Annotated in this window: 105 protein-coding genes and 3 pseudogenes (1 of these 108 only partly in view); 51 read left to right on the plus strand and 57 right to left on the minus strand. The window is 64.3% G+C overall.

Annotated features, from left to right (window positions below; translation table 11 throughout):
* Positions 1–236: 236 nt before the first annotated feature.
* The 3 genes from argC to IVB01_RS14845 form a co-directional block, all read right to left on the minus strand.
* Positions 237–1,220, minus strand: coding sequence for an N-acetyl-gamma-glutamyl-phosphate reductase (argC, locus tag IVB01_RS14835; protein WP_247277199.1), 984 nt, complete (start codon positions 1,218–1,220; stop codon positions 237–239).
* On the minus strand, positions 1,217–1,882 hold the full coding sequence (locus tag IVB01_RS14840) for an FMN-binding negative transcriptional regulator (RefSeq protein WP_247277200.1): 666 nt from the start codon (positions 1,880–1,882) through the stop codon (positions 1,217–1,219). The genes argC and IVB01_RS14840 overlap by 4 nt, the downstream gene beginning before the upstream one ends.
* A gap of 225 nt (positions 1,883–2,107) precedes the next feature.
* Positions 2,108–2,638, minus strand: a complete 531-nt coding sequence (locus IVB01_RS14845; protein WP_247277201.1) for a DedA family protein — start codon at positions 2,636–2,638, stop codon at positions 2,108–2,110.
* A 273-nt stretch (positions 2,639–2,911) separates the two neighbouring features.
* Between IVB01_RS14845 and parE the strand changes: the two genes are divergently transcribed.
* On the plus strand, positions 2,912–4,960 hold the full coding sequence (parE, locus tag IVB01_RS14850) for a DNA topoisomerase IV subunit B (protein WP_247277202.1): 2,049 nt from the start codon (positions 2,912–2,914) through the stop codon (positions 4,958–4,960).
* 41 nt (positions 4,961–5,001) lie between these two features.
* Here parE and IVB01_RS14855 read toward each other — a convergent pair whose 3' ends face one another.
* Complete coding sequence (locus tag IVB01_RS14855) at positions 5,002–5,283, minus strand: hypothetical protein (protein ID WP_247277203.1); 282 nt, start codon at positions 5,281–5,283, stop codon at positions 5,002–5,004.
* A 112-nt stretch (positions 5,284–5,395) separates the two neighbouring features.
* On the opposite strand from IVB01_RS14855, the gene IVB01_RS14860 reads away from it, so the two are divergent.
* The 3 genes from IVB01_RS14860 to IVB01_RS14870 all read left to right on the plus strand — a co-directional run bounded on the left by IVB01_RS14860 (position 5,396) and on the right by IVB01_RS14870 (position 7,437).
* On the plus strand, positions 5,396–6,226 hold the full coding sequence (locus IVB01_RS14860; protein ID WP_247277204.1) for a porin family protein: 831 nt from the start codon (positions 5,396–5,398) through the stop codon (positions 6,224–6,226).
* 222 nt (positions 6,227–6,448) lie between these two features.
* Entirely contained in the window at positions 6,449–6,634 is a 186-nt protein-coding gene (locus tag IVB01_RS14865) for a hypothetical protein (RefSeq protein WP_247277205.1), read from the plus strand.
* Between the two features lie 32 nt (positions 6,635–6,666).
* The gene (locus IVB01_RS14870) at positions 6,667–7,437 is read left to right on the plus strand and encodes a glucose 1-dehydrogenase (protein ID WP_247277206.1); all 771 of its coding nucleotides are present in this window, start codon (positions 6,667–6,669) and stop codon (positions 7,435–7,437) included.
* Between the two features lie 111 nt (positions 7,438–7,548).
* On the opposite strand, the gene IVB01_RS14875 is transcribed toward IVB01_RS14870, so the two are convergent.
* Together IVB01_RS14875 and IVB01_RS14880 are read right to left on the minus strand one after the other, a co-directional pair.
* Positions 7,549–8,313: an outer membrane beta-barrel protein gene (locus IVB01_RS14875; RefSeq protein WP_247277207.1), complete on the minus strand. Its 765-nt coding sequence runs from the start codon at positions 8,311–8,313 to the stop codon at positions 7,549–7,551.
* A gap of 178 nt (positions 8,314–8,491) precedes the next feature.
* The gene (locus IVB01_RS14880) at positions 8,492–9,739 is read right to left on the minus strand and encodes an FAD-dependent oxidoreductase (RefSeq protein ID WP_247277208.1); all 1,248 of its coding nucleotides are present in this window, start codon (positions 9,737–9,739) and stop codon (positions 8,492–8,494) included.
* Between IVB01_RS14880 and IVB01_RS14885 the strand changes: the two genes are divergently transcribed.
* The gene (locus IVB01_RS14885) at positions 9,738–9,905 is read left to right on the plus strand and encodes a hypothetical protein (RefSeq protein WP_247277209.1); all 168 of its coding nucleotides are present in this window, start codon (positions 9,738–9,740) and stop codon (positions 9,903–9,905) included. The genes IVB01_RS14880 and IVB01_RS14885 overlap by 2 nt on opposite strands.
* Before the next feature lie 12 nt (positions 9,906–9,917).
* Here IVB01_RS14885 and IVB01_RS14890 read toward each other — a convergent pair whose 3' ends face one another.
* Together IVB01_RS14890 and IVB01_RS14895 are read right to left on the minus strand one after the other, a co-directional pair.
* Positions 9,918–10,118, minus strand: a complete 201-nt coding sequence (locus IVB01_RS14890) for a hypothetical protein (protein ID WP_247277210.1) — start codon at positions 10,116–10,118, stop codon at positions 9,918–9,920.
* 261 nt (positions 10,119–10,379) lie between these two features.
* Positions 10,380–11,894: a caspase family protein gene (locus IVB01_RS14895; protein ID WP_247277211.1), complete on the minus strand. Its 1,515-nt coding sequence runs from the start codon at positions 11,892–11,894 to the stop codon at positions 10,380–10,382.
* 212 nt (positions 11,895–12,106) lie between these two features.
* On the opposite strand from IVB01_RS14895, the gene IVB01_RS14900 reads away from it, so the two are divergent.
* The 3 genes from IVB01_RS14900 (at position 12,107) to IVB01_RS14910 (ending at position 16,147) form a co-directional block, all read left to right on the plus strand.
* A complete protein-coding gene (locus IVB01_RS14900) occupies positions 12,107–13,084 on the plus strand; it encodes a helix-turn-helix domain-containing protein (protein ID WP_247277212.1) in 978 nt (325 codons plus the stop codon).
* A gap of 297 nt (positions 13,085–13,381) precedes the next feature.
* A complete protein-coding gene (locus IVB01_RS14905) occupies positions 13,382–14,911 on the plus strand; it encodes a DEAD/DEAH box helicase (RefSeq protein WP_247277213.1) in 1,530 nt (509 codons plus the stop codon).
* Positions 14,912–15,079: 168 nt separating this feature from the next.
* A complete protein-coding gene (locus IVB01_RS14910; RefSeq protein WP_247277214.1) occupies positions 15,080–16,147 on the plus strand; it encodes a GGDEF domain-containing protein in 1,068 nt (355 codons plus the stop codon).
* A 53-nt stretch (positions 16,148–16,200) separates the two neighbouring features.
* On the opposite strand, the gene IVB01_RS14915 is transcribed toward IVB01_RS14910, so the two are convergent.
* The 8 genes from IVB01_RS14915 to IVB01_RS14950 all read right to left on the minus strand — a co-directional run bounded on the left by IVB01_RS14915 (position 16,201) and on the right by IVB01_RS14950 (position 23,812).
* A complete protein-coding gene (locus IVB01_RS14915; protein WP_247277215.1) occupies positions 16,201–16,650 on the minus strand; it encodes a TfoX/Sxy family protein in 450 nt (149 codons plus the stop codon).
* A 200-nt stretch (positions 16,651–16,850) separates the two neighbouring features.
* Entirely contained in the window at positions 16,851–17,192 is a 342-nt protein-coding gene (locus IVB01_RS14920; protein ID WP_247277309.1) for an iron-sulfur cluster assembly accessory protein, read from the minus strand.
* A gap of 118 nt (positions 17,193–17,310) precedes the next feature.
* Positions 17,311–17,682 carry an SUF system Fe-S cluster assembly protein gene (locus tag IVB01_RS14925; protein ID WP_063683732.1) on the minus strand — a complete coding sequence of 124 codons (372 nt, stop codon included), beginning with the start codon at positions 17,680–17,682 and terminating at the stop codon, positions 17,311–17,313.
* Positions 17,679–18,926 (minus strand): cysteine desulfurase, encoded by a 1,248-nt coding sequence (locus IVB01_RS14930; protein WP_247277216.1) that lies wholly within the window; start codon positions 18,924–18,926, stop codon positions 17,679–17,681. Before IVB01_RS14930 ends, IVB01_RS14925 begins: the two co-directional genes overlap by 4 nt.
* Positions 18,923–20,227, minus strand: a complete 1,305-nt coding sequence (sufD, locus tag IVB01_RS14935) for a Fe-S cluster assembly protein SufD (protein WP_247277217.1) — start codon at positions 20,225–20,227, stop codon at positions 18,923–18,925. Before sufD ends, IVB01_RS14930 begins: the two co-directional genes overlap by 4 nt.
* A gap of 11 nt (positions 20,228–20,238) precedes the next feature.
* Positions 20,239–20,991 carry a Fe-S cluster assembly ATPase SufC gene (sufC, locus tag IVB01_RS14940; RefSeq protein ID WP_247277218.1) on the minus strand — a complete coding sequence of 251 codons (753 nt, stop codon included), beginning with the start codon at positions 20,989–20,991 and terminating at the stop codon, positions 20,239–20,241.
* 62 nt (positions 20,992–21,053) lie between these two features.
* Entirely contained in the window at positions 21,054–22,550 is a 1,497-nt protein-coding gene (gene sufB / locus IVB01_RS14945; protein ID WP_247277219.1) for a Fe-S cluster assembly protein SufB, read from the minus strand.
* A 122-nt stretch (positions 22,551–22,672) separates the two neighbouring features.
* Positions 22,673–23,812 carry a cysteine desulfurase family protein gene (locus IVB01_RS14950; RefSeq protein WP_247277310.1) on the minus strand — a complete coding sequence of 380 codons (1,140 nt, stop codon included), beginning with the start codon at positions 23,810–23,812 and terminating at the stop codon, positions 22,673–22,675.
* Between the two features lie 338 nt (positions 23,813–24,150).
* On the opposite strand from IVB01_RS14950, the gene IVB01_RS14955 reads away from it, so the two are divergent.
* The gene (locus IVB01_RS14955; RefSeq protein ID WP_247277220.1) at positions 24,151–24,798 is read left to right on the plus strand and encodes an alpha/beta hydrolase; all 648 of its coding nucleotides are present in this window, start codon (positions 24,151–24,153) and stop codon (positions 24,796–24,798) included.
* Between the two features lie 64 nt (positions 24,799–24,862).
* Entirely contained in the window at positions 24,863–25,153 is a 291-nt protein-coding gene (locus IVB01_RS14960) for a DUF1330 domain-containing protein (protein WP_247277221.1), read from the plus strand.
* 14 nt (positions 25,154–25,167) lie between these two features.
* Here the strand turns inward: IVB01_RS14960 and IVB01_RS14965 are convergent, their stop codons facing one another.
* The 3 genes from IVB01_RS14965 to IVB01_RS14975 form a co-directional block, all read right to left on the minus strand.
* Complete coding sequence (locus IVB01_RS14965) at positions 25,168–25,491, minus strand: multidrug efflux SMR transporter (RefSeq protein WP_247277222.1); 324 nt, start codon at positions 25,489–25,491, stop codon at positions 25,168–25,170.
* 10 nt (positions 25,492–25,501) lie between these two features.
* Entirely contained in the window at positions 25,502–26,179 is a 678-nt protein-coding gene (locus tag IVB01_RS14970) for a glutathione S-transferase family protein (RefSeq protein WP_247277223.1), read from the minus strand.
* A gap of 97 nt (positions 26,180–26,276) precedes the next feature.
* Positions 26,277–27,380: an anhydro-N-acetylmuramic acid kinase gene (locus tag IVB01_RS14975; protein ID WP_247277224.1), complete on the minus strand. Its 1,104-nt coding sequence runs from the start codon at positions 27,378–27,380 to the stop codon at positions 26,277–26,279.
* Between the two features lie 164 nt (positions 27,381–27,544).
* Here IVB01_RS14975 and tyrS point away from each other — a divergent pair, with 164 nt between their 5' ends.
* The 4 genes and pseudogenes from tyrS (at position 27,545) to IVB01_RS14995 (ending at position 32,805) form a co-directional block, all read left to right on the plus strand.
* The gene (tyrS, locus tag IVB01_RS14980) at positions 27,545–28,798 is read left to right on the plus strand and encodes a tyrosine--tRNA ligase (protein WP_247277225.1); all 1,254 of its coding nucleotides are present in this window, start codon (positions 27,545–27,547) and stop codon (positions 28,796–28,798) included.
* Positions 28,799–28,855: 57 nt separating this feature from the next.
* Entirely contained in the window at positions 28,856–30,112 is a 1,257-nt protein-coding gene (locus tag IVB01_RS14985) for an MFS transporter (protein WP_247277226.1), read from the plus strand.
* Positions 30,113–30,330: 218 nt separating this feature from the next.
* Entirely contained in the window at positions 30,331–30,768 is a 438-nt protein-coding gene (locus IVB01_RS14990; RefSeq protein WP_247277227.1) for a DoxX family protein, read from the plus strand.
* Positions 30,769–31,112: 344 nt separating this feature from the next.
* Positions 31,113–32,805 (plus strand): annotated as a pseudogene (locus IVB01_RS14995) (methyl-accepting chemotaxis protein).
* Between the two features lie 67 nt (positions 32,806–32,872).
* On the opposite strand, the gene IVB01_RS15000 reads toward IVB01_RS14995, so the two are convergent.
* Positions 32,873–36,709, minus strand: a complete 3,837-nt coding sequence (locus IVB01_RS15000) for a DUF3971 domain-containing protein (protein WP_247449163.1) — start codon at positions 36,707–36,709, stop codon at positions 32,873–32,875.
* A gap of 168 nt (positions 36,710–36,877) precedes the next feature.
* Here IVB01_RS15000 and IVB01_RS15005 point away from each other — a divergent pair, with 168 nt between their 5' ends.
* Entirely contained in the window at positions 36,878–37,558 is a 681-nt protein-coding gene (locus IVB01_RS15005) for a peroxiredoxin (protein WP_247277230.1), read from the plus strand.
* A 110-nt stretch (positions 37,559–37,668) separates the two neighbouring features.
* Positions 37,669–39,036: a M23 family metallopeptidase gene (locus IVB01_RS15010; RefSeq protein ID WP_247277231.1), complete on the plus strand. Its 1,368-nt coding sequence runs from the start codon at positions 37,669–37,671 to the stop codon at positions 39,034–39,036.
* Between the two features lie 18 nt (positions 39,037–39,054).
* Here IVB01_RS15010 and IVB01_RS15015 read toward each other — a convergent pair.
* The 7 genes and pseudogenes from IVB01_RS15015 to IVB01_RS35705 form a co-directional block, all read right to left on the minus strand.
* A pseudogene (locus IVB01_RS15015) lies at positions 39,055–40,289 on the minus strand (ABC transporter substrate-binding protein).
* Positions 40,290–40,399: 110 nt separating this feature from the next.
* Positions 40,400–41,311 carry a DMT family transporter gene (locus tag IVB01_RS15020; RefSeq protein WP_247449164.1) on the minus strand — a complete coding sequence of 304 codons (912 nt, stop codon included), beginning with the start codon at positions 41,309–41,311 and terminating at the stop codon, positions 40,400–40,402.
* Between the two features lie 143 nt (positions 41,312–41,454).
* Positions 41,455–42,336 carry an NAD(P)-dependent oxidoreductase gene (locus tag IVB01_RS15025; RefSeq protein ID WP_247277232.1) on the minus strand — a complete coding sequence of 294 codons (882 nt, stop codon included), beginning with the start codon at positions 42,334–42,336 and terminating at the stop codon, positions 41,455–41,457.
* Positions 42,337–42,338: 2 nt separating this feature from the next.
* A protein-coding gene (gene prfB, locus IVB01_RS15030; RefSeq protein ID WP_247277233.1) for a peptide chain release factor 2 occupies positions 42,339–43,470 on the minus strand; the annotation gives its coding sequence in 2 pieces (ribosomal slippage) (positions 42,339–43,400 and positions 43,402–43,470; 1,131 coding nt in all).
* Positions 43,471–43,575: 105 nt separating this feature from the next.
* Positions 43,576–46,077, minus strand: a complete 2,502-nt coding sequence (locus IVB01_RS15035) for a penicillin-binding protein 1A (RefSeq protein WP_247277234.1) — start codon at positions 46,075–46,077, stop codon at positions 43,576–43,578.
* A gap of 231 nt (positions 46,078–46,308) precedes the next feature.
* Positions 46,309–47,604, minus strand: a complete 1,296-nt coding sequence (locus IVB01_RS15040; protein WP_247417655.1) for an N-acetylmuramoyl-L-alanine amidase — start codon at positions 47,602–47,604, stop codon at positions 46,309–46,311.
* A gap of 614 nt (positions 47,605–48,218) precedes the next feature.
* Complete coding sequence (locus IVB01_RS35705; protein WP_346015569.1) at positions 48,219–49,076, minus strand: hypothetical protein; 858 nt, start codon at positions 49,074–49,076, stop codon at positions 48,219–48,221.
* Between IVB01_RS35705 and IVB01_RS15045 the strand changes: the two genes are divergently transcribed.
* From IVB01_RS15045 to IVB01_RS15050, 3 genes are all read left to right on the plus strand, one after another.
* A complete protein-coding gene (locus tag IVB01_RS15045; protein ID WP_346015570.1) occupies positions 49,071–51,407 on the plus strand; it encodes a ribonuclease E/G in 2,337 nt (778 codons plus the stop codon). The genes IVB01_RS35705 and IVB01_RS15045 overlap by 6 nt on opposite strands.
* A 134-nt stretch (positions 51,408–51,541) precedes the next feature.
* Positions 51,542–51,673 (plus strand): hypothetical protein, encoded by a 132-nt coding sequence (locus tag IVB01_RS35465; RefSeq protein WP_256464844.1) that lies wholly within the window; start codon positions 51,542–51,544, stop codon positions 51,671–51,673.
* A gap of 42 nt (positions 51,674–51,715) precedes the next feature.
* Positions 51,716–52,948, plus strand: coding sequence for an FAD-binding oxidoreductase (locus IVB01_RS15050; RefSeq protein WP_247277238.1), 1,233 nt, complete (start codon positions 51,716–51,718; stop codon positions 52,946–52,948).
* Positions 52,949–53,050: 102 nt separating this feature from the next.
* Here the strand turns inward: IVB01_RS15050 and IVB01_RS15055 are convergent, their stop codons facing one another.
* The 3 genes from IVB01_RS15055 to IVB01_RS15065 form a co-directional block, all read right to left on the minus strand.
* Complete coding sequence (locus IVB01_RS15055; RefSeq protein WP_247277239.1) at positions 53,051–54,385, minus strand: dicarboxylate/amino acid:cation symporter; 1,335 nt, start codon at positions 54,383–54,385, stop codon at positions 53,051–53,053.
* An 84-nt stretch (positions 54,386–54,469) separates the two neighbouring features.
* Positions 54,470–55,027, minus strand: coding sequence for a biotin transporter BioY (locus IVB01_RS15060; RefSeq protein WP_247277311.1), 558 nt, complete (start codon positions 55,025–55,027; stop codon positions 54,470–54,472).
* 90 nt (positions 55,028–55,117) lie between these two features.
* Positions 55,118–56,305, minus strand: coding sequence for an aminotransferase class I/II-fold pyridoxal phosphate-dependent enzyme (locus tag IVB01_RS15065; protein WP_247277240.1), 1,188 nt, complete (start codon positions 56,303–56,305; stop codon positions 55,118–55,120).
* Positions 56,306–56,498: 193 nt separating this feature from the next.
* On the opposite strand from IVB01_RS15065, the gene IVB01_RS15070 reads away from it, so the two are divergent.
* From IVB01_RS15070 to aat, 10 genes are all read left to right on the plus strand, one after another.
* Complete coding sequence (locus IVB01_RS15070; protein ID WP_247277312.1) at positions 56,499–57,899, plus strand: M48 family metalloprotease; 1,401 nt, start codon at positions 56,499–56,501, stop codon at positions 57,897–57,899.
* A gap of 99 nt (positions 57,900–57,998) precedes the next feature.
* A complete protein-coding gene (locus IVB01_RS15075; protein WP_247277241.1) occupies positions 57,999–58,766 on the plus strand; it encodes a DsbA family protein in 768 nt (255 codons plus the stop codon).
* Positions 58,767–58,989: 223 nt separating this feature from the next.
* Complete coding sequence (locus tag IVB01_RS15080) at positions 58,990–59,907, plus strand: DUF1236 domain-containing protein (protein ID WP_247277242.1); 918 nt, start codon at positions 58,990–58,992, stop codon at positions 59,905–59,907.
* A gap of 226 nt (positions 59,908–60,133) precedes the next feature.
* Positions 60,134–60,601, plus strand: a complete 468-nt coding sequence (gene aroQ, locus IVB01_RS15085; RefSeq protein WP_232956704.1) for a type II 3-dehydroquinate dehydratase — start codon at positions 60,134–60,136, stop codon at positions 60,599–60,601.
* Between the two features lie 36 nt (positions 60,602–60,637).
* Positions 60,638–61,126, plus strand: coding sequence for an acetyl-CoA carboxylase biotin carboxyl carrier protein (gene accB, locus IVB01_RS15090; RefSeq protein WP_247277243.1), 489 nt, complete (start codon positions 60,638–60,640; stop codon positions 61,124–61,126).
* Between the two features lie 49 nt (positions 61,127–61,175).
* Positions 61,176–62,534 (plus strand): acetyl-CoA carboxylase biotin carboxylase subunit, encoded by a 1,359-nt coding sequence (gene accC / locus IVB01_RS15095; RefSeq protein WP_247277244.1) that lies wholly within the window; start codon positions 61,176–61,178, stop codon positions 62,532–62,534.
* Positions 62,535–62,631: 97 nt separating this feature from the next.
* The gene (locus tag IVB01_RS15100) at positions 62,632–64,149 is read left to right on the plus strand and encodes an ATP-binding protein (RefSeq protein WP_247277313.1); all 1,518 of its coding nucleotides are present in this window, start codon (positions 62,632–62,634) and stop codon (positions 64,147–64,149) included.
* Positions 64,146–64,586, plus strand: coding sequence for a response regulator (locus tag IVB01_RS15105; protein ID WP_247277245.1), 441 nt, complete (start codon positions 64,146–64,148; stop codon positions 64,584–64,586). The genes IVB01_RS15100 and IVB01_RS15105 overlap by 4 nt, the downstream gene beginning before the upstream one ends.
* Positions 64,583–65,686, plus strand: a complete 1,104-nt coding sequence (locus tag IVB01_RS15110) for a histidine kinase dimerization/phosphoacceptor domain -containing protein (protein WP_247277246.1) — start codon at positions 64,583–64,585, stop codon at positions 65,684–65,686. The genes IVB01_RS15105 and IVB01_RS15110 overlap by 4 nt, the downstream gene beginning before the upstream one ends.
* 62 nt (positions 65,687–65,748) lie before the next feature.
* Positions 65,749–66,429 carry a leucyl/phenylalanyl-tRNA--protein transferase gene (gene aat / locus IVB01_RS15115; protein ID WP_247277247.1) on the plus strand — a complete coding sequence of 227 codons (681 nt, stop codon included), beginning with the start codon at positions 65,749–65,751 and terminating at the stop codon, positions 66,427–66,429.
* Positions 66,430–66,438: 9 nt separating this feature from the next.
* On the opposite strand, the gene IVB01_RS15120 is transcribed toward aat, so the two are convergent.
* Positions 66,439–67,464 (minus strand): DUF2155 domain-containing protein, encoded by a 1,026-nt coding sequence (locus IVB01_RS15120; RefSeq protein WP_247277248.1) that lies wholly within the window; start codon positions 67,462–67,464, stop codon positions 66,439–66,441.
* Positions 67,465–67,672: 208 nt separating this feature from the next.
* Here IVB01_RS15120 and IVB01_RS15125 point away from each other — a divergent pair, with 208 nt between their 5' ends.
* Positions 67,673–68,620, plus strand: coding sequence for an alpha/beta hydrolase (locus tag IVB01_RS15125; RefSeq protein WP_247494675.1), 948 nt, complete (start codon positions 67,673–67,675; stop codon positions 68,618–68,620).
* 11 nt (positions 68,621–68,631) lie between these two features.
* Positions 68,632–69,639: a Na+-dependent transporter gene (locus tag IVB01_RS15130; RefSeq protein WP_247494676.1), complete on the plus strand. Its 1,008-nt coding sequence runs from the start codon at positions 68,632–68,634 to the stop codon at positions 69,637–69,639.
* Positions 69,640–70,752: 1,113 nt separating this feature from the next.
* Here IVB01_RS15130 and IVB01_RS15135 read toward each other — a convergent pair.
* On the minus strand, positions 70,753–71,376 hold the full coding sequence (locus IVB01_RS15135) for an NYN domain-containing protein (RefSeq protein ID WP_247277251.1): 624 nt from the start codon (positions 71,374–71,376) through the stop codon (positions 70,753–70,755).
* A gap of 501 nt (positions 71,377–71,877) precedes the next feature.
* Between IVB01_RS15135 and IVB01_RS15140 the strand changes: the two genes are divergently transcribed.
* Entirely contained in the window at positions 71,878–72,615 is a 738-nt protein-coding gene (locus tag IVB01_RS15140) for a hypothetical protein (protein WP_247277252.1), read from the plus strand.
* 237 nt (positions 72,616–72,852) lie between these two features.
* Here IVB01_RS15140 and IVB01_RS15145 read toward each other — a convergent pair whose 3' ends face one another.
* Positions 72,853–73,791: a GlxA family transcriptional regulator gene (locus IVB01_RS15145; protein WP_247277253.1), complete on the minus strand. Its 939-nt coding sequence runs from the start codon at positions 73,789–73,791 to the stop codon at positions 72,853–72,855.
* Positions 73,792–73,882: 91 nt separating this feature from the next.
* On the opposite strand from IVB01_RS15145, the gene IVB01_RS15150 reads away from it, so the two are divergent.
* Positions 73,883–74,569 (plus strand): DJ-1/PfpI family protein, encoded by a 687-nt coding sequence (locus IVB01_RS15150; RefSeq protein WP_247277254.1) that lies wholly within the window; start codon positions 73,883–73,885, stop codon positions 74,567–74,569.
* 414 nt (positions 74,570–74,983) lie between these two features.
* On the opposite strand, the gene IVB01_RS15155 is transcribed toward IVB01_RS15150, so the two are convergent.
* On the minus strand, positions 74,984–75,394 hold the full coding sequence (locus IVB01_RS15155) for an NADH:ubiquinone oxidoreductase subunit NDUFA12 (RefSeq protein WP_247277255.1): 411 nt from the start codon (positions 75,392–75,394) through the stop codon (positions 74,984–74,986).
* Positions 75,395–75,634: 240 nt separating this feature from the next.
* Here IVB01_RS15155 and IVB01_RS15160 point away from each other — a divergent pair, with 240 nt between their 5' ends.
* The 3 genes from IVB01_RS15160 (at position 75,635) to IVB01_RS15170 (ending at position 79,237) form a co-directional block, all read left to right on the plus strand.
* A complete protein-coding gene (locus IVB01_RS15160; protein ID WP_247277256.1) occupies positions 75,635–76,300 on the plus strand; it encodes a BA14K family protein in 666 nt (221 codons plus the stop codon).
* Between the two features lie 226 nt (positions 76,301–76,526).
* Positions 76,527–76,949 carry a response regulator gene (locus IVB01_RS15165; protein WP_247277257.1) on the plus strand — a complete coding sequence of 141 codons (423 nt, stop codon included), beginning with the start codon at positions 76,527–76,529 and terminating at the stop codon, positions 76,947–76,949.
* On the plus strand, positions 76,946–79,237 hold the full coding sequence (locus IVB01_RS15170; RefSeq protein ID WP_247277258.1) for a CHASE3 domain-containing protein: 2,292 nt from the start codon (positions 76,946–76,948) through the stop codon (positions 79,235–79,237). Before IVB01_RS15165 ends, IVB01_RS15170 begins: the two co-directional genes overlap by 4 nt.
* On the opposite strand, the gene IVB01_RS15175 is transcribed toward IVB01_RS15170, so the two are convergent.
* On the minus strand, positions 79,203–80,099 hold the full coding sequence (locus IVB01_RS15175) for a DMT family transporter (RefSeq protein ID WP_247277259.1): 897 nt from the start codon (positions 80,097–80,099) through the stop codon (positions 79,203–79,205). The genes IVB01_RS15170 and IVB01_RS15175 overlap by 35 nt on opposite strands.
* Positions 80,100–80,856: 757 nt before the next feature.
* Between IVB01_RS15175 and IVB01_RS15180 the strand changes: the two genes are divergently transcribed.
* On the plus strand, positions 80,857–84,630 hold the full coding sequence (locus IVB01_RS15180) for a vitamin B12-dependent ribonucleotide reductase (RefSeq protein ID WP_247277260.1): 3,774 nt from the start codon (positions 80,857–80,859) through the stop codon (positions 84,628–84,630).
* A 1,003-nt stretch (positions 84,631–85,633) separates the two neighbouring features.
* Entirely contained in the window at positions 85,634–86,149 is a 516-nt protein-coding gene (locus IVB01_RS15185; RefSeq protein ID WP_247449167.1) for a ParB N-terminal domain-containing protein, read from the plus strand.
* 117 nt (positions 86,150–86,266) lie between these two features.
* Here the strand turns inward: IVB01_RS15185 and IVB01_RS15190 are convergent, their stop codons facing one another.
* Entirely contained in the window at positions 86,267–86,533 is a 267-nt protein-coding gene (locus IVB01_RS15190; RefSeq protein ID WP_025575662.1) for a DUF2312 domain-containing protein, read from the minus strand.
* Positions 86,534–86,642: 109 nt separating this feature from the next.
* Here IVB01_RS15190 and IVB01_RS15195 point away from each other — a divergent pair, with 109 nt between their 5' ends.
* The 3 genes from IVB01_RS15195 (at position 86,643) to IVB01_RS15205 (ending at position 89,816) form a co-directional block, all read left to right on the plus strand.
* A complete protein-coding gene (locus IVB01_RS15195; protein ID WP_247277262.1) occupies positions 86,643–87,425 on the plus strand; it encodes a class I SAM-dependent methyltransferase in 783 nt (260 codons plus the stop codon).
* Between the two features lie 286 nt (positions 87,426–87,711).
* Positions 87,712–88,692 carry a hypothetical protein gene (locus tag IVB01_RS15200; protein WP_247277314.1) on the plus strand — a complete coding sequence of 327 codons (981 nt, stop codon included), beginning with the start codon at positions 87,712–87,714 and terminating at the stop codon, positions 88,690–88,692.
* Between the two features lie 326 nt (positions 88,693–89,018).
* Positions 89,019–89,816, plus strand: a complete 798-nt coding sequence (locus IVB01_RS15205; protein ID WP_247277263.1) for a transglycosylase SLT domain-containing protein — start codon at positions 89,019–89,021, stop codon at positions 89,814–89,816.
* Positions 89,817–89,960: 144 nt separating this feature from the next.
* Here IVB01_RS15205 and IVB01_RS15210 read toward each other — a convergent pair whose 3' ends face one another.
* The 4 genes from IVB01_RS15210 to IVB01_RS15225 form a co-directional block, all read right to left on the minus strand.
* A complete protein-coding gene (locus tag IVB01_RS15210) occupies positions 89,961–90,467 on the minus strand; it encodes a hypothetical protein (RefSeq protein ID WP_247277264.1) in 507 nt (168 codons plus the stop codon).
* A gap of 798 nt (positions 90,468–91,265) precedes the next feature.
* Positions 91,266–91,901, minus strand: coding sequence for a cell envelope biogenesis protein TolA (locus IVB01_RS15215; RefSeq protein ID WP_247277265.1), 636 nt, complete (start codon positions 91,899–91,901; stop codon positions 91,266–91,268).
* A 252-nt stretch (positions 91,902–92,153) separates the two neighbouring features.
* Positions 92,154–92,555 carry a VOC family protein gene (locus IVB01_RS15220; RefSeq protein ID WP_247277266.1) on the minus strand — a complete coding sequence of 134 codons (402 nt, stop codon included), beginning with the start codon at positions 92,553–92,555 and terminating at the stop codon, positions 92,154–92,156.
* Positions 92,556–92,668: 113 nt separating this feature from the next.
* On the minus strand, positions 92,669–94,075 hold the full coding sequence (locus tag IVB01_RS15225) for an adenylate/guanylate cyclase domain-containing protein (protein WP_247277267.1): 1,407 nt from the start codon (positions 94,073–94,075) through the stop codon (positions 92,669–92,671).
* A gap of 289 nt (positions 94,076–94,364) precedes the next feature.
* On the opposite strand from IVB01_RS15225, the pseudogene IVB01_RS15230 reads away from it, so the two are divergent.
* Positions 94,365–94,560, plus strand: a pseudogene (locus IVB01_RS15230) (helix-turn-helix domain-containing protein); the annotation flags it as partial.
* A gap of 92 nt (positions 94,561–94,652) precedes the next feature.
* Here IVB01_RS15230 and IVB01_RS15235 read toward each other — a convergent pair.
* The 3 genes from IVB01_RS15235 to IVB01_RS15245 all read right to left on the minus strand — a co-directional run bounded on the left by IVB01_RS15235 (position 94,653) and on the right by IVB01_RS15245 (position 95,540).
* A complete protein-coding gene (locus IVB01_RS15235; protein WP_247277268.1) occupies positions 94,653–94,907 on the minus strand; it encodes a hypothetical protein in 255 nt (84 codons plus the stop codon).
* A 169-nt stretch (positions 94,908–95,076) separates the two neighbouring features.
* Entirely contained in the window at positions 95,077–95,283 is a 207-nt protein-coding gene (locus IVB01_RS15240) for a hypothetical protein (RefSeq protein WP_247297183.1), read from the minus strand.
* A gap of 86 nt (positions 95,284–95,369) precedes the next feature.
* Positions 95,370–95,540, minus strand: a complete 171-nt coding sequence (locus IVB01_RS15245) for a Flp family type IVb pilin (RefSeq protein ID WP_247277270.1) — start codon at positions 95,538–95,540, stop codon at positions 95,370–95,372.
* Positions 95,541–95,885: 345 nt separating this feature from the next.
* Here IVB01_RS15245 and IVB01_RS15250 point away from each other — a divergent pair, with 345 nt between their 5' ends.
* Positions 95,886–97,187, plus strand: coding sequence for a hypothetical protein (locus IVB01_RS15250; protein ID WP_247277271.1), 1,302 nt, complete (start codon positions 95,886–95,888; stop codon positions 97,185–97,187).
* 2 nt (positions 97,188–97,189) lie between these two features.
* Here IVB01_RS15250 and pdxY read toward each other — a convergent pair whose 3' ends face one another.
* A complete protein-coding gene (gene pdxY, locus IVB01_RS15255; protein WP_247277272.1) occupies positions 97,190–98,008 on the minus strand; it encodes a pyridoxal kinase in 819 nt (272 codons plus the stop codon).
* A gap of 110 nt (positions 98,009–98,118) precedes the next feature.
* Positions 98,119–98,751 (minus strand): TetR family transcriptional regulator, encoded by a 633-nt coding sequence (locus IVB01_RS15260; RefSeq protein ID WP_247277273.1) that lies wholly within the window; start codon positions 98,749–98,751, stop codon positions 98,119–98,121.
* A gap of 97 nt (positions 98,752–98,848) precedes the next feature.
* Between IVB01_RS15260 and IVB01_RS15265 the strand changes: the two genes are divergently transcribed.
* A complete protein-coding gene (locus IVB01_RS15265) occupies positions 98,849–99,514 on the plus strand; it encodes a class I SAM-dependent methyltransferase (RefSeq protein ID WP_247277274.1) in 666 nt (221 codons plus the stop codon).
* 207 nt (positions 99,515–99,721) lie between these two features.
* Positions 99,722–100,066 (plus strand): multidrug efflux SMR transporter, encoded by a 345-nt coding sequence (locus IVB01_RS15270; RefSeq protein ID WP_247277275.1) that lies wholly within the window; start codon positions 99,722–99,724, stop codon positions 100,064–100,066.
* Positions 100,067–100,088: 22 nt separating this feature from the next.
* Here the strand turns inward: IVB01_RS15270 and IVB01_RS15275 are convergent, their stop codons facing one another.
* The 5 genes from IVB01_RS15275 to IVB01_RS15295 all read right to left on the minus strand — a co-directional run bounded on the left by IVB01_RS15275 (position 100,089) and on the right by IVB01_RS15295 (position 104,435).
* Complete coding sequence (locus tag IVB01_RS15275; RefSeq protein ID WP_247277315.1) at positions 100,089–100,409, minus strand: hypothetical protein; 321 nt, start codon at positions 100,407–100,409, stop codon at positions 100,089–100,091.
* A gap of 69 nt (positions 100,410–100,478) precedes the next feature.
* Positions 100,479–100,880: a hypothetical protein gene (locus IVB01_RS15280; protein WP_247277276.1), complete on the minus strand. Its 402-nt coding sequence runs from the start codon at positions 100,878–100,880 to the stop codon at positions 100,479–100,481.
* A 68-nt stretch (positions 100,881–100,948) separates the two neighbouring features.
* Positions 100,949–101,227, minus strand: coding sequence for a hypothetical protein (locus IVB01_RS15285; protein ID WP_247277277.1), 279 nt, complete (start codon positions 101,225–101,227; stop codon positions 100,949–100,951).
* 169 nt (positions 101,228–101,396) lie between these two features.
* Positions 101,397–102,359, minus strand: coding sequence for an SH3 domain-containing protein (locus IVB01_RS15290; RefSeq protein WP_247277278.1), 963 nt, complete (start codon positions 102,357–102,359; stop codon positions 101,397–101,399).
* A 153-nt stretch (positions 102,360–102,512) separates the two neighbouring features.
* Positions 102,513–104,435 carry an FAD-binding monooxygenase gene (locus IVB01_RS15295; RefSeq protein WP_247494677.1) on the minus strand — a complete coding sequence of 641 codons (1,923 nt, stop codon included), beginning with the start codon at positions 104,433–104,435 and terminating at the stop codon, positions 102,513–102,515.
* Positions 104,436–104,536: 101 nt separating this feature from the next.
* Between IVB01_RS15295 and IVB01_RS15300 the strand changes: the two genes are divergently transcribed.
* Together IVB01_RS15300 and IVB01_RS15305 are read left to right on the plus strand one after the other, a co-directional pair.
* The gene (locus IVB01_RS15300) at positions 104,537–105,001 is read left to right on the plus strand and encodes a MarR family transcriptional regulator (RefSeq protein WP_247277280.1); all 465 of its coding nucleotides are present in this window, start codon (positions 104,537–104,539) and stop codon (positions 104,999–105,001) included.
* Positions 105,002–105,119: 118 nt separating this feature from the next.
* On the plus strand, positions 105,120–105,548 hold the full coding sequence (locus IVB01_RS15305; RefSeq protein ID WP_247449176.1) for a hypothetical protein: 429 nt from the start codon (positions 105,120–105,122) through the stop codon (positions 105,546–105,548).
* Between the two features lie 69 nt (positions 105,549–105,617).
* Here IVB01_RS15305 and IVB01_RS15310 read toward each other — a convergent pair whose 3' ends face one another.
* Positions 105,618–106,271 carry a L,D-transpeptidase gene (locus tag IVB01_RS15310; protein ID WP_247277282.1) on the minus strand — a complete coding sequence of 218 codons (654 nt, stop codon included), beginning with the start codon at positions 106,269–106,271 and terminating at the stop codon, positions 105,618–105,620.
* 288 nt (positions 106,272–106,559) lie between these two features.
* Between IVB01_RS15310 and IVB01_RS15315 the strand changes: the two genes are divergently transcribed.
* Together IVB01_RS15315 and IVB01_RS15320 are read left to right on the plus strand one after the other, a co-directional pair.
* On the plus strand, positions 106,560–107,573 hold the full coding sequence (locus IVB01_RS15315; protein WP_247469115.1) for a hypothetical protein: 1,014 nt from the start codon (positions 106,560–106,562) through the stop codon (positions 107,571–107,573).
* 371 nt (positions 107,574–107,944) lie between these two features.
* Entirely contained in the window at positions 107,945–108,175 is a 231-nt protein-coding gene (locus IVB01_RS15320) for a hypothetical protein (RefSeq protein WP_247277284.1), read from the plus strand.
* Here the strand turns inward: IVB01_RS15320 and IVB01_RS15325 are convergent, their stop codons facing one another.
* On the minus strand, positions 108,176–108,961 hold the full coding sequence (locus IVB01_RS15325; protein ID WP_247277285.1) for an SDR family oxidoreductase: 786 nt from the start codon (positions 108,959–108,961) through the stop codon (positions 108,176–108,178).
* A gap of 128 nt (positions 108,962–109,089) precedes the next feature.
* Between IVB01_RS15325 and IVB01_RS15330 the strand changes: the two genes are divergently transcribed.
* Positions 109,090–109,482 (plus strand): hypothetical protein, encoded by a 393-nt coding sequence (locus IVB01_RS15330; RefSeq protein ID WP_247277286.1) that lies wholly within the window; start codon positions 109,090–109,092, stop codon positions 109,480–109,482.
* Between the two features lie 113 nt (positions 109,483–109,595).
* Positions 109,596–109,844, plus strand: a complete 249-nt coding sequence (locus IVB01_RS15335) for a hypothetical protein (protein ID WP_247277287.1) — start codon at positions 109,596–109,598, stop codon at positions 109,842–109,844.
* Between the two features lie 20 nt (positions 109,845–109,864).
* Here IVB01_RS15335 and IVB01_RS15340 read toward each other — a convergent pair whose 3' ends face one another.
* From IVB01_RS15340 to IVB01_RS15360, 5 genes are all read right to left on the minus strand, one after another.
* Positions 109,865–110,050, minus strand: a complete 186-nt coding sequence (locus IVB01_RS15340) for a hypothetical protein (RefSeq protein ID WP_247277288.1) — start codon at positions 110,048–110,050, stop codon at positions 109,865–109,867.
* A gap of 172 nt (positions 110,051–110,222) precedes the next feature.
* Positions 110,223–110,507, minus strand: a complete 285-nt coding sequence (gene minE / locus IVB01_RS15345; RefSeq protein WP_247277289.1) for a cell division topological specificity factor MinE — start codon at positions 110,505–110,507, stop codon at positions 110,223–110,225.
* Positions 110,504–111,319, minus strand: coding sequence for a septum site-determining protein MinD (minD, locus tag IVB01_RS15350; RefSeq protein ID WP_247277290.1), 816 nt, complete (start codon positions 111,317–111,319; stop codon positions 110,504–110,506). The genes minE and minD overlap by 4 nt, the downstream gene beginning before the upstream one ends.
* A 19-nt stretch (positions 111,320–111,338) precedes the next feature.
* Positions 111,339–112,037, minus strand: a complete 699-nt coding sequence (gene minC / locus IVB01_RS15355) for a septum site-determining protein MinC (RefSeq protein ID WP_247277291.1) — start codon at positions 112,035–112,037, stop codon at positions 111,339–111,341.
* A gap of 265 nt (positions 112,038–112,302) precedes the next feature.
* Positions 112,303–113,136: the 3' portion of an ABC transporter substrate-binding protein gene (locus IVB01_RS15360; protein ID WP_247277292.1), read on the minus strand. It continues 183 nt past the right edge of the window; the window shows 834 of its 1,017 coding nt (coding positions 184–1,017); its start codon lies off the right edge, out of view; the stop codon is at positions 112,303–112,305.

The following is a 113,136-nucleotide window of genomic DNA, read 5'->3' on the forward strand; positions in this document are numbered from 1 at the left end:
TGCAGATAGTTGCGCTCAATCGTCCGGTCATAGCTGTTGTCGCGCATCGGATCGTCCTCCGCTGGAGCGATCCAATCAGCGAATTAGTGAACATGCACAATTGCGAGGAGCTTTTGCGACGAAGCAATCCAGACTATTTCCACGGTGGGAGCTCTGGATTGCTTCGCGGAGCCTGTCATCGGGCCGCGCTTCGCGCGGACCCGTTGGCTCGCAATGACGGTGGATAGGTCCCAGCCCTACTCCTCCGGCAATCCCAGCATCAGCCGCATGTTCTGCACGGCTGCACCCGAGGCGCCCTTGCCGAGATTGTCGAGCCGGGCGACCAGCAACGCCTGGCGATATTTGTCGCTGGCGAAGACGTAGAGCTCGAGCATATTGGTCTCGTTCAGCGCCTCCGGCTCCAGCCGAGCACCCTTGGTCGCCTCGTTCTGAAGCGGCATCACCTTGACGTATTTCGAGCCGGTGTATCGCTTGGCGAGCGCCGCTTGCAGGTCGGCGCCGCCCGGCTTGCCGGGCAACGTGTCGAGTTGGAGTGGCACCGAGACCAGCATGCCCTGCCGATAATTGCCGACCGATGGAATGAAGATCGGCCGCCGCGTCAGGTTCGAGTAGAGCTGCATCTCCGGCAGGTGCTTGTGCTCGAAGCCGAGACCGTACAGCTCGAAGGACGGCGCGCTGCCATCCTCGAAGCTCGCGATCATCGACTTGCCGCCGCCGGAATAGCCGCTCACGGCGTTGACGGTGACGGGATAATCCTGCGGCAGCAGGCCATCATCGACGATCGGCCGCAGCAGGGCGATCGCGCCGGTCGGATAGCAGCCGGGATTGGAGACCTTTTTCGCGGCCTTGATCTTGCCGGCCTGATCGGGCGTGAGCTCGGGAAAGCCATAGGCCCAGTCGGGCGCCACGCGGTAGGCGGTCGAAGCGTCCAGCACCTTCGGCGCCGAGGCGCCCATGCCGTCCACGAGAGCAACCGTCTCCCTGGCGGCATCGTCGGGCAGACAGAGGATGACGAGATCCACCTCCTCCATCAGCGCCTTCTTGGCCGCGGGGTCCTTGCGCTTGTCGTCGGCGATGGTCTTCACCGCGACGTCGCCCTGGAGCTTCAGCCGCTCGTTGATGCCGAGCCCGGTGGTGCCGGAGCCGCCGTCGACGAAGACGGTGGCCGGCTTTTTCGCCGTGCCGGGGGTCGGGGCTTTGGTGGTGTCAGCGAGGTTCATGGCGCGCTCCCTTCGAGCATGTTCGTATCGTCTGCAAAAGGCTGCGGCCGGGCCTGCCGCATCAAATGTGCGATCTGCTTCGCATCGGCGTCGCCGGCGCCAAGCGCATTGGCGATCGCCGTATAGTCGGCATCCGATTTGTGCTGGTTCAGCTTGAAGCTGCCTTCGACCTCCTCAACCGTCATCACCAGCCCAACGATCGCCTTCTTCATCGTCTCCAGCCGCCCCGCCGTCATCTTGCCTGATGTCCACGGCTTTTTCGGCAGCAGCCAACTCTCGAACTTGTCGCTGAGCGTATCGATCTGCACCGCCAGCTCGTCGTCCGACAGCAGCCGTACCGGCCCGCTGAGATGCACCGACTGGTAGAGCCAGGTCGGCACCTGGTCGGGCGAGACGTACCAGTCCGGCGATACATAGGCATCGGGGCCGTTGACCGCGAGCAGCCAGGACGCATCACCGCCCGCGAGCTTTAGCAGCGGATTTTGACGGGCCACATGAAAGGCGGCCTGCGGCGTGCCGTCAGCGGCGTAGGTCAGATAGAACGGCAGCGGGGAAGCAACCGGCTTGTGGCCGTCGAAGGCGCACATCGTGCCGAAGCCGCGCTCCTCGGCGAATTTCAGGCTCGCGGCGCGGTCCTGCTTGAAAAAGACTGGCGTGTACATCGTGGTCTCCTGCTGGGCCTCCTTGGGGGCCGCCGGATCAGATCGCGCTGACAGGAGAGAGAATGCCGCGGACCGGATCCAGCGGCAAAGACGATGATCTCAAACGCGATCGACCGCCCAAACCGCGAAAGAGCGGCGGCGGCGACGGGCGAACAGAATGGTCGCAGCGTTGATCATGGCGCGCGGCTATAAAGCCAGATCCGGTTCCCGTCAAGGTTCATGGCATCAGATGAGGCGCCAGATCCATTCCATCAGCTTCGCGATCACGTCGCCGAACAGCAGCAGTGCCGCCGACCAGACCAGGGCTGAGACGAAATTGGCGACCTGGAAGCTCCAATACGGCATCTCGAAGATGCCGGCTGCGAGCGGCACCGAGGCGCGCAAGGGGCCGAAAAAGCGGCCGATGAAGATGCTGGGCACGCCCCAGCTGCGCACGAAAGCCTCGCCCTTGGGCAGGAGTTCGGGATAGCGCGAAAGCGGCCACATCTGCGCGACCCTCTCCTTGTAGCGGTAGCCGAACCAGTAGGAGACCCAGTCGCCCAGCGCCGCGCCAATACCGCCGGCGATCCAGACCGGATAGAAGCTGATGCCGCTCGCTCCGATCAGCGCACCGATCCCCACCAGCGCGCCCCAGGCCGGGACCAGCAGCGAGATGAAGGCAAGCGACTCCCCGAAGGCGAGCAGGAACACGATCGGCGCGGCCCAAGCCTGGTGAGCGCGCACGAAGTCGGCCAGGGCGTGCGCAAACTGCTCCATTCCAGATTAGCCTTCCCGCCCTGTCTCAAGGTGCTGCTCGATGAAAAGGACTGGTAAGCCAAGGGCTTGTGTGACATCAAGTCACAAAGCCCGGCCCAAGGCGGGCGGGACGTCAAATTGCCGGGAATTGGCGGGCCTACGGCGTAAAATCGCCGGGATTGGCTCCCAACCACACGGCCCGGCCCGCCCGGCGGTAACCTTTCCAAGCCAGAAGTGGCATAGTCGGCCTAACCGATTCGCCGCCCATGCGGCCTTCAAAGCGTATCAAGATATATGTCCAAGCAATTGAAAACCAAAGCGAAAGACGACCTGTTCGGCGCCGACGAGGCAAAGTCTCGCGCGCCCGCCGCCAAGACGGCCTCGCGCGGCGGTGGCGGGGAAGCCGACTATACGGCGGCCGACATCGAGGTGCTCGAGGGCTTGGAACCGGTGCGGCGCCGACCCGGCATGTATATCGGCGGCACCGATGAGAAGGCCCTGCATCACCTCTTCGCCGAAGTCATCGACAATTCCATGGACGAGGCGCTGGCCGGGCACGCGACCTTCATCGAGGTGGATCTGAGCGCCGACGGATTCCTGACCGTCACCGACAACGGCCGCGGCATCCCGATCGATCCACATCCGAAGTTCCCGAAGAAGTCGGCGCTCGAAGTCATCATGTGCACGCTGCATTCGGGCGGCAAGTTCGACTCCAAGGTCTACGAGACCTCGGGCGGTCTGCACGGCGTCGGCATCTCCGTGGTGAACGCCCTCTCCTCGTGTCTCGAGGTCGAGGTCGCGCGCAGCCAGAAGCTCTACCGCATGACGTTCGAGCGCGGGCACCCCAAAGGCAAGCTCGAGGATCTCGGCAAGGTCAACAACCGCCGCGGCACGCGCGTGCGCTTCAAGCCCGACACCGACATCTTCGGCGCCAAGGCCGCGTTCAAGCCGCAGCGCCTTTTCAAGATGACGCGCTCGAAGGCGTACCTGTTCGGCGGGGTCGAGATCCGCTGGAACTGCGCGCCCGAGCTGCTCAAGGGCGTCGAGGACGTGCCGGCGGAGGCGACGTTCCACTTCCCCGGCGGTCTCAAGGATTATCTTGCCGCGGCGATCCACGCCGACACGCTGGTGCATCCCGACATCTTCTCCGGCAAGTCCGGCCGCAACGGTGCTCATGGCGCCTGCGAATGGGCGGTGGCGTGGACTGCGGATGCCGACGGCTTTCTCTCCTCCTACACCAACACCGTGCCGACGCCCGATGGCGGCACGCATGAATCGGGTTTGCGCAGCGCGCTGCTGCGCGGTCTGAAGGATCACGCCGAGCGCGTCGGTCAGGGCAAGCGCGCGGCCTCCGTCACCTCCGAAGACGTGATGGTGGGCGCTGCCGTGATGCTCTCGGTGTTCGTGCGCGAGCCTGAATTCCAGGGCCAGACCAAGGATCGCCTCGCCACCGCCGAGGCCCAGCGCATCGTCGAACAGGCGATCAAAGATCCGTTCGATCATTGGCTGTCGGGCAATCCGAACATGGCCAACAGGCTGCTCGATTTCGTGATCGACCGCGCCGAGGAGCGGCTGCGCCGTCGCCAGGAAAAGGAGACGGCGCGCAAGACCGCCGGCAAGAAGCTGCGTCTGCCCGGCAAGCTCGCCGACTGCACCGATGCCGGCACCGACGGTTCCGAGCTCTTCATCGTCGAGGGCGACTCGGCCGGCGGCAGCGCCAAGCAGGCGCGCGACCGCAAGACCCAGGCCGTGCTGCCGCTGCGCGGCAAGATTCTCAACGTCGCCTCAGCCGGCAAGGACAAGCTGACGGCGAATGCCCAGCTCTCCGATCTCGTGCAGGCGATCGGCTGCGGCACGCTTGCCCATTATCGCGAAGAGGATCTGCGCTATCAGCGCATCATCATCATGACCGACGCCGACGTCGACGGCGCGCATATCGCTTCGCTGCTGATCACTTTCTTCTACCGGCAGATGCCGCGGCTGATCGACGAAGGGCACCTCTTCCTCGCGGTGCCGCCGCTCTACAAGCTGACCCACGGCACCAAATCGGTCTATGCGCGCGATGACAAGCACAAGGAAGAGCTGATCAAGAGCGCGTTCAATGCCAACGCCAAGGTCGAGGTGAACCGCTTCAAGGGCCTCGGTGAGATGATGCCGGCGCAGCTCAAGGAAACCACCATGGATCCGGCCAAGCGGACGCTGCTCAAGGTGGTGCTGCTCGCCGACGATCGCGACACCACGGCGGATTCGGTGGAGCGCCTGATGGGCACCAAGGCCGAGGCACGTTTCGCGTTCATCTCGGACAAGGCCGAATTTGCCAGCGAAGAGCTGCTGGACGTCTAGAGCGGGAAGCAGCGGGCCAGCCGCTTGCGGTTTCCATCTGCTCATCGCGTCGCGATGGCGAGAGATGAACAGTCCAGCTCCGACTCATCCCAGACCGCGCCGCAAAGATAAGAATCGGGGGCGATTTGATTTTCGCTTTTTCGCCGGCGGCTGAAGCAACTTTCTCCCTCTACGTCGAATATGGTGATTTTCGCGACGACCTTCATCTTTAGCGTGTAATGGAAGTCATCGCGTAAGTTATTGTAGGCGTTCATTTTTAAGGCGGACGACATCACTCCGGGGTCCCTGTGTCCTCCGTACAACACCGGATCGTTTTCAGTCATCTGTGTCCGCTCAGCAACAGCATTTCAGCAGAATCCGTCTATAGTCCAACCATCGAATTTGAACGGAACGGCGCTCGCACCTGCTAAGCGAACCAAGGTTGGGGATTTGGAAATGAAGAAGATTTTGCTTGCTCTGACCGCGGTTGCGGCTTTGACCGGTTCGGCCTCGGCGGCCGACCTTGGGGCCCGTCCGTACGTGAAGGCTCCGGCGCCCGCGCCGGTCGCCAACTGGACCGGCTTCTACATCTTCGGCGGTGCCGGCGGCGGGCTCTGGAACGCGGACAGCAACGTTCAGAGCACTGGTGTTGTCGGGCCGTTCGGCGCCTTTGGTGCGGCAGGCACTGCGCTGACCCGCGATCAGCGTTTGGGCGGTAGCGGCTGGTTCGGAACGGTCGGTCTTGGTTATGACTGGCAGTTCACCCCGAGCTGGGTGGCGGGCGTCTTCGCCGATGGTCAATTTGGTGACATTCGTGGTTCCCTCAGCGATCCCTTCAATTTCGTGGAAGGACGCGAAAAGCTCCGGACCAGCTACGCCGCTGGCGTCAGGCTCGGTTATTTGGTTGCCCCGAACGTCCTTTCCTACGTGAACGCCGGTTATTCCGGATCGGAATGGTCTGGCACCAGCCTGTCCACACTGACTGCCGGTGGAGGCCCGACCCTCCTGAATACGTCGTCTTTCCGGCGTGACGGCTGGTTCGTGGGCGGCGGTGTTGAGAACAACCTCAACATCTTCGGGATCAGCGCCCCTGGTTGGTTCATGAAGACCGAATATCGGTCCGCCTTCTACGATCGGATCAGCTTGCCTGAGACCTGTACTGTTGCCGGTTGCGGTGTTGTTGCGCCGCTTGGCACGGCCGCCACCTTCAAGCCCTGGGTCCAGACTATCAGCACCTCGCTGGTCTATCGCTTCAACTGGAGCGGCCCGGTCGTCGCGAAGTACTGATCTGGTCTCAGGACCAAACGTCAAAGCCCCGGCATCGTCCGGGGCTTTTTCGTTGTGATCTCCTCACCGTCAATGACGTTCCTGCATGAGCCGGCGCCCCGCGTGTCAATCGCGGCCCATTGTATCGGAGCCGAAGCTACGGCTAGTCTGCGTCCAAGTTCGCGGGTGCACGGCAATCGTTCATGCCGCGTCGCGACAGAAGCGGACTGATGGGAGGAACGCATGCGCCGATTTCTGCTGATCGCAGGCCTGTTTGCGACTGCCGTCGGGCTGCTCTGGATCGGACAAGGCACGGGCACGCTCGCCTGGCCGGGATCGAGCTTCATGGTCGACCAGCTGCAATGGGCTGGCTATGGCGCAGCCATGGCCGGCTTCGGGCTGGTGCTGATCTGGCAGAGCAGCCAATAGAACAAACCAGGACAAGAAAAGGTACTGAGAGCATGACATCCAGCCGATTCGACCTTCGCGGCAAGGTCGCTGTCGTAACAGGAGGCAATGGCGGCATCGGGCTTGGCATGGCCCGCGGCCTTGCCGATGCCGGAGCCGACATCGCCGTGGTGGGACGCAATGAAACCAAGTCCGCCGCAGCCGTGGCCGATCTCAGACGGCGCGGCGTGAAGGCGATCGCGGTCACCACCGACGTGACCGACAAGGCCGCCGTGGCGGCCATGGTCGACGGTGTCGTCAGCGAGCTCGGCCGGATAGACATCCTCATCAACAATGCCGGCATGAGCATCCGCAAGCCCCCGCACGAACTCGAGCTCGACGAGTGGAACAAGGTGATCGACACCAACCTCACCAGCGCCTTCGTCTGCTCGAAGCTGGCCTATCCAGCCTTGAAGGCGTCCGGCAACGGCAAGGTGATCAATATCGGCTCAATGATGTCGATCTTCGGCGCGAGCTTCGCGACCGCCTATGCGGCGAGCAAGGGCGGCATCGTGCAGTACACACGCGCCTGCGCCAATGCGTGGGCGCCCGACAACATCCAGGTCAACGCCATCCTGCCGGGCTGGATCGACACCGACCTCACCCGCGGCGCACGACAGCAGGTCTCAGGGCTGCACGAGCGCGTGCTGGCGCGCACGCCTGCAGGACGTTGGGGCGACATCGACGACTTCGCCGGCATCGCCGTGTTCCTCGCATCGCCCGCCTCGAACTTCCTCACCGGCACCGCGATCCCGGTCGACGGCGGCTTCTCGGTGATGGCCTGAGGCCGGCCGTGGCCGCAATCCACCAACGCAAAAAAGAAGCCCCGGACCATGCCGGGGCTTTGAATTTTGGCCGTGCTTTTTTTGATCGTTGGTCGCGTTGCGTCGACGTGCTCAGTAACGGGCGATGGTCGGGGCGTCGAACTTGTAGCTCGCGCGCACGACGGCCCACTGGATGTCGCGCGGCTTGGCATCGAAGGTGTAGTTACCCGAGGTGCCGCCGAGCTGATAGGTCTGGCTGCCGAAGGCCGCGTAGTTGTATTCGAGGCCAACGATCCAGTTGCGGGTGACGCCGTATTCCCAGCCGGCGCCGACGGTCCAACCGTTGGCCCAGTGGGTCTGTCCGCCCGAGCCCGACACACCGACGGTGTCGCTGACCGACAGACGGTTGTTCGCGCCGGCATAGCCACCCTTGATGTAGAAGAGGTTGTTCTGCACGGCGAAGCCAGCGCGGCCGACGATGGTCGCGAGCACGTTGGCACGCCAGGAGAACACGTCGTCCGCGGCGCCAAACACGTTGTTTACCACCGTGCCCTTGTTGTCGAGGCCGGAGATCGTGCCTTCCATGCCGAACACGTAATTGTTGGCCTGCCAGTTGTAGCCGATCTGGGCGCCGCCCATGATGCCCGACTTGCGCTGGCGGAAGCCTTCGCCCGGCGAAAGATCGCCGAACGGCGCGCCGGTTCCGTTGTTGATGAACTGCTCGTTGGTCCACGCGCCACCGATGTGGCCGCCGACATAGAAGCCGGTCCAGTTGAACAGCGGCTCGACATAGGCGGGCGCCTTCGTGTAGCGCGCACCGAGATCGGCAGCGGAAGCCGCGCCGATCGAAACCAGAGCGGTCGTGCAGGCGAAGGCGGCAATCAATTTGGTACGCATGGTAGACCCCGTGTCCGTTGATGGGCGCACGCTCACAGACGGCCCTTACCAAAATTGAAATCAACACGGTTAATGTGGCGGATGAGCACACGTTGCGCCTTGAATGCATTCGCGATGTTGCAAGCGTGCAACGCACCGAGCGTAATTTAATGCAGCGTTATCCCTACCGAGTCTTGCGCTACGATGGCGGCGCCGCCTTCGACTGCACGTGCTCGGGCCGAACGCCGAGCGCAAGCAGGCGCGCCGGAATGCCCTGGAGCCAGGGCAGCGCAGTGATGAGGCGCACGATCAGCGGCACCTTCAACGGCCGGTCGCTGCCTAGCAAGGCGCCGCTGATGATGTTGTTCTGCACGACGACCTGCATTCGCTGCGTCATCTTCACCGGGAACTCGCGCCGGCGTCGCACCGCATCGAGCTCGTTCTCCGAGGGACAACCGTGCTGCAGCTCATCCGCCAGCAGGTTTGCGGTTGCGACCGCGTCCTGCACGGCGAGATTGACGCCGACGCCGCCGACCGGCGACATCGCGTGCGCGGCGTCGCCGATGAGAAGCAGGCCGGGCCGCGTCCAGCGCGTCAGGCGGTTGATCGCGACGGTGAGCAGCTTGATGTCGTCAAAGCTCTTCACGTCCGCGATGCCGCTTTTCAGGATCGGCGCCATGCGCACGACGTCGTCGAGCAGCGCCGTCAATCCCCTCGCCTTCACCGCATCAAATTGCCCCTTGGCGATGACGTAGGCGCATTGCCAATAGTCGCCGCGATCGAAGGTGATCATCATCTTGCCGGGCTCGACGCGCGCGAACACATTCTCCGTCTCGTCGGGTCTGCGGCCGGCGCGGAACCACAGCACGTCCATCGGCGCGCCGATCTCCTCGACGGCAAGGCCGGCGCGCTCGCGCACCGTCGAATGCCGGCCGTCGCAGGCAATGGTGAGATCCGCCTCGATGTCGATAATGCCCTCAGGCGTCCTCGCCCGCACGCCGGCGACCGTCTCGCCGCGGCGGATCAGATCGACCGCCTCCGTGCTCATCATCACCTTGAGCGAGGTAAAGCGCCGGCCGGCCTCGCGCAGGAAATTCAGGAAGTCCCATTGCGGCATGAAAGCGATGAAGGGGTACTTGGTGTGGAGCCGGCTGAGATCGGCGATGCGCACCGGCGTGCCACCGAACAGGCCGTCCATCTTCTGCAAGCGCTGATGCGGCAGCTTCAGGAAGCCGTCGATCAGGCCAAGTTCGTCCATCACCTGAAGTGTTGAGGGATGCACGGTGTCGCCGCGGAAATCGCGGAAGAAATCCGCATGCTTCTCCAGTACCACGACCTCGATGCCGGCGCGGCCCAGGAGATAGCCGAGCATCATGCCCGCTGGCCCGCCGCCGACGATGCAGCAGCGGACCTTCATGGTCCGGTTTGATTGTTGGTCGGATGTCATGGCAGCCGCGATCCGCGATGTGAGTATCGATGAAGATATGCCGGACGATACTAACGCGATCCAGGCCGAGTGCAGTCTCAATTTGCAGACAAAAGCTCACCGGGGCCGCTTTGCTGCAGCAAACAAGCGCCAAAAAAAAGGCCCGCAGAGCGCGGGCCTTGGGTGAGGACGGGATCGACTATTTCTGGTCCTCGTTGCTGGTCCCGGTGCCTGGACTGCCGATCGGCAACCCATTGGTCGCATGACCGACACCCATGTTCCGCTCGGCTTGTGCTGCTGACGGCGTCTTACCATTTGCGGTTGGGGACTGAACGTTCGGGTTGACCGGGCCGGTATTGGTGTTGACGTTGGCCCCCGTGGTGGTGTCATGCGTCCCCATCCCCGAGGGAGCCGACGGCCCGGAGTTGGCGCTGCTGGGTGACGTGCCCACCCCTGCACCTGAGCTGGCCCCCGATCCGGCGCTGGCGCCACCGGCGCCGCCCGCCGCACCACCGCCCCCTTGGGCAAAAGCCGCCGTCGAAAGTGCAACGCAAGCGATCGTTACGAAGATGGATCTGCGGATCATGGATCGTCTCCCTGGTTTGACTGACAATCCAGGTCAGCAGGAGTTGTTCCTCTCCTGTCGCGGCCGACGAAGATCTCAATTATTGCTGCGGTTCGCGCTGCGAAAGCTCTTGATCTCCGACACGCTGCCGTCGCGGTAGGTCAGCTCAACCGAGACGGACTGCGTCGCCGGGGCGAGCTTCATGTAGAGCGGCATGCCGGCGCTGATCGCGCTGGGATCGCGCATGTCGCAAGGAGGCATCTTCAGCACCTGGTTCGGCACGGCAGTGTCGACACCAATGCGCACCTCGCGAATGGCGCAGCGGTAGGACACGAGATGCGTGTAGTAGACCAGCAGTCCATTGAACTCGCGGAATGACAGCCAGCTTGTCGCGGTCATGTCGAGGATCTTGCGTTGGTCGCGGATCAGCGCGGCCTCGGGATCGAACCTGATCGGGAACGGCCCCTGCATCTCGCCGGACTGATCGACATAGCGGACCTCGATGGTGCCGGCTTGCGCATCCGGCGGCAATTCGACCGACGGGTTCGGCATCCGCTTGCGCGTGCGCGGATCGAGCGTGTCGATGAAGCCGGTTTCGCGGAAATCGCCCTTGCCGGCCATGCGCCAGGAGATGCCAAGCGTCGGATCAGCGAAGGAGAACACCACGCTCCAGCCGCCATTGTGCCGCGAGAAGCTCGCGATCGGCGCGTTGGTGGTCTCCTCCTTCGGCAGGTGCGGCACCGATACCGGCGGGAGCGCGGCGAGCTTCTGCGGCGGCGGATCGTCCGCGCGCGCGGCGGCATCCTTGGCGAGGCCGCTAAGGAAGACGTCGTCGACCATCTGATCGAAATAGACCGGCACCTGCTTGTGCTTCACGGTATCGGCCATCTCACTGACGGCACGGCGGGTGCGCTGCGCCACCTGCACGAGGTTCTCGCCGGGCTTGAGCAGCTCCCTGGCGAAAGTGCGCGTGAACACTGAATTGGGGTTGGCGTCGTCGTTGGAGAGGCGATCGAGCGCGGTCTGGCGGGGACCTGCCGAAAACACCGAGAACACGCCTTCCGGCAGTTGCGTCATCGGCGCGAGCCCGCCGCCACCGGCGACCGCGCGGGTACCTTTGCGCTCGAACGGGTTGTTGCGGCAGGCGTCGAACACCAAGATCGAGGTCCGCGCCCTCTTGTTCTGAAGGCGCTCGACGATGCGGTCGGCCAGGATGGAGGCGTCGCGCACGAGCTCTTCCTGCCCTTCCGTCGCCGCCGGAACGTCGGTCGGCAGCAAGTAGTTCTGGCCCGCGATCTCGAAACCGTGGCCGGCATAGAAGAAGAACGCGGTGTCGCCGGGCTCGATCGCCTTGTCGAAGGCGAGCAACGTCTCGGAGAATTGCTGCCGGTTCTGATTCTCGGCGACCATCACCGAGAACCCGAGCTGCTTCAGCGTGTCGCCCATGGTGCGTGCGTCGTTGACGGCCTTGAGCAGCTTCGGCACGTTCCTGTAGTCGTTGTTGCCAACGACGAGCGCGACCCGCTTCTCGGCATGCGCGGGAAGCGCGAATCCGCTCAGGCCCGCTGCGAGGCCGAGTGCCGCCAGAATTCTGAAAAGCCGACGCGTCATTGGAATACCCCGTTGCAGAACGGCCCTCCGCCGGCCCCCTCGAAAGGTCGTTCATGGGAAACCCAGCCGTTGATGTGATAGTCGGTCCAGACATATCGAGGGTTCAAGGGCCTCGGTCCCCGATTCCATCGTCGGTCCTATGGCAGATTCCGCTGGAATCTGCTCTTCCTTAGCAATGTCTCTGGGTAATCCCATTGGAAGCGAGAGGTATCGTGTATCGCTGGTGCACCGACGAGGTCGAGCCGCATGACCGCTTCGACTATTGGCGCGAGGTGCGCGCCAAGGGTCTGTTCGGCGTCACGGCCGAGCTCGAGCGCGAACGCCGCGCCGATTTCTTCGGCGAATTCTCGCTGCGCCAGCTTGGCGGCGCCAGCCTCGTCGAGTTGAAGGCCTCCGCCTACACGGTCGAGCGTAGCGCATCCGACATCGCCTCCGCACCGGGCGACGCCATCTGCGTCTACCAGCAGCTTGGCAGCGGCGGCTGGTTCGGCGGCATGCGCGGCAGCGACTTTGCGATCGCAAACGGCGGCTTTGCCACCAGCCATATCGACCTGCCCTATCGTACCGCGCCGCTGGGCGCAGGCGGCTTCCATTTGCGAATCCTGAAGATCCCGGTGAGCAACATCCCGGCGCAGGACAAACGCATGCGCGAGCTTGCACCGCGGACGTTTGACGATCCCACCCTGGCGCCCCTGCTCGGCACCTGCTTTGCCGATCTCGACGATGTTGCCGGCAATGACGGCTGCTTCGACGCCGCCTCCCCGGTGCAGGCCTCCCTTGTTCAGGTCCTGGCCCACCTGGCGCTGATCGAGCGCGGCATCGTGCGGCCCGGCGGCCGCCGCGGGCAGGCCGCGCTGCGGACCGCCCGTCTGTCGCAGGCCCGGCGCCTGATCGCGCGTCACCTGCAAGACCCCAATCTCGCGCCGACGATGGTGGCCGACTGGCTCGGCATTTCCGTGCGTCACCTGCATATGCTGTTCGAGACGGCGGAGAAGAGCTTCTCGCAGACGATCACCGAAGAGCGGCTGAAACAGAGCCGCCGCCTGATCCGCGAGGCTCCGGAGCGGCTGATTGCCGACATCGCGGCCGCCTGCGGCTTCGAGAGCTTGGCGACCTACTACCGAGTCTTTAACGCTGCCTATGGCATCGCCCCAGGCGACTTCCGGGCCCAGGTTCGGGCGGGGCATTAGCCGCCGTTTGCCGGCTCTGGTCAGTCCGCCGCTTGGGCGGAAAACCGCAGCCGCGCCCGCTATTTGGGCAAAAACCTCAGGTTTTTTAGGGTCTTCCCGCGCCCGCTCCATTGACTTTGGCGGATTCCTGCCTATGTTCCGGGGCGACGCGGCTCAAATCGAAGATCGATTCTCGAGCCTGGCGCTTTGTTCGCGTGAGTCAGCACCCCCAGCTTCTTTGAGAGCACGCCGTTTTGGGGTGGAACGCGACAGCCTTTTTACCCTCGATTCCGAACGGCGGTTTCGACCAGAGGCTCAATGTCCTTCACCAATCTCGGACTATCCGAAAAAGTCCTCGCCGCAGTGGCGGCCACCGGTTACACCACCCCCACTCCCATCCAGGAACAGGCGATCCCCCACGTCCTCGCACGCAAGGACGTGCTCGGCATCGCCCAGACCGGCACCGGCAAGACCGCGGCCTTCGTGCTGCCGATGCTCACCATCCTCGAAAAGGGTCGAGCCCGGGCGCGCATGCCGCGCACGCTGATCCTCGAGCCGACCCGCGAACTCGCGGCGCAAGTGAAGGAAAACTTCGACCGTTACGGCGCGGGCCAGAAACTCAACGTCGCGCTTCTGATCGGCGGCGTCTCGTTCGGCGACCAGGATGCCAAGCTGACGCGCGGCGTCGACGTGCTGATCGCAACGCCGGGCCGCCTGCTCGACCATACCGAGCGCGGTGGCCTCCTGCTCACCGGCGTCGAGCTGCTCGTCATCGACGAAGCCGACCGCATGCTCGACATGGGCTTCATCCCCGACATCGAGCGCATCTGCAAGCTCGTCCCGTTTACGCGGCAGACCCTGTTCTTCACCGCGACCATGCCGCCGGAGATCCGGCGCATCACCGAGGCCTTCCTGCACAATCCGCAGAAGATCGAGGTCTCCAAACCCGCCACGACAGCCGTGACCGTCACGCAGGCCCAGGTGCCCGCTGGGCGCGAGGCGCACGAGAAGCGCGAGTTGCTCCGCCGCCTGCTGCGCGAGGCCAAGGATCTCAAGAACGCGATCATCTTCTGCAATCGCAAGCGCGAGGTCGCCATCGTTCACAAATCCCTTCAGAAGCACGGCTTCAGCGTCGGCGCCCTGCACGGCGACATGGACCAATCGGCCCGCACGGCGGCGCTCGAACAGTTCCGCAAGGGTGAGTTGCCGCTCTTGGTCGCCTCCGACGTCGCCGCTCGCGGCCTCGACATTCCCGAGGTCAGCCACGTCTTCAATTTCGACGTCCCCCACCACGCTGACGACTACGTCCATCGCATCGGCCGCACCGGCCGCGCCGGCCGCACCGGCACGGCGATCTCGATCGTGACACCGCTCGACCAGAAGTCGATGGCGGCGATCGAGAAGCTGATCGGCCAGAGCATTCCGCGCGCCGAGGGTGACTTCGAGGTGCACGGGAGCACGACCGAACACAGCGAGCGCCCGCGCGAGTCTCGCGGACGGGACCGCGAGCGCTCCCGTGGCGGACGGGGCAAGCCGCGTCGCGGCCACGAGCCGCGTGGCGACGCGCCGCAGCCCTCCGAGGCAAGGCCTTCGGTCGATGCAAGCCCCGCGGCCGAAGCCCGGCCCGCTCGCGAGCCAAGGGCTGCACGCCAAGCGCGGCCTCCCCGCGAAGCACGGCCGTCATCTGAGCCGCGTCAGAGCGCGCGCCATCAGGCCAATCCGTCGCACGTGCCCTCGATCGGCCGTCCCGAACCGCGCCGGCAGCGGGAGGTCGACGCCGAGCCGGGCGATCACTCGCATCTGCCGGCATTTCTGCTGCGGCCGGTTCGCTCCCCCGCCGGAGCCTGAAGCGCGACACGCGCTTTTGGTTTCGGTTGAGGAAAAACGCCCCACACTTTTTTCGGATGCATTGGCGAACGTATATTTACGGGGCGTTCACGATCGTCCGTTAGCCTAGGAACATAATTTAAGCATTGCTGCGGTCGGGGGCGCACCGACCGCTGCGGGGTATGTTCCGTGGTCAAGGTTCTCGACGAACACGAACGCACGATGGCGTTCGCCGAAGTGGCGCTCGGCCAGATTCGATCGCTCCGGCAGACGGCAATTCCGCGCAATTACGAGATCTGGTACGTCTACGCCACCGGCTACAACGCACCGCTCAACAAGATCATCAACGAGACGCTGGCGCGCAACGGCAAGCTGACCGAAGCCGATCTCGAGCAGATCTACGAGACCTATCTCTCCCATATCAAGACCACCGACCGCATCGATAAGGTGGGCGCGCGCGTCATCGGCGAGATCGACGACGTGATGAAGGTTCTCGGCGATGCGCTCGGGATGAGCGGCGCCTACGACGCCAGCCTGTCGGGTGCGACCGAGAAACTGTCGTCGGCCAAGGGCCGCGACCAGATCAAGGCGATCGTCGAGACGCTGCTGCGTTCGACCAGCGAGATGCGCGAGGCCAACAAGGCGCTGGAAGGCCGCCTGATACTATCGAGGAACGAGATCAGCAATCTCCAGCAGAGCCTGGAGGCGATCCGCGCCGAGAGCCTCACCGATCCGCTCACCGGCCTCGGCAATCGCAAATATTTCGATCGCATGATCGGCATGGCGGTGCAGAGCGCGCTCGCCTCCGGGGAGCCGCTGTCGCTGCTGCTGTTCGATATCGATCATTTCAAGTCATTCAACGATTCCTACGGCCACCTCACCGGCGACCAGGTGCTGCGCCTTGTCGGCTTGTCCCTGAAGCAGACCATCAAGGGCCAGGACATCACCGCGCGTTATGGCGGCGAAGAATTCGCGGTCGTGCTGCCCAACACGGCGCTGCGCCAGGCACTCACGGTGGCCGATCACATCCGCCGCGCGGTGATGGCGAAGGAACTGAAGAAGAAATCCACCGGCGAGATTCTCGGCCGCGTCACCATCTCCGTCGGCGTCTCCATGCTCAGGCAGGGCGACGACACCGACGCCCTGATCGAACGCGCGGATGCCTGCCTCTACGCCGCCAAGCGCAACGGCCGCAACCGCGTGATCTGTGAAGTCGATCCGGAATACGCGGTCGAGACGCACAACCGGGTGGCGTAGGCCCGACCCTCGCTGTCATTCCGGAGCGCACCTCTTGGCGCGAGCCCCGAGAATTACGCCTTTCGCTTTGCACGCTTGCGCACCGCAAACTTGTTGAGCGATCTTTTTGACGAAGTTTTCTGGCTGGGCTTTCCGGCGGGCGCCTTGGCAGCTTTGCTGACCTTCTTCGTCTTCGGCCGCTTCTTGACCTTGGCGCGCTGGGCGGCAGCGAGCGCTGCCCTCGCCCATTGTGCCAGCTCCTCGGAATCGTCGAACAAGCGCGCGGGCAACTGCCAGTAGGAGTTCACTGTGACTGTCTTGGCGCGGGTCGAGTATTGGAACGGCCTTGAGCCTTCCGCCTCGAAATTCGGGATCGTCATCTCGTCGGCGCGGAAGAACAGCCCGGCGCGCAAGGACAGCGCGAAGTTGATGCCCTCGGCGGAGATGCCGTAGCCGGAAAACATTTTGCGGATCGTGACGGGACCGAAATCGGCGAACAGGTCGATCAGGAATTCGCGGTCCATGGGTATCCCGGAGCGAGCAGGCCAGCCACTATACCACTGCCGTCATTGCGAGCCAACGGGTCCGCGCGAAGCGCGGCCCGATGACAGGCTCCGCGAAGCAATCCAGACTGCCGAGGCAGAGACAGTCTGGATTGCTCCGTCGCATCAGCGCAAAATTGCTACGCAATTTTGTCGCGAGCTCCTCGCAAGGGCGGGGAAAACTACCCGTCGACCTTCGCCGGCCGCAGCTCGACCGACTCGCCGCAGCCGCAGGCGGAGACCTGGTTGGGATTGTTGAAGACGAACTGGGCCTGCATCTTGTCGGCCTTGTAGTCCATCTCGGTGCCGAGCAGGAACAGCACGGCCTTGGGATCGACCAGTATCTTGACGCCCTTGTCCTCGACGACCTCGTCAGTCGGCCGGATCTCGTGGGCGTATTCGACCGTGTAGGACTGGCCGGCGCAGCCGCCGTTCTTCACGCCGACGCGCAGGCCGACGATCTCGGAGTCCGCGCGCTGGGTCAGCTCCGTGATCCGCTGCGCGGCGGCGTCCGTCAGCCGCATCACCTGCGGGCGCGCCCGCCGGGGCTTTGGTGTCGAAGCTGGTGTCGAGCCTGACGAGATCTGGGTCATGTTATCTATGTGGTCCGTTGCGAGGCGAATTCAATGCGAGCTGAGACCGTCACCACATATTGAGCACGAGGCGCGCCTCGTCGCTCATGCGCTCGGGCGACCACGGCGGCTCCCAGACGACCTTGACGTCGACCACGCCGACGCCCGGGACGCTGGCGACCGCGTTCTCGACCATGGTCGGCAGCTCGCCCGCAGCCGGGCAGTTCGGTGTCGTCAGCGTCATCTGCACGTCGACCGAACGGTCGTCCTTGATCTCGACCTTGTAGATCAGGCCGAGCTCGTAGATGTCGGCCGGGATTTCCGGATCAAATACGGTCTTGAGGCCCGCGATGATCTCGGTGGTCAGACGCTCGGTCTCCTCCGGCGGCAGCGCCGAATGGGTCTCCATCGGATTGGCTTTGATTTCGGCCGTGTCACTCATGCGAACAAATCCCGCGCCTTCAGAAGCGCTTGTGCCAGATGATCGACTTCTTCCCGCGTATTATACATGCCGAACGACGCCCGGCAGGTGGCGGTGACGTTGAACCGCTCTAAAAGCGGCATCACGCAATGGGTGCCGGCGCGCACTGCGATGCCCTGACGGTCGATCACGGTGGCGACGTCGTGGGCATGCGCGCCCTTGAGCTCGAAGGAGATCACCGGCCCCTTGCCGCGCGCAGTACCGATCAGCCGCAGCGAGTTGATCTCACGGAGCCGGTCCTGGGCGTAGGTGACGAGATCGCGCTCGTGCGCGGCGATACGCTCCTTGCCGATCGAATTGACGTAATCGATGGCGGCACCGAGGCCGATCGCTTCGACGATGGGCGGGGTGCCAGCTTCGAACTTGTGCGGCGGGTCGCCATAGGTGACCCAGTCCTTCGCAACCTCGCGGATCATCTCGCCGCCACCGTTGAAGGGGCGCATCGCGACAAGATGCTCATGCTTGGCATAGAGCGCGCCGATACCGGTCGGGCCATAAATCTTGTGGCCGGTGAATGCGTAGAAATCGCAGTCGAGATCCTGCACGTCGACGGGCAGATGCACCGCGCCCTGTGCACCGTCGACCAGCACGGGAATGCCGCGCTCGTGGGCCAGTCGCACGACCTCCTTTATGGGAACGAAGGTTCCGAGGGCGTTCGACATCTGGGTGACGGCGACCAGCTTGGTCTTCGGCGTCAGCAGCTTCTCGAACTCGTCGATCAGGAAGTTGCCTTCGTCATCGACGGGCGCCCATTTGATCACCGCGCCATGGCGCTCCCTGAGGAAATGCCAGGGCACGATGTTGGAATGGTGCTCCATGATCGAGAGGACGATTTCGTCGCCCTGCTTGATGTTCGGCTCGCCCCAGGACGACGCCACGAGGTTGATGGCCTCGGTGACGTTGCGGGTGAAGATGATCTCTTCTGTGCGGCGGGCATTGACGAATTGCGCGACTTTTGCCCGCGCGCCCTCATAGGCCTCCGTCGCCGCATTTGCGAGGTAATGCAGGCCGCGATGCACGTTAGCGTATTCGCTCGTATAGGCCTGCGTCATGCGGTCGAGCACGGCGCCGGGCTTCTGCGCCGAGGCGGCGTTGTCGAGATAGACCAGCGGCTTGCCGTAGATCTGCATGGCGAGCGCGGGAAAATCCTGGCGCACGCGCGCAACGTCGTAGGCGCCGTTCTTGACCGCCGGATGCGTGCTCATGACCGGCGCTCCAGCCAGCGCTCGGCAATGCCGATCACATGCTCGCGCAAGCCGTCGTCGGCGATTTGCTCGATCGCCTCGCCCACGAAGGCCTGGATCAGCAGCGCCTGGGCCTGCTTCTCCGGCAGGCCGCGCGCCTTCAGATAGAACAAGAGGCTGTCGTCCAGCGCGCCGGCAGTGGCGCCGTGGCCGCAAGAGACGTCATCGGCAAAGATTTCCAGTTCGGGCTTGTTGTCGGCTTCCGCCTCGTCCGAGAGCAGCAGCGCGCGGGTCATCATCTTGCCGTCGGTCTTCTGCGCATCGGGACGAACGATGATACGCCCCTGGAATACCGAATGAGCGCGATCGTCGATCACGGCGCGAAAAGTCTCGCGGCTGACGCAGTTCGGCACGGCGTGGTCGACGACCAGTGTGGTGTCACCATGCTCGGTCTGCTTCAAAAGGTTGACGCCGTTGACGGAGAGCTCGCTGCCCTCGCCCGCCAGTGTGATGAAGCCCTGCAAGCGGCTGACCGCCGCGCCGCTGGTCATGTTGAAGAAGTTCAACTTCACATTGGCGCCGACCGTCACGAACTGCGAGGTGACGTTCACCGCGTCAGGCGCATCGTCCATCAGGCGAATGTGTGCAACATCGGCGTCGTCGCCAACCTTCACCAGCACGGCATCGTTGACCTGGTAGGCCTTGCTACCTGCCGCAACGAAGCTTTCGACGATGGTGGCGCGAGCGCCCTTCCCGATAGCAACCTGCGAACGGGTGAAGCTCGAGGCGGAAGCCGCGGTTGCGATGTGGATGATCTGGATCGGCGCGGACAGCTGCGCGCCGTCAGCGATCGACAGCACGACGCCGTCGGTTGCCATGGCGGCGTTCAGCGCGATCACGGCATCGGTGAGCGCCGTGTTGAGGAGACCGGCATCGGTCTCCAGCGTCTCCCGCAGCGTCTTGAGGCTCGTCTCGGAGCCGAGCGCCTTCACGTCGGACAGATCGGCCGCGAACACGCCGTCGACCAGCACCAGCTTGCGGGCGCCCGCGATGGCATGGGCCTTCACCGCGTCCGCGGCGCGCTTCAGCGCGGCCGCGTCGGGGCTGGCCGCCAGTGGCAGCACCTCGCTGACCAGCGCGCGCAGATCCGTGTATTTCCATTCCTCGAGCCGGCGGTGCGGCAGGCCGAGCCGCTCATAATTCTCGAAGGCTTCGCGGCGCGCCGCGATCACAGCAGGCGGACCCGGCAAGCGGCCTTCGACGCTGGCGAAGAGATCGCTCACCGCACGGCCCTTTCCGGTCTTTGCCACAGCAACGTTCATTGCAAAATTCCTTACGCGGCGTCCTCGAACTGGGCATAGCCGGACGCTTCCAGCTCCAGTGCCAGCTCCTTGCCGCCGCTCTTCACGACGCGGCCCTTCGACATCACGTGCACGACGTCGGGCACGATGTAGTTCAGCAGCCGCTGATAGTGGGTGATGACGACCATGGCGCGCTTCGGCGAGCGCAGCGCGTTGACGCCGTCGGCCGCGATGCGCAGCGCGTCGATGTCGAGGCCGGAATCCATCTCGTCGAGGATGCACAGGCTGGGCTCGAACAGCGCCATCTGGAGCACCTCGTTGCGCTTCTTCTCGCCACCGGAGAAGCCGACATTGACGCCGCGCTTGAGCATGTCCTGCGGGATGTTCAGCGACTTCGAGACCTCGCGGACCTTCTTCAAAAAGTCGGGCACCATCAGTTCGCTCTCGCCGCGAGCCTTGCGCTGGGCATTTAGTGCGGTACGGAGGAAATTCATGGTGGTAACACCGGGAATCTCGACCGGATACTGGAACGCCAGGAACACGCCTTTGGCGGCGCGCTCGTGGGGATCCATCTCCAGGAGATCCTCGCCCCTGAACAGGATCTGGCCGTCGGTGACCTCATAGCCGGGTTTGCCGGCGATGACATGGGAGAGCGTCGACTTGCCGGAGCCGTTCGGCCCCATGATGGCGTGCACCTCGCCCTCGTTCACGGTCAGCGTCAGCCCGTGGAGGATCTCACGCTCCTCGACACGAACCTTCAGGTCTTTCACTTCAAGCAAAGGCATTGTTGGTGTCCAGTCTATTCAAATGAGGCATGGAGCGCCTAAGCGCACCGCGAGGGTCGGTGTTAACCGACCGACCCTTCAAGCGAGATCGAGATCAGCTTCTGCGCTTCCACCGCGAACTCCATCGGCAGCTGCTGAAGCACATCCTTGACGAAGCCGTTGACCACGAGGCCAACCGCCTCTTCCTGCGAGAGACCGCGCTGGATGCAGTAGAACAGCACGTCCTCGGAGATCTTCGACGTCGTCGCCTCGTGCTCGAACGTCGCCGAGGAGTTCTTCGCCTCGATGTACGGCACGGTGTGCGCGCCGCATTTGTCGCCGATCAGCAGGGAATCGCAGGCGGTGAAGTTGCGCGCGCCGGTGGCTTTCCGATGCGCGGTGACGAGCCCACGATAGGTGTTCTGCGACTTGCCGGCGGCGATGCCCTTGGAGATGATGCGGCTCGACGTGTTCTTGCCGAGGTGGATCATCTTGGTGCCCGAATCGACCTGCTGGAAGCCGTTCGAGATCGCGATCGAGTAGAACTCGCCCCGCGAATTGTCGCCGCGCAGGATGCAGCTCGGATATTTCCAGGTGATCGCCGAGCCCGTCTCGACCTGGGTCCAGGAGATCTTTGAATTGGCACCGCGACAGTCGCCACGCTTGGTGACGAAATTGTAGATGCCGCCCTTGCCTTCCGAATTGCCCGGATACCAGTTCTGCACCGTCGAGTATTTGATCTCGGCGTCGTCGAGCGCGACGAGCTCGACCACGGCCGCGTGCAGCTGGTTCTCGTCGCGCTGCGGCGCAGTGCAGCCCTCGAGATAGGAGACGTAGGAGCCCTTGTCCGCGATGATCAGCGTGCGCTCGAACTGACCCGTGTTGCGCTCGTTGATGCGGAAATAGGTCGACAGCTCCATCGGGCAGCGCACGCCGGGCGGCACGTAGACGAACGAGCCGTCCGAGAACACCGCCGAGTTCAGCGTCGCGTAGAAATTGTCCGAGGTGGGCACCACGGTGCCGAGATACTTCTGCACCAGCTCGGGATGCTCGCGGATCGCCTCCGAGATCGGCATGAAAATCACGCCGGCCTTCTTCAGCTCCGCCTTGAACGTGGTCGCAACCGACACCGAATCGAAGACCGCGTCGACCGCGATCTTACGGCGGGCCGGATCTTCCTCGCCAACCTTCGGCTCGACGCCTTCGAGCATGGCGACTTCCCGCAGGGGAATGCCGAGCTTTTCGTAGGTCTTCAGGATCTCCGGATCGATCTCATCGAGGGAGCTGACCGTCTTCTTCGGCTTCGGCGCCGCGTAGTAATAGAGGTCCTGGAAGTCGATCTTGGGATAGTCGACCCGCGCCCAGGTCGGCTCGGTCATGGTCAGCCAGCGCCGATAGGCTTCCAGCCGCCACTGGAGCATCCAGGCGGGTTCATTCTTTTTTTGCGAGATGAACTCTACGGTCTCTTCCGATAGCCCCTTGGGGGCTTTCTCGGAGTCGATCAGGGTTTCAAACCCATAACGATATTGGTCGACGTCGATGCGCTTCACGCGCTCGACCGTCTCTTGTACGGCTGGCATTCCATCCTCCGCTCGCGGTTTCAAGGACCGCGGTGGATCAAACTCGGACGAGTATTACGTTTATTACGATGTTCTCTGGCGGAAAGCACGCGCCTAGAATCGTTCAAGCTGTGTTTCGTCGCCTAGCTCTTAAGTAGGTTATTACCGAGCTTTCGCCAAGCCTCCAACGCCCTATTGATCTCTTCCAGTTCCGTGGACCAGCCAAGACTGAGGCGCACCGCTCCTTGGGCCACGATGGGATCGTACCCCATGGCCGAGAGCACGTGGGAGGGCTGGACCTTTCCCGATGAGCAGGCCGAACCTGACGACACGGCGACGCCTGCAAGGTCGAAGCCGATCACAGCAGTCTCGGCCTTCAGCCCTGGTGCGGTGAAAAGTACGGTATTTGGCAACCGCTCCACACCGTCGGCGAGGATTGTCGCCCCGGCCGTGGCGCGAAGCCCATTTTCCAAATGATCTCTGAGGGTTGCCATTCGTTTCAGATCCTCCGGCAGAGTCTGAAGCGCCCGTCTGACCGCCGCGCCAAAGCCGGCGATCCCCGCGACATTCTCGGTGCCCGCCCGGCGGTTGAGCTCCTGCCCGCCCCCCCGCAGGACCGGCGCCAGACCGGCGAGCCCTTCTGCCATGACCAGCGCGCCAACTCCCTTGGGGCCACCGATCTTGTGCGCAGAAAAGGTCGCAAGGTCTGCACCCACAGCCTTGATATCGAACCGAATTTTGCCAAGCGCCTGGATCCCATCGACATGCAGGAGACCGCCGGCCTCATGAACGATCCGCGCAGCCTCAGCGACAGGCTGAAGCGCGCCCGTCTCGTTGTTCGCGGCCATAATGGAGACCAGCGTCGGCGGGCCAGCGTTGAGCTGGGCCCACAGATCGTCGAGATCGACGACACCGGAGCGCGTTACCCGTATCTGTCGGATCCTATCCGCCGGGAACCGGCCGCCCGCCAGCACCGAGGCATGCTCGACCGCGGAGACCAGCAGTCGCTCGACGGGTCCGCCGGACGGCCCCCGCAGGCCGGGCGACAGCGCCAGCGCATTGGCCTCGGTTCCAGCGGATGTGAAGACGACGTTGCGCGGCTGAGCGCCGACCGCCGGTCCCAGCGCGGCACGCGCCTCCTCGATCAGCCGTCGTGCCTCCCGCCCCTCGGCATGGACGGAGGATGGATTGCCGATCAGGTCGTATGCAGCCAGCATCGCTGCCCGCGCCTCAGCGCGGAGCGGCGTGGTCGCGTTCCAATCGAGATAGACGCGGGTCGGCATTGAGTAATATATTACCTCACATCGCAGACGGCGTTGCGCCATCTCGACATGGGCCGCGGGCACGCCCTTGGCAACCATGATTTGCGAATGTGCGGCCACAGTTGACGCGGTCATGACACGCTAACGTCTTGAACCCGTTGGCTGATGTTCAAGATGCTTGCTTTTTGACCCTCAGCCTATGTTAGAACGCGCACCGTCAAGTCACCGCGCGCCGTCAGCGCATCACCGCTGCGCGCGCCTCCTCGCCCTTCATTCGCGCTTTCGTCGGCATCTGCCGGTGAGGCCACAATCGGTTGATTGCCGAGGTCGTCTCCAGGAAATCAATCAAGAGATCATCGATGCCCGAAGTCATATTTACCGGCCCCGCTGGCCGTCTCGAAGGCCGCTACCACCCGGCCAAGCAGAAGAACGCGCCGATCGCGATGATCCTGCATCCGCATCCGCAGTTCCACGGCACGATGAACCATCAGATCGTGTACCAGTGCTACTACGCCTTCGCGCATCGCGGCTTCTCCGTGCTGCGCTTCAATTTCCGCGGCGTCGGCCGCAGTCAGGGCTCGTTCGACCATGGCACCGGCGAATTGTCGGATGCGGCGGCAGCGCTCGATTGGGCGCAGACCATCAATCCCGAGGCGCGCGCCTGCTGGGTCGCCGGCTTCTCCTTCGGCGCCTGGATCGGCATGCAGCTGCTGATGCGCCGCCCGGAGGTCGAAGGCTTCATCTCGATCGCGCCGCCGGCCAACCTCTACGACTTCTCGTTCCTTGCGCCCTGCCCGTCCTCGGGCCTGATCGTGCATGGCGAAAAGGATGCCGTGGTGCCCCCTAAGGATGTCAACACGCTGGTCGAGAAGCTGAAGACGCAGAAGGGCATCGTGATCGACCAGCAGGTCATTCCCGGCGCCAATCACTTCTTCGACGCCAAGCTCGAGCCGCTGATGGAAACCATCACGGCCTACCTCGACATGCGCCTCGCCAGCGTGCGCTGAGGCCTTCCGGCGTAGACGTGTTCGTGGCATGGCTGCGGACCGTCAACGCTGGAGATTGCGAGCGATGAAGGCGTATCTGGTTCTTGACCTGTCGGTGAACGACCACGTCGGTTTCAAGACTTACATCGCTGAAATCCCGGCATTCATTGCCAAGCATTCAGGGCGGTACATCGTGCGCGGCGTCGAGCCGACCACGATCGAAGGCGACTGGGCGCCCGAGCGCCTCGTCATCATCGAATTTGCGGAGCGCGAGAAGGCGCAAGCGTTCCTCGACGATCCCGACATTCAGGATCTCTTCAGGGTGCGGCACGCAACGACGACAAGCAGGCTGCTGCTTGCCGACGGTTGCACCTGATCAGTATGGGCTGACTACGCCAGCTTGAGCGCGACGATCCCCGTCAGCACGAGTGCGATGCCCGCAAGCTTCACCGCGCTCAAGGTCTCGCCGAACAGCACGACGCCCATCAGGAACGTGCCGGCCGCGCCGATGCCGGTCCACACCGAATAGGCAACGCCGACCTCGAGCACTTTCAAGGCACGCCCGAGCAGGAAGACGAAGGCGGCAAGCAGTACGAGCGAGGCGATGCTCCAGCCTGCGCGCGTATATCCTTCCGCATATTTCATTGCGATCGCCCAGCCGACATCAAGCGCGCCGGCGATCACCAGCATGAGCCAGGCCGTGGACTGCGACATCGGCGTAGCCTCAGGCCGCGAGCTTCAAGAGATGCGCGTCGTGGCGCACCAGGAACGCCCGCAGCAATTGCGGATAGTCCGCGCCGACCGCAGAGCGCACGCTCGGACGCTTCGCGAGCTCGGCCCGCCACGCGCGGACCTTGGGCAGATCGTTGAAGATTCCGAGCTCAATCAATTCATCGAACACGTCGAAATAGCGGAAGATCGGGGCAAACACTGCATCCACGAGGCTGAACGCGTCGCCCGCGAAATACGGCCCTACACCAAGCGCGGCTTCCACGCGCGCGAATTTGGCCGCGAGCGCCTGGCGCTTGCTCTCGAATGTTGCCGGATCGGTCGTCGTCTCCAGCCCCCAGAGGTCGCCGAGGATCGCCGAGCCGAACTCCATCCAAGCGCGATGCTCGGCACGTTTCAGCGCATCCGTCGGGTGCAGCTTCGCACCGCCTTGTGTGTCTTCGATGTACTCGCAGATCACGTTGCTCTCAAACAACGCAACCTCGCCCTTGTCTGTCGCAACCACCAGCACCGGCACCTTGCCGAGCGGCGACAATTTCAAGAACCAGTCCGGCTTGTCAGCGAGATCGATATCGATCCGCTCGAACGGCACGCCCTTCTCCTTGAGCGCGATCACGGCGCGCTGCACGTAGGGGCAAAGCTTGTGACTGATCAGTTTGAGCGGAGCGGTCATGGTGGCGATCCCGACAGTTAAATGCAACTGCATCTAGATAGATGCAGATGCATGCACATGTCAAGATCAATGCACTTCCGTCAACTGCCCGTGATCTTCAAGGCCGTGCAATCACCCCACCCGTCATCGGCATCGGCACGCCCGTCGTTGCCGGATAGGATAGCGGCAGGCCCTTGAGGCCGCGCGCGGCAAGGAAACCGAAGGCCTGCGCCTCGATAGCGTCGGCGGCCCAGCCGAGCGTCTCCGCGGCCTCGACCGTCGCCGAGCCCACCCGCTCCCGGAGCATCCGCAGCATCGTGAGGTTGCGGGCCCCGCCGCCGCAAACGATCCAGCTGCGCGGTCGTCGCGGCAGCAGCGGTATGATGCGGGCGATCGCGGCCGCAGTGAACGCGGTCAGCGTCGCGGCGCCGTCGGCCGGTGCCATGTCGCCGAGCTTCAGCGCGGCAAAGTCGTTGCGATCGAGCGACTTTGGCGGCGGCGCTGCGAAGAACGGCAGCGCCAGTGCCCGCGCGATCCAGGCCTCATCAGCCTTGCCGAGCGCGGCGAACCTTCCCTCCGCATCGAACGCCTGGTTCATGGTGCGGTACATGAAGTCGTCGAGCAGCGCATTGCCGGGGCCGGTGTCGCAAGCGATCAGCGTGTCGCTGCCGTCGATATAGGTGATGTTAGAGACGCCGCCGATATTGATCACCGCGATCGGGCCCTCGCGCTCCAGCGAATTGGCGAGCGCCCGATGATAGACCGGCACGAGCGGCGCGCCCTGCCCGCCGGCATCGACGTCGGCGGCGCGGAAATCATACATGACCGGGATATGAATCGCCTTGGCCAGCGCCGGCCCATCGCCGATCTGCACCGTCAGCCGCTGTTCGGGCCGGTGCAGCACGGTCTGGCCGTGGAAGCCGACGATGTCGATGTCCTCCGGCCTCATCCGGTTCTGCGCGACGAAAGCGGCGACCGCCTCGGCATGGGCCTGCGTCACTGCGCGCTCAGCCTCGGTCAGGATCCCAGGCCGGGCATCACGTTGCCGTAGGTGCACGGCCTCGCTCAGCGCCTGGCGCAGCAGGTTGCGCTCGGCCGGACCATAGGGCCGGTAGCCGGTCGGTCCGAACGCCTTGACGTGCTTTCCGTCGGTTTCGATCAGCGCGACATCCACCCCGTCCAGCGAGGTGCCGCTCATCAGACCGAGTGCCGTCAACATCATGGACCAGCGTCCTCAAAGGCCCACCCTGGCATGCCGATCTTGTGCCAGAGGGACACATCTTATAATGCCACTGCGCCAAGTGGCGGGTGGCAATCGAGTTCCCACGCAAGATCCTTAAATTGCTCCCAAAACAGTAAACCAAGAATTGTCAGGCACGCCGACAAATGACTGCATTCAAATCGGATTTCCTCAACACCCTGCAGGAACGTGGGTTCATCCACCAGTGCTCCGATTTCGAGGGGCTGGACGCGCTCGCCGCTAGGGGCGAGGCGACCGCCTATGTCGGCTACGATTGCACCGCCCCCTCGCTACATATCGGCAACTATCTGACCATGATGATGCTGCACTGGCTGCAGCAATCCGGCAACAAGCCGATCACGCTGATGGGCGGCGGCACCACCATGGTCGGCGATCCCTCCGGCAAGGACGAGACGCGCGCGATGCGCACGGTCGCCGAGATCGAGGCGAACAAGGCCTCGATCCGCGGCGTGTTCGCCAAGGTGCTGCGCTATGGCGAAGGCAAGAGCGACGCTGTCATGCTCGACAACGCCGAGTGGTTGACCAAGCTGAACTGGATCGAGATGCTGCGCGACGTCGGCCGGCATTTCTCGGTCAACCGCATGCTGACCATGGACTCCGTGCGGCTGCGCCTCGAGCGCGAGCAGGAGATGAGCTTCATCGAGTTCAACTACATGGTCTGCCAGGCCTACGACTTCGTCGAGCTCGCCAAGCGCACCGGCTGCCGCCTCCAGATGGGCGGCTCGGACCAGTGGGGCAACATCATCATGGGCGTCGATCTCGGCCGCCGCATGGGCACGCACCAGTTGTTCGCGCTGACGACGCCGCTGCTGACGACCGCGTCCGGCGCCAAGATGGGCAAGACCGCGCAGGGCGCGGTCTGGCTCAACGCCGACCAATTCTCGCCGTATGATTTCTGGCAGTACTGGCGCAACACCGAGGATGCCGACGTCGGCAAATTCTTGAAGCTGTTCACGACGCTGCCAATCAGCGAGATCAAGAAGCTCGAGACCCTCGGCGGCTCGGAGATCAACGAGGCCAAGAAGGTGCTCGCCACCGAGGCGACTGCGCTGCTGCACGGCCGCGATGCCGCGAACGAGGCAGCAGAGACCGCGCGCCGCACCTTTGAGGAAGGTGCGCTCGCCGAAAGCCTGCCGACTGTGGAAATTCCGCGTGGCGAGCTCGACGATGGTCTCGGCGTGCTCAGCGCCTTCGTTCGGGCGGGCTTGGTTGCCTCAAACGGCGAAGCCCGCCGCCAGATCAAGGGGGGCGGCCTGCGCATCAACGACGCCCCCGTCACCGACGAGAAGATGGCACTCTCGGTGGCCAATCTGACACCGGAAGGCGTGATCAAGCTGTCGTTCGGCAAGAAGAAGCACGTCCTCATCAAGCCTGCATAGGCGTATGAGCTTTTCGCTGCTTGTCAGGGCGCGGCGAAGCGCGCTCCTTGACCGGCAATGGACCAGAACACGCCCAGGCAGGCCGAGGACCGCGCAGCGGCTGCGCCGGGAGGTGCCGTGCGGACCGCGCTCGTCGTGCTCGCGCTGTGTTTCGCGCTGGCTGTCCTTGGCCGCGGCCTCAGCGAGAGCTTCACCGTCTTCCTCAAGCCCATCTCCGAAAGCTTTGGCTGGGATCGCGCGCAGGTCGTCTCGATCTATTCGCTGACCTGGCTCGTCAGCGGACTGACCGCGCCTCTGGTCGGGCGGCTATTCGACCATTCCGGTCCCCGCGTCGTCTATGCGCTCGGACTGTTCCTGCTCGGCTCGGCCTTCCTGATTGCGGGCCATGCGCAAGCGCTCTGGCAATTCCAGCTCTCGATCGGACTGTGTGTCGGGATCGGGGTCGCCTTCATCGGCAACGTGCCGAATTCGATTCTGCTCGGCCGCTGGTTCGGGCCGCGGCTGCCGACCGCGATGGCCGTGGTTTATTCGGCAATGGGCGGCGGCGTGCTGGCGCTGCTGCCGGCCTCGCAGCTCCTGATCGATCACATCGGCTGGCGCGAGACCTATCAGCTGTTCGGCTTCGCTGCGCTGGGCCTGCTGGTGCCGCTCATGCTGCTGCCATGGCCGCTGTTCGCTGCCGGCTCGCCGCACGTGACCAAGAAGACCGATCCAGATTTCGTTGACAACGGCTGGACGCTTGTTGGCGCCATGCGCCATCACGCCTTCTGGGCGCTGTTCTCGACCTTCTTCTTCACCGCGGTCGGCATGTACGCGATCGCGGCGCAGATCGTGGCCTATCTGATCGATGCCGGTTTCCCGCCGCTTCAGGCCGCGACTGCCTGGGGCTTCTCCGGCGTCGTGCTGGTGTTCGGGATGTTGGGGGTCTCCGCGCTCGACGGGCTGATCGGGCGCCGGCCGTCGGTGCTGCTGAGCTACGCGATCTCGATGCTCGGCATCTTCCTGCTCTGGCTCTTGCAGTATTATCCGAACATCATCCTGCTCACCGGTTTCGTCGTCTGCTTCGGCAGCATGATGGGCTCGCGCGGGCCGCTGATCACCGCAACCGCGATGAAAATCTTCCAGGGAAAACGGGTGGGCACCATCTATGGCACCATCTCGATCGGCAGTGGCCTCGGCTCAGCATTCGGCTCCTGGAGCGGCGGCCTGATCCATGACGCGACCCATGGCTACAACGCGCTGCTCGCCTTCGCACTTGCGAGTGTGGTGCTCGGGATGATTCCATTCCTGGTCGTGCCTGCCTTGCGACGGTAGGTTTCCCAGGGGTAACTTGAGTTCGTTTGCGTCACCGGAAAATTACGGATGGGCACGACGCCAACACAGGAAAAAATGCGGATCGCGCGCGACTGAGGGCGGAGCCTGCGGTGTTTTGTCCGACATGACGAAAATGTCAGCGCGGAATTGATCCTGATGGCTTGCGAGGCGGAATCGAATACGGTCCAAGTCGCGCATTGGATGGAGGGCACAAACCAATGAACTTTCCCTATCTCACTCGCTTTCAACCGGTTCTCCTGAGCCTGTTTCGCTTCATCACCGGCCTCTTGCTGTTCCAGTACGGCGTTGCGAAGATCTTCAAGTTTCCAGTGCTTCCTTACTTCGCCAACATCCCGCCGCTGATCTGGACGGCAGGCGCGATCGAGCTGGTGCTCGGTGCGCTCCTGATGCTCGGTCTGTTCACCCGCCTCGCGGCTTTCATTCTCTCGGGTGAGATGGCCTTCGCCTACTTCATGGGCCACATGTTCAAGGGCGAAACGCCGGTGTTCCTGCCGCTGCTCAACGGCGGCACCGCCGCCATCCTGTTCTGCTTCGCCTGCCTCTACCTCTCGGCAGCCGGCGGCGGCTCGGTCAGCGTCGATGCGGCGATGGGCAAGGAAAGCGATTCGACCGGCGGCGCCTACGCGCGGCGCTGACGCGCTCGCGGATTCGAAGGAAAGACAGGGCACCGGCGCATTTGCCGGTGCCGGCTCAACGCGCGCCCAGCACGTTCCAGATGAGAACGAGAGCCGCCACGAGCAGCACCGACATGATGATGCGGTGAACGAATCGACTCATTGCTGTCCCGGCAAGGCTCGGCCACACCAAAATCCAGCATCAATTCTTCCCGCGATTGGATGCGCCATGCGCAGGCGCGGCGCGTTTGCGCATGCGACTGCGAACGCCGCATGCATGGCAGCGCGTTGCCCGCGTCCGTTCATGATTGGTAAGAACTTCATGCTACCGACGCGAGCAATAACCACCATTCGTTGAGACCGTGATGCAACTGCTCAGTCATCTGAAGATCCGCCAAGCTTGCCAGCATGGTCTGCCTCGCGGCGCTCACGGTCACGGCCATCATCGGGGTATCGGCCGTGCTGAGCAAGGGCCGCATGATGGAGGACCGCGTCCAGCAGATGCGGACGGCGGTGGAGCTCCTCTATAACTACGCGCAATCGCTCCAGGACGAGGTGACAGCCGGCAAGCTCACGCAAGCCGAGGCCAAGAGCTTGTTCCATCAACGCGGCCGCCGTATGAGTTTCAACGGCGGTCAAGGCTACCCGGTGGTCTATAATCAGGACACCTCCCTGGTCGTGAACGGCGCCAATCAGCAGCTCGAAGGCAAGATCACCGGCGCCAAGGATTCCAACGGCGTGTTGATTGCCGACGCCATCATCAGGGCCGGCACCGACACCGCGCAGGGTGGCGTGACCTCCTATCTCTATCCCCGCCCCGGCCAGACTGAGCCGGTCCGCAAGACCGTGTTCGCGCGCAGATTCGCGCCTTGGAACGTGACCATCAGCTACGGACTCTACGTCGACGACATCGACGCCGACGTGCGCGCGCTGACGCTGGAGCTCGCCGCCATCGGCGTCGGCCTGATGCTGCTGATGGCGATGCTGTCCTGGCTGATCGCCCGCGACGTGCTCGCCGCGCTGGACCGCCAGAAGAACCGCATGCATCAGATCTCGGAAGGCGCCATCGACAAGGCGGTCGAAGAGACCGACCGCGGCGACGAGATCGGCCGCATGGCCGAGACGCTCGAAGTGCTCCGGCAAACCGCGCTGACCGCGCGTAACCTGGAGGCCGAGCAGGTCGCCACCAAGGCCCGTAACGAGCAGGAGAAACGCGATGCCTTGATCGCGCTTGCCGACCGCTTCGATGCGTCCGTCGGCCAGCTGGTCGGGCTGATGGCTTCGGGCTCCGGCGAACTCGAGGCGACCGCCAAGTCGATGTCCTCCACCGCCGAAGGCACCAACCGCCGCGCCGCCGTGGTCGGCTCGGCCGCTACGGAGGCCAGCCAGCGCGTCCAGACCGTCGCGGCCGCCGCCGAAGAGCTCTCCTCTTCCATCACCGAGATCAGCCGTCAGGTCGCGCAGTCCGCCGAAGTCACCGGACGCGCGGTGGACAGTGCGCGCCGCACCGACACGATCGTGCGCGCGCTGTCCGACGGTGCCCAGCAGATCGAGCACGTCGCCGAGCTGATCTCCAGCATCGCGGCACAGACCAATTTGCTCGCGCTCAACGCCACTATCGAGGCTGCACGCGCAGGCGAAGCCGGTCGTGGCTTTGCCGTGGTCGCCTCCGAGGTGAAGTCGCTCGCGAGCCAGACCGCGGAAGCCACCCGCGAGATCGGGGACAAGATCGCCCAGATCCAGGGCGCGACCAAAGAAGCGGTGGACGCAATCGGCGGCATCACCGCCACCATCGAGGAGGTCAGTCGCATCGCGACCTCGATCGGCGCGGCCATCGAGGAGCAAGGTGCCGCCACCGCCGAGATCGCCCGCAGCGTGTCGCAGACCGCAGAAGCGACCCAGGAGGTCACGACCAATATCAGCGCCGTTAGCACGGCTGCGAACGAGACCGGCAACGCTGCCGGCATGGTGCTCGCGGCCGCCTCGAGCCTCTCCAAGCAGGCCGAACAGCTCTCCGGCGAGGTCGGGACGTTCCTGGCTGGCGTGCGCGCGGCGTAAGTTTCCGACCCCCACATGCGTCATGCCCGGGACAGGCCCGGGCGTGACGGACTCTTGAGTCCCGCTTCTATCGCCGCGCCAGGCTGCAACCGCTCGACAGCTGCCGCGTCGAACCGGTCGACCCGTCGTTCGATTGCGACTGGAATTCCTCGAATGGCGAGTTCTGCTTGCCGGTGTTGAACTCGAAGATCTTGCGGAACAGGCCCGGCGCCATTGCCGAGATCGGATTGACGCGCATCACGGGCGCGGCCGGGGTGCCGACGACCTCGTAGGTCACGCCGATCAGCCCCTCGTTGTTGCCGCCGCCGAGGAAGATGCCGAACAACGGGATCTGGCCGAAGATGTTGTTGACGCCATACATCGGCACGAAGGTGCCGCTCATGCACACCTGGTTGCCGGGATAGTCAATCGAGCCCTCGATGGTGGCGCCGATCATCGGTCCCTTGACGACGCCGTCGCGGATCGTGAGCGCGCCATTCTGACGGGTGAACTCGGCGCGGAGCGCGCTGAAGGAGACGCCGTTGCCGGTGCCGTTGGGCGCGCCGGCAGCAACGCGCTCGAGCTGCGCCTCGCCCTTGACTGTGAAGTCGCGCACGTTGATGAGACCCTCGCGCGACGTGTTCGGCTCGGATGTCGGCGGCTCCATCGCCACCACCATCTGGCCGCCGACCGCCTTGGTATAGGTATCGGTGAAGCGCAGCAGCGCGCCGGCATCGTTGGTCTGGAGATAGATCACTTCACGGCTGCCCTGCGCGCGCCCACCGCGCAAATCGGCTGCCACCGGCGTATCACGGCCGATCTTGCCACTCAGCGTGAAGGCTTTGACGGCGCCGTTGCGTTTCGACATCTTGGCATCGACGCTGCGCATCGCCTCGCCGTTGAAGCCGGCGACGGCGCCGAGCTTCACGTCGATGTCGAAATCGATGTTCTTCAGCTTGTTCTTGGCATCGTCCTTGGAATTGCCTGAGATCGCCGACTTCAGGAAACCGCGGCCATCGAACACGTCGCCGCGCATGGTGCCGCGCACCACGCCGTCCTGGCTGCGCTCCACCTTCAACGAGGCCTTGTCGCCGTCGGAGGGCGAATAGGTCGGGAAGTTTGCGTTGATGAGGTCGCCATTCGCATCGATCTCGAGCGAGCCCTTGATCGAGGCGCCACCGCCCTCGATGACGATGTCCTCGAAACGCGTCGATTGCGCCGCCGGCACCACTTTGAAGCTGGCCTTGCCGGACTTGCCCGGCAGCTTGACCCAGCCGGGCAAGATGTTGTCGAGCTTCACCGAGGTCAGGTCGGCCTCGACGCCGAGCTTCGTCGTCTGATCCGCGCCGCTCGCGATCTTGCCCGACAGCTTGATCGGCAACGATCCACTCACGGCAGGGCTGAGATCGAACCCCAGGCGCGCGCGGCTGGCATCGTCCAGCGTCGCCTGCAATCTGACGTCCGCATCGCCCTCGGCCGGCTTGCGATAGTCGAGCGAGGCGGCCTGCCCGTTGATCTTGACGTCTCCCTTGACCTGATAGCCCTGGTTGCTCGCGATGATCTTGAGGTTGTTGGCCTCCAGCTTCTGGTTCATCACCAGCTTGTCGGCGGCAAAGCCGTTGAGCTCGGCTGTCACGGCATAGGTGGTGTCGGCCCTGGTCAGCTCGCCCTTGACCGGCATGCCGAGCTGGATGTTCGCCGAGAACGTCCCCTTGCTGGTATTGGGATCGACGACGGTCGAAGACAGATCGCTCAGGCGATCATTGGAGAGCATTTCGGCCGCCGCGGGCACCGGTCCGTCGACGCGAAATCTCGTGCGCGACGGCGACGGCTTGGGCGCCATGTCCGGCACCTCGAAAGTGAAGTCGGAGATCGTGATCTTGCGGCCGGCGGGCGTATCGGCAATGCCCTGCCCGATGTTCACGGTCGCAGTGCGGCCGGTCACGCGCGCCTTCAGATCGGCATCGTGCACCACCGGCATGCCGTCCACCGGACGCACCGCGACACCGCCTGCCACGATGTTGACCGATAGGCCGTCGTCGGGGATGGGAGGCCCCTTGCGCGGAAGGTTCTTCACCGGCGAGTTGACGCCGATCTCGATGCGCTGGAGCGTGCCGCGCTCGATCCGCTCGATCACCCATTCACGCAGCTCGGGAACGATCAATGTGGGCCACATCCGCTTCAGCGCGGAGGCCGACATCGGCGTTCCCGCAAAGCCGAGCGTCAGCCGCGGCTCGCCCGAATAGTCGATGGCACCGGTGCCGGCGACACCGATCTCGCCATTGCTGATATCGGCCTGCGTCAGCAAGAGGCGCTTGTGGTCAGTGTCGAAACGGAAACCGATCGCAATACGGTTGAAGACGAGCGGCGGCTCGTTGTCGATGCCACCAAGCAGGATTGAGCCGCCATTGAAGCCGAGCTGCCAGTCATTGGTGGCGCCATTCGGTGGCTCGAGATGCCCGAGCAAGGTCAGGCGGTTGGCGCCGGAGAGAATTTTGAACGGAGCGACCAGCACCCGCCGGTTCGCGTCCCACTCGACGTTGATCTCGGCCGAGTCGATCGCCATCGGATAATCGGGCGTGTCCGTGTCGATGATGTTGCCCGCGCCGACCGCAATCTTGCCGCGGAAGTAGGTCGGCACGCCGTCGCGGCCGAGTTCGCCCTTCAGCTCGCCCGTCAGCGGCAGGTCCGCGGTATAGGTGAGATCCTTGACCCGCAGCGCCAAGAGGATGTTGGAGGTCGAGACCTTGTCGGCGCGGATGTCGACCGAGCGCACGCCGTTCTCGGCCGGCCCGATCGTGGCGCGCAGCATCCACGGGCGCGCGCCCTCCTCGCCGAGACTGAGCGCGACGCCGCCACTGCTCGGGCGGCGCAGGCTGAGCGTGATGTTCTCGAACGACCATTTGCTGCCGCGCTGCTGGTCGTCGACGATCAGATTGCCGTTCTTCAGGCCGATCTCGTTGAGGTTCTGGCCGTCGAGGCCGGTCATGCTCAGACTGTCGAGCCAATCGAGGCCCTGAAGAATTCCGCTCTGTGCGGTCGCCTGGGGAGCAGCCTGGGATGGGTCCGGGCCCGCAGGCGCTGTGGCGAATGGCGGCGGCGGGACGCCATTGCGTGGGAATGTCGGCGGCAAGCCTGCCTCTTTCTTGGAGGCCACGCCGGTTGCCAGCGGCTTTGCGGTATCGCCGGCCGAGACCGTGACGGTGCCGTCAGGTGCGATGCGGATCGCGAGCTCGGCATCGACGAGATTGAGGCTTTCTGCGCGCAGGCGCCCCATGAGGAGACCCGTACCCGACAGCTTGACCTCGGCCTTCGGCGCACTGGCGACGATGGCGTGATCGCGGTCGCGGACGACGATGTCACGGATGCGGACGGCGATCCGGACCCGCCCCGCCCGCTCGATTTGGGTGCCGCCCACCTCTACGGTGTTGCCGTGGCCGATATTGTCCTCGATGGCGGCTGCCAGCCACGGCGTTGCAATGTCGAGATTGATGGGACCGGCGCCGAGCCGCCACCACAGCGTGCCGAAACAGCCGACGAAAATGACGACGAGGACGCCAACGACGACGGCCAGCCGCTTCAGCCAGCGGCCGCCGCCCAGCCAGCGACGCAAAGATCCAAACCCGTCACCGAGGCGATGGAAACCCGAATTGGAACGCGATAACAGCCGGCGCGCGCGATGGCCCGCCGCCTCCTCCTGATCCGGATCCCAATCGGCGTCATCCCATTCCTGCGGCTGTGATTGACCGCCGCGCCGATCGAAGTCCCGCGTGTAATCCTGGGGCGACTTATTCCTTGCCATTGCCTCTCGATACAGGCGTCCATCGTCGGATTGAGCGCCGCCGGGACCGCAGCCGTCGACGGGGAGCGAAGGCCCCTGCGCCGGCAATGCCGCCGTACTTCGAATATTCCTGCTGTTCGTCATTTCGCCCCGGCAGCGCGTTCAACGAGCAGTGGGGTGGTGCGTGGAATTCCTTGTAACCATACTCCGGCGTCGTCAGACTTGCCCAGCCGAGGGCGCGATTCCGGCACACCGGACGAGAGCTGCAATACCGCTTTGGTTGACCTGCCGAAAGCGACGAAAGGAAGGCGTATGTCCAAGAAATCCCAAAAGAAATCGTCCAAAACGCCCTCCGGCAGTCCGACGGCTAAAAAGAAGACCCTGAAAACGCGGGCAGCGACTCAAACAAGGTCCGCGAAAACACAGCGGACGCCGGCGAGCAAATCAACCAAGACCGTAGCAAAAGCAGGATCGCATAAGGCCGCCTCGAAACAGTTAAATTCTTCCAAGTCGCCCGCGGCGGCGAAGGTCGCCTTGACCGAGGGCCAGAAGGCTCCGGCCTTCCGTCTGCCCCGCGACGGCGGCGATGTGGTCACGCTGGCGGACTATGCCGGGCAAAAGCTGGTGCTGTTCTTCTACCCCCGCGCCGACACGCCCGGTTGTACCAGGGAGGCCATCGACTTCACCCGGCTGGCGGACGCCTTCACGGCTGCCGGCACGGCCGTGCTCGGCATCTCCGCGGATCCGTTAAAGGCCCAGGAAAAGTTCCGCGACAAGCACAAGCTCACCATTCCACTCGTCTCGGACGAGACGCACGAGATGCTGGAGGCCTACGGCGCCTGGGGCGAAAAGTCCATGTATGGCAAGAGTTTCCTCGGAATTCTTCGCACCACGGTGCTGGTCGGGAGCGATGGCAAGGTGGCCCGGATCTGGCGCAAGGTCCGGGTCGACGGCCATGCCGATGAGGTCCTGGAAGCGGCAAGAAGTCTTTAACCAGTCCTTTAAATTCGAATGTTCCCGTTTCCGGAAAATTAACCATGACCGGCCCAGATTGCTGCGGCAATTAGGCCGTACGGACTCATCCGACCGGCGCGGGAGTGCCGATGTCGAAAAGTTCTGCCCAATACTCGCAGTACCCCCAACATCATCCTCATCACCACGGACGGGCCTTCCATCGCCATCCAGCCGCCCCAGCGGCGGCGGTTGCGATTCCCCTTCCCGCGACCGACGACGCCTACACCATCGTCCATGCCGGCAAGCAAGTCCGCTTCGGACCCGTGGTGTTCTGGATCGTGGTCGGCACGGTCGTGCTGCTCGGACTGTGGTCGGCCGCCACCGCCACCTACTTCGCCTTCCGCGACGACGTCCTGACCCGGCTGATCGCCCGCCAGGCCGAGATGCAGTACGCCTATGAAGACCGTATCGCCGAGCTGCGCGCCAAGGTTGACCGCACCACCAGCCGGCAGCTGCTCGACCAGGAGCAGTTCGATCAGAAGCTCGACCAGATCATGAATCGCCAGACGGCGCTGGAATCCCGGGCGACGGCGCTCGGCGCCATGCCCGACGTGACCGGGTCGATCCCGCGCTCGACACCGCAGCGTGGTGACGCCGGCCAGAACGCAACCCAGGGCACGCCGAAGCCGTCGCCGATCAGCGACACCGTGATCTTCGTGGCGCCGCCGGATCGCGAAGCGCGGCTCGAGTCGCGCGCGCCGACCGTCGCGGCGCCGCCGACCAGCCAATTCGCCAAGAGCCAGGGCTTCGACAACGTCCTGGTCCGGCTCACGGCTTCGCTTGATCAGGTCGAGCGTCGCCAGATGGCGGCGCTCAACGCCGTTGAGGAAAGCATGGATTCACGCATGCGCCGGATGCGCGGCGTCGTCAGCGATCTCGGCCTCAGCCTCGCCACTCTCGAAGCCGCCGTACCGCGCACCGCAATGGGCGGGCCTTACGTACCCGTCAAATTGACGCCGAACGCCGGGCCGTTCGAGAAGCAGCTCTATCGCATCAACACCACGCGCTCCGAGTTGGACCGGCTCAATCGCACGCTGGCGCTGGTGCCTTATCGCAAGCCCGTCATTGGCGAGGTCGAGTTCACCTCCGGCTTCGGCGTGCGCAGCGATCCTTTCCTCGGCCGGCCCGCAATGCATACCGGGCTCGACTTCCGCGCCGCCACCGGCGATCCCGTTCGCGTCACCGCCAACGGCAAGGTGATTTCCGCCGGCTGGTCCGGCGGCTACGGCCGCATGGTCGAGGTCGATCACGGCAACGGGCTTTCGACCCGCTATGGCCATCTCTCCGAGATCAACGTCAGGATCGGCGAGGTCGTCAAGATCGGCCAGGTGATCGGTCTCGTTGGTTCGACCGGCCGTTCCACCGGTCCGCATTTACACTATGAGACCCGCATCGAGGGCGAAGCGGTCGATCCGCAGAAGTTTCTGCGCGCCGGCGTGCGGCTCAGCGCGGGCTAACGCTGATACAGCGGCGGATTACTGGCTGCGCTCGTGGCCGACCTCACCGGTGATGACGTCACCGAACAGCTCCCACGCCTGCCCGTTGAAGCGCATCAGCTGCATCTGCTCGATCGGGAAATAATCGTCGGGCGAGGTGTTGACCATGATGCCCGGCAGCATCAGGTCAGTGTGGAAATCCTTCAGGTTCGCAGCCTGCTTCATCACGTTCTCGCGGGTGAGATGGTCGCCGCACTGCTTCAGGACCTGGACCATCGCTTCGGCCTGGACGTAGCCATAGACATTGTTGGCGTTAGTCTTGTCGCCATCGGGATAATATTTGTCCATGAACGCGCGCCATTTCACCACAGCCGGATCCTTGTCCCAGGTCGGATCGGTCGGGTCTTTCAGATAGACTGTCGAGATGATGTCCTTGGAATAGTCCAGCCCGGCCGGCTTGAGCACCGAGGCAACCGAGGTCGCGGTGTTGGCCAGGAAGAACTTTGGCTTCCAGCCGAGTTCACCCACCTTCCGGATTGCCTGCGCCGACCCTTTTGGCGCGGCCCATGAGAAGAATATGTCCGCACCGGAATCGTGAAGAGCAACGATCTGCGAGTCGATCGAGGGATCGCTGACTTCATAGGATTTGTCCGCGATGATCATGCTGGCCTTGTCGCCAAGCCCGTCCTTCAGTCCCTTGAACTGGTCCTTGCCGGCATCGTCGTTCTGCCAGAACACCGCGATCTTACTGTCGGGGAAATGATCGCGGATGTACTTTGCATAGATCCGCCCCTCGCTCTGATAGTTGGGCTGGAAGCCCATGGTCCAGGGGAAATTTTTGGGATCGCCGAACTTGGTGCCACCGGAGGCCACGAAGAGCTGCGGCACTTTCTTGGCGTTCATGTATTTCATGATCGCGGAGTTCGAGGGCGTGCCGAGCGACTGGAAGATCAAGAGAACTCGTCGCTCTCGACGAGCTTGCGCGCCTGTTCGATCGCCTTCGGGGGCGAATAGGCGTCATCATAGCTGATGAAGTTGATCCTTCGCCCGTTGATGCCGCCTTGATCGTTGATCATCCTGAAAAAGGCGGCCTCGGTCTTGCCGATCACGCCATAGGAGGACGCCGGCCCGCTATAGGGCATGATGTTGCCGATCTTGATTTCGGTGTCGCTGGCGCCGGGGTCGTATTTTTTCTGCGCCGAGGCCGGTGTCGTGGCGAGCACTCCGGCAGCAAGCATGGCGAGGGCAGCAAGGTTGGTGCGACGACCCGGCATCGTTCTCTCCCCTGTATTTTTGTAGTCTTGTTATGCAGGGAGTGTCGCAAGGCGCCCTGCCGCTGGCAAGCGCCGGGATTTTCCGCAAGATGAAACGATAGAGCGGGAACTTACGCGCCGCGGCGCAGCAGGCCGGGCACGCGTCCGTCGATCACCAGCAATGCGCTGCCGATGACGATGGCGCCGGCGATCTCGCGCGTGGAGATCGGCTCACCCAGCACCAGCCATCCCAGAAGGATCGCGGTGACGGGAATGAGCAGCGTCACCAGCATGACATTGCTCGCGCCCGAGCGCCGCACGATCTGAAAGAAGACGATGTAGGCGAGCGCCGTTGAAAGCGCGGCAAGACCAAGCACGGCGAGGCAGGTCGTCGGGCTCGGTAGCGGTAGCTGCCAGGGCCGCTCCACCGCGCCGGCGACGACCGCCATCATCACGGTGGATGCCATCAGTTGAAATGTCGCCGTTCCAAGCGGGTGCGTGTCCTTCAGCAACCGCCGCGCCGCGAGCGCCGCAAGACCATAGCTGAAGGCGCCGCCGAGGCAGAGCAGGATACCGAGTCCCGGCCCCGGCGTTGTCTCGAAACCCCCTCCGCGCAGGACGATCACGCCGGCAAGCCCCAGCGCCACCCCGACAATACGACGCATCTGCAAGGCCTCGTCGCCGGCCGCCGCCATCACCACCACAGTGAACAGCGGCGTGGTCGCGTTCAGGATCGACGCCAGGCCGCTCGGAATGAAAGTCTGGCCGATCACAATGAGCGAGAACGGAATCACGTTGTTGAGCAGCCCGATCGCGACGAACGGTCTCCATCCCATCGTGCCCGAGGGGAAGCCGATCCCCTGCATACGGAGCAACGGTAGGAGAATGGCCGCGCCAAGCGCGACGCGCAGGAACACCAGCGTCAGCGGCGGCAATTCCCGTAAGCCCGCGCTGTTGAAGAAGAACGAGCCACCCCAGAGCACCGAGAGCACGGCGAGCAGCGACCAGTCGCGCGCATCGATGCGGTTGTCGTTCCGGGACATGGCGTCTCAGCTTGGCGGCGAGCCTATTCCCTAGAACGGTGCGGTGGACAGTGCCACCCGATTTCCGACGAAGCCATGGTTTACAAAACCGGCGCTCGGAATGAATGGAGCTGCCAAGGTGGCCCCATGTTGGGTGCACTTGGCTAGGAGGATGTCTTCGGCCGCGACACCAGTTCGATCATCCTGCCTTCATCATCGTCGGGCATCGTCGCTTTCGCCTGCGCGTAGGCCTCGACGGCGGCGCGCGCGACCAGCGGCTTGCTGGCCAGCAGGCTCTCCGCCAAATTCACGGCATAAGCGGCATCCTTGTGCCGCAGCGCCGACGTGAAGGTCGCACCGCTGAAATCGCGGGCAACCATGCGCTTGGAGTGGCGCTGCACCTGCGGGCTTGCCGCGACGCCTGACAGAATCGACTCCAGCACCAGATTCATGTCGAGTCCGGCCTGCTCGGCGATGGCAAGGCCCTCGGCGAGGCCGGCGATCTGGATCGCGCCCATCAGATTGTTGATGAGCTTGTAGACCGTCCCGGTGCCGACCGCACCGAAATGGCGGATGGTCGAGCCGATTGGGTCGAGATAAGGCCGCGCGCGAGCGAGATCGGCCGGATCGGCGCCAGCCAAGAGTGTCAGCTTCCCGGCTGCGGCCGCATCGGGCAATCCGGTCACGGGGCAGTCGATGTAGATGAGGCCGCGCGCATTCAGCTCGCGGCCCATCTCGCGGGCATGGTCATAGGAGACGGTCGAGCATTCGATCGCGATGGTGCCTGCCTTCGCGGTCTTGGCAGCACCCTTGGGCCCAAGCCAGACCGCACGCGAGGCCTCGTCATCGGCAACCATGGTCACGACGGCGTCGGCATCGATCGCGGCGTCCTCAGGGGACGTTGCCCAATGGGCGCCACGCGCGATCAGGTATTCGGCCTTGGACTTGGTACGATTCCACAACGTCACCGTGAAGCCGGCATCGAGATAGCGCCCGGCCATGCCATGGCCCATCCGTCCAAGCCCGATGAAGGCGACGCGGGGCATGATCAGTCCACGTCCTCGATCTCGCCGGTGGTGGTGCCGAAGGCGCGCTGCGCCAGGGTCGCCGCCATGAACTCGTCGAGCTCGCCGTTCAGCACGCCCGAGGTGTCGGAGGTCTGCACACCCGTGCGCAGATCCTTCACCATCTGATAGGGCTGCAGCACGTAGGAGCGGATCTGGTGGCCCCAGCCAATGTCAGTCTTGGCGGCCTGGTCGGCGGCGGCCTTCTCCTCGCGCTTCTTCAGCTCGATCTCGTAGAGGCGCGCACGCAGCATGTCCCAGGCCTGCGCCCGGTTCTTGTGCTGGGAGCGACCGGCCTGACAGACCACCGCGACACCGGTCGGAATATGCGTCAGGCGCACCGCGGATTCGGTCTTGTTGACGTGCTGACCGCCGGCGCCCCCCGAACGCATTGTGTCGGTGCGGACGTCCGATTCCTTGATGTCGATCTTGATGCTGTCGTCGATGACGGGGAACACCTGCACGCTCGAGAACGAGGTGTGCCGCCGCGCGTTGGAATCGAAAGGCGAGATGCGCACCAGGCGATGCACGCCAGCCTCGGTCTTCAGCCAGCCATAGGCGTTGTGGCCGGAGACCTGAATGGTCGCGGATTTGATGCCGGCCTCTTCACCCTCGGATTCTTCCAGCACCTCGACCTTGAAGCCGTGGGTTTCGGCCCAGCGCGTGTACATGCGCAAGAGCATCTGCGCCCAGTCCTGGCTCTCGGTGCCGCCGGCGCCGGCATGGACTTCGAGATAGGAATCGAAGCGGTCGGCCTCGCCCGACAGCAGCGCCTCGAGCTCGCGCCGCGCCACTTCCTTCTTCAGGTTCTTCAGCGCGGCTTCGGCCTCGGCGACCACGCCGTCATCGCCCTCGGCCTCGCCGAGCTCGATCATGCCGATATCGTCTTCGAGCTCCTGCTCGACCTTGCCGATGCCCGACAACGCATCCTCGAGCGAGGTGCGCTCCTGCATCAGCTTCTGGGCTTTCTGGGGATCGTTCCAGAGGTTGGGATCTTCTGCGAGCTTGTTCAGCTCAGCGAGGCGCGCCGTCGATTTCTCGACGTCAAAGATGCCTCCTCAGCAGCCCGACTGACTGCTTGATCTCTTCTACCAACCGCTCGATTTCGGCGCGCATATCGCTCTCTGATGTCGCGGAATTGTTCCGCTTACGATTGCAACGGGATGTAGCGGCGGCGGCGCCAAAGCGCAACCGCCCACCATCAAACGTCGGCGTTATCAGCTAATACAGCCCACCGGTGCCCGGCCGCATGAAGAAGCCGGAATCCGGCTGCTGCTGCTGCGACGCCGGCATGCGCCCATCGGCGTCAGCAACGCCGATGACTGCGTAGTTGTCCGGCGGCGCCGTGCCCGGCTTGAAGGCTTCGAGGATGGTTCCGCCAGTCTCGCCCGGGCCGGCGCGCATGCCGGTCTTGGCCGCGACGCGCACGAGCTTGATGCCGGCCGGCACCTTGAACGGAACGGCGGGCTTGTCGGCGAGCGCGAGCTTGAGGAAATCGCGTGCTATGGGAGCTGCCAGATGGCCGCCCGTTGCGGCATTGCCCTTACCCAGCGGACGCGGCTTGTCGTAGCCCATGTAGATGGCGACGGCGACGTCGGGCGAGAAGCCGACGAACCAGGCGTCCTTGGCCTCGTTGGTGGTGCCGGTCTTGCCTGCGATCGGCTTGCCGACTTCCTTGACCACGGTCGCGGTACCGGCCTGAACCACGCCTTCCATCAGCTCGGTGATCTGATAGGCGGTCATGGAGTCCAGCACCTGCTCGCGGCGGTCGATCAGCTGCGGCTCGGGCTGGTTCTTCCAGCCGCCCGGCGCGTCGCAACCGCGGCATTCGCGCTGGTCGTGCTTGAAGATGGTGTGGCCGTAGCGGTCCTGGATGCGGTCGATCAAAGTCGGCTTCACCCGGCGGCCGCCATTGGCGAGCATCGAGTACGCCGTGACCATGCGCATCGCCGTCGTTTCGCCGGCGCCGAGCGCGTAGGACAGATAGTTCGGCAGCTCGTCATAGACGCCGAAGCGGCGGGCATATTCACCGATCAGGGGCATGCCGATGTCCTGCGCGAGGCGCACCGTCACGGTGTTCAGCGACTGCCGCAGCGCGTTGCGCAGCGTCACCGGCCCCTGGAACTTGCCCGAGGAGAAGTTTTCAGGCCGCCACACGCCGGCGCCCTGGCCCTGGTCGATTTCGATCGGCGCATCGAGCACCACGGTCGACGGCGTATAGCCGTTGTCGAGGGCGGCCGAATAGACGATCGGTTTGAACGACGAACCCGGCTGTCGATAGGCCTGCGTGGCGCGATTGAACTGGCTCTGATCGAACGAGAAGCCGCCGACCATCGCGAGCACACGGCCGGTCCAGGGGTCCATCACCACCATCGCGCCCGACACTTCTGGGATCTGGCGCAGCCGGTACTGGCCTTCGACGGGCTGGCCGTCCTTGTAGAGCGGATCGGCATAAATGACGTCGCCGGGCTGGAGCACATGCGACACCGCCGTCGGCGTCTTGCCCTTTGTGCCGCCCTGCACGGCCCGCGCCCAGCGAACGCCGTCGAGTGTGACGAGGCCGGTCTCGCGCTGCTTGCTCACGGCGCCGCCGAGTTCACGGCTCGGCTGGAAGCCGATGCGCGCCGACTGGTCGCTGGTCTCCAGCACCACCGCCATACGCCATGGCGAGATGTCGGAGAGCGACTTGATCTCGGCAAGCTTCACGCCCCAGTCGCCCGAAATATCGAGCTTGCTCATGGCGCCGCGATAGCCCTGCTGCTCGTCATAGTTCACGAGGCCGGCGACCATGGTCTTGCGCGCCATGACCTGAATCTTGGGATCGAGCGTGGTGCGGACAGAGAGACCGCCCTCATACAGCTTCTTCTCGCCATAGCGTTCGAAGATATCGCGGCGGACTTCCTCCGCGAAATATTCGCCGGCGAACGTGTGGGCGCCATTGGACCGGCTGGTGACGGCCAGCGGCTCCTTGCGCGCCTTCTCGGCGTCGGCCTGCTTGATCCAGCCGTTCTCCAGCAGACGGTCGACCACGTAGTTGCGGCGCTCGACGGCACGGTCGCGGTTGCGCACCGGATGCAGGGTCGCGGGCATCTTCGGCAGTGCCGCCAGATAGGAGGCTTCCGCAACGGTGAGCTCGTTCACCGATTTGTCGAAATAGACGAGCGACGCCGCCGCGATGCCGTAGGCGCCAAGGCCGAGATAAATTTCGTTCAGATACAGTTCGAGGATCTTGTCCTTCGAGTAAGTCTTCTCGATGCGCATCGCCAGCAAGGCTTCCTTGATCTTGCGGGCGAAGGAGACCTCATTGGTCAGAAGGAAGTTCTTGGCGACCTGCTGGGTGATGGTGGAGGCGCCCTGCGGACGCCGGTTCGAGCCGTAGTTCTGGATGTAGACCAGACCTGCGCGCGCCATGCCGGTGTAGTCGATGCCGCCATGCTCGTAGAAATTCTTGTCCTCGGCTGCCAGGAACGCGTTGATCACGAGCTTCGGCACCGCCTGGATCGGCAGATACAGCCGTCGCTCCTTGGCGTATTCGCCGAGCAGCGAACCGTCGACCGCGTGCACGCGTGTCATCACCGGCGGTTCGTAATCCTGAAGCTGAGAATAGTCCGGCAAGTCCTTGGAGAAATGCCAGATCAGGCCTGCCACGGCCCCTACACCGACAAGGAACACCACTGTTCCCGCGGCGAACAGGAAGCCCATGAACCGCACCAGCAAGCGCATTATGTGTTTATCCGTTCAAATTCTGGATCAGCCCAGTATCAGTGCCCTTGGCACCCCAAACAGGGGCCAACCTTACGTCGCGCATTCACCGGCTTACGCAATCACATCAGTGCCGGATTTTAGACGCTTGCCGAGCGGGATTCTCTCCGATTCCGGAACCCCCTACGGCATTTTTATAAAGCGCCCGCTGTGGCCAAACTAGGGCTTTTGCGGCGAGACGGAAAAACCCTTTCAATTCGAAGATCCGGCCGTGGCCATCCGCTTTGTCAAAAACCCGTCGATCGCCTGCGCCATGGAGCCCACGGCGCGGGACCGCCACCCCTCGGAGACCAGGTGCTCAAGGTCCCCCTTATTGGAGACATACCCGATCTCGACCAGCACCGAGGGCACGTCGGGCGCCTTCAGCACCCGGAAGCCCGCGGATTTCAGAGGATGCTTGTGCATCCGCACCGTCGACTTCATTTCCCCCATCAGGAGACGGGCAAAACGGTTTGAAAAGGTGCGAGTTTCGCGCTGGGTGAGGTCGATCAGGATGTCGGCGACGTCGGTCGGCTCCTCCGCGAGGTTGAAGCCGGCGATCGCGTCGGCCCGGTTCTCGGCGTCCGCGAGCCGCTGGGCCTCGGCGTCGGACGCCTTGTCTGAGAGCGTGTAGATGGTCGCGCCTTGCGCGTCACCCTCGGCACGAGGCAGCGCATCGGCATGAATGGAGACGAACAAGGCGGCCTTGAGATTGCGGGCGATCTTGGTCCGGTCATTGAGGGGAATGAAAGTATCGTCGTCCCGCGTCATGACCACGCGATATTTGCCGGCCTTTTCCAGCCGGTCGCGTAGTGCAAGGCCGAACGCGAGCACCAGGTTCTTTTCGCTCTCGCCACTCGACTGCGTGCCATTGTCGATGCCGCCATGGCCGGGATCGATCACGACCACCGGACGGCCATCGGCCTTCTGCTGTGCGGCATCCGGAGTTGCCGTAGCGGGAACCGCGGCAGGCGGCGCTTCGGCGATCGCGGGCCGCAGCTCGGGTCGGTGTTCGGGCGCGGGTGACGGCACGAAGGCGGCCCGGTCAACCTCCTCCAGTTCGACCACGAGCCGGGCCGGCTGGCCGTTGGCTGCGTCGACCACGTACGAATTGGTGATCTTCGCCGGTCCGGTCAGATCGAACACGATTCGCGAGCCGCCCGGCATGACGAGCCCATAGCGGAAGGCCTTGACCAGCCCCCGGCCCCCGCTGCCGGTACCGGCGGGCAGCTGAAAATTGACTTGCGGCACGTCCACCACGACGCGGTAGGGGTCGGCGAGCGTCACGGCACGGAAGGTAACGGTCTGGTCGATGTCGAGGATGAAGCGGGTCTGCTTCCCGTCGCCGGCCAGACGGGCGGCCGAGGCGATTGGAAAATTCGCCACCGCAACAGAGGGTTGCGGCTGGCTTTCCGCTGCGCTCAGGCGGGAGGAATCAGCACATGGCAATGCCGCGGCGCACAGCAGCACGCATCCCAGCAAAACCCTTTGATTTGTGCGGCTCGCCACCGATTCCGTGCCTCCGAGCAGCCCTTTTAACGCAATAGAACCACAGGGTTAAACGATGCTTAATGACGGATGCGCGAAACTCGCTGACTGTGACCGCCGTGCGACGCTCCCTTGCACGGATGGCTCATTCCTCGTATGTACGGACTGCTGACGGCCGATATTTCCGGTTGTGTCGCATTCAGCCTCCCGGTGCAGCGCCGGAACTCTCAACGTTTGGGAATTCCAGCGTTTTCCGTTCCCCTCCAAGACCAGCGCGGTGCGCGGCAACGAGAGGGAGCGGGTCAAGCTCCGGCGGCGGACGGTCCTGGGTTACCACTCGCGTCACCCGGGCGGTTCTGACAGCGACGTGACCCATTACCCGAGCCCTTGATCCCAAGGGAGCGGTTCGTGATCCCAAGGCGAGCGCGCTCGCGCCATGCCTGGCCAGCAGCAACTGATTGAGGGGCGGCCTCGCCGCCCAATGTTTCATACGGGCCGACGCTTGATGCGCCAGACTGTGCCGACGAACTCTGAAGGACCATTCGCGACGCTGCGGATTGAAAATCCCGCGCGCCGCATTGGTCCTGAAGCTTCCGGTTCGGCAAGGCGAAAGAGACGGCGTTTCGGCCTTCCCCTCACCCCCGAATCAGGTGGACCGTCGCGTCACCCGGCGGCGCGATACGCGCCCACGGTGAATCGCGCCCGCCGCCGCCAAGAGTTAAGACATGCCCAACAAGATGTTGATCGATGCCACCCACCCGGAAGAGACCCGGGTCGTCGTGGTCCGCGGCAATCGCGTCGAAGAGTTTGACTTCGAGACCGCACAACGCAAGCAACTGCGCGGGAATATCTACCTCGCCAAGGTCACCCGGGTCGAACCCTCGCTTCAGGCCGCTTTCGTCGAATATGGCGGCAACCGCCACGGCTTCCTCGCCTTCAGCGAAATCCATCCTGATTACTACCAGATCCCGGTCGCCGACCGGCAGGCGCTGATCGAGGCCGAGGAACAGGCCCATCGCGAGGCCGAGGAAGAGAGCGAGAACCGCTCCCATGGCCGCCGCCGTTCGCGCCACCGCAACGCCCGCCGCCGCGGTCATGGCGAACGCGTCCGCAGCGACATCGTCGAAGGCCTCGATGCCGGCGGCGATCCCGCGGCCCAGCCGGTCGAGGGCGAGCTCCAGCCGGCGCTGAGCGAGGGCGCCTCGCACGAAGGCGAGCACCTGCACACCGATGCCGAGTATCACGAGCACGACCGCCACGATCATCACGAACACGGTCATGGCGATCATGATCACGCCGATCATCATGCCCATGATGACGATCACCATCACGCCCACGATCATGACGATCATGGTCATCACGGTGAGCACGATCATCACGACCATGATCATACCGAGGCGACGCCCGCGCCTGTCGCGGCCGTCGGCGTCGAGCCCGTAGTTGCGGCCGAGACCGGTGCCGAGCCGCAGGAGGCCGTCGCCTTCGAGGTGCACGCGGAGGCTCTGGCCGAGACCGTGACCTCTACTGCCGAGCCGGCCGATGCCGTTTACGCCGCCGGCGAGAGCGTCGAGGCGCCGCACGCCGAGGCCCCAGAAGCAGCCGGCGAAGACGACGAGGACGAGGACGAGGACGAAGAAGCCGAAGAGGAAGTCGTCGAATCCGTCGGCGGCGACGACGTGCTGGAGGAAGTGCCGGAGCGCACCTTCCGTCCGCGCCGCCAGTACAAGATCCAGGAAGTCATCAAGCGCCGTCAGGTGATGCTGGTGCAGGTCGTCAAGGAAGAGCGCGGCAACAAGGGGGCGGCGCTGACGACCTATCTGTCGCTCGCCGGCCGCTATGCCGTCTTGATGCCCAACACCGCGCGCGGCGGCGGCATCAGCCGCAAGATCACCAGCGCGCAGGATCGCTCCCGTCTGAAGGAAGTGGTGCAGGATCTCGACGTGCCCGAGGGCATGGGCATCATCCTGCGCACCGCCGGCGCCGCCCGCACCAAGCCCGAGATCAAGCGCGACTTCGAATATCTGATCCGGATGTGGGAGACCGTGCGCGACCTGACGCTGAAGTCGCAGGCCCCGACCCTCGTCTACGAGGAAGGCTCGCTGATCAAGCGCTCGCTGCGCGACCTCTACAACAAGGAGATCGACGAGATCCAGGTGGCCGGTGAGGCCGGCTACCGGGAAGCGCGCGACTTCATGAAGATGTTGATGCCCGCCAATGTCAGCGCGGTGAAGCAGTATCGCGACGGCCAGCCGCTGTTCTCGCGGATGGGCGTCGAAAGCCAGCTGGATGCGATGTTCTCGCCGACCGTGCAGCTTCGCTCCGGCGGCTACATTGTCATCAACCAGACGGAAGCGCTGGTCTCGATCGACGTCAACTCGGGCCGCTCGACCCGCGAGCACCATATCGAGGACACCGCGCTCAAGACCAATCTGGAAGCGGCCGAAGAGGTCGCACGCCAGCTCCGCCTGCGCGACCTCGCCGGCCTGATCGTCATCGACTTCATCGACATGGACGAGAAGCGCAACAACCGCGCGGTCGAACGCAAGCTGTCCGATTGCCTGCGGCAGGATCGCGCGCGCATCCAGGTCGGCCGCATTTCGCATTTCGGCCTGCTGGAAATGTCGCGCCAGCGCATTCGCGCCAGCGTGCTGGAGAGTTCGACCGATCCGTGCCCGCATTGCGGCGGCACCGGCCATGTCCGCTCGGTCTCCTCGGTGGCGCTCCAGTTGCTGCGCGGCCTCGAAGAGATCCTGATGAAGGGCGCGACCCACAATCTCGTGGTCCGCACCCGCACCGACGTGGCGCTCTACGTGCTGAACCACAAGCGCGGTCATCTGCGCGACCTCGAGAACGGCTTCAAGGTCACGCTGTCGGTCATCGCCGATCCCAGCGTCAGCGGACCTCAGGCTTATGTGATCGACCGCGGCGAGCAGGTGCATACGCTGGAAGCTGCCAAGGCGCTGCTGGCGGCGCAGGCGGCTGCAAGTCCGCCGCCCATGGTCGAAGAGGCCTATGAGGACGAGGAGTTCGATCCGGAGCTGGAATCCGAGATCGAGACCGAGGAGACCGAAGGTCTCAGCGAGGAACAAGCTGCCGGCGAGGCAGCCGTCGAGCAGGACGGTCAGCGCCGCAAGCGCCGCCGCCGCCGCCGCGGCCGCGGTGGCCAGCGCGACGGCGATTTGCGCGAGGATAGCGCACACACGCTTCCTGAGGCCGCCACGGCAGCCGGCGAAGGCGAAGAGGACTCCGAGTCCGAGCAGGACGGCGAGGAAGGAGAGGAACAGGTGGCCCGCGGCGAGCAGCAGGGTAGCGGCGATCGCCGCCGCCGGCGTGGTCGCCGTGGCGGACGCCGTCGTCGCGGTGGCAACGAGGAAGGTCTCGCCGGCTCCATCGGCGACGAGCTCGCAGCCAACGCGCCGCCGGAAGCAACCGACGCCGTCGCCGATTTCGATGGCTTCAGCAACGAGGCCGCGCCTTCGATCGCAGAGCCTGAACACAGGGCCGAACCGCAGGCGGCGGAGCCTGCATCGCGCGCCGACGCGCAGAGCGAGGTACCAGCCGAGCCCGCTCCCGCAGCGACGACCGCAGCGCCGGTCGAAGAGCCCGCCGACGACAAGGCCGCGCGACGCCGCTCCACCGTCCGGGAAAAGGTCAGCTTCCTGCTGAACAGCCAGCCCGAGCCCGTAACACCGGTTGCGCAGGCGACCGAACCGGTTGCTGCGCCCGTCCCAGCAGCTGAGCCCGCACCGCAAGCCGCAAACGAAACTCGGGCCGCCCCGCGCCGTGCCGGCTGGTGGTCGCGCCGCTTCGGTGGCGGCGAATAAAGCCGAGCATCCAATGCAAAACGCCCGGCACAGCCGGGCGTTTTTGTTTCGATGCGCTCCTATGCGGGCTGATCACCTGCCCGGGCCGTTTCCGATATGCTAGATCGCTTTCGTCATTTTGAATGGGAATGGCGTTGTCAAAGCTTTGCGATTCCAGTGCTCGCGCCAATCAGAGCTTCTTCGAAACGACCGACGTGACCGATCCGGCGCGGCTCGCCGCGGCGCCGCCGCTGTCGGCCGCACCAGGGTTCCTCGCCTGGGACTGACCCGACCTCGCCCACAACCAGCCTGACAGGAGAAATCTGCCAATGCAAAGCGCGATCGTTCTCGGCGGCGGCATGATCGGCGTCAGCGCGGCGCTGCACCTGCGGCAGCGCGGCTGGTCCGTCACGCTGGTCGACCGCAGGGAGCCGGGCCGCGAGACCAGCTACGGCAATGCGGGGATGATCCAGGCGGAAGCGGTCCGCCCCTACCCGATGCCGCGCGACCTCGCCACGCTGCTGAAGATCGCGACCGGCCGCACCAATGACGTGCGCTACAGCCTGTCGTCGCTTCATCTCCATATCGAGCCCCTGCTCCGCTATTGGTGGCATTCGGCGCCGAAGCGGCATCGCGAGGCGATCGAGGCCTGGGCCCGGCTGATCGCCTATGCGACGGCTGAGCACGACATCCTCATTCGCGAAGCCCACGCTGACAATCTCATCCGCCGCGCCGGCTATCGCATGCTGCATCGCGACCCTGCGTCATTCGATCTCGCGATCAAGACCGCAGAGGAAGACCAGCGCGAATTCGGCGTGAATTTCCGCGTGCTCTCCGGCAGCGAGCTTGCCAAGGCCGAGCCGATCCTGCGCGACGATCTCCCCGGCGCGATCCATTGGCGCGACACCTGGACCGTGTCCGATCCAGGTGCCCTCGTCACGGCCTATGCCGAGCTGTTCGAGCGCCTCGGCGGCACCGTTGTGCTCGGTGACGCCCAGAGCCTGCGGCAAACCGCAACCGGCTGGTCCGTCGATACGGACCAGGGACGTCTCGACGCGGCCCACGCCGTCGTGACGCTCGGCCCGTGGTCACCCGATCTGTTGCACAAGTTCGGCTATCGCATTCCGCTGGTCCGCAAGCGCGGCTACCACATGCACTACAGCGGCGGCGCCTCGCTCGACCTGCCCCTCGTCGACAAGGGCGGCGGCTACGCCATGGGCCCGATGGCCAAGGGCATCCGCATCACCACCGGCGCGGAATTGACCGGCATGGACGCGCTGGCAACCCCGGTGCAGCTCGCCAGCGCCGAAGCCTCCGCGCGCGAGCTGATCGATCTCGGCAAGCGGGTCGAGCCGGATCCGTGGTTCGGCACGCGCCCCTGCACGCCCGACATGCTCCCGGTGCTTGGGCAAGCTCCGCGACATCCGGGCCTCTGGATGAATTTCGGCCACGGCCACCAGGGCTTTACGCTGGGTCCCGCGACAGGACGCCTGCTCGCCGAAATCATGAGCGGCGAGACGCCGGCGATCGATCCGGCGCCCTACCGGCCAGAGCGGTTCTAGCTGTCGACGGGCGCCTTACTCGGATGCGCCGAAAGGAAAAGGGCTGACCGAGGAGTCTCGACCAGCCCTACGACTTCGAAGCCCGGCGGCGCGTCGCGCAGATCAGTCCGTCGTGATCGCCGTCTCCATGTCGGTCGGATCGATCTGCTTGGAGAGGTTGGCGTTGAGCTTGTCGCGATCGAGCTCACCCTCCCACCAGGCGACGACCACGCAGGCAACGCCGTTGCCGCACAGATTGGTCAGCGCGCGGCACTCGCTCATGAACTTGTCGATGCCGAGCACGATCGCCATGCCCGGGACGAGCCGCGGATCGACCACGGCGAGCGTCGCCGCGAGCGTGATGAAGCCCGCGCCGGTGATGCCGGAGGCGCCCTTCGAGGTCAGCATGGCCACGACGAGGATCGTGAGCTGCTGACTGAAGGAGAGATCGTAACCGAGCGCCTGCGCAATGAAGAGCGTTGCCAGCGTCATGTAGATGTTGGTGCCGTCGAGATTGAACGAGTAGCCGGTGGGCACCACGAGGCCGACCACCGACTTGGAGCAGCCGAGCCGCTCCAGCTTCTCCATCAGCGACGGCAGCGCGCTTTCCGACGACGAGGTGCCGAGCACGATCAGCAGTTCGTCCTTGATGTAGGCTAGGAACTTGAAGATCGAGAACCCCGCCATACGGGCGATGATGCCGAGCACGACGAACACGAACAGCGCCGCGGTGAGGTAGAACGTGGCGATCAGCCCGACCAGGTTGAGGATGGCGCCAGTGCCGAACTTGCCGATCGTATAGGCCATCGCGCCGAACGCGCCGATCGGTGCTGCACGCATGACGATAGAGATGACGCCGAACACGGCATGCGCGGCATCGTCGATGAAGCTGCGCATGGTATGGCCGCGCTCGCCAAGGCTCATCAAAGCAAAGCCGAACAGCACCGAGAACAGCAGCACCTGGAGGATCTCGCCTTGCGCGAAGGCGCCGACCACGGTGTCGGGAATGATGTGCAGCACGAAGTCGACCGACTTCTGACCGGCGGCCTGCTTAGCGTAATTTGCGACAGCCGCCTCGTTTGCTGCGCCACTGCCGAAGCCCGCGCCGGGCTTCACCAAGTTGCCGATGACGAGTCCGATCACCAGCGCGAAGGTCGAGACGATTTCGAAATAGACCAGCGCCTTGACGCCGATGCGCCCGACCTTCTTGGCATCCTGGATGTGGGCGATGCCCGAGACGACGGTACAGAAGATGATCGGAGCGATCACCATCTTGATCAGCTTGATGAAGCCGTCGCCGAGCGCCTTGATCCACTCGTTGGTGGCGAGCGATGGCCACAACCAGCCGACGATGGCGCCGAGCACGATCGCGATCAGCACCTGAACATAGAGAACTTTGTACCACGGCTTGGCCGCAGGCGGCGCGACCGGCGCCTCCGCGATCGTTGTCGTCGTCATCGTTTCACTCCCCCTCAAACTATCGGACCAGCCAAGATCAACTTGGCCGGCCCTGTCAATTGGAACTGGTCATTGCTGCGCGTATTACCCGCGGCGATCGACGATCCGGCGCGCAGCCGGCATCAACGCCGCGCCGAGCGCGTTCTTCACCAGCGAAGCCGCAATGAACGGCACAATTCCGACCTGCCAGGCCTTCGCGGCACCGAGGCCGAGGCCGAGGGCCAACCAGCCAAACCCGGCGGCGAGAATGACGATATGGCCAACGGCCATTGCCGCAAATAGCGGGACCACGCTGCGATCCCAGCCGCGCTCGGCGAGCCAGCCGGTCACGAAGGCTGCCAGAACAAAACCGAACAGATAGCCCGCGGTCGGCCCGACCAGCGGAGCGATTCCGGCTACCGGGCCGGCAAATACGGGAAGCCCCAGGGCGCCCTCGGCGAGGTAGGCAATCATGGTTGCGCTGCCAAGGCGCCAGCCATAGGCAGCGCCGATCATCAACACCACCAGCGTTTGCAGCGTCATGGGGACGTAAGGCAGCGGCAGGCTGACCTTGGCTGATAGCGCCATCAATGCGGTGCCGAGCGCAATCAGCACGAAGGCGCGCAAAGCGCCGACGGATTCACCCGGCCGGGTCGGCCACATCAATGCGGCGAGAGGAGAATGCGACGTGGCAGCGGGCGCGGCAGATCGTTCAGACAAGATGAACTCCGGAAGGCTGGTCAAAACTCGCGGCTATTTAAGCCAGTGGGCGATCCGGTCAACTGCCTCCTGCATCTCTTCGGGCGAACGTGCGTAGGAAAAGCGAACGAACGAGCGTCCGTGAATGGGATCGAAATCGAGGCCGGGCGTCGCCGCAACATGGGCCTGCTCCAGCATCTGCTTGGCAAACTCGAAACTGTCGGCGGTGAAGTCGGAGACGTCGGCATAGAGATAAAAGGCGCCGTCGGCCGGCAGGAATCTCGTCAGTCCAGCCTTCGGCAATCCATCGATCAGGATACGCCGGTTTTCCTGATAGCCGTGCTTGATCTCCTCCATCTCGGCCGCGCCGTCGAAGGCGGCCTCCGCCGCGATCTGCGACAGCGACGGCACCGAGATCGAGAGGTTCTGCTGGAGCCGCTCGATCGGCCGCACCAGGATCTCAGGCACGACCATCCAGCCGACGCGCCAGCCCGTCATGCAAAAATACTTCGAGAACGAGTTGATCACGAGCGTGTGCTCCGACAGCGCCGCCGCCGTCACGGCCGGAAACGCATAATCGAGCCCGTGATAGATCTCATCGGAAATGAAGCGGATACCTGCATCCTGCGCGGCTGCGATCAGGCTAGCGAGCGCCTCGCGGTGCATCATGGTCCCGGTCGGATTGGCGGGACTGCCGACCAGCACGCCCTTCAGCGGCGCCTTGCGATGGGCGGCAAGCAGCGCCTCGCCGGTGAGCGCGTGGCGCGTCTCGTTCGTGGTCTCGATCAGCACCGGCTCGCAGCCGAGCGCGGTAAGGATGTGGCGGTAGGGTGGATAGCCCGGCACGGTCACCGCGACGCGATCGCCGGGCTCGAACATCGACAGGAAGGCCAGGATAAATCCGCCCGAGGAGCCGGTCGTCACCACGATCCGCTCGGGGCTGACGTCACAGCCATGGACATCGCGATAATGCCGCGCGATGCGCTCGCGCAGTGAGGGGATGCCGAGTGCGGAGGTGTAGTCGATCCGTCCCGCTTCGAGCGCGGCATGGGCGGCCGCGATCGCGGTCCTGGGCGCGCCGGCCGCGGGCTGACCGACCTCCATGTGGATGACCTGGCCACCTGCGGCCTCGATTCGGGCCGCCGCGGCCATGACGTCCATCACCATGAACGGGGGAACATCGCTGCGGCGGGAGGGCTCGAGCCACTGCGCCAACCGGTTCCTCAATCTCGCATCGTGCATCGATTTCCGCTATTTCGCTGGCAGACCGGCCCGTCCGGTCAGGAAAACGGAGCGCTTGCGCCCCAGACTAGCCGCATTGTACGGCTCATAAGGGGTACGGTTCACAAGGGCATATCGCGTATCCGGTCCGCCGCCAATCGCCAAAAACCAATCACGAAACTGCTTGACCAAGACCGTTGACCCAGACCGATTGATGTTGCTCCAGATCGCATCGGGCAAGAAGGCTTCCGCCCTCACTGCCCTCACCACGGCCGCGGCGATCGCGCTGACGCCGTTCTCGGCTGCGCGTGCGCAGGTCAAGGGGCCGCCGGTCCTACGCGACACCGAAACCGAGCAGCTCCTGCGCGAATATACCCGCCCGATCCTGCGCGTCGCCGGTTTAGAGAAGCACAACATCCAGATGGTGATCATCAACGACGGCTCGTTCAACGCGTTCGTCGCGGACGGCCGCCGCATCTTCGTCAATTGGGGCGCGATCCTCCAGTCGGAGACACCGAACCAGATCATCGGCGTGCTCGCGCACGAGACCGGGCATCTGGCGGGCGGCCATCTGTCCAAGCTGCGCGAGCAGCTCGCCACGGCCCAGACCCAGATGATCATCGCGATGCTGCTCGGCGCCGGCGCGATCGCAGCCGGCAGCACCCGCAGCTCGAGCGCCGGCAACAACGGCCTTGCCAATGCCGGCGCGGCCGCGATCGCCGGCCCGCAGGAGATGATCCGCCGCACGCTGCTGTCCTATCAGCGCCAGCAGGAGGAGAACGCCGACCGTGCCGGCGTGAAATTCCTCACCGCGACGGGGCAGTCGCCGAAGGGCATGTACGAGACCTTCAAGCGCTTCACCAGCGAGAGCCTGTTCGCCGCGCGCGGCGCCGATCCCTATCTGCAGTCGCATCCGATGCCGGCCGAGCGCGTCGCCTCGCTCCAGGAGTTCGCAAGCTCAAGCCCCTATTGGGACAAGAAGGACGATCCCGCGCTCCAGCTCCGCCATGACATGGTGCGCGCCAAGATCTCGGCGTTCATGGAGCGGCCAGAGACGGTGTACCGCCGCTATCCCCAGACCAACGACAGCATGCCGGCGCGCTATGCCCGTGCCATCAGCACCTATCTGCATGGGGACTTGCGCAGCGCGCTCACCCAGATCGACGCGCTGATCCAGGTCCAGCCGAACAATCCGTATTTCTACGAGGTGCGCGGGCAGGCCTTGCTGGAGAGCGGCAAGCCCGCCGAGGCGATAGCTCCCCTGCGCAAGGCGGTGCAGCTTTCGAACAATGCACCCCTCATCGAGATGTTACTTGGGCAGGCTCTGGTTGGAACCGATAATAAGGCCTACACCGACGACGCCGTTCGGATTCTCCGCGCCGCGGTGGCACGAGAGCCCGAGGCCGCGCTCGGCTATACCCAGCTCGCGATGGCCTATGGGCGAAAGGGAGATTATGCCGAGGCGGATCTCGCGTCGGCGCAGGCCGCCTACTTGCGCGGTGACAACAAGACCGCCCGCGAGCTCGCCACGCGCGCGAAAACCCGTTTCGCTGTCGGCACACCCGGCTGGGTCAAGGCCGACGACATCTTGGCGGCCAAGCCGCCCCGCAACTGACGCAACGCAATCGACGCCCGACACCACGACGTCACGACATCGAGCTTTAGTCCGCCGCGACGTTTTACCGAAACCTGCCTTGGATAAGAGGATTTGCCCATGCCTTCGCTGCGCCTGCTAGCTCCCGCGCTGTTTGCGCTCGCCTTGTTCGGCGCAGCCGCGCCCGCGTCGGCCGACAGCTTCTCCGATGCCCAGCGCACCGACATCGAGGCGATCATCAAGAATTATCTCGTCAGCCATCCCGAGGTGCTCGAGGAGGCCATGGCCGAGCTCGGCAAGCGCCAGGCCGCGGCCGAAACCCAGAAGCGCGAGGCCAGCATCGCGCAGAATGCCGACGCGATCTTCAACTCGCCGCGCCAAGTCGTGCTCGGCAACAAGGACGGCGACGTCGCCTTCGTCGAATTCTTCGACTACAATTGCGGCTATTGCAAACGCGCCATGGGCGACATGCTTGACCTCATGAAGAGCGATCCGAAGCTGAAGGTCGTGCTGAAGGAATTTCCCGTGCTGAGCCAAGGCTCGGTCGAGGCGGCCCAGGTCGCCGTCGCCGTGCGCATGCAAGATCCCTCCGGCAAGAAATATCTCGACTTCCACCAGAGACTGCTCAGCGGTCGCGGCGCGGCGGACAAGGCCCGCGCGATTCAGGCCGCCAAGGAGGCTGGTCTCGACACCGCCAGAATCGAGAAGGACATCGCCAGCCCCGAAGTGCGCGCCACCATCGAGGAGAATTTCAAGCTCGCCGAAGCGATGGGCATGAACGGCACGCCGAGCTACGTGATCGGCAAGCAGATCGTGATCGGCGCCGTCGGGGTCGAAAGCCTCAGGGAAAAGATCGGCATTGCCCGCTGCGGCAAGGCGACTTGTTGAAGAGGCGACTTGCCAATCGCGCCCTTCACAACTCGCACACGGAATAAGGCCGGCTGAAAAGCCGGCCTTTTCCGTGCGCCGAACAGTGGCGCCTTCGTGCAAGGTCATTCATCTGGTATTCAAGAAACAAATGCTGCGGAACAGGCGAAGTTCCGGAACAACTCAAATCTCCTTTCGTTGTCGGCGCGGGCAATGACGCAAAGAACACGTGAGGAGAATTTCGATGTTGAACCGCTTTATGATCTCGGTTGCCGCAGTCGCACTCGTCGCGGGCACCGGTCTGGCGAACGCACAAAACACCACGGGCCGCGATAGCGGCGCTGGTGGCTCGCAGCAGATGCAGCACTCGCAGCCCTCGGGCGGCGCCGCTGAGCGCGGCTCCATGGGCAAGGAGTCCTCTGGCGCCGAGAAGGGAACTGTCGGCCAGGCCGGCGGCTCCAGCATGAAGTCCGATCGAAGCTCTGAGGACAAGTCTTCCGGCGCGATGAAGGACGAGCACTCCGGCGGCGCAATGAACAAGAACGCGGCCGAGGATAAGTCTGGCGCGACCAAGGGCCAGCGCACCGACGAACGCGCGCAGGGCCAGATGGACAAGTCCCAGCAGGACAAGTCCAAGAGCATGAGCCAGGACACGAGCAAGGACTCGACGAAATCCGGCAGCAAGGACCAGAAGGACATGAAGGCTGAGGGCAGCAAGAGCGGCACCTCGACCAACAATGCCGAGAACCGTCCGGGCACCGGCACGAGCACCAATCAGAATGCTCAGGGTCAGACCGGCACCAGCAGCACCCAGAACGCGCAGGGTCAGGCCGGCACCAGCTCGACCCAGAACGCGCAGGGCCAGAGCTCGACCTCGACCACGGTCGGCCAGGCAGGCGCCGCTGCGAAACTCTCGACCGAGCAGCGGACTCAGATCACGTCCGTGATCCGCGAGGAGCGTGTCGCCCCCGTGACGAATGTGAACTTCCAGGTGTCGGTCGGCACCCGCATTCCGCGCGAGGGCATTACGCTGCACGCCCTGCCGTCGCGGGTCGTGACGATCTATCCGGAGTGGCGGACCTATAAGTACGTCCTGGTTCGCGATGAGATCGTGATCATCAATCCGGACACCTACGAGATCGTGGCTGTCCTGAACGTCTAAGACCGGATCACGGCAACCTCAGGGGCGGGCAGCGATGCCCGCCCCTTTGCGTTCGGCCGGCAGCCATGCTTTGGACTGGTTAACAAGCAATTTCCGCAGCTTCCGCACAGGTTTTTGCCCACTGGATGAGGTCCTTGAAGCCAGCGGGGAGGCCCTTCAACTCTTCCCCTCGCCCGCTTTGTTACCTATAACCCCGCCACGCCGAAGCACCTCTCCCGGGATTGGAATGGCTGAACCTGCAACCGACACGATCCTCGTCCTCAACGGGCCGAACCTCAACATGCTGGGGACGCGCGAGCCCGAAAAGTATGGCCATGCGACGCTGGCTGACGTCGAGGCACTGTGCCGAGAGACGGCGGCGAGCTTCGGCCTCAAGGCCGACTGCCGGCAGTCCAACCGCGAAGGCGAGTTGATCGATTTCATCCACGAGGCGCATGCGCGCAAGATGAAGGGCATCATCATCAATGCCGGCGGCTACTCCCACACCTCGATCGCGCTCCATGACGCACTGCTCGCGGTGCAGATTCCCACGGTCGAAGTGCACGTGACCAACATCCACGCCCGCGAGAGCTTCCGTCATCACTCCTACACCGCGCGCGCGGCCTTCGCCTCGCTCTGCGGCTTCGGCATCGAGGGCTACCGCCTCGCCATCCAGGGTCTTGCCGCCAAGCTCGGCATCAAACCCAAAGCCTGACGCCCCCTTTCCAACAGAACATTCGGATCAAACAACATGGCGCGCCAGCCAGACGACAAAGCAGCCGCAAAGTTTTCCAGCGAGGACTCCGCGCTCATTCGCGAGCTTGCCCTGCTGCTCGATGAGACCAGCCTGACCGAAATCGAGATCGAACGTGCGGGCCTGCGCCTGCGCGTCGCCCGCAATGTCAGCGTTGCTGCAACCATGCCGATGCCAGTGGCGGCCACTCCCGCCACGCTGCAGCCGGCCGCCGCCGCGCCCGCAACGGCCGCGACCGACCTGTCGAAACATCCCGGCGCCGTGACCTCGCCGATGGTCGGTACCGCCTATTGGGCGCCGGAGCCCGGCGCCAAGCCGTTCATCGAAGTCGGCACCAAGGTCTCGGTCGGCCAGACGCTGCTGATCATCGAAGCCATGAAGACGATGAACCAGATCCCGTCACCGCGCGCCGGCACGGTGACACAGATCCTGGTCGAGGACGGCCAGCCGGTCGAATACGGCGAGCCGCTCGTCATCATCGAATAACGTTGAGGGCGGTTGCCGCCCTGTCGCTTTCCGTCCCCATAAGGACATCATGTTCGACAAGATCCTCATAGCCAATCGCGGCGAGATCGCTCTTCGCATCCTCAGGGCTTGCAAGGAGCTCGGGATTGCGACCGTGGCGGTGCACTCCACCGCCGACGCCGACGCCATGCATGTGCGCCTGTCGGATGAGAGCGTTTGCATCGGGCCGCCACCCTCGAAGGACAGCTATCTCAACGTGCCCGCACTGCTCGCGGCCTGCGAGATCACCGGCGCGGATGCGGTGCATCCCGGCTACGGTTTCCTGTCCGAGAACGCGCGCTTTGCGGAAATCCTCGCAGAGCACAACCTGCATTTCATCGGCCCAAAGGCCGAGCACATCCGCTTGATGGGCGACAAGATCGAGGCCAAGAAGACCGCCAAGCGCCTCGGCATCCCCGTGGTGCCCGGCTCCGACGGCGCCGTCGGTCCCGATGACGATGCGCTTTCGATCGCGAAGAAGATCGGCTTCCCCGTGCTGGTGAAGGCTGCGGCCGGTGGTGGCGGCCGTGGCATGAAGGTCGCCCACAGCGAGACCGACCTCCAGGTGGCGCTGTCGACAGCGGCCAACGAAGCCAAGTCCGCCTTTGGTGACGCCTCCGTCTACCTCGAAAAATACCTCCAGAAGCCGCGTCACATCGAGATCCAGATCCTCGGCGACGGCCGCGGCGGCGCCATTCATCTCGGCGAACGCGACTGCTCGCTGCAACGCCGCCACCAGAAGGTCTGGGAAGAGGGCCCCTCGCCGGTACTTGCCGCGGCTGCGCGCGCCAAGATCGGTGAGACCTGCGCGAAAGCGATGCGCGAGATGAAATATCTCGGCGTCGGGACCATCGAATTCCTGTTCGAGGACGGCGAGTTCTACTTCATCGAGATGAACACCCGCATCCAGGTCGAGCATCCCGTCACCGAGAGCATCACCGATATCGACCTCGTGCTGGAGCAGATTCGCATCGCCGCGGGCGGGGATCTGCCGGCGCGGCAGGACGAGGTCCAGGTCATCGGCCACGCGATCGAGTGCCGCATCAACGCCGAAAATCCGCAAACCTTCCGCCCCTCGCCCGGCCGGATCCTGCAATATCACCCGCCCGGCGGCCTCGGCGTCCGCATCGATTCCGCCGTCTACCAGGGTTACACGATCCCGCCCTATTACGATTCCCTGGTCGGCAAGTTGATCGTGCACGGCAAGACCCGCGCCGAATGCCTGATGCGACTGCGCCGGGCGCTGGACGAGATGGTTGTCGAGGGCATCGAGACCACGCTGCCGTTGTTCCGCGCGCTGGTGCGCGAGGACGACATCATCAACGGCGACTATCACATCCACTGGCTGGAACAGTACCTGGCCGGCAAGGCGGAACCTACCCCCAGATAATCTTCCTGCTTCTGGAACCGTTTGGCCCTGATTGCGTTCTGGACCGCGGGGACAGTTCCAAGGGGGCGTTTTGAATTCTGCTGAACCTAAGACCGTCGTGAAGGCTTGGGCGCAGCGACGGCGCGCATTTTGGCAGATCCTGCTGTTCTCGGCGGGCCTTTTGGTGCTGACCGTGATCAGCGCCGGCTCCGTTTACCTCGTCAACAAGGCCAGGGATGACAGCAAATGGGTCATCCACACCATCGAGGCGGAGAACCAGATCAACGCCCTCCTGCTGGAAATCCGGCGTGCCGAAAGCGCCGCCCGGGCCTACCTGCTGACGCGAGGGGCGGATTTCAAAGCCGACCATGACAAAGCTGTAGCGGCCATCGTACCTGCCCTCGACAGGCTTACGCACCTGATCGGCGATAATCCGGAACAACGCAAAAGCATCGACAAGCTGAGCTCGGCGATCGAGACGCGGCTCGGCCAATTGGCGCAGGAGATCGATTTCATCCGCCAGGATCAGCCGGAGAAGGCCACAGCGCTGGTTCGCGAGTTCGCCTCTACCGACGCCACGGCCGCGATCGCCGAAATCGCGACCGGAATGCTTCAGGAAGAGGAACGGCTGTTCCGCCTCCGTACGGTCAATTCCGACCGCAGCCAGACCCTCGCCGCATCGATGACCGGCATTGGCTCCGGCCTCGTCGTGCTACTGGCAATGATCTCAATCTGGCTGGTGCGGCGCTCGGCGCGGGCCCGCGACGAGGCCGAGAACCGCCTGCGCGATGCCTATGCCAACCTCGAGACGGTCGTCGATGAGCGCACCGCGGACCTGCGCGAAGCCAATGACGAGATTCAGCGCTTTGCCTACATCATCAGCCATGATCTGCGCTCGCCACTCGTCAACATCATGGGCTTTACCAGCGAGCTCGAAGAGCTCGGCGGCGACATTTTCCGTCGTATCGGCGGTCTCACCCATGTCCCCGCCGACGGGCCGCCGCCCGCTTCCGGCGAGATCGTGCTCGAAGGCGCCGACAAGCAGCTTTCGGAGGACTTCTCCGAGGCGCTCGGCTTCATCAAGACGTCGATCGCCAAGATGGATCGGCTGATCTCCGCCATCCTCAACCTCACCCGCGAAGGCCGCCGCGAATTCCAGCCGGTGAAAATCGATACAAGCGAGCTGATCGGAGCCATCGTGTCGACGCTGGCGCACCAGGCCGCCGAGGCACAGGCTGAGATTCACGTCGAGCCCTTGCCAAACCTCGTCAGCGACCGCCTCGCGCTCGAGCAGATCTTCTCCAACCTGATCGACAACGCGATCAAATACCTGAAGAGCGGCGTGCCCGGCGAGATCAGAATCCGCGGGCGCACCAAACTCGGCTACGCGATCTTCGAGATCAGCGACAACGGCCGTGGCATCGATCCGAAGGATCACCAGCGGATATTCGACCTGTTCCGCCGCGCGGGAACCCAGGACAAGCCCGGCCAGGGCATCGGTCTTGCACATGTGCGTGCACTTGTGCGTCGCCTCGGCGGCACCATGTCGGTATCATCGGAACTGAACGCTGGCAGCACCTTCACGATCACGCTGCCGATCGCCTGGAACGTGAGCAACCGGAACGCAGATCGATGACTCAGCCAGTTACCATCATCATGATCGAGGACGACGAGGGCCACGCCCGCCTGATCGAGCGCAATATCCGAAGGTCCGGCGTCAACAACGAGATCGTCTCCTTTGCCAACGGCACGGACGCGATGAGGCACCTGTTCGGTGCCGACGGCTCCGGGCTCGTGCAGAAGGGCAATGCGCTCCTGATCCTGCTCGACCTCAACCTCCCCGACATGACCGGGATCGACATCCTGAAGCAGATCAAGGAGAATAAATATCTGAAGGCTTCGCCCGTGGTGGTGCTGACCACCACCGATGATACCCAGGAGATCAAGCGCTGCTACGAGCTCGGCTGCAACGTCTACGTCACTAAGCCGGTCAACTACGAGAACTTCGCCAATGCTATCCGGCAGCTCGGCCTGTTCTTCTCGGTCATCCAGGTCCCGCCCGCCGCCACATGAATCAGCACACGCCAACACTGCTCTACATCGACGACGACGACGCGCTGGCGCGCCTGGTCGATCGCGGCCTGACGCGGCGCGGCTACAGGGTCGTTCATGCCGCGAGCGGCGAGGAAGGCCTTGAGCGCATCCGCCGCGCGGGCGCCGAGGGCGGCATCGATGTCGTGGCACTCGATCAGTACATGCCGGGCCTCGACGGGCTGGAGACGCTGGAGCAGATCATGGCGATCCCGGACGCGCCCCCGGTGGTGTTCGTCACCGCGTCGCAGGATTCCAGCATCGCGGTCACCGCGCTGAAGGCCGGGGCGGCCGATTACCTGGTCAAGGACGTCCAGGGCGATTTCATCCCGCTCCTCCACGTCGCCGCCGAAGGCGCGCTGCGCCAGGCCGAATTGCAGAGGGCACGCGAGGAAGCCGAAGCCGAGATCCACGCCTCGCGCGACCGCTACGCGGCGCTCGCCGCCGAACGCGAGCTGCTGCTGCGCGAGGTCAACCACCGCGTCGGCAACTCCCTCCAGATCATCGCCTCGCTGCTGCACCTTCAGGCGAGCTCCGCCGCGCAGGACGAGGTCAAGGCGGCGCTGACCAATGCCATGGGTCGCGTCGCCGCGGTCGCGCAGGTGCACCGCCGCCTCTACACCTCGCAGGACCTGAAGAGCGTGGTTCTGAACCAGTATCTGGACTCGCTGCTCGAGGATCTCAGGCGCTCGGCCGAAGGCAACCGGATGTCGCGCCTGACGCTGAAGGCCGAGCCGATCGAGATCGATCCGGACCGCGCCGTCGCCGTCGGCATCATCGTCAACGAGCTGGTGATGAATGCGGTGAAATATGCCTATCCCGATGGCGCCGGCCCGATCCATGTCGAGCTGACCTCGCACAACGACGATCTCCTGCTGTCGATCACCGACGATGGTGTCGGCGACAACGGCAAGGCGGATCCGCGCTCCACCGGCATGGGCCAGCGCATCGTCGCGGCCATGGCCGCCAAGCTCGACGCCTCCGTGAAGCGTGATCCCGCCCATTCCGGGACCCGCATCGTGCTAAGGTTCCGCCGCGTACCCACGGCCCCCGGCAAGACCAACCACGCCGCCGCGGGCTGACGGGCGCGAGGCTTTGCGTCACCCATCGCAACCACATTGCGATCCTGCTATTGTCGCGCGCCATGACGTCTCGCGACTCTGCCTCGTCTGAAATCACGCCGGCCGTGCTGTTGCGTGCCTATGCCTGCGGCATCTTTCCGATGGCGGAAAGCGCCGACGATCCGACCCTGTTCTGGGTCGAGCCGGAGCTGCGCGGCGTGATCCCGCTGGAGGGATTTCGCGTCGCCTCGCGCCTCGCGCGCACGGTGCGCTCGGATACGTTTCGCGTGACCGTCAACACCGCGTTCAAGGCGACCATCGCCGGCTGCGCGGCGCCGCAGGCCGGGCGCGAGGACACCTGGATCAACAAGCGCATCCGCGATCTCTATGGCGGCCTGTACGAGCTCGGCCATTGCCACAGCGTCGAGGCTTGGCAAGGCGACGATCTCGTCGGCGGGCTCTACGGCGTCAGCTTGGGCCGCGCCTTCTTCGGCGAGAGCATGTTCCACACCGCGCGCGACGCCTCGAAGGTCGCGCTGGTGCATCTGGTCGCGCGGCTCATCCATGGCGGCTTCGAGCTGCTCGACACGCAATATGTCACCGAGCACTTGAAGAGCTTCGGCGCGGTCGAGATTTCGCGGCGGCGCTACACCGCGCTGCTCGACAAGGCGCTCGCAGGCGAGCCCGGCGATTTCCTGAGGCTCTCTGCGGGCGAACCGATCCCGGGCGCACGCGCGCTCGATATCATCGCCTCGCGGCAATAATCACTGAGTTTACCGGCTGAAGCCCGGGAAATTGAACAGGCCCGGCTGCTGCTGTGGCGGCGGCGGTGGCGGCGCGGGCTGCTGTTGCGGAGGTGGCGGCAAGGGCTGCGGCGGACGCTGCTGCACGGCCTGCTTCGGCGCAGCCTTCTTCTGCGCAGGCGGTGGCGGGGCCGGCTTGGCCGCGGGATCCGGCGCTGCGGTCGCAATGGTCTGCTGCGGTTCTTTGCAGTCGGTGAGCCAGATGTCGTAGATCGGGTGCTCGACGCCGTGCAGACCGGGGCTTGCGGCATACATCCAGCCCGAGAAGATGCGCTTCACCTCGCCCTGCAAGGTGATCTCGTCGACCTCGACGAACGCGTCGGTGTTGGTGGCCTCCGTTGCCGGCCGCGTATAGCACGCGTCGGTCTTGACCCGCAGCGCGCCGAACTGGACGGTCTCGCCGATCTCCTCGTCGAAATTGATAATGCGTCCGGTGATCTTGTCGAGACCGGAGAAGGTCGCCTTCTTGTTCACGATCTTCTGGGCCGGCGGCTCGGTGACGACCTCGTCGCCCGGCTGGAGGCTCGCCGGCGCCTGCGGGACTGCGCCCTTCTGCTGCGGCTGGCGCTGACCGGGCCCACCTGGGGCACCTTGCGGACCGGGCGGAGCGATCGCCGCGGATGGCGGCTGGTTCGGCGGAGCCACGGTCGAGCCCGGCGGCGGCGCCAGAGGCTGGGTCTCGACCGGCCCCGGCATCACGTTCCCCTGCCGGCCCGGAGGCGGCGGCATCGGGCGCGACGGGAGCACGCGACCCTGCGGCGGCAGCTCCGGCACCTCTTCGTCGTCATCGGGGATCTGCTGCGGCTGCGGCTGGCCGCGCGGAATGTTGCCGGGCGGCCGCAGCGGCGGCGGATCGGAGAAGATCGTGCCGATCTGCGCCTGCGCAGGCGTCGCAACCGTCAACACGGTGGCGGCCAGCAGTGCCGCAAGGCCTGTCAGGGAAAAGGTTTTGAACATCTCGCGCGGCTTCAACAGCGAATCGGGCTCGTTGGACATTTTATAGGGGATACCGCCGCTCGCAGGCCCTCCGGTTAACACGGCGAATACGGCGGGGGAAGGGCGGCATCCCTGCCCCGCCCCGGCGCCGACTGGCCAGACCGGCTTCCGGATGGGATAGTCGGAAGACACCCCCTTCCCGGCAGGCGGGCATCGCCGTGCGAAAACGACGTCCAACCAGAACTGGAAACCCAGAAGGCCTCTGCCCATGCCCGTTGTGCTCGATCCCGATGCTGCTGCCGTCTACAAGGCCTTCCAGCAGGCCGGCCGCCCGGCCTACGAGACCCTGACCGCACCGGAGGCGCGCGCCTATTATTCGCAGGCGCGCTTTGCCACCAACCCCGAGCCGCCGGAGCTCGCCCGCGTCGCAGAGCTCGCGATCCCAGCGCCGCATGGGGTGATCCCTGCGCGCCTCGACGTGCCAAACGAGCCGCGCCGGCACGACGGCCTGTCGCCGGCGCTCGTGTTCTTCCATGGCGGCGGCTGGGTGATTGGCGATCTCGATTCCCACGACGTTGTCTGCCGCCAGCTCGCGGTCGAGGGCGCGCTGATCGTGATCTCGGTCGACTACCGCCTTGCGCCTGAGCACAAGTTTCCCGCCGCACCCGAGGACGCTATCGCCGCGACCGGATGGGTCGCCGCCAATGCGCGCGAGCTCGGTATCGACGCCTCGCGCCTCTCGATCGGCGGCGACAGCGCGGGCGGCAATCTCGCCGCGGTCGTGGCGCTCGCCGCGCGCCACGGCAACGGTCCCGCCCTCGCAGGACAGGTGCTGATCTATCCGGCGACCGATTTCGCCATGACGCACGGCTCCCACAGCGAGCCCGAGACCAGCGTGCTGCTGACCCATTCGGTGATCCGCTGGTTTCGCGACCACTATCTCAATGGCGCCGCCGACATCCATGACTGGCGCGCCTCGCCGGCGGGCGCGACGAGCCTTGCCGGCCTGCCGCCGGCCTACGTACTCACCGCCGGTGCCGATCCCCTGCGCGACGAAGGCGCCGAGTACGCCGCGCGCCTCAAGCAGGCCGGCGTGCCCGTCACTTACAAGCATTATCCCGGCCAATTCCATGGCTTCTTCACCATGGGAAAATTGCTGCGAGAGGCCAATGTCGCCGCGCGCGAGATCGGCGCGTGGTTGAAGGGATTGGGCTGAACGCCGTTTGCATGGCCTCTCATCTTCGATCCCTCTTCGCCCTCCCCCTGCGCGGGCTGACATGGCTCGGCGGCCAGGGCACCCGCGCGGTGGCGGCCATCGTGTTCATCGCCGTCGCCGTGCCGCCGCTCGGCGCGCTCCTGCGCCCCTATGTCACCGAGGCGATCTTCTTTCTGCTCTGCATCTCCTTCATGCGCGTCGATCTCGTGGCGCTGTACGGACATCTGCGCCGGCCGGCGCTGGTCGCGGCTGCCACCGCCTGGACCACGATCGGAGTGCCGCTGATCGTCGCCCTCGCCGCTTACGTGAGCGGGCTCACCACTAGCTCGCCCGGCCTTGCGCTTGCACTGATGCTCCAGGGCACGGCCTCGCCGATGATGGCCTCGCCGGCGCTCGCCGCGCTGATGGGCCTTGATGCCACCTTGGTGCTGGTCACGCTGGTGACCTCGACCGCGCTCGTGCCCTTCACGGCGTCCCTGTTCGCGAGCCTCTTTCTCGGCGGCATGCTCAGCATCTGGCCGCTGACGCTCGGCCTCAAGCTGCTCGGCATCCTCGCTGCCTCGCTGCTTGCCGCGACGATCATCCGTCGCCTGTTCGGCACCGAGACGATCCAGCGCCACAAGCGGCCGATCGACGGCCTCAACATCGTTATCCTGCTGGTGTTCGCCTCTGCGGTGATGGGCAACGTCGCCACCGACCTCATCGCCGATCCCCTGTTCACGATCGCCGTCGCGCTGCTCGCGTTTATGGTCTACTTCACGCTGCTCGCCGTGACGACGCTGATCTTCCGTCGCATCGGCACCGAGCGCGCCTTCGCGATCGGCCTAATGGTCTCCCAGCGCAATCTGGGCCTGATGCTGGCAGCAACCGCCGGCGCGCTGCCGGCGACGACCTGGCTCTATTTCGCGCTGACGCAGTTTCCGATTCATCTTGCGCCGTACATGCTGATGCCGATCGCGCGGCGATTGACCGCGCGCGCAAATACTTCCGACGGGGCGACGGCAAGTAGCGCTACTTAAGCAACGCATAATTCCGGATGTCTGCTTTTCGAGCGCAATCGGACGGGGGTCCCACGCTGCGAATGTCCTCTGTACGCCGAATCAGACGTTCAGTGCAGCATTCAGCTACAATGCCAGTTAACGCGGCCACTGTTTAAGTGTTTAAATCGTATATAACCTGCTTAGATCCTTAATTCGCAGGCCGCCGGCGGAGCGTATCCCGCGCCCCCTCAATGTTTCGATGACTGAGCGTCCTCAAACGGCTCTTGCTCTGCGGCCCACTTTGGCACGCCGTCTTCGGCTGATTGTTCTCGCTTCTACGTTTCGGAGCCTTCTTCGAAGCGTCTCCACTTCTCTAAGCTCCGCCACAATCGCTTGCAAACGTTCGCGCAGGACAGCGCAAGTATAAACCTGATCAGTGCTGGACATCGCTGCCTCAGAATATGATTTGAACTCAGAAGTCGACGAAAACATCAAGAACACCAAGGAAGTGAATATTCGCGAGGCCGAAACTCAGTGAGCTAAAGCTGCAGTCGCCAGATGCTCCCAGTACTCTGCCTCTGCGAGCAATTTCCAGCTTCTCTCAGGGTAAAGCGCGGCAGTTTGCCGGCAAAGTGACGCCATTGCGCGAAAGCGGCGGGCAGCTTCCATTCCAACCTCCCGTGTTTTCCCCAACATATTTTTTTATTTTATGGTGGAGTCATCACGATTATCGAACATAACTAAATTTGTTATTTTGTCGCAGTTAATTAGGTTCCGACAGCGTGCCACGCGTGAACTATTTTCGCTTTTGGCTTCACATCAATTTCGAATGCTTCAGTACTAGGTCGTGTTGCGCGCCGATTGCGCATCTCCGCCCAATCGGGCCTCCCCGCCGGAGCGTGCCGGGCGGCAACACAGCTATGCAAGCTCGTGAGCGAGCATCCCAGTGTCAGAAACCGAACCGACTGCCACCCGCGAACTCCTTTCTAATTGATCCGTTGCTGAGAACCTGAATCTTATTGGCGATTTAGCCCGGCGCAAATGCCGGGCTTATTCGCCATGCTCATCTCTGCGCCCAGCTCGAAGAACGACCACGTGCGTCGGCACCCGAGCCTTACCGGCGGCCATTCCACCAGCGGTCTCGTTCGGGGCTCACTCCTCGAGCAAGCTATCATTTCCCTTGGGTCCCGCGATGGTCTGACCTGGTGCCGGGCGATAGCGCAACTCGCGCTCGCGAGGTGCCGGGCGGTCAGACGGGTCGCGGCCGAGCTTGGATTGCAGCTCGAGGAGGTCGGTAAAGACGTCGGCCTGGCGGCGCAGCTCGTCGGCGATCATCGGCGGCTGGCTGGCAATGGTGGAGACCACGGTGACCCGCACGCCGCGGCGCTGGACGGCCTCGACCAGGGAGCGGAAATTGCCGTCACCCGAGAACAGCACCATCTGGTCGATATGCTCGGCGAGCTCCATGGCATCCACGGCGAGCTCGATGTCCATGTTGCCCTTGACCTTGCGGCGGCCGGAGGCGTCGATGAATTCCTTGGTTGCCTTGGTCACGACAGTGTAGCCGTTGTAGTCGAGCCAGTCGGTCAGGGGACGGATCGAGGAGTATTCCTGATCCTCGATGATGGCGGTGTAATAGAACGCCCGCAGCAACGTCCCCTGGCTCTGAAATTCCTTCAGCAGGCGCTTGTAATCGATGTCGAAGCCGAGCGTCTTGGCCGTGGCATAGAGATTGGCTCCGTCGATGAAGAGCGCAATCCGGTTGGAAGATGACATGATGCCTTGACTTCTGGGACGAGGTGGCATGCCGCGGGCTGAGTGCACATTAACGAAGGCGGCACGTTCAAACCCCTTTAAAAGCTCATGCTATACCGGCGATCATTAGCCTTCAAACGATTTGCTGTGAGCCGAAGATTAATTCGCAATATCCAAAGCACGGACAAACGTCTCGGATGAGACAGCGCATCTCCGTGGATGGGTGAGCCCGGGGCATTCTCGACCTGTCCGCAAGCGCTGCAATCAAATCCTGATGCGCTTCAGTGCGCCATTTCCGCTGACCTATTTAGCCCACCCGCCTGGCGGCAAGAGGGGCTCAACCACATGAACTAGCCACTGCATTTTGCAAGCGTGAGCTGCTGGGAGCGCGTTCGGATTCGGCTCAGGATCTCGCAGCGGGCACACAATGAATCCATGGCGCTGCCAGATTTGAGCCGCATCGCGGCCCATCTTGCCGCGAAGGGTCGAACTGGTAGGGGGGCGCAACACCGGGAGTTTTCGATGTCCGGTTATTTGCGGCTTTGCTTGACGAGTTTAGTTCTTGTTGGAGCTCTTGCAGCGACACCTGCGTTTTCCAACCCTTTTGCCGATTTTTTCGGTAACGCTTCGCGCGAGCCCGCAGCAAGCCCTCCCGTGCAAGCGGAATGCTTGCCGCGGCCCGGCGACTCGCCCGGCGCGGGCCAACACTGGGTCTATCGGCGGGACGGCCATCGCAAATGTTGGTTCCTGGCCGAGGGTGTCACGAGGGTGCAAAAGCCGGCACATCGTCGCGCGGCCAACCGCGGCGCCAATCCCGACCAGAACGATGCCGCGCGGCTCAGGCGGAGCCCGGTGGTTGATGCACGCGCGGAGTTGCAACGCTCCGCACCGGCAGAGGGGGTCCAGCCGCCGCCGCCTGCACGCGAAGTCAAGGTAGCTGATGCCGCTCTCGTTGTCGGCACGGGCACGACGGCCGTGATGCCAGCCGCACCTTTCACCGCTCTTCCCACCGGCCAGTTCACGTCCGAACATTCCGTGCCGTTCCAAATTGACGTGGAGAAGCCCCTCGCGGCGGTACGCGACGCGGCCGCCGCCTCGGTGCCACCGGCTATTCCGGTGGGCATGCCCCCTGCGGAGGCGGGCGATGGAGGAAAGGGCTGGACAGCAACCTGGCTGGGCTTGCTGCTGATGGTCCTGGGAATCGGCTCTGTCTTAAGCTCGAGCCGCGTGCTGCGCGAAGCGGTGCTGTTGCGCAGTTAACGGAACGAAGCCCTGGCGCCACACCAGGCGGAGGAGCCCCAGTTCGGCGCGGACTGGCGGCTGGCGTGTCGCCTGATCGGCAACTCAATCTCGAGGTCGAGGCAGCGCCGGCGGCGTGACGGCCGCAAACTTTCCGCACGTCTTCGAGAACTCGCGCCGACGTCTCAGGCACGGTATCCGTCGCCTTTCAAATGCCGATGCGTTGGACCGCACGGCGAGGCCTCGTCCTCGCGCGCCCTAACCTGCCCGTGCCGCGCGCCGCAGCGCCTGTGGCGGCTGGCCGAAGGCGCGGATGAAGGCGCGGCGCATTCGCTCGGGGTCGCCGAATCCGGTCACTTCCGCGACGAGCTCGATCGCCTCACGCGAGGACTGCACGCGCTCGCGTGCCGCTTCGAGCCGCAACCGCTCGATCGCCTTGGACGGCGTCGTGCCGGTCTCGGCGGCAAAGGCACGGGCGAAATGTCGCGCGCTCATGCCGGCGCGATCGGCAAGGTCCTCCACCGTCAGCGGCGCGTCGAGATTTTCGCGCGCCCAGGACAACAGTGCGCCGAAGCGGCCGTTCGGCGCCTTCAGCTCCAGCAGCGAGGAGAATTGCGACTGGCCGCCGCTGCGGCGATGATAGAGCACGAGCTGGCGCGCGGTCTGCTGCGCGATCTCTTCGCCGTGGTCCTCGGTGACCATCGCGAGCGCGAGATCAATGCCCGCGGAGATGCCTGCCGAGGTCCAGACATTGCCGTCGCGGGTGAAGATCTGGTCCGGCTCGAACTTCACCTTGGGATATCGCGCGACGAAATCGCGCGTCCGCCCCCAATGAGTGGTGGCGCGGCGCCCGTCGAGCAGGCCGGCTTCGGCCAGCACGTAGGCACCCGAGCAGACGCTGGCGACCCGCACGCCACGCCGCGCCAGCCGCTGCACGAAGGCGCGCGTGACCTCACAGCGCGCGGCGTCCGCGACGCCCGCGCCGCCGGCCACGACCAGGGTCGTGATCGCATTCGCCGACTTGAAATCGCGCGCCATCATCTCGACCCCGGAGGAGCTGCGCACGAGGCCCGCTTTCGCCGCCAGCACGCGAATGCCCGGCGCCATGCCGGTGCAGCGCGCTGCGACCTCGAATGCCGAGATCGGGCCCGCCGCGTCGAGCAACTGAAAATCCGGGAAGATCAAGATGCCGATCATGGTCATGTCCGAAACTGAGGGAATTACGTCATTTCGGACGGAAGGGCACCATGCGATCCTGCCGGCGTCAAGCTCATCCTCGGAGGCTCCCATGTCGTCACCGCTCCAGATCGGACTCCTGGTGTTTCCGCGTGTCACCCAGCTCGACTTCACCGGGCCCTTGCAGGTGTTCGCCATGCTTCCGGGCGCGAAGCTGCACCTGATCTGGAAGCGGATCGAGCCCGTGCCGAGCGATTCCGTGCTGACGCTGACGCCGACCACGACCTTTGCCGACTGCCCGCAACTTGACGTCATCTGTGTGCCCGGCGGCGGCGGCACCAACGACCTGCTCAACGACGAGGAGGTGCTCGATTTCCTGCGCCGGCAGGCCGAAGGCGCCAAATACGTCACCTCGGTCTGCACGGGATCACTGGCGCTTGGCGCCGCCGGCCTGTTGAAGGGCTACCGCGCCGCCACCCATTGGAGCGCGATGGAGATGCTCAGCCAGTTCGGCGCAACGCCGACCAGGACACGCGTCTGCATCGACCGCAACCGCATCACCGGCGGCGGCGTCACCGCCGGCATTGATTTCGCGCTGACCCTGGTCTCGATCCTGGTCGACCGCACCACGGCGGAAGCAATCCAGCTCCAGATGGAATACAATCCCGCCCCGCCGTTCAATTCAGGCTCGCCCGACACCGCGCCTGCCGAGGTGCTGGCCCTGCTCCGCGAACGCGGCGCGCAAAACCAGGCGCGGCGGCTCGAGGCGGTGAAGCGCGCAGCGGAGCGGATGGCGTAGCCTGCGCTCTCGCGTCCCCGACGCGGCCAACATGTAGCGCTGCGCTGCGTCTGGGGCACGTGACCTTCGTGCTGGTCCCCCAAAGAAAAAGGCCGCTCGGTTTCCCAAGCGGCCTTTCCTGTCTTACGGCGGCTGCACATTCCATCGGGCGATTTCGAACTTCCAGACCGGGGGCCTATCTCCGCGATCGAGTCCTGGTCGGCGGCCGCTGCATCTCGGGACAGTCGCGAACTGTTGCCCGAACCGAACGCGATGGTCTCCCATCTCCGTAAGATGGGACCATTGAGCCGCATCGCTGGCGTGAGCGCAACGCCGGCGCAGGCGGCATCCCCGCTGTTCCCGTTGTCCCCAGCGGCGCGAAACGGATGCGCGTGCATCCAATGTCGCGATAAAGATTCGCGTCCGGGCAGACGCTCAGTTGGCCGGGGTCCAGGGCTGATAGTCGCCGGTCGCCTTCGGCCGCCGCCCGCTGGCAAGGGTCGAGCCCGAAGGACGGTAGGCCTTCGGCGTACCGGTGAGATTCGGCTGGTGCGGCTTTTCCCACTCGCGCGGCTGATAGTTGGTCTCGGTCGGCGGCACATCGACGACGTGATGGATCCAGCCGTGCCAGGACGGCGGGATGCGGCTCGCTTCGGCATAGCCGTTATAGACGACCCAGCGCCGCTCGAAGCCGAGCGTCGGATCAATCGCCCCGCCGCGAGTGCGATAATAGAGATTGCCCTGCTCGTCCTGGCCGACCAGCTCGCCGTACCGTTTGGTCCAGAGCTGGGTGCCAAACGTCTGGCCATTCCACCAGGTGAAGAACTTGAGAAAGAATTGTTTCATGCGGCAAGGCCCTGCTTCCTCGGGTCCTGATGCCATCCGAACGGCGAAATGTCCAGTTCGGAGGGTGCGTCGGTGCCTCCGCAGATCCGGCTACCGAGCAAGATCTGCCGCAAAGCGGCCGCGATCCATTCATCCCGGGTACAGCGGCACCGGCTGAAGCTCTCTTTCGCACGCAAACCGGCGTGATCCCAGGAACCCCAACGCTTTCATAGGGTTTGCTTCCGGGAAAGGAGTTTGACCATGAACAGTCTGAAATACCTGAGTGCTGCCGCGGCGATGGCGTTGGTTCTTCCCTTGGCGAGCCCGAGTTTCGCGCAGAGTCGTGCCGCCGTGGTCGGAGCGGGCGGCGCCCATGTCGGCGGTGGCGGCGGTGGTGGCGGTGCTCATTTCGGCGGAGGCGGTGCACGTATGGGCGGCGGCGGCGCCGCGTTCCATGGCGGTGGCGGCAATTTCGGGGCCGGTGCAGCGGTTCGTCCGAGCGGCGGCAGTTTCGCGGCCGGCACTGCGATGCGTCCCAGCGCTGGCAGTTTCGCGGCCGGCACGGTGAGCCGCCCCGCGATGTCGCCGTCCTTCAGCGGCAGCCGCAGCGTCGCAACCGCGGGCAACTGGCAGGGCGGGAGCAACTGGAGCGGTCGCCACTGGCATCATCGGCGCGGCGGCTTCTGGCCCGGCTTCGCGGCAGGTGCGGCGATCGGCGGCCTCGGCTCGTACGCCTATTACGGCGGCGGCTATGGCTATTATGACGACCCCTATTACTACGACAGCTATTATGATGAGCCGACAGTGGCCGTGGTGCCAGACAGCGGCGGCGACTCGTACGCTTATTGCGCGCAGCGCTACAAGTCGTACGACCCGGCCTCGGGTACGTATCTCGGCTATGACGGCCAGCGGCATCCCTGCCCGTAAGCCGATCTGCGGCATTTGAAGCAAAAGGCGTCGCAGCGATGCGGCGCTTTTCTCGTATTGGTCGTGCGCTTCACTTGCTTCGCGCCACTTTTGGATCACGCTTCATTCAAATGGACCTTTATTCACCGCGCCGTGCATATCAATTGCCATCCAATCCAAAATTGACCCGACCCACGATTCGCGGATATCACCATCACAGTGGGGACCTCGATTGCTGGGAAGTGTCATGCCGCGTATTCTCGTGGTTGATGACGATCCGATGGTCGGCGCAACCATCGAAGTCCTCCTCCAACGTCAGGGCTTCGACGTCACGCTGACCGACGGCGGAGAAACGGGATTGGCTGCGCTCGAAACACAGGCTTTCGACGTGATGCTGGTCGACATCTTCATGCCGCACATGCGCGGCTTCGAGTCCATCCGCATCTTTCACGAGCGCGCGCCGGCCACGCCGCTGATCGCGATGTCCGGCTACGCCTTCGCCTCATCCGCCTCGCCTTCCCCCGACTTTCTCCGCATGGCGCTGGAGCTCGGCGCGACCCGCTGCCTGCGCAAGCCGTTCACCCCGGACGCGCTGCTGACCACGATCCGGGAATGCCTCGCCGGTGCCGCCGAGAGCGCACAGCCGAAGGACAAGAAAGAAGCCCCTTGATCCCAACGCAGCGCGTCATTCTCGGTGCTGGACTTGCCATCCTCCTGATCATCACCGCAGCCTCGATCGCCCTCGACTTCAAGTCGCGGTCCGATGCGGCCTGGGTCAACCACGCCGTCCAGGTGCAGAAGAAGATCTCCGACCTGCGCGTGCTGCTGCGCCGTGCCGAGGGCGCCGCGCGCGGCTACGAGCTCTATCGCAGCGCGGGTTTCAGCGATGAGTTCCAGGCAGTCCGCGCCCGGATCGCGCCGGCCCTCGCCGAGCTCAAGCGCGACGTGCGCGACCATCCGGATCAGGTCGCGCTGCTGGAGGGCACGGAGCCGCTGGCGCTGCGCCGGATCGAGATCGCCGCCGCGGCGATGCGCCTGCGCACTGAGAACGACCAGGCCGGCATTGCCGCACTTAACGGCAAGGCCGAGGGCCGCGGCCTCATGGACACGGTGATGCGCAATCTCGACCATCTGAGCGCCGAGGAAGAACGCCTGCTCACCGCGCGCTCCCAGGATTCGCGCCGCACCGGCATCGTGCTGCTCGGCATCGACGTTGCGGGCGCCGTGCTGATCCTGCTCCTTGTCGCGCTGGTGATGCGCGAGAGCCGGCGGACCACTGTCGCGCTCCAGAGCACGCTGACCGAGACCACGGCCGCCAAGGAGGCGCTCGAGGCAGCGGTGGCCGAGCGCACCGAGCATCTGGTCGCAGCCCATGACGAGCTGCGCCTGTCGGTCAACGTGCTCCAGAGCACGTTTCGCAGCATGGCGGAGGCGGTGCTGGTTATCGATGCCGAGGGCACCGTCCTGCTATCCAATCCGGCCGCCGAGCGCATGTTGTTGCATCGTGCCGGCATGAATTTGCGCAATCTGCGCGCGCTGTCCGATGTGTTTCACGGCGACGGCGTCACGCCGCTGAAGGCCGACGAGCTGCCGTCGACGCGCGTGCTGCGCGGCGAGCAGTTCGAAGAGCTGGAGATGATCGTCCGCCCGCACAGTGACAATTCTCCCCGCCATCTCATGATCAGCGGCCGGCCGATGCGGGACGGGCAAGGTAATATCTCCGGCGCTGTGCTGGTCTATCACGACGCCACCACCTCGCGCGAGACAGAGCGCCAACTCTATCAGTCGCAGAAGCTGGATGCCATCGGCAAGCTGACCGGCGGCGTCGCGCACGACTTCAACAACATGCTGACCGTGATCTCCGGCAACACGGAGACGCTGGTGGCGAGCCTGAAGGACCAGCCCGAGCTCCAGCGCACGGCGCGGCTGATCGACGATGCCGCAGAGCGCTGCGCCGATCTCATCCAGCATCTGCTGGCGTTCGCGCGCAGGCAGCCGCTGCAGCCGCGCAACGTCGAGATCAGCGCCGCGGTCGCGGATATCGCAAAGCTCCTGCGCCCCACTCTCGGGGAGCAGATCCAGATCGAGACCGTGCTGGAGCAGGGGCCGATGACGGCGCATATCGATCCGTCCCGGCTCACCAATGCCGTGCTCAACATGGCGATCAACGCTCGTGACGCCATGCCGAACGGCGGCAAGTTGCTGTTCGAGGCCCACCGGGTCGAGCTCGACGAGGCCTATGCGCAGAACAATCCGGACGTCCGGCCCGGCCCTTACGTGATGCTCGCCGTCAGCGACACCGGCACCGGCATGCCGGCCGAGGTCCAGCAGAAGGCATTCGAGCCGTTCTTCACCACCAAGGAAGTCGGCAAGGGCTCGGGCCTTGGGCTGTCCATGGTCTACGGCTTCGTCAAGCAGTCCGGCGGCCATATCAAGATCTACAGCGAAGAAGGCTACGGCACCACGATCAAGCTCTATCTGCCGCCGGGTGAAGGCACGGTTGATGTGGCCACTCCCGTCGCGCCGCAGGCCCAAGGCGGCGCCGAGACCATCTTCGTGGTCGAGGACGACACGTTGGTGCGCAACTTCGTCACCGCGCAGCTGCAGAGCCTCGGTTACAAGACGGTGGCCGCGCCCGACAGCCGCGCCGCACTGCAATTAATCGAGGCCGGCCAGCCGTTCGATCTGCTCTTCACCGACGTCGTCATTCCCGGCGGCATGAGCGGCCGCGAGCTCGCCGAGGAGGTGGCCAAGCGCCGGCCCGGCCTGAAGGTGCTCTACACCTCCGGCTATACCGACAACGCCATCGTCCACCACGGCAAGCTCGACGACGGCGTGTTGCTGCTGACGAAACCCTACCGCCGTAACCAGCTCGCGGAGATGATCCGGAAGGCGCTGGGCGGCGGGATCGCGGCAACCAAAATTAGCGCGTCGCCAGCACCACGGCGGCCAGCGTGAAGATCAGCGCGGCGATCTGGCCCGCGCCAAGCGGCTCGCCGAGCGCGATCGCCGAGGCGACGACGCCGATGACCGGCACGGCCATGGTGCCGATCGCGGCGACAGAGGCCGGCAGGCGCGCGAGCGCGGCGAACCAGCTGACATAGGCGATGCAGAACTGCACCACGGTCGAATAGACCAAGAGCCACCAGCCGAGCGGCGTCACCCGCGACAGATGCGTGGTCTCGACCAGGAGGCCGATGATCGAGATCGGCAGGCAGCCGATGCCGATCTGCCAGGCCGCCGCCGTGATCGGCGGCAGGCGGATCGGGTACTTTTTCGAGAACACCGTGCCGACGGCAAAGCCGAACGCGCCGCACAGCGCCATGATAATGCCCGGCAGCTTTTCCGCGCTGGCGGCAATGCCATTGCCGCCCATGATCGAGGCAAGACCGGCAAAGGCCATTGCCAGCCCCAGCGTGCGCAAGAGGGTCGGCCGCTCCCCCAGCACCGGCCAGGCGATGATCGAGGCCCAGACCGGCATGGTGTAGGCGATCAGCGCCGCCTCGCTCGCCGGCAGCCAGAGCAGCGCCAGACCCATCAGCACCATCCAGCCGGTGACGTTGAGCACCGCGGCGGTCAGTAAGCGCGGCCAGACCACGCCCTCGACCCGCAGGCTCTGCCGTCGCACGACCGCGAGCAGCGCCAGCAGCACCGCGCCGAGCACGCCGGTGACCCCGCGCAGCGTCAGCGGCGGCAGCTCGGCGAGCAGGAATTTCGTCACCGGCCAGTTGAAGCCCCAGCCGATCGAGGTGATCGCGAGGAACATCAGTCCGGCCGGGGCGATGCGCGGCCGCGCATCCCGGCGGGTCGAATCATGCATGGGGTTGGTCCGGCAAAATCGAAGGTCAGCTTGGCGCGGATTCGCTGCGCAAACCACCACCTCGGGGGGCATGCCTGCCCTCACCTTCCGTAGGGCTACGTGAGTCCCGCTGACGCAATCCCATCGGCCAAAAATATACCTGCCCTGTGAACAGCGGGATGAAGAGTTGCGAACAGTGCGGCATGCAAATTTTTTTGGTTGGGAATCCCTGAGGACTCACTGATACTTGGCTCCACAGCAGGCGCGGCCGAGACCCCTGTTATCCCCCACAATCCACCATATTTAGTATTTGATTCAGGAACTCGCACTAGTTCTTGACGGGCGCAGCGGAGAGTCCTAGCTTTCGGTCCGTTCGGCGCGAGTGAGTTTGCGTCCCGCCGGCACTCCCCCAAAGGGTCTCGCAAATCAACACTCCGCCCGCCAGCCAAAGGCAGCGGATGAGGGCTTGTCTGCCCTTTGATGGAGGACGTTTCGGGCGCCAGAACGGGCCGGCAACAGGCTCGCATGGCAACGGTTGAAGTGACGGCGGGGCGTTGAACGCATGTCGGGCTCATTCCCTTGGGGCGGATGGGCCTGGACATGCCGGCGGATGTGAGGTGCGCGCACCGAACAATCGCGTCGGGAGAACAAGGGCCGGGTTCACCGGCTGAACTGCGATGCCCGAGGCCGAACGGCCAAAAGGACTCGCGAAGCGAAATGTCGACGGGAACGCCTGAACGGAGGCGGTTCGGTCAAAGATTAAGGACGGGGCAAGACCATGCGGATTGAGCGGCGCCACACCACTTCGGGACAGTCACCTTATGCGGGAATCGATTTCCGGCTGACCACGTCGGAGATTCGCAATCCCGACGGCTCGGTCGTGTTCAAGCTGGAGAACGTCGAGGTGCCGACCGAATGGTCGCAGGTCGCCTCCGACGTCCTTGCCCAGAAATATTTCCGCAAGGCCGGCGTCGCCGCGCGCCTGAAGAAAGTCGAGGAAGAGTCCGTCCCCTCCTTCCTGTGGCGCTCGGTGCCCGACACCGAGGCGCTTTCTGTCCTACCTGAGAAAGAGCGCTATGTCAGCGAGCTCAGCGCAAAACAGGTGTTCGATCGCCTCGCCGGCTGCTGGACCTATTGGGGCTGGAAGGGCAAGTATTTCTCGACCGAGGAAGACGCCCATGCCTTCTTCGACGAGCTCCGCTACATGCTCGCCATGCAGATGGTCGCGCCGAACTCGCCGCAATGGTTCAACACCGGCCTGCACTGGGCCTATGGCATCGACGGGCCCGGCCAAGGCCATTATTACGTCGACCCCTTCACCGGCAAGCTGACCAAGTCCAAGTCGGCCTATGAGCACCCGCAGCCGCACGCCTGCTTCATCCAGGGCGTCGGTGACGACCTCGTCAACGAGGGCGGCATCATGGACCTCTGGGTCCGCGAGGCGCGCCTGTTCAAATACGGCTCCGGCACCGGCTCCAATTTTTCGCGCCTGCGCGGTGAGGGTGAGAAACTCTCGGGCGGCGGCCGCTCGAGCGGCCTGATGAGCTTCCTCAAGATCGGCGACCGCGCCGCCGGCGCCATCAAGAGCGGCGGCACCACGCGCCGCGCCGCCAAGATGGTCGTGGTCGACGTCGATCACCCCGACATCGAGACCTATATCGACTGGAAGGTGAAGGAGGAGCAGAAAGTCGCCGCCCTCGTCACGGGATCCAAGATCAACCAGAAGCACCTCAAGGCGGTGCTGAAGGCCTGCGTCAATTGCGAAGGCTCGGGCGACGATTGCTTCGATCCCGAGAAGAACCCTGCCCTGCGCCGCGAGATCAAGCTCGCGCGCCGCAGCCTCGTGCCTGACAATTACATCAAGCGCGTCATCCAGTTTGCCAAGCAAGGCTACAAGGACATCCAGTTCGACACCTACGACACGGACTGGGACTCGGAAGCCTACCTCACCGTCTCCGGCCAGAACTCCAACAACTCGGTCTCGCTGAAGGACGATTTTCTGCGCGCCGTCGAGACCGACGGCGACTGGAATCTGACGGCTCGCACCTCCAAGAAGGTGACGAAGACGCTGAAAGCGCGCGACCTCTGGGAGAAGATCGGCCACGCCGCCTGGGCCTCGGCCGACCCGGGCCTGCACTTCAACACCACGATGAACGACTGGCACACCTGCAAGGCGTCCGGCGACATCCGCGCGTCCAATCCGTGCTCGGAATACATGTTCCTGGACGACACGGCGTGCAACCTCGCTTCCGCCAATCTGCTGACGTTCTACAACACCACGACGAAGCATTTCGACGTCGAGGGCTACGAGCATCTCTGCCGGCTCTGGACCCTCGTGCTCGAAATCTCGGTGATGATGGCGCAGTTCCCGTCCAAAGCGATCGCCGAGCTCTCCTATGAGTTCCGCACGCTCGGCCTCGGCTACGCCAATATCGGCGGCCTCTTGATGACCATGGGCCTGTCCTATGACAGCAAGGAAGGCCGCGCGCTCTGCGGCGCCCTGACTGCGGTGATGACCGGCATCACCTACAAGACCTCGGCCGAGATCGCCTCCGAGCTCGGCACGTTCCCCGGCTACAAGAAGAACGCCGCGCACATGCTGCGCGTGATCCGCAACCACCGCCGCGCCGCGCATGGCGAGTCCTCCGGCTATGAGGCGCTCAGCGTCAACCCGGTGCCGCTCGACCACGCCTCGTGCCCGCAGCAGGACCTGGTCGCGCATGCCAAGGCGGCCTGGGATGCGGCGCTCGAGCTCGGCGAGCAGCACGGTTATCGCAACGCCCAGACCACGGTGATCGCGCCGACCGGCACGATCGGCCTCGTCATGGATTGCGACACCACCGGCATCGAGCCCGACTTCGCGCTGGTGAAATTCAAGAAGCTCGCCGGCGGCGGCTACTTCAAGATCATCAACCGCGCGGTCCCCGCAGCGCTGCGCGCGCTCGGCTATCGCGAGAGCGAGATCGCGGAGATCGAAGCCTACGCCGTCGGCCACGGCTCGCTCTCCAACGCGCCGGGCATCAACGCCTCGACCCTGAAGGCCAAGGGCTTCACCGATGAAGCCATCGCCAAGGTCGAAAAAGCCCTGCCGACCGCCTTCGACATCAAGTTCGCCTTCAACAAGTGGACCTTTGGCGAAGACTTCATCCGCGACCAGCTCGGCATCGGCGCTGAAGCCATTGCAGCCCCCGGCTTCGACCTGCTCCAGGCCGTGGGCTTCACCAAGCGCGAGATCGAGGCGGCCAACGTCCACATCTGCGGCGCGATGACGGTGGAAGGTGCCCCGCACCTCAAGGCCGAGCACTATCCGGTGTTCGACTGCGCCAATCCGTGCGGCAAGATCGGCAAGCGCTATCTCTCGGTCGAGAGCCACATCCGCATGATGGCGGCGGCGCAGCCCTTCATCTCGGGTGCGATCTCCAAGACCATCAACATGCCGAACGACGCCACGGTGGAGGACTGCAAGTCCGCCTACATGCTGTCGTGGAAGCTCGCGCTGAAGGCCAACGCGCTCTATCGCGACGGCTCCAAGCTCTCCCAGCCGCTCAACTCGCAGCTCATCAGCGACGATGAGGACGAGGACGATGCGGTCGAGCAGCTCTACGAAAAGCCGATGGCGGCGCGTGCCGCCCAGGTCTCGGAGAAGATCGTCGAGAAGCTCGTCGAGCGCATCATCGTGATGCGCGAGCGCGAGAAGATGCCGGATCGCCGCAAGGGCTACACCCAGAAGGCGGTCGTCGGCGGGCATAAAGTCTACTTGCGCACCGGCGAGTATGACGACGGCCGTCTCGGCGAGATCTTCATCGACATGCACAAGGAAGGCGCCGCGCTCCGCTCCTTCATCAACAACTTCGCCATCGCGGTGTCGCTCGGCCTGCAATACGGCGTGCCGCTCGACGAATATGTCGACGCCTTCACCTTCACCCGCTTCGAGCCGGCGGGACCCGTGCAGGGCAACGACAGCATCAAGTACGCGACCTCGATCCTCGACTACGTCTTCCGTGAGCTGGCGGTGAGCTACCTTTCTCGCTTCGACCTCGCCCACGTCGATCCCAACGAGACCGGCTTTGACGCGCTCGGCAAGGGCGTTGAGGAAGGTAAGGAGCCGGACGAGGACGGCGGCCACCACGCGACCAAGCTGGTCTCGCGCGGCCTCACCCGCTCGCGCACCGACAAGCTGGTCGTGATGCGCGGCGGCTCGACCGCGGTCTCGCAAGGCAACGACAGCGCGCCGTCAGGCGGCAGCAAGGTCACGGCGATGGCCTCGCATAGCACGAGTGCTCGTGTCGGCGATGCCCTCGAAGGCGCCGTCGCCCTGAAGCAGGAAGCCCAGCACGATCTCTCCCCCACGGAGAAGCTCGAGCAGCTTCAGTGGAGCAAGGCCAGCAGCGCCGGAACGGTCGCGGTCCCCAGCAAGGCCGAGCGCCGCGCGGAAGCCAAGGCCAAGGGCTACGAGGGCGAGATGTGCTCGGAGTGCGGCAACTTCACCCTGGTGCGGAATGGCACCTGCATGAAGTGTGATACTTGCGGAAGTACGACGGGTTGTTCGTGAACTCTTACTTGGGTTGAACATGTAAAGGCCGCTCAAACGAGCGGCCTTTATTGCAATCAAATTGACAACCTGTGCGAGCCTCAAATGGAGAAGCGTACCGATACTCGTGGATGGCCTTTAAAACTGATCGGCACCCTCGAACAGCCAACGTCTGAGATTTCGACCCCCGGTCACCATTATCGGAATTGCTCTCTTCATTTTGCTTGTTGTTGTTGGCTTTCTAGCGATCGGATGGCTGCTGGCAGATCTGCTGAGCGGAGATCAAAAGCGAGCTGCTGATGCTGCTAAGGCTGCCCTTCCCGTCTTAGCAGGCGCAGTGGGTCTCCCACTCATCGTGTGGCGCTTGCTGATTCTCGTCAACAAACAAGAATCAGTGAAGCCAAGACTGATATCGACAGAGAGACTCATTACACATCGATTTTTTCTCGAGCCATCGAACAACTTGGTCAGACAAGAGAACTGAAACCTACCATTGAAAGTGAGGAATTCGGACAGGGAGATCCGTGACATCGACCTGCAGGACGTTATTGACTTCTATCCAGACGATCTAAGGGGACTTAAAGCAAATCAGCGGTCGGTTCATCCCAAGATGCGGATCGGCCGCCGACTTGGCCTCCGCTCGATCTTCTCGGTCGAGATATCGACGACGAGATCACCTTTTAATGTTTAGTGAGCAGCAGCAGGCGGCGGTGGATTACGCCTTCGGCTAATCTATACGACGGGCTCGCTCCGAGCGATCAAGCCTCAGTCTCCGAAAATCCCCGTCTATCTCATCATCCACACCACCGCCGCCGCCATCTTCCTGCTGCCCTCGACGCTGAGATGACGCCCGTCGGGACCGACGCTGCCCGGTTCCGCCGGACTGACATGTAGGTGTTACCGCAATCCAACATCGTCTCCGTGACCCGCCGCCAAAATTTCTTTTGCTGTCGAGCCCTCACCTCCTAAACTTCTAACCTCACCGGCATGGGTTCGGACGGGCCCGGTAGATGTGGAGTCAAGTATGCCCAAACCGGAAAGCTTCCCGATCGAGAAGATCTTCGTTCCCACGAAGCAGAAGAAAGCACTCAAGCCCGAGATCGTCGGGGAGATCGCGGAAAGTATCCTGGACATCGGACAACAGACCCCGATCTCCGTTCGGCTCGATGGAGATCGCCTCGTCCTTGTCGAGGGACTGCATCGGCTCGAAGCCTGCAAGGCGCTCGGAGAGACGACCATTCTCGGCGTGGTCGTCACAGTGGAGTTTGCTGAGCACAAGCCGCTGCGCGCCGAGCGACCCGAAATCGAGGCAGAGCGTATCAAGATGGCGCGATTGAAACAGTTGCGCCTGGAGAAAGAAGCCGCGGAGGCATCGACGGCTACCTTGAAGAGCGCTGGCGCAACGGAAGCGCCGCGCAGCCGCCCAACGAAAGGCGACCGCGACAATTCGAGGGCATCGCAGGGCCGGACTGCGAAAGCGAAACCCAAGACATTGTCGGACTGGATCACGCAACAAAAGGGCAGCGGCGGCCGCTATTGATGGCCAGGTTTCAGCGGGATTGAACCAAACGCCCCATCATAAATCGATCAGTTCGTCGTCCTACGGGAGAGATAGCCGCAAGCCGCGGCTATCTCTCCTTGCATTACCGCGATCCTCTCACGCCGCTTTCGCCTGCTCCGGCGACGCCGTCTCCATCGCGCGCATGTAGAGATCGAGCAGGCTTTCGCGCTCATCGCGCTCGTTCTTGTCTTCCTTGCGCAGCTTGATGATCTCCTTGAGGATTTTCACGTCGAAGCCCTCGCCCTTGGCTTCCGCGAAGACTTCCTTCTTCTGTTCGCTCAACTCCTGCATTTCGCTGTCGAGGTTCTCGATCCGCTCGACGAAGGAACGGATCTTGCCGCCGGGAATGGTGATGTCGGACATGGTGCCTCTTTGCTGACTGGGATCGTGAAAATGCCCGCAAAGAAATGACCAATGTGTTAACCTCGTCGCCCGCCCATTGCCTGCTGAAAAACGCCGAGGGAGCCGTTGCATGCCCGAGCTTCGCTTCGATGACGGTGCCGCCTATGAGCAGGTGATGGGAGTCTGGAGCCGTTCGGTCGGCGAGGTCTTTCTCGACTGGCTTGAGCCGGCACAAGGGCTGCGCTGGATCGATGTCGGTTGCGGCAATGGCGCCTTCACCGAGCTCATTCTTGCACGCTGCGCACCCAGCGACGTGCAGGGCATCGATCCCTCCGAGGGACAGCTCGCCTTTGCCCGCAGGCGTCCCGGCGCGCGCGGGGCCGTGTTTCAAACCGGCGATGCCATGGCACTGCCCTTTGAGGCGGCAAGTTTCGATGCCGCGGTGATGGCATTGGTTCTCGTGTTCGTGCGGACCCCCTCGCAAGGTGTCGCGGAATTGGCGCGCATCGTTCGTCCCGGCGGCCTCGTTGCGACCTACATGTGGGACATGCTGGGCGGCGGATTTCCGCTCGATCCGATCCTCGATGAGATGTACGCGATGGGGCTGTCGCCGACGCGTCCGCCGCATATGGAAGTGTCCACTCTTGCAGCGCTTCAGAGCCTTTGGAGCGCGGCCGGGCTGCAGCAGATCGAGACCCGCGAGATCGCCGTGCAGCGGACGTTTGCCGATTTCGACGAGTTCTGGAATGTGGAGACGAAGGCCCCCTCCACCGCACCCGTGATCGCGGTCATGCCGGCGGCCGACGTCGCCGCACTCATGCAGCGCGTGAGGGCGCGCCTGCCCACTGATGCGGACGGCCGCATCACCTGCAGCGCCCGCGCGCACGCGATCAGCGGACGTAAGCCGCGCTGAACATGTGGGGAAGCAGGAATTCCTGTGACAACCCGCAGGAATCGCGGTGACAGTGCACTAAATTCGTCCGCCATCGCCGCCCTGCCGAATCTGCGGCTCGATTCACGCTTGGTCGGTGTCAATTAAGTGCACTGTCACCGTAATTCATGCGCCGGAGACGCTAGCGGCCTCGCTCCGCCCGGCTCCCGAGCCCGCCATAATTTTTCCTTTGCACACGCGTTGTGTTGGACAGCGGCGAGACCTATCCTTCCAGTGATCGGACCGCCTCCCATTGACGCCCGACCGGATGGAGAGCGCATCGGTGCCTGAAACGAGCGACCCCAACCCTGATACCCACAAGCCTGATGCCGACAAGCCTGACACCGCCAAGCCGGACGAGGCGCGCGCCGACGGCGGGCTGGCGCGAGCCTATGACCGGATCAAGAGCGCAGAGGAAGACCTTGCGCGGCTGGACCGGCTGGTTTCCGGAATGGAACGCAACAGCGAAGGCCAGCGGGCCTCGCACGCCAGGGCCGGTGCGACGGCAGCCGCAACTTCCGAAAGCAAGGCGCTCGCGCCTGATGCCAAGGTTCGCGATCACGGCTTGAAGGGAGACCGGACCATGGTGCGCGCTTTGGTCGGCCTGGTGCTGGCAATCGGCCTTCTCGGTGCCGCCTTCGCGTCGCAATATCGCGATGAGGCCAAATCGATCAGCACGTCGATCATGGCACGATGGGTTCCGTCGGCCGCGAGCAAGCCCCCGCCCGCGGTGGAAACTCCGGCGCAGCCGCCGGCAGTGCAACTGGCTGCTGCGGATGAGTCGAGCCCGCTGCCCGCGCCGCCGACAGCTAAGGAAACGGAAAGCGCCCCAAAGCCTGGCGCCACAGCGCCTGACCCGTCATCGTCTGATCTTGCGCAATCGCTCAAGGCCATCACGAGCGAGCTTGCGAGCATCAACGGGAAGCTTGAACAACTGAAAAGCCGCAACGAGCAGACCCAGCGTGAGCAGGCCGACACCATTCAACAGCTCAAGGCGGCGCAGGAGAAGGATGCCGCGGACAATGCGCGCCTCGCCGCGCAGGTCCAGGCGCTGCAAACGCAACTCACCGCTTCGTCCGCGTCTGCAGCCGCGAAGCCCGTCGTGCGAAGCGTGACGAACAACGATGCGGCTGCGCATGCCCGGCCGCACGTATCAGCGGCCGAACCCCGACGGCCCAGACCGCCGCGAGGCCCCTGGATGCCTCCGCCGCCCTACATGGTCGAACCTTACGGCTATCCGGATTGGTGAGCCCGCAGGGCGGGCTTTTTTCCCGAAGGCGCGATTGGATTTGAAGGTCCAGAACACCTTGTATGACACGCTGTGCCGGCGATCGTCGTCCTCGATCGCGATGCCGGAGTACCTGTGCTGCGCTTCATGATCCGGTAGCTTCGACCGTGGATGTCAGAGAGGATGCGATTCCGAATCCGTTGACGGTCTCCGCCTTGCTGATGTTGACGCCATGGAGCCGCGAGCGAAAGTGCGCAGCGGTTTTCCGCAAAGATCATGCTCAAACAAATAGCCTAGATTGCATTAACCAAGTCCATCATCTGCGCTGGTCGCACTCCCGAAACGGCATGCCAAAGAAAAGCAAGCGCCTCCTCTCTCGCCTTCGCAAGCTCCGGCGAGGCGCCCGGTGGATGCGCAAGACGTTCGTGCGATCACCGCGGATGGTTCGGATCGCGGCTGGCGTCGCAATCCTGCTTGCGGCCATCGCGCTTCTGAACATGGCCTATCAGTTGATCCGCAAGCCGACCGAGTTGTTCGTCCTTCTCGGACATGCCCTCGACAAGGAGCCGGCGGAGACGTGGGCGAATTACGGGTCGCTCTTCCGCACCTATTCCACCGCTGTCGTCACGCCGGAATTGCTGGCTGCGCTGGCGCAGGTCGAAAGTTCCGGCAATCCCGTCGCGCGCACCTATTGGCGCTGGCGATGGAGCTTCAATCCGCTCGCGATCTACCGGCCGGCCTCCAGCGCCGTCGGTCTCTACCAGATGACCGATCCCGCCTTCGCTGAAGCGGCCCGGTTCTGTGTCCGCGGCAACGCAGTCACGGAGACGGCTTGCGGGTTCAACAGCTTCTACATCCGCGCGATCCCGAGCCATGCCGTCGAGCTGGCATCGGTGTATCTGGACCGCCAAGTGGCCTTGGTTCTCACCCTCGCGGGCGATCTCAAGGCAGGCGCGCAACAGAAGCAGGATCTGGCCGCCTTCATCCATCTCTGCGGCGCAGGTCCCGCCACAGCCTATGCGCGCCGCAAGTTTCAGATGCTGGCCGGGGAGCGCTGCGGCGATCACCTCGTCGCAAGCTACGTCGCCAGGGTCAACGCGATGAAGCGGCAGTTTCAGCGCCTTGCGGCGGATGACGGCGATTAGATGATGCGTTTCGCAGACCGTAGGATGGGCGGAGCGACTTGTCCGCCGTAACTCGGCGAGCGGAAGCGATACTAACGACGCTGCGCGCGACGACGGGTTTCGCAAGAGCTCGACCCATCCTACGAACTACGCTCTACGCGCGCCTCACCGTATCTCGCTCATCGTCACCTGTCCGGCGATCCCGCTCAACTCGGGCTCTTGCGGCGCAAGCTCCTCATCGGAAGACGGGCCTACCGAAACTTCGGCCATTCTACGCTTGACCTGTTCGCAAGTCTTGCGGACGTCCTCGGTGAACAGCGCGCATTCTTCGATGCGCTTGAAGATCCTCCGTCCCTCTTCACGATACCCCGCCGCCGTCTCTCGCATGAACGCGATCGCATCATGGACCTGGGCTGTCAGCGCCTCGCATTTGTGCGCGGCGTCGATCAACTCGGTGCCCATGGCCTCGATCTCTTTTGCAGCAGACTCGTAGTCGCGGATGACCGCCTCTGCACTGAGCGCGCCGACGCGCGACACGCCCGCGGTGTGCTCGACGTAATCAGGCAGAGCAATGGAAGTAATAGAGCTTCCCGAGCGTACCGACGCAATGTCCGCTTCGAGTTGGACCAGATTCACTCCGTCCCGTCTGCGCAATTGTTCAACACTTGCCATGATTGATCCTCCCAATACGCACCCCGAACCCTTAACAGCATTGGGTTTATTACGGGGATAAATGTCATTCTACCTCAATGAATCCTTGACAGTCTCAGGTTTGCCATTTTCCTAATCGCTGACGTCGCACGCAGCGATGTTGAACCTGGACGTGCTCAACCTGTTCTGATCGCGGGTGGCGGAGATGGGAGGTGCGCAGGGACTCGAGCTGTCGAGCGAGAAATAAGCGGTTGTGTGAGCGTGGCCCGGAGCGCGCGTGGCGAAATCCGGGTGTTGTGCCCGCGCATTCGGCGCGCGGCCTATCATCGGCCGGCGTTTTCCGCCGACCGCAAGCCGGTCAGTTCTGCGTCCGTCGATGGCCGATCACCACATGCCGCAGAATCTGATGGTTGTTCACCACCAGTATGGCCACCGCCATCCCTCATAGCGGACCCACGACGAAACCAGTGGCGGGCCGTATGGATCGACCCGGTCGTCTTCAGGACGATAGCGATATCGTGGAACGATATAGTAATCCCACGGCGTTGGCCTGAGCACGGGCGCCGTGACGATAAGTCTCTGCTGGGGTTCACGAACGACTTGCGCCTTCCGCGCCCGGGCTTCAGCACCTGACGTTCCAAGGCTGCACAGCACCAGGGCCGTTCCGAGCGCACACGCGGCGGTCATTGTCTTCATGCGTTGGCCTCCTTCCCGCCAGAGTGCGCAAGGACGCAAAGCAAGGCAAGCCTAATTCGTTTTCGACCTGCTCGAACGCCCGCTGCCGGCTTTGGCGAATCCGGCCGCTCCGCCACCAGCCGCCTACTCCCGCGCCCGACGCACCGCCTCCTCCAGCTTCATCCTCTGCTTGTCCCACCGGCTCTGCTCCGCCTCCGCACGTTCATCGAGGGCAGCCCGCTCGGCTTCGATCTCTTCGGTGCGAGCCTCGTGCTCGCGCCTCGCCTTGTCCAGCGCCGCCTGCGTGCTCGCGACCGCCTTGTCGCGGCGTGCGCGCTCCTTGGCGCGGGCGGTCTCCTCTTTCCTGCGCTCGGCTTCGCGCCGCCGCTCTTCCTTCTCGAACGCCGCGGCGGCCTCGCGCGCCTGTCGATCGTCAATCTTGCGGGACGGTGTCTTTGCCGTCTTGGCCGGACGCTTGCTTGGCTTGGGTTTACGTTTCGGCCTGGCCTCGCCGTCGCCGAGGTCAGTCGGCAGTTCGGCGCTTTCGGTGAACGGGCCGTCCGAGCCGACCGGACGCCTGAGCACAACCCCGGGGCTTGCCATGGTCGCGGCGACGATGTCGGGGTCGTCGGTCTCTTTCGCCACGCCTTGATGGAACAGGTTGGAGCTGGCGCCCCACGCCTCCAGCGCTGCCTTCATCGAGGGCGCGGCGACCGCCTGGTCGTAGAAGCCGAGCGAAGTCTGATAGGTCTTCAGTTTTCTTTTGAGTTTTTTTGGCATCTCGCCCCACGGCCTGGCGACGCACCAGCTTCCGTCGCACCGGCGCCATCATGCCAGTCTGCCCCTGTTTTGCCCGACGAGTCAAACGCTATTCGGGATCGCCGAAGTCGGCCCGGAGCATCGGTGCCACGTGCCCTGCTCGCCCGATCGGAAAAATATTCGGACTTGCAGAACTCTGAAATCCCTCATGTTTTCTACTGTGCATGGGGTTGTTTTCACAACTTTGCTTTGACCGGCTCCGCCCCGCTCGACCTAAGCCCCGAGCAGCGCGTCATATCCGCGCTCGCTGAACGCCAGCAGACAGAAGCCGTGCCCGAACGGATCGGCCAGCATCGCGATCCGCCCATAGGGCGCATCGCTTGCGACAACTTCGAGGATCGCGCCGGCGCGCAGCGCGCGTTCGACGGCGGCATCGACATCATCGACGACGACGTCGATATGCACGGGCGTCCAGTGCCGCGCGTAGCGACGGCGATCGCCGCCGGCGCCGATTGTGCCGGCCTGCTTGGTGAGCAGATACACCGGCGCCGGCCAACCCAAGAGCTCGACGAAGTCGGCGTCGAAGCGGCGGCCGACCGTCAGGCCGAATGCTTCGGTGTAGAAGGTCGTCGCTTGCGCGACGTCGGGGACGTCGATGTTGAGGAGGAAGGTCATGATGGACTCGTTGCGCGGTTGCGCAGCGAGCGTAGCCCGAATGGAGCGTCGCGCAATCCGGGATGGCGCCGCAGGTGCAGTCCCGGATTTCGCTTGCGCGCCGGGCGACGGTCTTACGGGATTTCGTACACCGACACCTTGTCCGCGATCCCGCTCAGCGCGACGCTGCGACGCGTCGGGTTGAGGCCGCCGGCCTCCAGCAGCGTCCGCGCCTCGGCGTTGTCGACCACCGCCTCCGTCACTACGATCGCGCGCGAGGCGGCGAGGCTCTGGACGCGGGAGGCGATGTTCACGGTCTGGCCGAAATAATCCTGCTGGCCGTTGAGGGTGACGGCGAGGCACGAGCCCTCGTGAATGCCCATCTTGAGCAGCAGGCCCTGGTGCTGACGCTGGGCGCCGAGCTCGCTCATGGCCTCGCGCATGCGGATCGCGGCGGCGATGGCACGATCGGGCGTCTCGAAGGTCGCCATCACGGCATCGCCAATGGTCTTGACCACCGCGCCCTGCTCGGAGGCGATGATCTCCTGCAGCAGGCGGAAATGCTCATTGACGAGATCGAAGGCGACGAGGTCGCCGACATGCTCGTAAAGCCCGGTGGAGTCCTTCAGGTCCGAGAACAGGAAGGTCAGGCTGAGGATCTTGAGGCGCTGGCCGATCGCGAGCGTATCGGTGCGATAGAGATCGCGAAAGGTCTGGTTGGTGAGCAGGCGCTTTGCGGTGAGGCTCGGCTTGCGCCGGGTCAGGAGATCATCGAGCCGCTGGTTCATCACCCACACCGCCGGCAGTACGCGGCCGTCGGTGCGGTTCTCCAGCGTCAGCCGCAGCGGGCCCGGGCGCAGGCTCACGGCGTCGACCGGGACCTCGGTCCTGTTCAAGATTAACGACAGGGTCTGGCGCTCGGCCGTCTCCTCGCCCTTCACCTCGATATACTGTGCGGTGTGGGTCACGGGATCGAACACGATCAGCATGCCCGGCTGCACTTGCAGCGAGAGAATGGCGCGCTCGCCCGGCGGCAGGTCGACGGATTCCAGGGTCAGCTCGCGAAGCAGGCCGTCGAGGTCGGGCGGAAGCTCGATCGCCGAGCTCCAGAACACCTGGCGGTAATATTCGGCGAGCGGCAGCTCCTCGGCATTGTGCGCGGCGATCCTGCGCACGCGCGGGCTGACCGCGAAGGTCACCTCGACCAAATTGTCGAGCGTCGTCTCATAGCCGGCGGCGCAGAAGGCGCAGTGATATTGCGGGCTGTTGACCGTCTTCAGGCTCTTGTTGGCCGAGAGCACGCCGGCGCAGCTCGGGCACATCACGCTCCAGGTCATCTCGAGGATGCCGAGCCCGACCGCATGCAGCAGCCCCGCGATCACCTGCTCTTCGCCGAGATTGGCCATCCTTGCCAGATGCAGCGCATTGATCTTGCACAGGGCATGGTCCGGTCCCTCCCGCACCATGCGCTCGAGCATGTCGACGACGGGCGCGTCGGCCGACTGGCGCAGGACACCGAACAGGGTTTCGATCTCGCTCATGCCGTGATGTTACATGGAAGGGGGTGACGCGGACATCCGCTTTCCGATTACCTATGCCGGGTAAGGAGGAGCGCAAGCCATCGTCGTCAATTGCTGCGTCACGATGATGGGAGTTTGCCGAGCCCGGCAAAGGCCGGATTTCCCTTGTTTTCCCCATCCCCGCCGCTATCGCTTCGCGCGCCCACCAAGTGGTCGGTGTGACCGAGCGCGATTGCGGTGGCGTTGCCCTGCGGCGCGATCCATTCGGCGTCATCGGTGAACAGCGCCGCGATGCGTGCTGCGTCGCGGCCATCTGGCGCGGCTGTTCGAGCGCAAGGTCGGCGCCACGCCGCATCCGCTTGCCAAGACGCTGCGCGTGCAACGCGCCAAGCGCCTGCTCGATGCCGGTGATCACACTATAACTGAGATCGCGTTCCAGGCCGGCTTCGGCTGCCTGCGCCGCTTCAACGCCGCTCGCCGAACTCTTCGGCCGCTCGCCGTCGAGCCTGCGCGCGCGTCCAATTTCGTCGTTCATGGTCGCACGAGGGGGCGGATGGCGCGCGCGGCGAGACCCGCCTGCCCTTCATGCGATGTCAACTCAGCGGGCTGCGCCCGTCGTGACGTCCGCAGTCTTGACCTTGTGGGGGCTGAGCACCTTCAGTTGGTGCACTGAAGCAACCGTCGTGGGCGCCGCGACCTGCTGCTCGACATGGGCCGCACCGAGGACGCGCACCTGCAAGGGCGAGACCGGAAATCCGTTGGCCTCATAGGTCGGCAGCTCAGCGGCGAAAGCCGAAGTCGCGCCCGCGATCGTCAGGACGGTGGCGGCGATCGTCAAAGTCTTCTTGTTCATTGGTGATGCTCCTGATGGAAGATTCCGAGCACATTTAAGCGCGTCATGCTGCATTGCGACATCCGCTGTTGCATTGCAACAGCGCACGCAGCGCATGGCGATATGCTTAATGCGTACAAAGTCTTGGCCGAATCACGCCGGCCGGGCCATCGCGCTTTGCGGGCGGAGGTCAGCCGCCGAGCACGTTGCCCCAACCATCGAAGAGGTAGGCCTTCCAAGCTACGGTTCCATCCTCACGTGGCCGGCTGGCCTTCCGGTAGTCATCGGCCTGTTCGGCGGTCCAGGTAATGATCGTGTCGGACAGACGATCGTGCAGGATGGCGGGCTCGGTGGGATCGAAGTCGTCCATGGGACGAAGCGAGGAATGCGTGCTCATGGGCCGATCAACGCACGGCCGTGCGCAAAGTTGCCGCGAAGCGCCAGGCGTCTTGTCAAACAGCCGATCGCGAACCCCTTGACCGCCTATTTCAGCGCGGTCGCGAGCGATTGCAGTTTTGCGACAAGGTTGGTGCCGAGCGCATAGATGATCTCGATAATCGCGAGTGCGATGCCGGCCGCGATCAGACAGTACTCGATCGCAGTGGCGCCGGATTCATTGGCGACGAATTCGGCCCATTTGCATTTCAACTTCACTGACGTGCCTTCCTATTGCTACCAGAAATTGCGGGCCCGCGAAAAGTGCATTAAAGCAATCCAAGATTGAGTAAATGGGGTTCGCTCAATTTGACGACAAACCGGCTGGTTGCAGGCATTCCGTCGCAGCCGCACATGCGGCCGCCATGGAACCCGCGTTGCAACTTCGCAACACCTCTTCGAAAAGCCCGTTTTCGTTGATTTACGCCATTGCGCCGCCACACCCTCTTCCGAACAATTGACGTGCTGCGTGCCTTTCCGTGCAAGACTGTTTGCATCAAGTCTGTTTGCATCATGACTGTTCGAACAAGACTGGTTCGAACAGAACGTTTGGAGGCAGGGATCATGAATGATCGGCGGTCTCTTCTTGTGGCGGTCTCATGCCCCTCCGCTGTTCTCGCTGCTTGGCTGGTGCTCTCCCTGTCGGCCTACGCGCCAGCCCTTATCGAGAACAGCGGCGCCAATGCGGCTGCCGTCTCGCGCGCGAAGGATCTCGGTCGCCTCGACCTCGCCGACGTCCCGCGCGCTGCGACCATCGAGGACGGTGTCGCCTTGACCGCCGACATTGCGGCGGCTGCGGCGAGCCTCGTAACGATCGAAGCGGCAGCCACGCCGGAGGCGGAGGTACCTGCCCCCGCCGTCCAGCTCGCGTCGGCCGATCCCGCGCTGATATTGTCGGCGGAGCCGCCCGCGCCTCAAATTTCGCTTGAACCAGCACCGAGCGTCAGCGAGGCTCCGCCTGCGCCGGCGCCAGAGCCCTTCAAACTCGCATCTGCCGATCCCACCGAGATCGTGACCACGGACGCGTTGTCCCCCGCCACGATCGCGAGCGGATCCGCCCCCGTTGCAAGCAAGGCGTCGCCACCCGCGGACACCGTCGCCGTGCTCGACGAATGCTTCGTCGTGGACGCCTGCATCGATCGCTATCTCTGGGCGCTCTACCAGCGCACGCCTAAGGAGGATTCGATCAAGGTGCAGGAACGCCGCGCCGTCACCGTCAAGCGCAAGGGCAAGACGGTGACCGTGATGCGCAGCTTCACCAAGCTGGTCGACGAGGATTTCGGCTGGAAGGATCCCAAGGCGGCCGAGCATGCCGGCATGTCGATGATGGATTACGTCATCGGCGGCATGGACAAGAGCTTCAAGCGAAAGCTGTTTCGGACGCTGCTCGCCGCCGAAGCCGCCGGCCTCTCGCCGGGCATCACCAGCGCGTTCCGTGACGATTATCGCCAGTCGATCGCGAGCGGCCTGAAGGCCGCCTCCGACCGCTCCTATCACGGCGGCAGCACGCGTGGTGGTTACGGGCACGGCATGGCCGCCGACATCGTCAGCACCCAGGGTAGCAATCGCGCGCAGCGCTGGGTCTCGACTGAAATCCTGTGGAAGTGGGTCGATGCCAACGGCAAGGCATTCGGCATCGGCCGGCCCTATCTCGGCCGCGATCCGCCGCATGTCGGCCCGATCGACGGCCAGGAATACATCTCGCGCCGGGGCACGGCGGAGCGCAAGGAAGCCGCCAACGCGAAGCCCAGCAAAGTGCGCGCTGCGGCCCACGCAAAGCCGCCCAAAGCACAGGCCATGCGTGAGCAGAAGAGCCCGGCAAAATCGCAGAAGGCGGCGCAATCGGCCGGCAAACGCGCGACCTGAAGCTACGGCTTGCGGGCCGGCGTGGGCAGCGGCACGAGACGCATCTCGGCTGTGCCGGCCTCCTGCGTGCGCACCAGCACCGCAAAGATGGTTTCGACTGCCAGCCGCACTGCCACCTCCGTCGTCAGCCCCTTGGCGAGATGCGCCGCGATCAGGCCGGTGAGAAGGTCGCCCGTGCCATAGGGCCGGATCGGCAGACGCAGCGTGGCAAAGCGCGACAAATGGCCCTCGGCGCAGAGGATCGTCTCCAACTGTCCTTCGGGCGTGTCCGCCAGCGTGCAGCCGGTGGCGACGACGTCGAGGCCGGCCTGTCCCGCGAGTGCCGCGCAGGCCGCGCGCAGGTCCTGCGCATCGGCAATCGTGAGGCCCGCAAGCAGCTCGAGCTCGAACCGGTTTGGCGTGGTCAGGTTCGCGGCCGGCAGCAGCCGGCGCCGGAGCACGTCCAGAATTCCATCGGCGACATAGACGCGACCATCGTCTCCGATCACGGGATCACAGAGATAGACGAGCTTCGAATTGCGCACCAAGGCCCGCTCGACGAAATCGGCAACGACGGCGGCATTGCCGGGCGAGCCGAGATAGCCGGTGACGACCACGGCCGCCTCGTCGACGAGATCGCGCTCTTCTACGCCCCTGAGAAGATCGGCGACCAGCTCGGTCTCCAGCACCCGCCCGCGCAGGCTCGGATAGCGTGGATGGTTCGACAGCAGCGTCGTCGGCACCGCCGCGACATTCACACCCTCCGCCTGCACGGCGTAGGCAGCCGCGCTGTTGCCGACGTGGCCGTGGACCACCTGACTTTGAATGGAGATGACGAGCATCAGAGTCCGTAGGGGCAAATACTACGCAAGGCAAGTGCAGCAATCATAGCCGAGATAGAGCGCACCTCCATCCTAGCTACAGGATTGCGGCACCACGTGCCGGCAATGCCTCAGCGCCGCGCCAGCCTTGTAAGATAGGCGCAGAACATGTCGGCGATGGCATCGGCATAGGCTGCGATCTCCGCCTCGCTCCGCGTCTCTTCCGAAAAACTCCTGCCGACCTCGCTGAGCGTCGTCGCGATCAGCTCGCCGGCGAGGGTGCGCGTCGCATCCGAGGCTTTGGGCAGCGCCTCCCGCATGAAGGCGGCGACGATGCCCTCGCCGGCCGCCCGTGCGTCCTGCGCCTCCGGCGCGTCGCGATAGAGCGGCGCGGCATCGCTGAGCGCGACGCGGATCGCAGCCTCCTCGCATTCGGAGCGGATGAAGGCATGGACCAATGCGCGCAGCCGCGCCAGCGGGGGCCTCGCCCGGTTCGCCAGGATGCCGCGCAGGAGCTCGCTGGTGCGCCGCCACTCGTCGCTCTGGAGGCGGAACAGGATCGCCGCCTTGTTCGGAAAATATTGGTAGAGCGATCCAACGCTCACCCCGGCCCGCTCCGCCACCCGCGCCGTCGTGAAACGCTGCGCCCCCTCCTTCGCCAAGACCTGAATAGCGGCATCCAGGATGGCCGCCACCAGCCCGGTGGAGCGGGCCTGTTGCGGCTGTTTTCGCGAGGAAATTGAACGACTTCGACGGTCGGCCATGGTGCCTGCGAGCAATGCGAATAGGAAATGCGACGAATTAGTCGTATTTCGGTCTCCGCGCAAGCACGCGCTTCGCCGCGAACTCTGGAGACGCCAAATGACCACCCCAACCACCACATCGCTTACGCCGCTGCTGGATCGACTGTTCGACGAGGCCGAAGCTGCAAGCAGCGCAACGCTGGCCGCTATCGCCGACTTGTCCGATGCCGACCGGGCGCGGATGATGCGCAGCAAGACCGCTTACCGCGACCTCTATGGACGCCTGAGGGACGCTCCGCTCGCGGTCTCGCGCGAGACCGGCAGCCTGCTCTACATGCTGGCCCGCAGCTCCCGCGCCAGGGCAATCGTCGAGTTCGGCACCTCGTTCGGCATCTCGACCCTGCATCTTGCCGCAGCTCTGCGTGACAATGGCGGCGGCCGCCTCATCACCAGTGAGTTCGAGCCGTCCAAGGCAGCGCGGGCGCGGGACAACCTGTCGGCCGCCGGTGTAATCGACCTCGTGGAAATCCGCGAGGGCGATGCGCTGAAGACGCTCAGTGCCGATCTGCCCGATACGATCGACCTCGTGCTGCTCGATGGTGCCAAGGCGCTCTACTCGGATATCCTGGATCTGCTCGAAGGCCATCTCAGGCCGGGCGCGATCATCGTCGCCGACAACGCCGACGACAGCCCCGACTATCTGGCGCGTGTGCGCAAGCCCGGAAACGGCTACATGTCCACGGCCTTTGCCGAAGACGTCGAGCTGTCGGTGCGGATCAACTGACGCCGTGTCGACGCACCGCGGCATCTCGTGCCGCCACGCGATGGATCGCGCGGCGGCTTCGTGTTGCCTCGGCCGCGTCATCGTCCTGTCCGCATTCCAATCGGTGTCGCAGGTTCGTCACTCACGCGTGTTACCTGCTCACGGCAAAAGCCCGTTCCAGGGGGCTCGACGTATACCGCACAGAATCTTTCTTACGCCGAGAGGCTCATGACCTCCGCCTTCAATGCTTACGCGGCGCTCGCACTTGCCATCGTGTTCGAAGTCACGGCGTCCGCCTTCCTGCAGCAATCCGCTCAGTTCACGCGACCCTGGCCGACCTTGGCGATGGTGCTGTTCTATGTCGCCTCGTTCTATGCGCTGTCGGCGGCAATCCGCATCATCCCCCTGAGCATCGCCTATGCGATCTGGGGCGGGGCCGGCATCATCCTGACCGCCACGGTGTCCTTCGTGCTATTCCGCCAGATGCTCGATGGCGCCGCCTTCGTCGGCATCGCCCTGATCGTGTCCGGCGTCGTGGTGATCAACCTGTTCTCGGAGACGACGGTGCATTGACGCCCGGCAGTCCCGGCACGCGCTACTGGCCCTGCACCGGTTTGGGCGGACGCTGCGCGGATCGCGGCGGTTTTGCGCCAGGCTTGGCCGCATTACGGGGTGGCGGCCCATCGACCGACTCCAGATAGGCGGCGAGCGCCTTGGCGGAATCGGAACTGGTTGCGTAGTGGTCCTTCAAGAACCAGGACAACGTCAGGCTGAAGCGTCCCCTGGCAAGGCCCCGTGGGGTGCGGTGACAGCTCGCGCAACCGTCGGCAAAGAGCCTTGCGGGTGACTTGCCGGCGTCAAGGTTCTGCGCGGCTGCAGCCGTCGCCGTCAGGACGGCGCCGGCGGCAAGACTCATCAAGGGGCGATCAAGCCGCGCCCCGGTCGAAACAGCGAAATCAACATTGTCCCCTGGACCGCCTTGCGGTCACGCCGCCGACAGCTGATCGAATTCGGGCGGCGCATAGGCCTTGCCGTCCTGATCGGTGATGACGACCTGCCACCCCTCGCTGGCCCACACCCTGGCCTTGGCCACGATGAGCAGCCGGCTCTCGCGGGCGAAGCTATACTTCTCGTTGTCGCGTTCTGCGACCATTTTGTAGGCCAATGCATATCCCCTGGCGTTGCCCTGCACCCCGCCCCTCTCGTGGCAGCGGGCTTTGGCGGCAATTCGCCAGGAGCGTGGCAATTTGGTGCCATCCGCAGACAGTACGGCGCCGGCGCGCTCGCAGCCCGGTAACAAGATGAGCGCGCGCCGCATCAGGGATGCGCTTCTGCTGTTGCGGGTTTGCTTGCCGCCAAGCGTGCAGCGCCGCAGGCGCGTCGTCACATCGTGCCGAATCGTCCCCCGGCGCCGTCACGACTGTCACGGAACCGATAGCGCCTGCGCGAGCGTCGCTAGTGCACCCGGATGATGTGCGGCCGGCCAAGATTGATCAGCCCCTGCACCGCCGACAGGCGATCGTCGAGGGCTGCGATCGTGAGCTGCAGATTGTTGCGGCGCTCGTCGAGCATGCCCATCTCGGCGCCGGTGAGCTTTGCGCTCGCCCGTTCCTTGTGGATCGCTTCGAGAGATTTGCGCAGTCCGGCAATCAGGCTGGACAGCTGCTTAGCCTCCTTGGTCATCGACCGCTTCGCGACATTTTGGCGGCGCGTCTCCGCCTGACTCTGTCTCATCGTCATCCTCCCGTGCCCCGCTGCCCCGAGTGGATGCTTACAGCTTTGAGTAGATATATTACGATCGATGAAATCTGCTCGCGAAAAACTTCCTTAAATTGTATGCGCAGAGAACCTGGGTCCGACAAGCAGAAAGCCCGGCGCAAGGGCCGGGCTTTCCTAAGCAACGTCAGTGCTTCTGATGGCCGCCACCGGGGCCGCCCGCTGGCGGGCCACCACGCGGCGCATTGATGTGCGGAGCGCCGCCGCCGGGGTGCGGCATCGCAGGTGCCGCCGCGCGCGGCGCCGGCATCTGCGCTCGGGCATTCATCGGCGAGCCGTGGCTGACGTTCGGCTGGGCGACGTGCGGCATCGCGGGCCGGGCTGCAGGCGCGGCCGACACGCGCGGCACTTCATGGGCGCGCGCCATCGGCTGCGCGCGCACGGCGGCACGGCTCGCAGCATGGTCGTGCATCATGCGCGCCTGCGCGTCGCGCGGACTCCGGCTCTGCACGACGGTTCGCTCATTCGCGATGCGCTCACTCCGCGCGGCGCGGGTCCGGTCGATCGTAACCGCGGCGTCGCGCTTGGCGATTGCATTGGGCCGCCCGACGGCGGCATCCCGTCCGGTGACCGCGACATTACCCCTGGCGTGCACGCCGCTGCGCTCGAGTGCGATCGCCGCATCGCGCGTTGCCGCGCGGCCGATACGGGCCGCACGTGGATCAAGCGTCATCCGCGTCGCGAAACGCTGATGCGAAGTCCAGTAATTATTCCAATAGGCCTGGCGGCGATACCAGGGACGTCCCGCATAGTAGTTCGACCAATACGAGGTCAACACGAAGGGGACGACGGGCACGTCGATCTCCTCGACATAATCGGGGAGATAGACGTAGTGGTTGCGATAGAGGTATTCGAGATATTGCGACGATACCCAGCCGCGATCGTCGGAGAAGCTCACGTCGCACCAGGCATTGCCGCGCAGGCAGCCATGGATGTTGACGCGGGCACCACCGGGGATGCGGTCGACCAAGGGAAAGCCCGTGCCCGGTCCGGCACGCAGGCCGGTCGAGACGGTGACGATGCCCGGCGCGGCCAGCGCGGCCGTCGGGGCGAGCAGCAATGCGGCAAGTAAAACGCTTTTGAGTCTCATGGCGTGTTCCTCCTCTGCCAGTCGGAACGCGCAAGCGGAACGGGCGTTCCGCATACGGTGGTCGCACGGGTCGAAAGATCGAAATGCACACCCGCGCGGTTCAATATTCACTCGCCGTTCATTGCCACAGCGCTCCGGCGCGCAGCCGGGCCGTCAATTCGCCGGCAACATGACGGCGTCGAAGTACGACGCAAGCGCAGCAAAGCCGTCGAGCGGCAGCACATGCGCGACATACTGGTCCGGCCGCACCACGACCATGCAGCCGGCTTTCCGGTCGATGCTGCGCATGGCGAAGACGTCGTTGCCGCTCTTGAGATCGGGACAGAACATCTTCTCGTAGTCGATCAAGCCGTAGCGGCCTTTGCGCGGGAGCAGTAGCGACGGCATCGCCTCGAGGGCAAGCTCGCGATGATCTTGCTGGAAGATAGCGCGCAGGTCGATCACGCTGTCGATGTCGGCGCCGACCCGCGTGTATCGCCTGATCGGCGACGCCCTGGCTTCGGCGAGGAAATTGCACAGGGCGCGAATGGCCGAGCCCGCTGCGGCGGGATCTTCCGCAGGCGAAAACGCGTAGATGCGGAAGCGGCCGTCGGCCTGCGCCGCATGACCGAGATGCACCGGCTTGGCGTCCGCCAGCCGGATCACCGGCGCGGAGTGGAAGCGCTTTCCGATCACAAGACCTGCCGCGAGATGCTGATGCGCGGCCGTGCCGGTGAGAAGCGAGGGACGGTAATGCGTCGCGGTCCCGGCCGTGTAACGGCCGTGCCGGACGAAATAGTCCTGCGTCCTCGCCGCATCGGCACCGCCGGCCTTCGCGGCGGAGGCGAGAATCCCCGCCCATTCACGATCGAAGTCGATCAGCTCCTTGGCAACCGCCTGGCGCTCGGCCGAATAGGAATGCAGCAGGCCTGGGGCGCACTGCCTGCGCAGGACGGCGGCGAGCTTCCAGCCGAGATTGAAGGCGTCCTGCATCGAGACGTTCATGCCCTGCCCCGCTTTCGGGCTGTGGGTATGGCAGGCATCGCCGGCGATGAAGATACGTGGCTGGCGGGTTTCGATCTCGGCGTCCGGCACGTCATCGAACTTGTCGGTGAGGCGCTGGCCGATCTCGTAGACCGACCACCAGGCGATCTCCTTCACCTCGAGCGTATGCGGCCTCAAGATCCGCTGCGCCTTGGCGATGACGTCGTCGGCACTGATGTTGCGATTGGCGACGCGCTCACCGATCTCGAGCTTGGCGAGCTCGACATAGAGGCGGACCATGTAACCGCCTTCACGCGGGATGATCAGCAAGCTGCCGTCCTTCGCGGACTGGATCAGCGACTTGAAGCGGATATCCGGGAAGTCTGTCACCGCCAGCACGTCCATCACGCCCCAGGCGTGATTGGCGGAATCGCCGTGCAGCTCCCGGCCGATCGACTTTCGTACCGTGCTGCGCGCGCCGTCGCAGCCGACGACATAGCGCGTCTTGATCGTTTCGATCTTGCCCTCGCTTCCGGCATCGACGCGGGCGAGGCGGACCGTCACGGCATAATCGCCGGCACCGGCGGCCGGATCGACATCGAGATCGAGCACGCGCCGGCTGTAATACGGCTCGAGCTTGGCCGGCGATTTCCGCATGACGTCGAGAAAGCCATCATGGATGCGGGCCTGGTTGAGGATGACGTGCGGAAATTCCGACAGCCCGTCCTCGACGTCCTGGACCCGGCCGCTGCGGACGATCGTCTTGGGCTGCCGCTCGTCCGGCTTCCAGAACGTCGTCTCGTTGACCCAATAGGCCTCCTTCAGCACGCGCGCGCTGAAACCAAAGGCGTGAAACATCTCCATGGTGCGGCAGGCGATGCCGTCGGCCTGGCCGACCAGCAGGCGGTCTGCTTTCTGCTCGACGATGCAGGTCCTGATATCCGGAAATTGCGCGAGCTGGGCGGCGAGCGTGAGGCCGGCGGGCCCGCAGCCGACGATGAGGACATCGACCTCTTCAGGCACCGCGCCCGCTGCACCCGAGGGTTGAACGCGCTCGGCGGGATCCGCAATCTCGGGATCGCCCGGCTGAAATCCATTCAGATGGAATTGCATGAGCACCTCTCCCGCCAGCTTCTTTGGATATTGCTCAGTATGCTGACTATCAGTATACTTGTCAAATGACCGGACCCCGTCCCTGCCAAACGGAGAATTCAGTGAAAGACAACAACCACATGCCCGGGCATCTGGCGCGCCGGTTCCAGCAGATCGCGGTCGCGGTATTCCTGGCTGAAGTCGCAGATGCCGGCTTCGATCTCACTCCGGTGCAATATGCCGCGCTCGCGACCATCAAGGCCAATCCGGGGCTCGATCAAGTGACGCTCGCGGGTTTGATCGCCTACGACCGCACCACCATCACCGGCGTGATCGATCGCCTGGTGCAGAAGGGCCTTGCCGAGCGCCGCCCGTCCAGCCGCGACCGCCGCGCGCGCGAGCTCGAGATCACCGACGAAGGCCGGCGCACGCTGCGCAAGATCACGCCTGCCGTCGAGTCTGCGCAGCGCATCATGCTGCGCGGCCTCACCGCGAAGGAAGGCGAGGAGCTGATGCGGCTCTTGCGCAAGGCGATTGCCGCCGGCAACGAGCTCAGTCGCGCGCCGCTGCGCGATGTGGAGGTATAAGCCCGTCGTTTTGTACGTATTGTCGCAGCGCCGCGAAACTTGGAACTAACGTTCGGCTGCTACGGTCGGCCCGTTCGGCGTTTAACGCGCGGTTAACTTTGCGGCTCGGGGGTTTCGGATGTTCAGGTTCGTTGTTGCGGCCGCGGCGATCGCGCTCTCGGCAAGTCATGCGCTCGCAAACGGCCATGGCGGCGACTCTCCGCCTCCGCCGAAACCTGAGGCGACGATCGCGCCGGCGAAGGTGGTCCTGACCAAGCAAGGTCCCAAGCTGGTCGATCTCAGGGGCATGACGCTCTACTATTACGAGCGCGACACCACCGGCAAGACATCGAACTGCAACGGCAAGTGCACCGAGAGCTGGGTTCCGCTCGCCGCGACCGCCGACGCCAAGGCCGTCGGCGATTTCACCGTGATCAACCGCAACGACGGCAGCAAGATGTGGGCCTACCGTTATCGCCCGCTCTACACCTCGCCCGCCGACAAGGCGCCGGGCGATGCCAACGGCAATGCCACGACGCTGCAATGGCGGATCGCCAGGCCGGAATAGCGCGACGCCCCATGTCGCCGGATTGCTGGAAATGATCGCGAGCGACAGAAGCGACCGATCGGTCAGCCCTCAGCTGCGCCAGCGCGTGCCCGTCTCGGCCTGCGCGTTCTGCCCGGGCGGCAGCACCACGACCATCGAATTGAGCTTCACCCGCTCATAGAGATCGATGACGTCCTCGTTGCGCATCCGGATGCAACCCGAAGAGATCGCCTGCCCGATATATTCGGGCTGATTGGTACCGTGGATGCGGTAGAGCGTGTCCTTGTTGCCGACATAGAGGTAGATTCCCCGCGCCCCCAGCGGATTGGCCGGACCACCGGGAACGCGCGCCGGATATGGCCCGAGCCGCGCCTGGATATCCGCCGTCGGAACCCAGTCCGGCCATTCCGCCAGGCGGCCGACGCGGGCGACGCCTGAGAACGCCATGGCTTCCTCGCCGACCGCGACGCCGTAGCGGATCGCCTTGCCCTCGGGCAGCACGAAATACAAATAGCGCGCATCGGTATCGACCAGGATGGTCCCCGGTTGCTCCTTGCGATGGTAGTCGACGATGTGGCGCAGATATTGCTCGGGCACGCTCGCCTTCGCGTAAGGCACATGCGCGAGCAGCTGCCGGTCGCGCGGTGTCATGCTCGCGTCGGTCGACGGGGAGAGAGTCGTCTGCATGCAGCCGCCGAGCGGCAGCAGAGCAGCAACGAATAGAACGATTAAAGATCTTGGCACCGCTGGCCCCCGATAGCGGGATATCACCCCCAGCGCCACTACATGCTGTCAAAATCGTGCAAAAAACAAGGCGAACGCGGAACAATTACACGTGTTCGACAAGGCGGGTTCCATCACCACAAACGGCAGGAGAGCGTCGCATCATCTCCATCTCCTTGCCTTGCTTTGGTCAAACCCGGCTGGACTCGTGCTCCCTGGGACTTGGGATGGGCCCACCACAACAGATGATCGGCTCGCGCCAATGCGGACGACCAAGGCTTTAAACATCTGGGCTTCAAAGGAGCTGCGATGCTGGCGACGCTGAACAGCAAGCAAATCGTCGACGAGATCGTGAAGGACTTGGTCAAGGACAACGATCCGCACGACTCGGTTCAGATTTCTCCCGAGATCGTGCTGGACTCGCGCCCGGGGAGCGCGGCACCGGCGCTGGCGCCGGAGCTCGCGCGCCGTCCGGAGCCGAAGTTCGCTCCGAGTCAGGCGCGTGCGCCGGAGCCCACCATCAACGTCGTCTACGGAAAACCCGCCGCGGCACCTTCAGTCGACACGGCGGTTCGCGTGACGGCCAGCGATGGTGCCGGCCATCGGAAGCGATCCGCGGTCGGCAAGTGGCTGCGCGGTGCGTTCGTCACGTTCCTGTTCGCGGGAGGCAGCGCGGCTGCCGCGATTGCCTGGGAGAAGCATGGCGACACAGCAAAGCAAATGTTCGCCGAATGGACGCCGGTATTGGCGTCGCTGATGCCTTCGACGTCGCTGATGTCTTCGACGTCGCAGACGACGCCCGTCGCCGCGGCGCAGGCCGCCCCGCCCGCAGCACCAGCGGCAGCCGAACAAACGGCGGAGCAATCTGCGACGCCGCCTGCAACCCAGCTTGCCGCCGCGCCCGCGACAGCGCAGCCCGACACCGCGCAATCGATGCAGTCGATGCAGTCGATGACGAACGATCTCGCCGCGATGGCGCAGCAGATCGAGCAGCTCAAGGCCAACATCGCCGAGCTGAAGGCCGGACAGGAGCAGATGGCGCGCGAGATGGCGAAGCCGCCTGCGCCCAGGCCCGTCGCTGTTGAGACCAAGCCGGCCGATCCGCGCGCCCGCACCTCTGCGCTGCCGCCGCGGCCTGCGACGCCGCCAGTTCGCAAGCCCAAGCCGGCCGTTAGCCAGACCTACATGCCGGCCTATACGCCAGCACCGCTTGCACCTCCGCCGCCATCGCAGGCTGCCGCGGTCCCGCCGCCGGTTGCGACGACGCAAGCCGTAGCCGATGACGATGGACCTGTCGTACGTCCGCCAATGCCGCTGCGCTAGCGCGACACCACAGCGTCGCAACGTCGCCTACGCTGTCCGAGTCGACGAGTCCGGACGATTACGGGAAGCGATGCTTTGCGTGTCTTCCGCTGAAGAGAAAAGGCCGTCGGGATCTATGCCGGCGGCCTTCTCTTGCAACTGCCGGTTCCCGGAGCCCGGTTCTGTTGCAATTCGATGCTTTATGATCACGCCGCATATTTAATAAATTCTTAATGAACCCGCTTGCTGCACATCATTTCTGCGCCATAAGCACAGAGATTGCGCGGCCGGTTCATTCGAAACGATCGACTCAGTGGTACCATGCCGGATGTGTCGAGACTTCCGTTGAAGACTTGCTTTTCAAACTTGGGTCGTCACACCGGGGAATTCGGATGCCTTACTACTCCTTCGATCTTGTGGTCGGTGAAGAGTTCAAGAACCAGGGTGGAATCATCCTCGAAGACATCGAGGTCGCCTCCGATCGGGCCGATCAATTGGCGACCGAGCTGTCGCAGGTGAAGCCGGAGCTCCAGCAGAAGGGTTGCTCGGTGCGCGTCACGGACCGCGATCACAACGAGGTCTATCGCACGCCGCTCGATCCCGTCCCTGCGTGGCAGCGCTAGCTATACGTCAACCACTGGCGCTTCGAACCAATTCGTCAGCGACAATCCACCGTCGACGACGAACGCTGCGCCGGTGACATAACCGGACAGCTTGTTCGACAAGACGGTCAGCGCCATCGGTGCGAGGTCATCGGCCTCGCCGAGGCGCCCGAGCGGAATGTGCCGCGCCAGCGAGGCATCCGCGACGAACCCGCCGGCTGCGATCGCGCCGGGCACCAGCGCGTTGACACGGATGTCGTGGCGGCCGAACGTCTTGGCGAGCTCCTTCACCAGCATCGCCATTGCCGCCTTCGCCGTCGAATAGTGCGGCAGGTTGCGCGGCGTGCCGGCATGCAGCGAGGTGAGAAACAGGAACGAGCCCGGCCGCTTCGCGGCGATCAGCCGTGTCGCGATCTCGCGCGCCAGATGAAAGCCGGCATCGAGATTGACGGCATGCATCTGCTGCCAGGTCTGGCGATCGACCGCGAGCGCATGGTCCGCCTCTCGCCGCGGCGGAGACGCGCTGTGGATGAAATGCGTGATGTCCCCGAGCGCTGCCTGCGCCGCGGCCAGCAGCTCATCGCATGCCTCGAGCCTGGCGAGATCGCCGATCCAGGGCACCGCCAGTTCGGGTCTCTTGCTCGCGCTGATCGCGACCCTCACCCGCTCGGCATTGATATCGGCAAACACGGTCCGGACGCCCTCGCCGACCAGAGCCTGCGCGATCGCGCGGCCGATGCCGTTGCCCGCGCCGGTGACGAGCGCGGTGTCGCGTGCGGGATCGAATGGCGTGCTGAACAGGCTCATGTCGCGTTCCGGGGCCGGCGGACGACCAATCTAGCGCGCCGCGCCGAGGAACGACAATGGCCTCCCGGCACCATTGCGGAGCAGCGCGGCGGACGCTAGCCTCTCAAAAAACGGAGGAGATACCAAGGATGCGCACCGGTTTTCTGATGACGGGCTTGTTGCTGCTGGCCGTGCCGGCCCAGGCGGCCGACGCGCCGCCGCGGTCGACCTATGTGACGATGGTGTTGCAGGCCTTCGCCGCCAAGGTCGAGTGCCCCAACACGGATCTCGTCTATCAGGACCTCGTGCAGAAGGCGCAGCAGATGCACCTGCCTGATGGCACCACCGAGAAGGTGCGCAAGGCGATCGCCTGGATGCACACCGGCGGCAAGATGGGCGAGAAGCAGGACGATGATTTGATGGCGGAGGTCGCCGTCGCCACCCAGGCGACCGACATGGACCAGCGCCGCCTCGGCATGCCCGGCTGGTGCGAGGCCCAGAAGACCAACCTCGCCGGATTGATCCGCAGCAAGGGCGGCTGACAAGGCGGCTGTTGCAGCGTTAAGCACGCTCCCAACAGCCGACGCTCCCGACCAAAAATCGTCACAATTCTCCACAGCATGCGGCCTCTTCGAATTCGAACCGGAGAGCCCTCATGCGGAGTATCCATTTCGTTTTCGCCGGCGCGATTGCGGCCGCCACGGTGTTGACTGCGCCCGTGCTGGCGAAGAATTCCGACGCCCAGAGAAGCGAGGAAAAATCCACTTCGTCGCCCTGTACTGCCTATCAGCAGGCGCCGGACGGCTCGTGGGAACCCCTTCCCTGCAAAGCCACAGGCGAGCGGGCGCAGCCCCAGACGCAGAATCGACGTTCGACGCAAGCCACCGATCACGGCGAGCGTTGAGTACGTCCGCGCTTAAGTCGTCAGCTCTGGTGCGGACCGCGCATGATCTTCATGGCGTCGGCGATGTGACGCCATTCCTTGGCCTCTTCGGCCTCGCCGCGGCCCTCGCAGGCCTGCGCCTGCTCGGCGGCCTTCGCAATCGCAGCGAATCCATGCTGTTCCAGCATCTGCCGCGCGACGGTGTGGACCTGGAGCTCGGACATCATGGGCGCTCTCCCGTTTGAAGGAAACCGCGGCGCCCGGCTCGGCGGCGCTGCGCGGGTCTCCCACAACGATCTCGCCGTGCGACCCGTTCCGCTTACCTCACGACAAAGGCGGCCCGCCATGCCCGGCGGACCGCCTTCACCCACCCCAATTGAAAGTCTTCGGCCGCGTCCCCTACGCGACCGCCACGCGCTTGCGCTCGAAATCGTTGGGTACCTCGATATCGACCTCCAGGGTCGACACGTCGTCGCCGCGCTCGAGCCGAACGATGACCTTGGTCGGGTCCAGCTTGACGTGCTTGGACACGACGGCGAGTATTTCCTCACGCAGCACCCCGAGCAGATCGGGTTGGCCGCGTATCCCTCGTTCATGCGCGAGCAGGATCTGCAACCGTTCGCGAGCGACGGGAGCAGACGAGGCCTTGTTGCCGCGCAGAAGTCGGAGCAGACCCATGCTCATGCAGCCCTCCGTCGCAGCAGACGATCCATGAAGCCCTTGCGCTCGGTCGGAACCTGCATCGGCACGGTGTCGCCGCACAGCCGCCGCGCCGCGTCGATATAGGCCCGCGCGGGTGCGCCGTCCGCGTTCGACAGCGTCACGGGGGTACCGACGTTCGAGGCGCGCAACACGTCCTGGCTCTCGGGGATGATGCCGAGCAAAGGCGTGGCGAGGATCTCGAGAATGTCGTCGATGGTCAGCATCTCGCCGCGCGCGGCGCGGGAGGGATCGTAGCGGGTGATGAGAATGTGCTTCTCGACGCGCTCGCCCTTCTCGGCGCGCACCGTCTTGGAATCGAGCATGCCGATGATGCGATCGGAATCGCGTACCGAGGAGACTTCCGGATTGGTGACGATCACGGCCTCGTCGGCAAAGCGCATGGCCATCGAGGCGCCGCGCTCGATGCCGGCCGGGCTATCGCAGATCACCCAGTCGAACCGGCTGCGCAGATCGGCGATGACCTTGCCCACGCCCTCCTCCGTCAGCGCATCCTTGTCGCGGGTTTGCGAGGCCGGCAGCAGCCAGAGATTCTCGAGCCGCTTGTCTTTGATCAGCGCCTGGGGCAGCTTGGCTACGCCCTGCACTACGTTGATGAGGTCGAACACCACGCGGCGTTCGGCGCCCATCACGAGGTCGAGATTGCGCAGGCCGACGTCGAAATCGACGACGACGACCTTGTCGCCGCGCTGCGCGAGCGCGGCCCCCAGTGCGGCAGTGGTCGTGGTCTTGCCGACCCCGCCCTTGCCTGATGTCACGACCAGTACCTTAGCCATCTCAAAAATCTCCTTCTGGTCAGTTCAGCGCGGTAATTCGCATGGTGTTGCCTTGCAGAAAGGCTTGGGCAGGCTGGCCGCGCAGGGCGGCGTCGATATCGTCGGCAGTCTGATAAAACCCATCGATTGCAAGCAGTTCGGCTTCGATCTTCTGGCAGTAGATGCGCGCACTGGTGTGACCGTTGACCCCGGCCATGGCGCGGCCGCGCAACGCGCCGTAAATGTGAATTGAGCCGCCGGCGACGACCTCGGCGCCGGAGCCGACGGAGCCGAGAATGGTGATGTCGCCCTCGGGGAAGATCACGGTCTGGCCCGAGCGCACGGGAGCCTCGAGCAGCAGCGAGGTCGGCTTGGTCTCGGCCTTCGTCTCGGTCTTCTTGGGCGCGTTCGGCTCGACCACACAGCTGCGTCCGCCCGACAGCAGCGGTGGCATCGTCGGGGTCAGCCTTGCCTCCTCCACGCCTTCAATGCCGAGCACGCGGATGTTGCGGTCCTGCAGGCTGGTCAAGAGATGGCCGATGCCGGCTTGGCTCAGATCGACCGAGGACAGGTCGATCACTACGGGCCGACCGGCAAAGAAGCCCGGCGAGCGGGCGATCGTCGCATCGATCTCCTGGAGCCAGTCCAGGATCGGAACGGTCGGCACGAACACGAAGGCCACATAGGAGCGCCCCCGCAGGCGCACCATTTGGCGTTGAGTTTTTACTGCAGCCTCCATATCGGCCGACTCGTTCCCAATTATTGAATGGTTAACGATGCGGCGGATATGGTTAATGGCCGGTTAATTTCTCCGCGGAGCTACGTGGAATCCATCGGGCTCGCGGCCGCGCGTCCGACGGGCGCTCTCGTCCAGCCCACCGCTGTCATCACCCGCGGCGGCAGGTGATCGAGTACTCCGAGATGGTTGTGGGTGCTAGACAGGCCGCGGCATATTGGATGCCCCGCCTGCGCGGGGGCATGACCGCGGCATGTGGGGACAGCCCCTACTTCTTCACCTTGCTTGCATCCATCTTGATGGAGGGATCGAGCATCTTGGTCGTGAACGCCGTCGACACGTCGAACGGCTTCTCCATACCGAGATAGGTTTGGACCAACTCGTAGTCTTTCTTCATCCGCTCGCCGTCGATCCAGCCGAGCGACTTCGTCGTCGTGAATTCGTCGGTCATCAGGGACTTGATGCGTTCCCACTGGCGCTCCTGGTTCTCCCTGTCGAGACCGGAGACCTGATCGAGCAGCGCCTTCAGGCATGGCGTGACGTCGGCGACGCAAGCTGCAAAGGCCTTCTGCGTGACGCGCACGAATTCCTCGACCACCTTGGGATTCTTCTGCAGATAAGCGCCGTTGACGATCAGCGAATTGCCATAAGGATTGAGCCCGATGTCCTTCCAGTTGATGTAGCCGAGATCGGGTCCGAACTCGATCACTTTCAGATCGTGCTCGTTGTAGAAGTCGCTGATGATGTCGACGGTGTGGCTCTTCAGCGCCGCGATCTTCGCGGTCGGCCCGACATTGACGAAGCCGACTGAATCTGGCGCAAGACCTGCGGCCTTGGCGAAGGCCGGCCACATCACGCGCGAGGCATCGCCAGGCGGGTTGCCGATCTTGTGCCCGGCAAAGTCCTTCACGCCGTTCACGCCATAGCTCTTCAGCCAGTAGAAGGTCTGGCCGGTATTGGCATAGACGCTCATCACCGCAACCGTGTCAGCGCCCTTGCTCTTGGCCACCAGCATGGTGGCGAGATCGGCGACGCCGAACGGCGAGCCGCCGGAGCCGACCTTGGCCGCGGAGACGCCGGAGCCTTTGCCGGTCTCGATCGT

The organism is Bradyrhizobium sp. 164, from assembly GCF_023073715.1.
Taxonomy (GTDB): Bacteria; Pseudomonadota; Alphaproteobacteria; order Rhizobiales; family Xanthobacteraceae; genus Bradyrhizobium.

Excerpts from the sequence above, each read along its gene's own strand:
- argC (WP_247277199.1), bottom strand. The coding sequence starts at position 1,220 with ATGAACCTCGCTGACACCACCAAAGCCCCGACCCCCGGCACGGCGAAA.
- IVB01_RS14840 (WP_247277200.1), bottom strand. The coding sequence starts at position 1,882 with ATGTACACGCCAGTCTTTTTCAAGCAGGACCGCGCCGCGAGCCTGAAA.
- IVB01_RS14845 (WP_247277201.1), bottom strand. The coding sequence starts at position 2,638 with ATGGAGCAGTTTGCGCACGCCCTGGCCGACTTCGTGCGCGCTCACCAG.
- parE (WP_247277202.1), top strand. The coding sequence starts at position 2,912 with ATGTCCAAGCAATTGAAAACCAAAGCGAAAGACGACCTGTTCGGCGCC.
- IVB01_RS14855 (WP_247277203.1), bottom strand. The coding sequence starts at position 5,283 with ATGACTGAAAACGATCCGGTGTTGTACGGAGGACACAGGGACCCCGGA.
- IVB01_RS14860 (WP_247277204.1), top strand. The coding sequence starts at position 5,396 with ATGAAGAAGATTTTGCTTGCTCTGACCGCGGTTGCGGCTTTGACCGGT.
- IVB01_RS14865 (WP_247277205.1), top strand. The coding sequence starts at position 6,449 with ATGCGCCGATTTCTGCTGATCGCAGGCCTGTTTGCGACTGCCGTCGGG.
- IVB01_RS14870 (WP_247277206.1), top strand. The coding sequence starts at position 6,667 with ATGACATCCAGCCGATTCGACCTTCGCGGCAAGGTCGCTGTCGTAACA.
- IVB01_RS14875 (WP_247277207.1), bottom strand. The coding sequence starts at position 8,313 with ATGCGTACCAAATTGATTGCCGCCTTCGCCTGCACGACCGCTCTGGTT.
- IVB01_RS14885 (WP_247277209.1), top strand. The coding sequence starts at position 9,738 with ATGGCAGCCGCGATCCGCGATGTGAGTATCGATGAAGATATGCCGGAC.
- IVB01_RS14880 (WP_247277208.1), bottom strand. The coding sequence starts at position 9,739 with ATGACATCCGACCAACAATCAAACCGGACCATGAAGGTCCGCTGCTGC.
- IVB01_RS14890 (WP_247277210.1), bottom strand. The coding sequence starts at position 10,118 with ATGGGGACGCATGACACCACCACGGGGGCCAACGTCAACACCAATACC.
- IVB01_RS14895 (WP_247277211.1), bottom strand. The coding sequence starts at position 11,894 with ATGACGCGTCGGCTTTTCAGAATTCTGGCGGCACTCGGCCTCGCAGCG.
- IVB01_RS14905 (WP_247277213.1), top strand. The coding sequence starts at position 13,382 with ATGTCCTTCACCAATCTCGGACTATCCGAAAAAGTCCTCGCCGCAGTG.
- IVB01_RS14915 (WP_247277215.1), bottom strand. The coding sequence starts at position 16,650 with ATGGACCGCGAATTCCTGATCGACCTGTTCGCCGATTTCGGTCCCGTC.
- IVB01_RS14920 (WP_247277309.1), bottom strand. The coding sequence starts at position 17,192 with ATGCGGCTGACGGACGCCGCCGCGCAGCGGATCACGGAGCTGACCCAG.
- IVB01_RS14925 (WP_063683732.1), bottom strand. The coding sequence starts at position 17,682 with ATGAGTGACACGGCCGAAATCAAAGCCAATCCGATGGAGACCCATTCG.
- IVB01_RS14930 (WP_247277216.1), bottom strand. The coding sequence starts at position 18,926 with ATGAGCACGCATCCGGCGGTCAAGAACGGCGCCTACGACGTTGCGCGC.
- sufD (WP_247277217.1), bottom strand. The coding sequence starts at position 20,227 with ATGAACGTTGCTGTGGCAAAGACCGGAAAGGGCCGTGCGGTGAGCGAT.
- sufC (WP_247277218.1), bottom strand. The coding sequence starts at position 20,991 with ATGCCTTTGCTTGAAGTGAAAGACCTGAAGGTTCGTGTCGAGGAGCGT.
- sufB (WP_247277219.1), bottom strand. The coding sequence starts at position 22,550 with ATGCCAGCCGTACAAGAGACGGTCGAGCGCGTGAAGCGCATCGACGTC.
- IVB01_RS14950 (WP_247277310.1), bottom strand. The coding sequence starts at position 23,812 with ATGCCGACCCGCGTCTATCTCGATTGGAACGCGACCACGCCGCTCCGC.
- IVB01_RS14955 (WP_247277220.1), top strand. The coding sequence starts at position 24,151 with ATGCCCGAAGTCATATTTACCGGCCCCGCTGGCCGTCTCGAAGGCCGC.
- IVB01_RS14960 (WP_247277221.1), top strand. The coding sequence starts at position 24,863 with ATGAAGGCGTATCTGGTTCTTGACCTGTCGGTGAACGACCACGTCGGT.
- IVB01_RS14965 (WP_247277222.1), bottom strand. The coding sequence starts at position 25,491 with ATGTCGCAGTCCACGGCCTGGCTCATGCTGGTGATCGCCGGCGCGCTT.
- IVB01_RS14970 (WP_247277223.1), bottom strand. The coding sequence starts at position 26,179 with ATGACCGCTCCGCTCAAACTGATCAGTCACAAGCTTTGCCCCTACGTG.
- IVB01_RS14975 (WP_247277224.1), bottom strand. The coding sequence starts at position 27,380 with ATGATGTTGACGGCACTCGGTCTGATGAGCGGCACCTCGCTGGACGGG.
- tyrS (WP_247277225.1), top strand. The coding sequence starts at position 27,545 with ATGACTGCATTCAAATCGGATTTCCTCAACACCCTGCAGGAACGTGGG.
- IVB01_RS14985 (WP_247277226.1), top strand. The coding sequence starts at position 28,856 with ATGGACCAGAACACGCCCAGGCAGGCCGAGGACCGCGCAGCGGCTGCG.
- IVB01_RS14990 (WP_247277227.1), top strand. The coding sequence starts at position 30,331 with ATGAACTTTCCCTATCTCACTCGCTTTCAACCGGTTCTCCTGAGCCTG.
- IVB01_RS15000 (WP_247449163.1), bottom strand. The coding sequence starts at position 36,709 with ATGACGAACAGCAGGAATATTCGAAGTACGGCGGCATTGCCGGCGCAG.
- IVB01_RS15005 (WP_247277230.1), top strand. The coding sequence starts at position 36,878 with ATGTCCAAGAAATCCCAAAAGAAATCGTCCAAAACGCCCTCCGGCAGT.
- IVB01_RS15010 (WP_247277231.1), top strand. The coding sequence starts at position 37,669 with ATGTCGAAAAGTTCTGCCCAATACTCGCAGTACCCCCAACATCATCCT.
- IVB01_RS15020 (WP_247449164.1), bottom strand. The coding sequence starts at position 41,311 with ATGTCCCGGAACGACAACCGCATCGATGCGCGCGACTGGTCGCTGCTC.
- IVB01_RS15025 (WP_247277232.1), bottom strand. The coding sequence starts at position 42,336 with ATGCCCCGCGTCGCCTTCATCGGGCTTGGACGGATGGGCCATGGCATG.
- IVB01_RS15035 (WP_247277234.1), bottom strand. The coding sequence starts at position 46,077 with ATGCGCTTGCTGGTGCGGTTCATGGGCTTCCTGTTCGCCGCGGGAACA.
- IVB01_RS15050 (WP_247277238.1), top strand. The coding sequence starts at position 51,716 with ATGCAAAGCGCGATCGTTCTCGGCGGCGGCATGATCGGCGTCAGCGCG.
- IVB01_RS15055 (WP_247277239.1), bottom strand. The coding sequence starts at position 54,385 with ATGACGACGACAACGATCGCGGAGGCGCCGGTCGCGCCGCCTGCGGCC.
- IVB01_RS15060 (WP_247277311.1), bottom strand. The coding sequence starts at position 55,027 with ATGTGGCCGACCCGGCCGGGTGAATCCGTCGGCGCTTTGCGCGCCTTC.
- IVB01_RS15065 (WP_247277240.1), bottom strand. The coding sequence starts at position 56,305 with ATGCACGATGCGAGATTGAGGAACCGGTTGGCGCAGTGGCTCGAGCCC.
- IVB01_RS15070 (WP_247277312.1), top strand. The coding sequence starts at position 56,499 with ATGTTGCTCCAGATCGCATCGGGCAAGAAGGCTTCCGCCCTCACTGCC.
- IVB01_RS15075 (WP_247277241.1), top strand. The coding sequence starts at position 57,999 with ATGCCTTCGCTGCGCCTGCTAGCTCCCGCGCTGTTTGCGCTCGCCTTG.
- IVB01_RS15080 (WP_247277242.1), top strand. The coding sequence starts at position 58,990 with ATGTTGAACCGCTTTATGATCTCGGTTGCCGCAGTCGCACTCGTCGCG.
- aroQ (WP_232956704.1), top strand. The coding sequence starts at position 60,134 with ATGGCTGAACCTGCAACCGACACGATCCTCGTCCTCAACGGGCCGAAC.
- accB (WP_247277243.1), top strand. The coding sequence starts at position 60,638 with ATGGCGCGCCAGCCAGACGACAAAGCAGCCGCAAAGTTTTCCAGCGAG.
- accC (WP_247277244.1), top strand. The coding sequence starts at position 61,176 with ATGTTCGACAAGATCCTCATAGCCAATCGCGGCGAGATCGCTCTTCGC.
- IVB01_RS15105 (WP_247277245.1), top strand. The coding sequence starts at position 64,146 with ATGACTCAGCCAGTTACCATCATCATGATCGAGGACGACGAGGGCCAC.
- IVB01_RS15110 (WP_247277246.1), top strand. The coding sequence starts at position 64,583 with ATGAATCAGCACACGCCAACACTGCTCTACATCGACGACGACGACGCG.
- aat (WP_247277247.1), top strand. The coding sequence starts at position 65,749 with ATGACGTCTCGCGACTCTGCCTCGTCTGAAATCACGCCGGCCGTGCTG.
- IVB01_RS15120 (WP_247277248.1), bottom strand. The coding sequence starts at position 67,464 with ATGTCCAACGAGCCCGATTCGCTGTTGAAGCCGCGCGAGATGTTCAAA.
- IVB01_RS15125 (WP_247494675.1), top strand. The coding sequence starts at position 67,673 with ATGCCCGTTGTGCTCGATCCCGATGCTGCTGCCGTCTACAAGGCCTTC.
- IVB01_RS15130 (WP_247494676.1), top strand. The coding sequence starts at position 68,632 with ATGGCCTCTCATCTTCGATCCCTCTTCGCCCTCCCCCTGCGCGGGCTG.
- IVB01_RS15135 (WP_247277251.1), bottom strand. The coding sequence starts at position 71,376 with ATGTCATCTTCCAACCGGATTGCGCTCTTCATCGACGGAGCCAATCTC.
- IVB01_RS15140 (WP_247277252.1), top strand. The coding sequence starts at position 71,878 with ATGTCCGGTTATTTGCGGCTTTGCTTGACGAGTTTAGTTCTTGTTGGA.
- IVB01_RS15145 (WP_247277253.1), bottom strand. The coding sequence starts at position 73,791 with ATGATCGGCATCTTGATCTTCCCGGATTTTCAGTTGCTCGACGCGGCG.
- IVB01_RS15150 (WP_247277254.1), top strand. The coding sequence starts at position 73,883 with ATGTCGTCACCGCTCCAGATCGGACTCCTGGTGTTTCCGCGTGTCACC.
- IVB01_RS15155 (WP_247277255.1), bottom strand. The coding sequence starts at position 75,394 with ATGAAACAATTCTTTCTCAAGTTCTTCACCTGGTGGAATGGCCAGACG.
- IVB01_RS15160 (WP_247277256.1), top strand. The coding sequence starts at position 75,635 with ATGAACAGTCTGAAATACCTGAGTGCTGCCGCGGCGATGGCGTTGGTT.
- IVB01_RS15165 (WP_247277257.1), top strand. The coding sequence starts at position 76,527 with ATGCCGCGTATTCTCGTGGTTGATGACGATCCGATGGTCGGCGCAACC.
- IVB01_RS15175 (WP_247277259.1), bottom strand. The coding sequence starts at position 80,099 with ATGCATGATTCGACCCGCCGGGATGCGCGGCCGCGCATCGCCCCGGCC.
- IVB01_RS15180 (WP_247277260.1), top strand. The coding sequence starts at position 80,857 with ATGCGGATTGAGCGGCGCCACACCACTTCGGGACAGTCACCTTATGCG.
- IVB01_RS15185 (WP_247449167.1), top strand. The coding sequence starts at position 85,634 with ATGCCCAAACCGGAAAGCTTCCCGATCGAGAAGATCTTCGTTCCCACG.
- IVB01_RS15190 (WP_025575662.1), bottom strand. The coding sequence starts at position 86,533 with ATGTCCGACATCACCATTCCCGGCGGCAAGATCCGTTCCTTCGTCGAG.
- IVB01_RS15195 (WP_247277262.1), top strand. The coding sequence starts at position 86,643 with ATGCCCGAGCTTCGCTTCGATGACGGTGCCGCCTATGAGCAGGTGATG.
- IVB01_RS15200 (WP_247277314.1), top strand. The coding sequence starts at position 87,712 with ATGGAGAGCGCATCGGTGCCTGAAACGAGCGACCCCAACCCTGATACC.
- IVB01_RS15205 (WP_247277263.1), top strand. The coding sequence starts at position 89,019 with ATGCCAAAGAAAAGCAAGCGCCTCCTCTCTCGCCTTCGCAAGCTCCGG.
- IVB01_RS15210 (WP_247277264.1), bottom strand. The coding sequence starts at position 90,467 with ATGGCAAGTGTTGAACAATTGCGCAGACGGGACGGAGTGAATCTGGTC.
- IVB01_RS15215 (WP_247277265.1), bottom strand. The coding sequence starts at position 91,901 with ATGCCAAAAAAACTCAAAAGAAAACTGAAGACCTATCAGACTTCGCTC.
- IVB01_RS15220 (WP_247277266.1), bottom strand. The coding sequence starts at position 92,555 with ATGACCTTCCTCCTCAACATCGACGTCCCCGACGTCGCGCAAGCGACG.
- IVB01_RS15225 (WP_247277267.1), bottom strand. The coding sequence starts at position 94,075 with ATGAGCGAGATCGAAACCCTGTTCGGTGTCCTGCGCCAGTCGGCCGAC.
- IVB01_RS15235 (WP_247277268.1), bottom strand. The coding sequence starts at position 94,907 with ATGAACAAGAAGACTTTGACGATCGCCGCCACCGTCCTGACGATCGCG.
- IVB01_RS15240 (WP_247297183.1), bottom strand. The coding sequence starts at position 95,283 with ATGAGCACGCATTCCTCGCTTCGTCCCATGGACGACTTCGATCCCACC.
- IVB01_RS15250 (WP_247277271.1), top strand. The coding sequence starts at position 95,886 with ATGAATGATCGGCGGTCTCTTCTTGTGGCGGTCTCATGCCCCTCCGCT.
- pdxY (WP_247277272.1), bottom strand. The coding sequence starts at position 98,008 with ATGCTCGTCATCTCCATTCAAAGTCAGGTGGTCCACGGCCACGTCGGC.
- IVB01_RS15260 (WP_247277273.1), bottom strand. The coding sequence starts at position 98,751 with ATGGCCGACCGTCGAAGTCGTTCAATTTCCTCGCGAAAACAGCCGCAA.
- IVB01_RS15265 (WP_247277274.1), top strand. The coding sequence starts at position 98,849 with ATGACCACCCCAACCACCACATCGCTTACGCCGCTGCTGGATCGACTG.
- IVB01_RS15270 (WP_247277275.1), top strand. The coding sequence starts at position 99,722 with ATGACCTCCGCCTTCAATGCTTACGCGGCGCTCGCACTTGCCATCGTG.
- IVB01_RS15275 (WP_247277315.1), bottom strand. The coding sequence starts at position 100,409 with ATGAGTCTTGCCGCCGGCGCCGTCCTGACGGCGACGGCTGCAGCCGCG.
- IVB01_RS15285 (WP_247277277.1), bottom strand. The coding sequence starts at position 101,227 with ATGAGACAGAGTCAGGCGGAGACGCGCCGCCAAAATGTCGCGAAGCGG.
- IVB01_RS15290 (WP_247277278.1), bottom strand. The coding sequence starts at position 102,359 with ATGAGACTCAAAAGCGTTTTACTTGCCGCATTGCTGCTCGCCCCGACG.
- IVB01_RS15295 (WP_247494677.1), bottom strand. The coding sequence starts at position 104,435 with ATGCAATTCCATCTGAATGGATTTCAGCCGGGCGATCCCGAGATTGCG.
- IVB01_RS15305 (WP_247449176.1), top strand. The coding sequence starts at position 105,120 with ATGTTCAGGTTCGTTGTTGCGGCCGCGGCGATCGCGCTCTCGGCAAGT.
- IVB01_RS15315 (WP_247469115.1), top strand. The coding sequence starts at position 106,560 with ATGCTGGCGACGCTGAACAGCAAGCAAATCGTCGACGAGATCGTGAAG.
- IVB01_RS15320 (WP_247277284.1), top strand. The coding sequence starts at position 107,945 with ATGCCTTACTACTCCTTCGATCTTGTGGTCGGTGAAGAGTTCAAGAAC.
- IVB01_RS15325 (WP_247277285.1), bottom strand. The coding sequence starts at position 108,961 with ATGAGCCTGTTCAGCACGCCATTCGATCCCGCACGCGACACCGCGCTC.
- IVB01_RS15330 (WP_247277286.1), top strand. The coding sequence starts at position 109,090 with ATGCGCACCGGTTTTCTGATGACGGGCTTGTTGCTGCTGGCCGTGCCG.
- IVB01_RS15335 (WP_247277287.1), top strand. The coding sequence starts at position 109,596 with ATGCGGAGTATCCATTTCGTTTTCGCCGGCGCGATTGCGGCCGCCACG.
- IVB01_RS15340 (WP_247277288.1), bottom strand. The coding sequence starts at position 110,050 with ATGATGTCCGAGCTCCAGGTCCACACCGTCGCGCGGCAGATGCTGGAA.
- minE (WP_247277289.1), bottom strand. The coding sequence starts at position 110,507 with ATGAGCATGGGTCTGCTCCGACTTCTGCGCGGCAACAAGGCCTCGTCT.
- minD (WP_247277290.1), bottom strand. The coding sequence starts at position 111,319 with ATGGCTAAGGTACTGGTCGTGACATCAGGCAAGGGCGGGGTCGGCAAG.
- minC (WP_247277291.1), bottom strand. The coding sequence starts at position 112,037 with ATGGAGGCTGCAGTAAAAACTCAACGCCAAATGGTGCGCCTGCGGGGG.